The organism is Citrobacter sp. 21OH12SH02A-Citro, assembly GCF_027919895.1.
In the GTDB taxonomy this organism is placed as follows: domain Bacteria; phylum Pseudomonadota; class Gammaproteobacteria; order Enterobacterales; family Enterobacteriaceae; genus Citrobacter; species Citrobacter braakii.
In genome coordinates this window covers 1,268,774-1,384,116 of the sequence record NZ_CP114801.1, presented here as the reverse complement: position 1 = coordinate 1,384,116, position 115,343 = coordinate 1,268,774, and the positions used below count along the sequence as shown (strand labels likewise).

Sequence of the window (115,343 nt, the reverse complement as noted above, 5' to 3'; positions counted from 1 at the left end):
TGCCTGGAAGACGGCGACCAGCGCGTCGTTCTGGCTTTGCGTCAGGGTATGCCCCTTCGGATCGATAAACTGCAAGCTACTGCGGTTGTCTAAATCACCGACCTGCAGTTTATAGTCGCCGGATACCAGACCCGGATCGCTTGCGCCCAGCTCCTGCCAGTTGCTATCAGACAGTGGTTTGTAGGTCACGGCGATGCTGCCCTGAGAACGGGTGCTATCGGTCACTTTCATCCCCACTTTCTCAAGCGCTGCCGGCAGACGCTGCCATACCACGTTGAACGGTCCACGTACCACCAGCATCGGTAAACCGGTGTCATCGGCAGCACTCTGAACATCCATGGTGGCGGCAGAGCGGTTCTGCGCGGCATTCGCGGCATCAGTGGCGTTCTTATCCAGACCTGCGGAGATAACGTTCATCATCTCAGCGCTGTAACGCTGCATTGATGCTGGATCAGCTACGGGTTTACCCGCCTGCTCGAGGTTAATCAGTTTCACCGTTACCGCTTGCTGATAGCCCTGCGGTTTAACCGAGATTTGATAACGTCCACGGTACTGCTCGTCTTCATCCAGACGGTTCCAGTTAACCCAGTCGGTGGTCAACGTCTGGCTGGCATCATCACGTTTGGTGATCGTGTAGTTTTTAGACTGAATGACGCTAACGACCTGTGGCCACAGCGTGTTGCCACGACCATTTTCCACCAGTAATGTCGACGTATCACCCGCGATCTGAGTGCGAGCACCGGTGACTAGTGCTAACGGCTGAGCCGGCGGGCGAATGTCCAGCGCTTTACCAACGGCACCGCTGCCGTTGGTGACCGGGATATTATAGTCACCCGACATAACCGGCAGAATCATCCCAGCTGGAGCGTGAAGCTCAGCAAGCGGTGCGGCCTCCAGATAGGATTCATCACCGCTCACCTGGCGCTTATAACGCGAGTCAGAACTACAGGCCGCGAGCAACATAACAAGCGAAACACCCGCAACCTTGGCCAGGCGCGACTTTTGTACTGAGTAAGCCATCAAATCTCCCTAAACTTTACAGCAAACCGGCATGCTTAAGCGCCGCTTTGACGATTTCACGAGCATTATCCGTGATTGGCGTCATCGGCAGACGTAGCGTATCGGTCGCCACAAGTCCCAACTCCTTACACGCCCATTTCACTGGGATAGGATTGGGTTCGACAAATAGTTTGTTGTGTAACGGCATCAGACGCTGGTTAATCACCCGCGCCTCGGCAAAGTTCCCGGCTGCCGCCAGTTTGCACATTTCGGCCATATCGCGTGCCGCAACGTTAGACGTCACGGAAATCACGCCATGACCACCGAGCTGCATAAAATCCAGTCCGGTCGCGTCATCACCGCTGAGCAGAATAAAGTCGTCTGAAACCAGCTCTTTGATCTGGTGAACGCGACTTAAGTTCCCCGTGGCCTCTTTAATAGCGATAATATTTTTTACTTTCGCCAGGCGACCAACGGTTTCCGGCAACATATCGCAGCCGGTACGGGACGGTACATTATACAGAATTTGCGGCAGGTCAGTATGTTCAGCGATGGCTTTGAAATGCTGGAACAAACCTTCCTGGGTTGGGCGGTTGTAGTAAGGCGTCACCGTCAGGCAGCCGACAACACCACTGTCGTTGAAACGCTGCGTCAGACTAATGGCTTCCGCGGTCGCATTAGCGCCGGTTCCGGCAATCACCGGAATACGCCCGTCGGCCAGCTCCAGGGTCATCATCACCACATCGCCATGTTCATCATGACTCAGGGTGGCAGACTCACCGGTGGTGCCAACCGAAACGATCGCCGAGGTGCCGCTGGCGACATGATAATCAATCAGTTTTTTCAGGCTCGACCGGCAGACTTTACCTTTCTCATCCATCGGCGTAACAAGCGCGACAATACTTCCCGTGAACATGGGCCATCCTCTGTGCAAACAAGTGTCTCAATGGTACGTTTGGTACGACAATAAAAGCAAGCGACCAGAGCCGTTCTGATTGTTGTATGCATGTTTTTTTTATGCTTTCCTTATGATTACCTCACCGCTCAAAGGAAGAACAGGTTTGACATCGTCATCGCAACACTATCTGGTCATTACTGCGCTGGGTGCTGACCGCCCGGGAATTGTGAACACCATCACACGTCATGTCAGCAGTTGCGGCTGTAATATCGAAGACAGCCGACTGGCCATGCTGGGTGACGAGTTCACGTTTATCATGTTGCTGTCGGGCACCTGGAATGCCATAACCCTAATTGAATCAACCTTGCCGTTGAAAGGTGCAGAGCTGGATTTACTGATTGTGATGAAGCGCACGACCGCACGCCCCCGTCCGGCGATGCCCGCTACGGTATGGGTGCAGGTCGATGTTCCTGATTCTCCGCATTTGATTGAACGCTTTACCGCCCTGTTTGACAGCCACCAAATGAATATTGCGGAATTGGTTTCACGCACGCAACCGGCTGAGAACGAAAAGGCGGCACAGCTGTTTATTCAAATTACCGCACATAGTCCTGCGTCACATGATTCGGCAAATATTGAAGATGCGTTTAAAGCACTCTGTACAGAACTCAATGCGCAAGGCAGTATTAACGTCGTCAATTACTCACAGCATGATGAACAGGATGGAGTTAAGTAATGAACCCACTGAAAGCCGGTGATATCGCACCGAAATTTAGCTTGCCGGATCAAGACGGAGAACAAGTAAATTTAACCGACTTCCAGGGACAGCGTGTTCTGGTTTATTTTTACCCGAAAGCCATGACACCCGGCTGTACCGTACAGGCCTGCGGCCTGCGCGATAACATGGATGAGTTAAAAAAAGCAGGTGTTGAAGTGCTGGGAATCAGCACCGATAAACCAGAGAAGCTTTCCCGATTCGCGGAGAAAGAAGTCCTTAACTTCACGCTCCTGTCCGACGAAGATCACCAGGTTTGCGAGCAGTTCGGCGTCTGGGGTGAGAAGTCATTTATGGGCAAAACCTATGATGGCATCCACCGCATCAGCTTCCTGATTGATGCTGAAGGGAAAATTGAGCATGTGTTTGATGACTTCAAAACCAGCAACCACCACGACGTGGTAATGAACTGGCTGAAAGAGAACGCCTGATTTACATTTTGCCGGATAGCGCCTGATGGTGACGCCACGCGTCTTATCAGGCCACCATCCGCATAACTCCGTAGCCGGATAAGGCGTTTACGCCGCCATCCGGCATCAACGTCGTTTATTCAAACGTCCCTTTTACACAGGCTTTTTTCTCTCTGACGACGGCTTTTCCCTTCGCCCACAGGTGATGAACTTCAAGCGCATCATTGAGCACCAGAATGTCGGCATCGCATCCCACCGCCAGACGCCCTTTATGTTCCAGTCCCAAAAATTCTGCGACCGTTCGCGTCAGCGGACACAGCGCCAATTCCAGCGGTATGGCATGAACCTTCACCAACTGGCGCACTGTTTCAGCCAGTGATTCAAACCCTGCGACACCGATGCCGGTAAGATTACCGTAGTCATCAAATTCCGGCTGGCTACCGTTGCCGTCTGAACTCAAGGTAATACGCGACAGCGGCACGTTCTGGCGTAGCGCCGTGGCGATAGCCGTGGCCGGGTCGACGGGTTCATCAATGCTGCTGGTAATGTCGATATAACCGCCTTTGCGGGCATACTCCAGCGCCGACTGAAACAGCGGTTCCGCACGATTGACGTGTGTGGGCAGCAGCTTGGTAATCGGTACATCGCAACTTTCGAGGATCTGGTACAACGGCTCCAGCATGCGCGGGCTGTCGCCCATATGGAAGACGCTAATCCCCGGCTTGCGCCCTAACAATCCGCCAACGCGCGACTGCGCCGCCATGTTTGCCAGCGCCGAGGTGTCCGGGGCTGAAGAACGATGGTCCGAAACAGCACATTTCACGCCAATGATTTTATCGATCAGCGCCACATCGCGATCGATACTGCCGGTGATGGTCGGGGAAGGCAGAGAATACGCCCCGGTCAGCATCCATGCGCTGATGCCTTCAAATTCCAGCGCGCGGGTTTTCGCCAGCAGCGATTCAGGGTGACGGGTAATACCATCTGTCCCCAGCAATCCCACCACCGAGGTGACGCCAGCTTCAACCAGCCGCGACAAGCGCACTTCCGGCGTGCGGGTGTGCGGCCCCGCTTCTCCGCCGCCGCCAATCAGATGGACGTGTTGATCGATAAATCCTGGGCACACAATCGCACCGTCAAGATTGATACACTCGCAGCCAGGAAAATCGTCAGGGGAAATCGACGGCGCGATGGCAACAATTTTGCTGTCAGACACCAGTATATCCTGGCGTCCTAAGTCTTCCGGCGCGTACATGTGTCCCTGCTGGAACAACGTCAAATTAAGAATGGAACAGCTCATAACCTTCCTTGTCAGGCAATAACCTGCATAACCCAAATAGAGAGCAGCGCATTAATTACGCATACCGCAATAATAAGCGGGTAATAACGGGGATGGACCCCCGCGGTACCCAGACAGCGTCCCACATTTTGCACCGGATTGCCCATCAGGTAGATAGCCGGTAACAGCACCGTAGCATCATGTCCCGAAAGCGTACCGGCGATAACCAGGCTGGCGCAAACACCGACGCCGCCTCCCATACTCATCACCGCCGCCAGCAGTACGGTAGCAGATTCCCCCGGCAGTCCCCACAGCGCCATTACCGGCTCACATACCCGCCCGACAATCTCGAGCAGTCCCGTCACCTTCAGCGCCTGAATAATCACAAACGCCATTACCACGTTAGGCAACAGGCTGGTTGTTGCAATAGTGAATCCGCGCCGTGCGCCATCGATAAACATGTCCATGACGTTTTTACGTACTTGCGTTGTCATCTCACGCCTCCTGCTGCGTACGGCGATTTTCCAGCTGCGCAATCCACAAACGCAGCAGGTTCGCACCCACAAATTTGAAGACAAGGATCACCGCCAGCGGCGTAATCACCGGAACGGTAACCATCGTAAACAGCGCGGCACCCGAGGAAAAATAGTTGGTAATACACGCACTGCCGCTGGTTTGCCAGCAGGCAAAAATGGCACGTTCCTGTTCAGTGATAATGCCCTCTTCCGCCATTTCTTTAGTCATCCCTGCCGCAGCATCGGTATTTTGCAAATTCGCAATCAGCGCCAGCGAGCAAATACCCGGAATACCGAGTAACGGGCGCAGGACTGGCGTCATCAGTTGCTGTGCCGCACGCAACCCTCCCAGCCCTTCGGTGACGGAAATTATCCCGAGTGAAAGAATGACGGAAGGCGCCAGCTCAAGCGCGAATAAGAAGCCGTCTTTTGCGCCCATACCGCCCGTGCCGCGAAAAGAGACCGCCGTGTCCCCCACCGCATTAATCTGCCCAAACGCACCGTTGAGAACGGTGAAATCAAAGACTCGCCACCATTCGGTACTTTTCGCAAACATGCCGGAAAAAAGAATAATCGTAATAAAAAAAGCGAGATAACCGCCCCATCCCACCTTCTGCTGCGTGTGTGTGTTGTGACCCATTTTGTTCTCCTGTTGGCCTTATTCCTTGCGTGACTTAAAGACATCACGCGGGTCAAGTTAAAGACAAACGCAGAGAAAAACGACACCAGAAGAGATTATTCAGAATGTGTGGATAGAGGTCAGACAAGTTCGGCTCCGGCGATATTGCATCGCCGGAGCAAACAGATTAGGGTTCATCAACGACCTGACCATCCGGCCAGGCATGCATTACCGCTTTGATTAACGTCGCCAGAGGAATAGCAAAGAATACGCCCCAGAATCCCCACAGGCCGCCGAATATCACCACTGAGAGAATAATCACCAGCGGATGCAGATTTACCGCCTCGGAGAACAGCACCGGCACCAGCAAATTACCGTCCAGCGCCTGGATTATCAGGTATACGGCAAAACAGCTCCAGAACTCGGTGCCAAGCCCGAACTGGAACAATGCCACACCGACCACCGGAATAGTGACCACGAAAGCGCCGATATACGGGATCAGCACGGAGAAGCCTACCAGCACCGCAAGCAGCAGCGAGTAGTTGAGGCCAAACAGCAGGAAGCCGAGCCAGGTCGCCACGCCGACCACCACCATTTCCAGCACCTTGCCGCGGATATAGTTGGTGATTTGCTGGTTCATCTCTTTCCACACCTGCCCCGCCAGTCCGCGATTACGCGGCAGCACCCGACGCACTGCGTTCAGCATTTGTCCTTTATCTTTGATCAGGAAGAACACCATCAACGGGACGAGAATCAGATACACCGCCAGCGTCAGCAATCCGACCAGTGAAGCTAGCGAATATTTCACCACCGAATCGCCCATGGTGAGCATTCGCGAGCGCATATTCTCCGCCATCGCATCAATAATGCCCGCATCCATCAGCGCCGGATAACGCCGCGGTAAGGTGGCGGCAAAATCAGACAATTTATTGAGCATGCCGGGCATATCGCGGATCAGGTAGATCCCCTGTTGCCATGCAACGGGCATTACCACAAACGCCATCAGCAGCAAAATACCGACAAACACCACCAACACAATCGATGTCGCCCAACGCCGTGAACAACCAATATGTTCCAGCCGTACTGTCGGCCATTCGAGCAGGTACGCCAGCACAATGGCGACCAGCAGCGGCGCCAAAAGACCGCTAAAAAAGAACAGGATGCCAAAACCGGCAACCAGAATAATCAGCAAGGCGATGGCTTCGGGGTCGCTAAAGCGGCGGCGATACCATTGCATCAACATTTCGAGCATAAAACCCTTCCATGAATCCAATAGCGGGATTGCGATCCCGAATTGTATCGAAATGTCACAAAAAAGACTTCGCTTTTTATAGCGGATTACGCAAAGTGAAAAGTCATTTTTCCTGGGTGTTCATCGTCAGGTTTCGCAGTTACACTCCCTAAGCTTGCGGAGTGTGAACGAAACTTCACGGCATTGGTCAAATGGCTATCTCAAAAAAGAATACAGGACAGAGGTTATGTTCAGGCAGTTGAAAAAAAACCTGGTTGCTACCCTCATTGCTGCACTGACCATCGGTCAGGTTGCGCCCGCATTTGCAGAAACCGCGGACACCCTACCTGATATGGGAACCTCGGCAGGGAGTACGCTTTCCATAGGACAGGAAATGCAGATGGGCGATTATTATGTACGCCAGCTGCGCGGCAGTGCGCCATTAATTAACGATCCGTTGCTGACGCAATACATTAATGCGCTGGGGATGCGTCTGGTCTCGCACGCCGACTCGGTAAAAACGCCCTTCACCTTCTTTTTGATTAACAACGATGAAATCAACGCCTTTGCTTTCTTTGGCGGCAACGTTGTTTTGCACTCCGCACTGTTCCGCTATTCCGATAACGAAAGCCAACTGGCATCGGTTATGGCGCACGAAATTTCCCACGTTACGCAGCGTCACCTGGCGCGTGCAATGGAAGACCAGAAACGCAGCGCGCCGCTAACGTGGGTGGGTGCGTTAGGGTCAATTTTATTGGCGATGGCCAGCCCGCAGGCGGGTATGGCGGCGCTGACCGGTACGCTGGCGGGTACACGCCAGGGGATGATTAGCTTTACGCAGCAAAACGAACAGGAAGCAGACCGCATCGGTATTCAGGTACTGCAACGCTCGGGATTCGATCCCCAGGCCATGCCGACATTTCTGGAAAAATTGCTTGATCAGGCCCGTTACTCTTCGCGTCCACCAGAAATTTTGCTGACTCACCCCCTGCCAGAAAGCCGTCTGTCGGATGCCCGTAACCGCGCCAACCAAATGCGTCCGGCTGTCGTCCAGTCTTCAGAAGATTTTTATCTGGCCAAGGCACGCACCTTAGGCATGTACAACTCTGGTCGCAACCAGCTGACCGATGACCTGCTGAGTAACTGGTCGAAAGGCAACATACGTGAGCAACGTGCGGCGCAGTATGGCCGGGCATTGCAGGCAATGGAGGCCAGTAAATATGACGAGGCACGTAAAGCACTGCAACCGCTGCTGGCGGCAGATGCTAACAATGCCTGGTATCTCGACCTGGCAACGGATATCGATCTCGGCCAGAAGAAAACCAGCGATGCCATTAATCGGTTGAAAAACGCCCGCGACCTACGCACCAACCCGGTACTGCAGCTCAACCTGGCAAATGCGTATTTACAGGCCGGGCAAGCCAAAGAGGCAGCGACCATCCTGAATCGCTATACGTTTAACCATAAGGACGACCCTAACGGCTGGGATCTGTTAGCGCAAACGGAAGCCAACCTGAACAACCGTGATCAGGAACTGGCAGCCCGCGCGGAAGGATATGCCCTCGCAGGACGTCTGGATCAGGCGATTTCGATGCTCAGCAGCGCAAGCTCACAGGTCAAGCTGGGTAGCCAGCAGCAGGCCAGATACGATGCCCGTATCGACCAGCTACGCCAACTGCAAGAGCGCTTTAAACCATATACGAAAATGTAATTATCGAATCCTTGCCGGATGGCGATATGTAGGCCGGATAAGGCCTTTGGTCGCCATCCGGCAGGATTGTTATGCAAGGAGAAGTCATGTCAGACGCGATTAAAATCTACCATAACCCACGCTGCTCCAAGAGCCGTGAAACGCTGGAGTTACTGAAGTCCAACGGTGTGGACCCGGAAGTGGTGTTGTATCTGGAAACCCCAGCTGACGCCACAACCCTGCGTGAATTGCTGCAGATGCTGGGCATGTCCAGCGCGCGCGAGCTGATGCGCCAGAAAGAAGATCTCTATAAGTCACTTAATCTGGCGGACGTAAATCTGAGTGAAGATGCGCTGATTCAGGCAATGGCGGAAAACCCGAAATTGATGGAGCGCCCGATTGTGGTTGCCAAAGGCCGGGCGAGAATTGGACGCCCGCCGGAGCAGGTACTGGAAATCATCGGTTAACCTGAACCTGCCGCAGTTTTTTCGGCTGCGGCGCTTACAGCTTCAGTATCTCTTTTACGAATGGAATGGTCAGCTTACGCTGGGCGGTGATCGATGCATGATCAAGCTGATCCAACGTCATAAACAGCGTACGCATTTCTCGATCCAGACGCTTGAGCAGGAAGCGTCCTACATCTTCCGGCAGTTCAAATCCACGAAGTCTGGCGCGTAATTGCAACGCCTGCAGCTTATCTTCATCGGAAAGCGGCTGCAGCTTGTAGATTTGTCCCCAGTCCAGGCGCGAGGCGAGATCCGGCAACCCCAGATTCAGCTGTCTTGGCGGGCGATCGCCTGTGATCAGCAGACGCGTTTTCCCCGACTCCAGGATGCGGTTGTAGAGATCAAAGATCGCCATTTCCCACAGCGAATCCCCGGCCACACATTCGATGTTATCGATGCATACCAGCGATAAATGCTCCATACCGTCGAGCACCTCGGGAACGAACCAGGTACGCTTGTCGAGCGGCACATAGCCTACCGCATCGCCGCGCGCGGACAGTTCCGCACAAGCTGCATGCAGCAAATGACTACGGCCAGCGCCTTCACGCGACCAGAGATAAATATACCCGCTATGGTCCTGACGCAGCACGTTTTGCAGTGCAGCCAGTAAAGAGGAGTTATCCCCCGGCCAGAAACTTGCGAAAGTTTCGTCGTCAGGAAGATAAAGTGGCAAAGAGAGCTGTGCCGGTGTGTTCAGAGATACCTCAACCCAGGATTTCATAAAATCGCGTTGAGTTTAACACAGAAATACGTCGTGATAGAACCGGGCAGCATCGCCGCCCGGTAAGAGATTTACTGTTGCGGACTGTCGGCATCTTCCGCATCAAGCACGACTTCTTCCGGACGCAGCAGGCTGATAACTTTGAAAATCAGGCTCAGACAAACGCCAACAATGGTCGCCAGCGCCATGCCTTTCAGCTCAGCGGCACCAATGTGAACTTTCGCACCACTCACGCCAATGATCAAAATAACCGAGGTCAGGATCAGGTTTTGCGCTTTGTTGTAGTCAACTTTTGACTCGATCAGTACGCGAATACCGGAAGCACCAATCACGCCGTACAGCAGCAGCGATACGCCACCCATGACCGGCAGTGGAATGATTTGGATCGCCGCAGCCAGTTTGCCCACACAGGAGAGCAGAATGGCAAAAATTGCCGCGCCGCCGATAACCCAGGTACTGTAAACACGGGTAATCGCCATTACGCCAATGTTTTCGCCGTACGTGGTGTTCGGCGTAGAGCCGAAGAAACCAGAGATAACCGTAGACAGGCCGTTGGCAAACATTGAACGATGCAGGCCAGGATCGCGAATCAAATCTTTTTTCACGATATTCGCCGTTACCACCAGGTGTCCAACGTGTTCAGCGATGACCACCAGCGCCGCCGGCAGGATGGTCAGAATGGCAACCCATTCAAAGCGCGGCGTGTAGAACGTTGGCAGAGCAAACCAGTGGGCCTGCGCAATCGGCGTGGTGTCCACGACCCCCATCACGAAGGAGAGCGCGTAGCCGGCCAGCACCCCAATCAGAATCGGGATAATCGCCATAAAACCGCGGAACAGTACAGAGCCAAATACCGTAACCGCCAGCGTCACCATTGAGATGATGATGGTTTTTGAATCCGGTAATTGTCCCTCTGCGGGCAGTAACCCCGCCATGCCCGCAGCGACGCCAGCCAGCTCCAGACCGATGACGGCAACGATTGCGCCCATCGCCGCAGGAGGGAACATGACATCCAGCCAGCCGGTTCCTGCTTTCTTAACGATGAAAGAAACCAGGCAGAACAGAACGCCGCACATAATGAAACCACCCAGCGCCACTTCATACCCTAACGGCAGCAACAGCAGTACCGGGGAAATAAATGCGAAGCTGGAACCCAGATACGCAGGAATTTTACCTTTACAGATAAAGAGATACAGCAACGTACCAATGCCGTTAAACAGCAGAACGGTAGCCGGGTTGATGTGGAACAGGACTGGCACCAGAACCGTTGCGCCAAACATAGCGAACAGGTGCTGCAAACTAAGCGGGATTGTCTGTAAAAGCGGCGGTCTTTCACTCACCCCGATAGCACGGCGCGTCATAGTGTTTTCCTCTGAGTGTTGTTTGTTATTAGCCTTGGGTTGTTATATTCAAAAAAAAGCCGACTCTTAAAGTCGGCTTCTTTTCACTTATTCGTTTACTTGGTACCAAAAATCTTATCGCCGGCATCGCCGAGCCCTGGAATAATGTATCCGTGCTCGTTCAACCCCTGATCGATGGAGGCCGTGTACAGCTCAACATCCGGGTGCGCTTTTTCCAGTGCCGCGATACCTTCCGGTGCCGCAACCAGGACCAGCACTTTAATGCTGGTGCAGCCTGCATTTTTCAGCAGGTCGATGGTGGCGATAACGGAACCGCCGGTTGCCAGCATCGGGTCAACGATCAGCGCCATACGCTCATCGATGTTAGATACCAGCTTCTGGAAGTACGGAACCGGCTCCAGCGTTTCTTCGTTACGGTACATACCAACCACGCTGATACGCGCGCTCGGAACGTTTTCCAGTACGCCTTCCATCATGCCCAGGCCCGCACGCAGGATTGGCACAACGGTGATTTTTTTACCTTTGATTTGGTCAACTTCAACCGGACCGTTCCAGCCTTCAATGGTCACCTTTTCGGTTTCCAGACCAGCGGTTGCTTCATAAGTCAGCAGGCTGCCAACTTCCGAGGCGAGTTCACGAAAGCGTTTAGTGCTGATGTCGTTTTCACGCATCAGTCCCAGCTTGTGTTTGACGAGTGGGTGTTTGACTTCCACGATCTTCATACTCTTCTCCTTTCCTCAGACGAGTGGCAACCACAAAAAAATCGCCGGATTATACCGCTTTTCGTCTCTGGCGCAACACTGGATACGCTTGATATGGATCAACCAAAGTCGTTTGCGTCTGGATGATGAGTATAAAACAAGCCCCGCATTATTGGCGGGGCTGGCTGTCAATACTATGAATTTTATAGGTATTCAGCATTGGTCTGGATAACGTTTTGATACCATGAAAAAGATTTCTTCGGCGAGCGTGCTAACGTTCCGCTTCCGTCATTATTTTTATCAACATAGATAAAGCCGTAGCGTTTTTTCATCTCCCCCGTCCCGGCCGAGACTAAATCAATGCAGCCCCACGGGGTATAGCCCATCAGGTCCACGCCATCTTCCACTACCGCTTTTTTCATTTCGCTGATATGTGCGGCCATATAGTCAATACGATAGGAATCATCTACCGAGCCGTCGGCCTGCTGCACGTCAATCGCACCAAAGCCGTTTTCGACGATAAACAGCGGCAGTTGGTAATGATCCCAGAACCAGTTCAGCGAATAGCGCAGACCGACGGGATCAATCTGCCAGCCCCAGTCCGATTTCTGCACGTACGGGTTGGAAACCAGACTTTTCGACTCGTCATAATCCAGCTGTGGGTTGTCTGCCGTGGCCTGCGTTGCGAAAGACATATAGTAGCTAAAGCCGATGTAATCGACACACCCCTCGGTCAGCGCCTGACGGTCTTCCTCGGTGATATCAAGTTCAAAGCCACGCCGGGCAAAGTAGTTGAGAAGATGCTGCGGATATTTGCCGCGCACATGGACATCGGTAAACCAGTAACGCCGGTGCATGGCGTTCATCGCCATCATCATATCGTCCGGCGCGCAGGTCAGTGGATAGATAGGACACATGGCAATCATGCACCCTATCTGCAATGCCGGGTTAATCTCACGCGCAGCCTTTACCGCCAGCGCGCTTGCCACCAGTTCATAGTGCGCCGCCTGGTACATAACCGGCTCGCGGTCTTCACCGGGCTGGTATTTCAGGCCAGAGTTAGTAAAAGGCGCGAAGTCTTCGTGATAATTTGCCTGGTTGTTAATTTCATTAAACGTCATCCAGTACTTCACTTTGTGCTGGTAACGGGTAAAAACCACTGCGGCAAAACGGACAAAGAAATCGATAAGCTTACGGTTACGCCAGCCGCCATATTCCGTCACCAGATGGTATGGCATCTCGAAATGCGACAACGTAATCACCGGTTCAATGCCATATTTCAGGCATTCGTCAAACAGGTCATCATAGAACTGCAGGCCAGCCTCATTGGGTTGCGCTTCGTCGCCTAAGGGGAAAATACGCGTCCAGGCAATCGAAGTGCGAAAACATTTAAACCCCATTTCGGCAAACAGCTTAATGTCGTCTTTATAGCGGTGATAAAAATCGATGGCGTCGTGGTTAGGGTAGTTTTTACCGGCAATCACACCGTCAGTGATTTCACGCGCCACGCCATGCGCCCCCGCCGTCATGACATCGGCAACGCTAATTCCTTTTCCACCTTCCTGCCAGCCACCTTCCAGTTGATGAGCGGCTACGGCACCACCCCACATAAAATCTGCTTTAAATCCTGACATACCCTTCCCCTCTCGTGATTACTCTGTGCAAAACGCTGTTGATGAGGTCCGCAACAGAAAACAGAAACCGGTTTCAGTACGATACTGTGTATTCAGCAGGCAGGTTTCAAGCACAAGACTGTACCCGGTTTCATTTTCGTGGCGCAGTTCAAACAAATAGATAAATGATTGTAAAATGCTGAAAAAATCAGCACATAAAACTTGATGCAGAGCAGGCTCGCAAACGTTTGCTTTCCCTGTTAGAATTGCGCCGAATTTAACTTTTACTGCAAGTAAACATGTGGGGAAGCAGGCAGTGACCGATAAAACCTCTCTTAGCTACAAAGATGCCGGTGTTGATATTGATGCAGGTAATGCTCTGGTTGATCGAATCAAAGGCGTAGTAAAGAAAACTCGTCGTCCGGAAGTTATGGGTGGTCTGGGTGGCTTCGGTGCGCTGTGCGCATTGCCGCAAAAATATCGTGAACCGGTACTGGTTTCCGGCACTGATGGCGTCGGCACAAAACTGCGTCTGGCGATGGATCTGAAACGCCACGACACTATCGGCATTGACCTCGTCGCAATGTGCGTCAACGACCTCGTGGTTCAGGGCGCTGAGCCGCTGTTTTTCCTCGACTACTATGCTACTGGCAAACTGGATGTGGATACCGCAGCCAGCGTCATTAACGGTATTGCCGAAGGCTGTCTGCAGTCTGGCTGTGCGCTTGTCGGCGGTGAAACGGCTGAAATGCCGGGGATGTACCACGGCGAAGATTACGACGTGGCAGGCTTCTGCGTTGGCGTCGTCGAAAAATCAGAGATCATCGACGGTTCAAAAGTGGCTGACGGCGACGTACTGATTGCACTCGGCTCCAGCGGTCCGCACTCCAACGGCTACTCTCTGGTGCGCAAAATTGTTGAAGTCAGCGGTTGTGACCCGGAAACCACCGAGCTTGAAGGCAAGCCGCTGGCCGATCACTTACTGGCCCCGACCCGCATTTATGTCAAATCCATTCTGGAATTGATTGAGAAGGTTGATGTGCATGCCATTGCCCACCTGACCGGCGGTGGTTTCTGGGAAAATATTCCACGCGTTCTGCCAGACAACACGCAGGCTGTGATCGACGAATCTTCATGGCAGTGGCCAGCCGTCTTCAACTGGCTGCAAACGGCGGGTAACGTCAGCCAGCATGAGATGTATCGCACCTTTAACTGCGGCGTAGGCATGGTTATCGCCCTGCCAGCTTCTGAAGTGGACAACGCCCTTGCTTTGCTCAATGAGAAAGGTGAAAACGCATGGAAAATCGGTATCATCAAAGCTTCTGATTCCGAACAGCGTGTGGTCATTGAATGAAAAACATTGTGGTGCTCATTTCCGGCAACGGAAGCAATTTGCAGGCGATAATCGATGCCTGCGAACAGAATAAAATCAATGGCACCATACGTGCAGTATTCAGTAACAAGGCCGATGCGTTCGGCCTTGAGCGCGCGCGCGAAGCGAATATTCCTGCACACTCGCTGGAAGCCGCCCAGTTTGCCAGTCGCGAAGCATTCGACCAGCAACTGATACAAGAGATCGACGCTTATACCCCCGATGTCGTGGTGCTGGCCGGTTATATGCGCATTCTAAGTCCGGCGTTTGTTGCTCACTATTCTGAACGATTGCTGAATATCCACCCGTCTTTATTGCCGAAGTATCCTGGCCTGCACACGCACCGTCAGGTTCTGGAAAACGGCGATGAAGAGCATGGCACCTCCGTCCATTTCGTCACCGATGAACTGGACGGCGGACCGGTTATTCTCCAGGCCAAGGTTCCGGTATTTGAAGGCGACAGCGAAGATGATGTCACGGCACGAGTCCAGGCCCAGGAACATACCATTTACCCGCTGGTGGTAAGCTGGTTTACTGATGGTCGCCTGAAGATGCGTGATAACGCAGCATGGCTGGACGGCGTTCGTCTGCCGCCACAAGGCTACGCCGCCGACGAAGAATAAAATCAACCTGTAAACCGGATCTCATCATCCGGTTTACAGGCATAAATACCTTTTCCGGTTAACATCTCCGGTATTCATCTACGCTCCCCCTTTCTCTTTGCTATCAGACGGTTTATTGTCATATTTTTCTGGCACTGTTGGACATCTGAGAGCAATGCTCGCCATAATAAATCGGTAGTGTCCCGTGAATGAAACGGAGTAAAAGTGGTAATGGGTCAGGAAAAGCTATACATCGAGAAAGAACTCAGTTGGTTAGCGTTCAACGAACGTGTACTCCAGGAAGCTGCTGATAAGTCAAACCCGTTGATCGAACGGATGCGTTTCTTAGGCATCTATTCCAATAATCTCGACGAGTTTTATAAGGTTCGTTTTGCCGAACTGAAGCGCCGAATCATTATTAGCGAAGAACAGGGTTCAAACTCTCACTCCCGCCATCTGTTAGGTAAAATCCAGGCCCGCGTATTAAAAGCCGATCAGGAATTTGACGGCCTGTACAACGAGTTGCTGCTGGAGATGGCGCGCAACCAGATTTTCCTTATCAATGAACGTCAGTTGTCGGTCAATCAACAGAGCTGGTTACGCCATTACTTCAAACAATATCTTCGCCAGCACATTACACCGATCCTGATTAACCGCGAGACGGATTTAGTTCAGTTTCTGAAAGATGACTACACCTATCTGGCGGTGGAAATTATCCGCGGCGATACGATCCGCTACGCGCTGCTGGAAATCCCTTCCGACAAGGTTCCCCGTTTTGTGAATCTACCGCCGGAAACCCCGCGCCGTCGCAAACCGATGATCCTGCTGGACAACATTTTACGCTACTGCCTTGACGACATTTTCAAAGGGTTCTTTGATTACGATGCGCTGAACGCCTATTCGATGAAAATGACTCGCGATGCCGAATACGATTTGGTGCACGAGATGGAATCGAGCCTGATGGAGCTGATGTCGTCCAGCCTGAAACAGCGTCTGACCGCAGAGCCTGTACGTTTTGTCTATCAGCGCGACATGCCCAATGCGCTGGTCGAGGTACTGCGTGAAAAGCTGACGATTTCTCGCTACGACTCGATTGTTCCCGGCGGGCGTTACCATAACTTCAAAGACTTTATTAATTTCCCCAACGTTGGCAAAGCTAACCTGGTGAACAAACCGCTGCCGCGTTTGCGCCATATCTGGTTCGATAACGAGAAGTTTCGTAACGGCTTTGACGCCGTTCGCGAACGCGACGTGCTGCTATATTATCCGTATCACACTTTTGAGCACGTTCTTGAGCTGTTGCGCCAGGCCTCTTTCGACCCGAGCGTGCTGGCGATAAAAATCAACATCTACCGTGTGGCCAAAGACTCGCGCATCATTGATTCGATGATCCATGCTGCGCACAACGGTAAGAAAGTCACCGTGGTGGTGGAGTTGCAGGCTCGCTTTGATGAAGAAGCCAACATTCATTGGGCCAAGCGTCTTACCGAGGCAGGCGTTCACGTCATCTTCTCCGCGCCGGGCCTGAAAATTCACGCCAAATTGTTCCTTATCTCGCGTAAAGAAGGTGATGAAGTTGTGCGCTATGCGCATATCGGGACGGGGAACTTCAACGAAAAAACGGCGCGTCTCTATACCGACTACTCGTTACTTACCGCCGACTCACGCATTACCAACGAGGTTCGTCGGGTGTTCAACTTCATCGAGAACCCGTATCGTCCGGTGACGTTCGATTATCTGCTGGTTTCTCCGCAGAACTCGCGCCGTTTGCTGTACGCGATGATTGACAAAGAAATCGCCAACGCGCAGCAAGGACAGCCTTCCGGTATCACCCTAAAACTGAATAACCTGGTCGATAAAGGCCTGGTTGATCGTCTCTATGCGGCCTCAAGCTCAGGCGTGCCAGTCAATTTATTGATTCGCGGTATGTGCTCTTTGATTCCGAATCTGGAAGGCATTAGCGACAATATTCGCGTGATAAGCATAGTTGACCGCTACCTTGAACACGACCGGGTTTATATCTTCGAAAACGGTGGCGACAAGCAGGTATACCTCTCCTCCGCAGACTGGATGACCAGGAATATCGACTATCGCATCGAAGTCGCCACCCCGCTGCTGGACCCGCGTCTTAAGCAACGGGTGCTGGATATTATCGATATCCTGTTCAGCGACACGGTGAAGGCTCGCTTCATCGATAAAGAACTCAGTAATCGCTACGTACCGCGCGGAAACCGCCGTAAGGTTCAGTCACAATTGGCGATATACGACTACATCAAATCACTCGAGCAACCTGACTAACGCTATGCCAATACACGACAAGACTCCACGACCGCAGGAATTTGCTGCGGTCGACCTTGGTTCAAACAGTTTCCATATGGTCATTGCCCGCGTGGTTGATGGCGCAATGCAGATTATCGGGCGACTGAAACAGCGCGTTCATCTGGCGGATGGCCTCGGCGAAGATAACAAGCTGAGCGAAGAGGCAATGGAGCGCGGATTAAGCTGCCTGTCGCTGTTCGCCGAACGTCTGCAGGGCTTTCCCCCATCAAGTGTATGCATCGTGGGAACCCATACTTTGCGTCAGGCGCTAAATGCGACCGATTTTCTCAAGCGAGCAGAAAAAGTTATCCCCTACCCGATCGAGATTATTTCCGGTAATGAAGAAGCCCGACTGATTTTTATGGGCGTGGAGCACACCCAGCCGGAAAAGGGTCGTAAGCTGGTTATTGATATCGGCGGTGGCTCAACAGAACTGGTAATCGGCGAAGATTTCGAGCCCAAACTGGTGGAAAGCCGTCGTATGGGCTGCGTCAGTTTTGCTCAGATGTATTTCCCGGGCGGCGCTATTAGTCGGGAAAACTTCCAGCGTGCGCGCATGGCGGCAGCGCAAAAGCTTGAAACCTTAACCTGGCAGTTTCGCATTCAGGGCTGGAACGTTGCGCTGGGCGCATCGGGCACGATTAAAGCGGCACACGAAGTGCTGCTGGAGATGGGTGAGAAAGATGGTTTTATCACCCCCGAACGCCTGGACAAACTGCGAACCGAAGTGCTGAAGCATGCGTCATTCGATGCGCTCAGCCTGCCGGGGCTGTCTGAAGAACGAAAAGCGGTGTTTGTGCCGGGACTCGCGATTCTGTGCGGCGTTTTTGACGCACTGGCTATCCGCGAACTCCGCCTTTCTGATGGCGCACTACGCGAAGGCGTGCTGTATGAGATGGAAGGTCGTTTTCGCCACCAGGACGTTCGCAGTCGTACCGCGAGCAGCCTGGCGAACCAGTACAATATCGACAGCGAACAGGCCCGGCGCGTACTGGAAACGACGATGCAAATGTACGATCAGTGGCATACGCAGCAGCCAAAGCTGGCCAATCCACAACTGGAAGCGTTGCTGCGCTGGGCGGCGATGCTGCATGAGGTTGGGCTGAACATCAACCACAGCGGTTTACATCGCCACTCGGCGTATATCCTCCAAAACAGCGATTTACCGGGTTTCAATCAGGAACAACAGCTGATGATGGCAACCCTGGTTCGATATCATCGCAAAGCGGTGAAACTGGATGATTTGCCCCGCTTTACGCTGTTCAAGAAAAAACAGTTTCTGCCGTTAATTCAGCTGTTGCGCCTGGGCGTGCTGCTGAATAATCAGCGACAGGCGACCACCACGCCACCGACGCTGACCCTAATTACCGACGACAACCACTGGACCTTACGCTTTCCGCATGACTGGTTTAGCCAGAATGCGCTGGTGCTGCTCGATCTGGAAAAAGAGCAGCAATACTGGGAAGCCGTTACCGGCTGGCGACTCAAAATTGAAGAAGAGAGTTCACCCGATATCGCCGCATAAGCTCTCAGCAGGTGCCAGTTCTTCTGGCACCTGTTCTTCCAGCATTTCATGCAACGGCTGCGGTTTACCAATCAGATACCCCTGCATGTAATCAATCCCCAGCGAAATTACCGCACTGCGTATTTCTTCGCTTTCGACGTACTCCGCGACCACCAGCATTCTTTTCATCCGCGCCAGATGGCAAATAGAGGCCACGATTTGATAGTCGAGGCTATTCGAAACGATGTTGCGAATAAAGCTGCCATCAATTTTCAGGATATCGGCATTCACATTCTTCAGCCGCGCATAGCTGGCATATCCGGTACCAAAATCATCAATCGCAATCTGACAGCCCAATGATTGCAGCTGCAGTAACGTTGCCTGCGCCTGTTCCGCATTGGTTAAGGCATTGCTTTCCGTTACTTCAAAAATCAGTTGCCACGGTTCAACTTTGTACTTAATCAGCAGTTGGTTGATGTCATGCGGAAGCCGGGCACGGCATACCGATGTGGGAGATAAGTTAATAGCAAACCGACGAGCGGGCATTTTTTCCCGATTCTGCGCCATAAACTTCAGCGTATTTTCAATCACCCACAGATCGATGCTGGATGACAATCCAAACTCATGCGCTACCGGTAAGAAGCTGTCAGGACCGATGGTTTCACCATCATCCCCCTCTAGCCGCAGCAGAATTTCATGATAAACATCGCCGCGCACGCCTGAAATCGGCTGCGCCATCAGGAAAAAGCGATGGTGCTCCAGCGCCAGTTGCAGACGATTCATCATCGCAACCTTATCTTTCAGGTCACGTTGCAGGTGCATCACGCCTCGGCGCTGCAAATTCTCTGGCGCATTGGTCGCCAGAGAAAGCTCGGCGATGGTGCTTAACTCCCCCAGTAACAAGTAGATGTGATTAACAGGAGAACGGACATAGCAAAAACTAATCCCCACCTGCGGCTGTAAAGGCATGCCATCCCAGATAAAACGAAACTGCTTGATATGCCTGTCCAGCGCTTCAATACGTTCCTGATGCGACTCGGTGTTAAAACGCAGAACTAAATCATTACCCGATAACTGATAGACATGCTCATCTTGTTTCAGCAATGGCTTTACCCACTGGGCAAGTTTTTGCTTGTACTGGATACGCAGCATAATGCCGTAATTTTTCACCAGCAGTTCCATACCCGGAACACTCAAAAAGCAAAGCACTGACCATGGCGCTTTTCTCAAATCCCGGTTCAAAGCGCGCAAATTCGGAATATGCACCATGGGGTCAAAGAAGGCCAGACGATGAGAATGTCTGGCGACAATTCTCTGGCGCGTTGCCAGTACGGCAATAAAATTCACGATGAAGGAGAAAACCAGGTAACTCGATGAGGTAATGGCAAGTTGCACATCGTAACCCGAATACCAGGGCATATAGCGTTGATAATAATGAATTGCTGTAATGAGTACGAGCATCCATATTAACGAAATAAATTTATAACCGTAACGCATAGCTCCCCATAGCATGACGGGCAGCATCAGTGACAAGGTATAATTCGTGCTAAATATTGAGCTTTTCTCATCTAGCGGCATACACAACAATGTCATTAGTATGGTCAATATAATCAGCCAGACCGCAAACTCTGTTTTGGTAACTTTGGTATCAAACTGCTGCTTTAACTGAGATAAATAACCTCTGATATACAAAGGATTACGAATCGTGCGAATTATTAAGTAGCACAGTGGAACCCCAACCAGATTCCCGGCCAGCATGGCCTGATAGTTGATCAACGTGCCGGTATTAAGGGGCATAACGCCCACCATGCCGGATTTGCTCTCATAGACGCCCACAAACGCGGCGAAATGGAAGAATAGCAGAAACAGCGTTGCCGGGCAGAAAACCTGCCAAAACATGTGCTGAAACATCAGGTGGGAGTCACCGTAAGAAACGTTATTCCGCCGGGGAGCAAAAACTTTATACCCTCCCCAACTAAGCACTATCGTAACTATAAAGTGCGAAATTATTGAGAGCATTTCAAATAACCCAACCTGCGGATATTTGTACCAGATGATGGAAATGATAATTCCTGGTAATGCCGCCCAACCAAAAAACAACATCAGGCTAATCATCAGCGCTAAAGGCAGGTAGAAAAGAATTACGGTCCCGGTACTAATATGGGCATAGGTGTTAGCAGTGCTCAATATAGGCAACAGAAAGGAAGGCAAGATGAGAGGTAACGCCCACCATCTATCTCTAATACTAATATAATTTTTATTGAGTTTCATAGATGCTCAGTAGAATCCCGCACATCCTGCAGGGGGTATTCGGACAGGCATCCCACCTGACGTTAAAACGATAAAGTTAAATACATTAAAATGACTCATCAATTTTAGTTGTCAGCAAAGGGTGATGCTTGATACACATCAATAAATAAGTCCCTCATTAATCAATTATTACTCTTTTCATGGTTTTTTATCGTTATCTCATTATTAATGCAAATAATAATATTAATTTCCATAACATAAATAGATAAAACAACTGAAGCAATTTTACATAAGGAAAAATTGACCATTCCCTCACAGTATGCCTTAATGTGACTATCGCCCTCAGTTGGGTACACTACAAGGAACCTTTTGTGAGCCAGGTTACCAGCCTACGCAAACGACACCGATTTAACAGTCGCATGATCCGGATCGTACTGCTTATCAGCTTTCTTTTCTTCTTCGGACGCTTCGTCTACTCCGCCATAGGTGCGTGGCACCACCACCAGAACAAAAAAGAATCTCAGCAGATCACCCTGCCGCAACAGGCATCTCCTGCACAAACTGACGTACGCTGATCGCTCGCGCCGAGCCGAGCCGATGATACTACAGCATTAAGATTCCTTACCGGATGGCTAATCGCCTGATATTTAACCATCCGGTAAGGGATTTGAGTGATGAAACTTCGCGCAGTCTTACCCGCCACATGTGCTGATATATCGGATAATCAACCGTGTTTTTCGCAAAAATACACCATCTTTGAATCCCGCTTCACCGCGCCATTCGCGCTGATTTTTTACGTTCCAGTGTACTGGATATAAAAAAGAGACACTGCGCTCAAATAGACGCTAATTAATATCGCCAGAAAATATCACTGACTAAAAAATTCATATTTAGCATAAATTTAAATGCTTATCTGAATTGTTACCGTTATTAAATTCTACAGGGTAATACCCTGAGTATTTTTCATTATTTCCGTAAATAAGAAGCGGTGTTGAATGGAGCGCAGACGTTAAGTGTGTGATTAACCCTACTATCGAGCAGGACTGTCGCATCGATAAAATTCGCGCAATAAAAAGCCCTCTGTAAAAAGAGGGCTTTTACATACTACCGGTTCAGAAACCGCTAAACGGGAGGAATATTATTCCCACTCAATCGTAGCTGGCGGCTTACCGCTGATGTCATACACCACGCGGGAAATACCGTTAACTTCGTTGATAATGCGGTTAGAGACGCGGCCTAAGAAGTCATACGGCAGGTGCGCCCAGTGCGCGGTCATAAAGTCGATGGTTTCAACAGCACGCAGGGAAACAACCCAGTCGTACTTACGGCCATCGCCCATGACGCCAACGGAACGTACTGGCAGGAACACGGTGAACGCCTGGCTCACTTTGTTGTACAGGTCAGCGTTGTGCAGTTCCTCAATGAAGATAGCATCCGCACGGCGCAGCAGGTCGCAGTACTCTTTCTTCACTTCGCCCAGCACGCGTACGCCCAGACCCGGCCCCGGGAATGGGTGACGGTACAGCATGTCGTACGGCAGACCCAGTTCCAGACCAATCTTACGCACTTCGTCTTTGAACAGCTCACGCAGCGGTTCAACCAGACCCATCTTCATCTCTTTCGGCAAACCGCCCACGTTGTGGTGAGATTTGATGACGTGCGCTTTACCGGTGGCAGAAGCCGCGGATTCGATCACGTCCGGATAGATGGTTCCCTGCGCCAGCCACTTAACGTCTTCCAGCTTCAGCGCTTCTTCGTCGAAGACTTCCACGAACACGCGGCCGATGATTTTACGTTTAGCTTCCGGATCGTTCTCGCCTTTCAGCGCGTCCAGGAAACGCTTTTCACCTTCAACATGAATGATGTTCAGGCCGAAATGGTCGCCGAACATATCCATCACCTGCTGAGCTTCGTTGAGACGCAGCAGACCGTTGTCGACGAACACACAGGTCAGGTTTTTGCCAATCGCACGGTGCAGCAGCATCGCGGTGACGGAGGAGTCAACGCCGCCGGAGAGGCCGAGGATCACTTTATCAGTGCCAACCTGCTCACGAATGCGGGCAACGGCGTCATCGATAATTTTTGCCGGGGTCCACAGCGCTTCACACTGGCAGATGTCGCGCACAAAACGCTCCAGCATGCGCATCCCCTGACGGGTGTGGGTAACTTCCGGATGGAACTGCACACCGTAGAAACGTTTTTCCTCGTGCGCCATGATGGCAAACGGGCAGTTGTCGGTGCTGGCAACGGTCACGAAACCTTCCGGAATAGCGGTCACTTTGTCGCCGTGGCTCATCCACACGTCCAGCAGTGGTTTGCCGTCTGCGGTCAGAGAGTCTTCAATACCGCGGATCAGCGCGCTGTCGGTCTGAACTTCAACCTGCGCATAGCCGAATTCACGTTCGTTAGAACCTTCAACATGACCACCGAGCTGCATTGCCATAGTCTGCATGCCGTAGCACACGCCGAACACAGGCACGCCCGCAGTGAAAACGTATTCCGGCGCACGCGGGCTGTTTTCTTCAGTGGTGCTTTCCGGACCACCGGAAAGAATGATACCGCTTGGGTTGAATTCGCGAATTTGTGCTTCCGTAACATCCCACGCCCACAGTTCACAATAGACGCCCAGTTCACGTACGCGACGAGCAACCAGCTGAGTGTACTGAGATCCGAAATCAAGGATGAGAATGCGATGTTTATGAATATTGTCTGTCATTGACGCTAATTCCGAGGCAAGTGAAACAAATTCGCCCGGCATATAGCCGGGCGCGGAAACTTATCAGGAGCCCATGCGGTAGTTAGGGGACTCTTTGGTGATGGTCACATCGTGGACGTGACTTTCCTGAATACCCGCACCGCTGATACGTACAAACTCTGCTTTTGTTCGCAGCGCGTCGATAGTACCACAGCCGGTCAGACCCATACAGGAGCGCAGGCCACCCATCTGCTGGTGAATGATCTCTTTCAGGCGACCTTTATACGCAACGCGACCTTCGATACCTTCCGGGACCAGTTTGTCAGCGGCGTTATCGCTTTGGAAATAACGGTCGGAAGAACCTTTGGACATCGCGCCCAAAGAGCCCATACCACGGTATGATTTGTAAGAACGGCCCTGATACAGTTCGATTTCGCCCGGAGATTCTTCAGTCCCCGCCAGCATAGAGCCAACCATCACTGCAGAAGCACCCGCAGCGATCGCTTTTGCGATGTCGCCGGAAAAACGAATACCGCCATCGGCAATAACCGGGATACCAGTGCCTTCCAGCGCTTCAACAGCGTCAGAAACGGCGGTGATCTGCGGTACACCGACGCCGGTAACGATACGGGTAGTACAGATGGAGCCTGGGCCGATACCGACTTTAACAGCGCTGCAGCCGGCTTCCGCCAGCGCGCGAGCGCCTGCACCAGTCGCAACGTTCCCCCCGATGATCTGCAGATCCGGGTATTTAGCACGAGTTTCACGGATACGCTGCAGTACGCCTTCTGAGTGACCGTGAGAGGAGTCAATCAGCAGAACATCAACGCCAGCGGCAACCAGCGCGTCAACACGCTCTTCGTTACCCGCACCTGCGCCTACAGCAGCCCCAACGCGCAGACGACCATGCTCGTCTTTACAGGCGTTAGGTTTACGTTCCGCTTTCTGGAAATCTTTAACGGTGATCATGCCGAGCAGATGGAAGCTGTCGTCAACAACCAGCGCTTTCTCGACGCGTTTTTCGTGCATTTTGGCAAAGACAACATCGCGTGCTTCGCCTTCACGAACGGTCACCAGACGCTCTTTCGGCGTCATGTAGACGCTAACCGGCTGATTCAGATCAGTCACAAACCGTACGTCACGACCGGTGATGATGCCGACCAGTTCGTTATCTTCAGTCACTACCGGGTAGCCTGCGAAACCGTTACGCTCGGTCAGTTCTTTTACTTCGCGCAGAGTGGTGGTTGGCAGTACGGTTTGTGGGTCGGTCACGACGCCAGATTCATGTTTCTTCACGCGACGAACTTCTTCCGCCTGGCGCTCAATAGACATGTTTTTGTGGATAAAACCGATGCCGCCTTCCTGAGCCAGGGCAATTGCCAGGCGCGCTTCCGTCACGGTGTCCATTGCTGCGGAGAGCATAGGAATGTTCAGGCGAATGGTTTTCGTCAACTGGGTGCTGAGATCAGCAGTATTCGGCAGAACAGTAGAATGAGCGGGAACGAGGAGGACGTCGTCAAACGTCAGGGCTTCTTTTGCGATACGTAGCATGGGCAATATCTCACCTGGGAGGTTATTAAATATTGCCGCGGCATTATACAGAGCGTAACCGATTGCATCCACACTTTTTTGCAAAAAAACCTTGCGCTCCTCTGTGAGCATGTTACTTTCGACTGAATAACTTGCTGATTTAGAATTTGATCCCGCTCACATGTTATCCTCTCAGACCACCTCAATTTTTACCGTAAGCCGCCTGAATCAGACGGTTCGTTTGCTGCTTGAGCAGGAAATGGGACAAGTGTGGATCAGCGGTGAAATTTCGAATTTCACGCAGCCGTCCTCCGGTCACTGGTATTTCACGCTCAAAGATGACACCGCTCAGGTACGCTGCGCGATGTTTCGCAACAGCAATCGCCGGGTAACGTTCCGACCACAGCACGGTCAGCAGGTACTGGTACGCGCCAACATTACATTGTACGAGCCGCGCGGCGACTATCAGATAATTGTTGAGAGCATGCAGCCAGCGGGCGAAGGTTTGCTGCAGCAAAAATATGAGCAACTCAAGGCCAAACTGCAGGGTGAAGGGCTATTCGATCAGCAGTTCAAAAAAACGCTGCCCTCACCGGCCCACTGCGTCGGAGTAATCACCTCTAAAACCGGCGCCGCGCTGCACGATATTCTCCACGTCCTGAAGCGTCGCGACCCTTCCCTGCCCGTTATTATCTACCCGACCGCAGTCCAGGGCGATGATGCGCCAGGGCAGATCGTTCGGGCCATTGAACTGGCGAACGCGCGGGGCGAGTGCGATGTGCTGATCGTCGGGCGCGGCGGCGGCTCGCTGGAAGATTTGTGGAGCTTTAACGACGAACGTGTTGCACGGGCGATCTTTGCCAGCCGCATTCCAGTTGTCAGCGCCGTCGGCCATGAAACCGATGTCACTATTGCCGATTTTATTGCAGATTTACGGGCACCTACGCCGTCGGCGGCAGCTGAAATTGTCAGCCGTAATCAGCTTGAACTGCTGCGTCAAATACAGCATGGTCAGCAGCGTCTGGAGATGGCGATGGACTACTACCTCGCCAATCGTACTCGTCGGTTTACCCAGCTTCATCACCGCTTGCAACAGCAGCATCCGCAACTGCGTCTGGCCCGTCAACAGACCGTGCTGGAACGACTGCGTCAGAGAATGAACTTCGCACTTGAGAATAAGATTAAACAGGCAAATCAGCGTCAGCAGCGCATGCTGCAGCGTCTGAATCAGCAAAACCCGCAGCCGCGTATTTACCGTGCGCAAACACGTATTCAGCAACTGGAATACCGACTGGCGGAAAATATCCGTGCGCGTTTAAGCGAACAGCGCGAGCGTTTTGGCAACGCGGTTACCCATCTTGAGGCAGTCAGCCCACTGGCCACGCTGGCCCGCGGTTATAGCGTGACGACCGCAAAAGAGGGTGAAGTGCTGAAACAGACTAAACAGGTTACAGCAGGTGATGTGCTCACCACCCGCCTGTCTGACGGATGGGTGGAAAGCGAAGTGAGAGCTGTCACGAAGACAAAGAAAACACGCAGGAAAAAACAGGATTAAAGCGGCACAAACGCCACGCGTTTCTTCGAGATAAGGCCATGACCGTTCTGGCAGAAATAATCCACCGCGCCACAGGCTTTAAGCACCTGCAGCGGCTGATTGCACTCCGGGCAGTGCGCTTCTAACTGAATATCTTTATTACAGTTATCACAGTGCGCCATACCGTTTTGCGGCTCCAGCTCTGCATGACAATCCGGGCAAATAATAGACATAGCGACTCCAGTACAGGGATCCATTACTGCGCTGAGTTTAACACGATGCGTTTAATGCCGCCCGCGTAACTGCTGCTGTAACGTTAACAGGCGCTCCACTTCCTCCAGCCTGCGCTGCGTCGTGCGGCTCACTTCCTGTGGGCTGCGTTCAAACAGACTTTGCGCGCCCAGAATATGCTCCGCCAGACAATGGGCATATACGCTACCAGGCAGACTCCAGCGTTGTACAACATCACCGTCAATCAATTCGAGCACATCCTCGACACCACGGCGATCATGGCTAATGACACGACCATCGCGCAGACAAAGGCGCAAGCCTTTTTGTCCGCCAGCCGGCCCCGCGTATTTATTCAGCCAGATGTCCAGCGGAATGCCGCTAATCTGTCCCTGCAGATGCGCCTCTCCTTCTGCTGTGGTCAGGTCGCCCTCTACAATATTTCGTCCCAGACGGTCTTTAGCGCTCTTCACCTGCAAGGTCATACTGTCATTACCGCCCAGGTAACGCACTGTTTCACGCAGCATTGCCAGTACATGTGTGCCAATGTCCAGAATCACACCGTCCGGATGACGAAGCTCACGGGTATCCGGCTCACCGGTGGCAAAGTTAAGCGCAATGGGTTCTCCAACAGCGTTAAACCCGCTCGGTTCCTGCAAAAAACCGTCGATTTTAACAATGTGTGAAAAATGAGAGACAAGTGCCTGTTGCGGATTATCGCCCTGCCACTGCGCTCCGAGTTTGCCCAACGCCAGCTGCATTGCACCATTGCGTGCCATCCAATGGTCGAGTGCCAGCACGCGGTTGGCAGCATCCGGTTGAGTCAGCAGCGTTTTCAGTTTTTCAATTTGGGAAAGCGTGGCGACAAGAGGCTTTTCGACCACAATACGAGCGATGGGAGCCGCCAGCGCCTGTTCAAGCACATCGAGGTGATGCAGGGATGCGGTGGTAATAAACAGGGTATCAAGCGGCATTGCAAGAAGTTCAGCGAGCGACGCACAGCGTGTCACGTCTGCGGGCTGCTTTGCGGGTTGAACATCAAATCCCACACAGCGTAGTGCATCACCGAACATATTACGTAATGCGGGCAAGTATGCCGTTTCAACGACTGCACCAAGCCCAACAAATCCTAACAGCATGCTCTTACCTCGTTAATTGAATAGCCGGGACATAACGTCTGCCCCGGCACAATCGAGGTGTTATCAGGCGCTAGTTGCCGGTTTAGTTTGCGTATTCTCCAGCATGCGACGAATCGGAACAATGAGGATGATCAGTACCGCAGCGCAGATCAGCAGCGCAATCGAGCAGCGTGCGAAGAGATCCGGCAGCATATCCAGTTGGTCAGCCTTCACATGACCGCCAATCAAACCTGCGGCCAGGTTGCCCAGCGCACTGGCGCAGAACCACAGGCCCATCATCTGCCCGCGCATTCTTTCCGGCGCCAGCAGCGTCATTGTCGCCAGACCGATCGGACTCAGGCACAGCTCGCCAAGCGTCAGCATCAGGATACTGCCCACCAGCCAGAATGGAGAAACGCCTGCCCCGCCGTTACTGAGAACGTTTTGCGCCGCCAGCATCATCAGACCGAAGCCTGCCGCCGCAAAGAGGATACCGATAACAAACTTGGTGATGCTACTCGGGCGAATATTCATGCTTGCCAGCTTCGGCCATGCCCAACTGAATACCGGTGCCAGCAGGATAATAAACAGCGCGTTTATCGACTGGAACCAGACCGCCGGGATTTCAAAATCACCGATCATACGGTTAGTGTAGTCGTTGGCGAACAGGTTGAACGAAGTTGGCTTCTGCTCAAACGCGGACCAGAAGAACGCGGCGGAAACCAGCAGGATAAAGCAGACCAGCAGTCTGGCGCGCTCTTTACGGTTCAGACCGGCAAAGATGAACAGGTAGATAAAGTAGAGCGCAACGGAGGCTGCAATCACATACACCAGCATGCTGGCAACCGCGACCGGATTAATTACAATCACGCCCTGCGCTATCAGCGTAACAATAACCGCCGCACCGACGGCCAGCGCCAACAGCCACGCGCCCACGCCGTTACGTTTCACTACCGGGCTATTCCAGGTGGAGTCGAGCCCCACTTCGCTGTCGTAGCGTTTCATTGATGGAACGGCAAATACACGGAAAATGATCAACGCCACCAACATCCCGATACCACCAATGCCAAAGCCCCAGTGCCAGCCGTGAGTTTTAATCAGCCAGCCGGAAATCAGCGGCGCGATAAACGACCCCATGTTGATGCCCATGTAGAACAGCGAGAAGCCGCCGTCGCGACGCGCATCGCCTTTTTTGTACAGCGTGCCAACCATGACCGAAATACAGGTCTTAAACAGACCGGAGCCGAGCACAATAAACATCAGACCAATAAAGAACAGGTTGTTCCCCATAATGGCGGAGAGCGCAATTGACAGATGGCCGAGGGCAATCAGGATGGAACCGTACCACACCGCTTTCTGTTGGCCGAGCCAGTTATCCGCCAGCCAGCCACCCGGCAGCGCAGCGAGGTACATCGTACCGGCAAAGATACCCACAATCGCCGAGGCATTTTCACGTGCCAGTCCCATGCCGCCGTCATAAACGGTAGCAGCCATAAACAGGATCAGTAACGGGCGAATGCCATAAAACGAGAAGCGCTCCCACATCTCTGTGAAGAACAGCGAGCCGAGCGGATAAGGATGGCCGAAGAAAGTTCGACTTTCTTTTTGATTAACAGAGGATTGCATAATTCTCCCGAAAGTTATGTCGTCGTGTGTGTAAACACCGCGATGTACGCCAGCCAGTTACGTATCTGACCGATTTTTTACATGCGGCGAAAATTTATTTAACCATTTGATAACCTAAGGCTAGTTTTGTCTAGTACCAGCCCCCGGACTTTAAGACGAAAACTCGACAAATGTCTACTTTCTTAGATTTAAACTTGGTAAAAAATGAATAGTGATTGACATCGCACGGGCTGAGGCTGGCGATGGAACGTCGAAAAAAAACCCGCGACAAGCACGGGTTTTTATCAGCATCAGCAACGGTTACTTGCTTTTTTTGATGTGTTTTATCAAACGCTTACGTTTACGCATCTGCGTCGGCGTCAGCGTATTGCGTTTGTTCGCAAACGGGTTTTCCCCTTCTTTGAACTGAATGCGGATCGGCGTCCCCATCACATCCAAAGACTTACGGAAATAGTTCATCAGATAACGCTTGTAGGAATCCGGCAGGTCTTTGACCTGGTTGCCGTGAATCACCACGATTGGTGGGTTATAACCACCGGCGTGGGCATATTTCAGCTTCACACGACGACCACGCACCAGCGGCGGCTGATGATCTTCTGCCGCCATAGTCATAATGCGCGTCAGCATCGCGGTGCTGACGCGACGGGTGGAGCTGTCATACGCTTCGCGGACCGATTCAAACAGATTACCCACGCCGCTGCCGTGCAGCGCAGAGATGAAGTGTACACGCGCAAAATCAATAAAGCCCAGACGGAAGTCCAAAGTCTCTTTGACCTGCTCTTTCACTTCCTGCGTCAGGCCATCCCACTTGTTGACCACAATAACAAGTGAACGCCCACTATTGAGGATAAAGCCCAGCAGTGACAGGTCCTGATCGGAAATACCTTCGCGCGCGTCAATCACCAGCATCACCACGTTGGCATCTTCAATCGCCTGCAGCGTTTTGATTACTGAGAATTTTTCTACTGCTTCGGTAATTTTTCCGCGCTTACGCACGCCCGCGGTATCGATAAGCACATATTCGCGCTCATCGCGTTGCATCGGGATATAAATACTGTCACGCGTGGTCCCCGGCATGTCGTAAACCACTACGCGGTCTTCGCCGAGAATACGGTTAGTAAGCGTGGACTTACCTACGTTCGGGCGACCAACAATCGCCAGTTTGATCGGCAGGTCCTGCGGATTGAAGTCGTCTTCAGGCTCTTCTTCGCCGTTCTCTTCGGCTTCCAGTTGCGCCCAATATTCTGCATCTTCATCCACTTCTTCCTGAGGAGCAACGTCATCCATCCACGGCAGCAGAACATGCTCCAGCAGGCTGAGAACGCCACGACCATGGGATGCCGCGATCGGATAAATTTCACCCAGACCCAGCGAGTAGAAATCGACGACCGCCTGATCAGGATCGAGCCCGTCAGTTTTGTTGGCTACCAGGAACGTCGGTTTCTGGCGCGACCGCAGATGTTTCGCAATGGCTTCATCCGCAGGCATCAGGCCAGCACGCGCATCTACCATGAACAGCACAACGTCCGCTTCTTCGATCGCCAACAGCGACTGTTCCGCCATGCGGGTTTCTACACCGTCTTCGGTGCCATCAATACCGCCGGTATCAATACAGATAAACTCGCGGCCTTCAATTTCCGCACGACCGTACTTACGGTCACGAGTCAGACCCGGGAAATCCGCAACCAGCGCATCTCGGGTGCGAGTTAGACGGTTAAATAACGTGGATTTGCCAACGTTAGGGCGCCCGACAAGCGCGACCACAGGTACCATGTTTAAAGCCTCATTTAATAAATCATCAGACAACGGGCACATTTTTTGCGCCGTTGTTAAAAACAGTAAAACGGCCCCTGCACCAGGAGCCGTTTTTCAAAGCGAGCGGCCGGGACGATTAACGCGTAATAGAGTACAGCGTACCGTCTTTCGCCTGGATCAGCAGTTTACCATCAGCAGAGACCGGCTCGGTCAAGAAACCAGAGCTGTCAACTTTCTGCTGGGCGACAAAGCGGCCATCATCAACGTTAATCCAGTGCAGGTAGCCTTCGCTATCACCCACGACCAGATTGCCGTTATACAATACCGGGGACGTCAGCAGACGGTGCAGCAGATCGCTTTGCGTCCACAGCGTCACACCGCCGTCGGTGGTCAGCGCCAGTACACGGTCGTTCTGGTCTACCAGGTAGATACGGTTACCGTCGACGATGAAATCATTCACTGAGCCCAGTTCACGTTTCCACATGATCTGACCGCTGCGCAGATCCAGCGCCGTCAGGTTACCATTATAAGCCAGCGCGTAGACAACGCCATTGACGATAACCGGCGTGGTATCAACGTCGCTCAGACGATCGATTTCCGTTGGACCTGTCGCCTGAGAAATACGCTGCTGCCAAATCATCTGGCCCTGCTGCATCAGCACGGCGCTTACGCGGCCGTTATCACCGCCAACGATAGCTGCGCCAAAGGCGGTCGCTGGGGCAGATTCGCCGCGCAGAGACAGAGAAGGCATGTCGAGGTTAACGGTCCATTTGATAGCGCCGTCAGCTTCGTTCAAGGCCTGCAACTGACCGTTACTGGTGTGGATTAATACCACGCCATCGCTCACAACAGGACGAGACAGCGCTTCACCGGCAACTTTCGTCTGCCATGCGGTGGTACCATCGCTGGTGTTCAGCGCATAAACCTGCGCTTTTTCGCTGCCAATGTAAACATGGCCACCGGACACGGTTACACCGCCAGAAAGCTGTGCAGATGCGCGGGAGAACCAGCCGTCTTTCTCACCCAGATTAACAGACCAGACTTCTTTGCCGTCGTCCGCATTCAACGCCTTAACGACGCCGGCGCGATCGGCTGCATAGACAACGTTATCCGCCAGCGCAGGATGAAGATTGGAATAGAAATCACCAATACCGTTACCTACAGAGGTGCTCCAGTCCGTAGACGGAGTAAACTGGTTTTCAACCACCGGTAATGGGGACATCTTAACGACATCTTCTTCGCCACTAAACAGTGAACAGCCGCTCAATAGGGTAACGGAAAGCAGCCCTGGCAGAAGTAATTTACGCAATTGCATCGGGTCCCTCTCAGATGGACAAATTATTGATTTTCATCTGCATCATTTCGCTCAGAGCAGGAGAGGCATCGCTTTTCACGCCCGCTTCCCATGCGCTACGCGCACCTTGTTTGTCGCCTTTGCTCAGCAATGCTTCACCGCGCAGGTCGGCAACAATGGCCGTCCACCCTTCACCTTTAATGGTGTCGAGTGTTTTCAGCGCGGTATCAGCCTGTTTAAGCTGAACCTGAACACGAGCCAGACGCAGATTAATCACCGCTTTGAGATTCTCATCGCTGGTCGCTGCTAAGCCTTGTTGCAGCTGGCTTGCGGCTTTCTCAAGTTCATTTTGGTCAACAAACTGCTGCGCCAGTTCCAGTGAAGCTAACGCGCCGTAGGTATTTTTGTTTTCTGCGGCAAATTTCTCTGCAGCAGGAAGGCTATCCGGTTTACCCGCGCTAACCGCAGTCACCGTATTTTGATATGCCAGAGAAGCAGAGCGTGCGGACTCCGTCTGATGGCTGGTCCAGTAACGCCAGCCAACCAGCGCGCCAACCCCTAAAATGACCCCAACAGCCAGCGCTTTGCCGTTTTCAGCAAAGAAGCGTTTTACTGCATCAATCTGGTCGTTTTCGTTCTCGTAAATTTCCACGCTGTCCTTCTCCTTAGCCCAGTAGAGTGCGCAAATGCGCGGCAACGCTATCCTGCGCTACTGCCGTTTGCTCACCAGAGCGCAAATCCTTCACTACAACAGTACCGTCAGCCACTTCGGACTCGCCCAGTACCAGTGCAACGCGGGCGCCCCACTTGTCGGCGCGGGCGAACTGTTTCTTAAAGTTGCCGCCACCGTGGTTTGTCATCAGTTTCACACCAGGAACTTCATCGCGCAGACGTTCTGCAAGCCGCATTGCAACCGACTGCGTATCCGCCCCCGAAGCGACCAGGTATATATCGACAACAGGATCTGCGTTAAATTCCGGATTAACTGCCTGAACTAACAAAACAAGTCGTTCCAGACCCATGGCAAAGCCCACGGCCGGCGTTGCGCGACCGCCAAGTTGCTCTACCAGACCGTCGTAACGCCCACCGGCACACACGGTACCCTGAGAGCCCAGGCTGCTGGTAACCCACTCAAATACGGTGCGGTTGTAATAATCAAGACCACGAACCAGACGCTGATTGACGGTGTAGGCAATACCTGCGGATTCCAGCAGTTTGCACAGGCCCGCAAAGTGCTCGCGAGAGTCGTCATCAAGATAGTCGCCCAGCGCAGGTGCGTCGTTGAGCAGCGCCTGTACTTCCGGGTTTTTGGAGTCGAGAACGCGCAGCGGGTTAGTGTACATACGGCGCTTGCAGTCTTCGTCCAGTTTCTCTTTGTGCTGTTCCAGGTAGGCGACCAGCGCATCACGGTAGTTAGCGCGGGCTTCAAGCGAACCAATTGAGTTCAGCTCAAGGCTGACATGTTGAGAAATACCCAGCGCGCGCCACCAGCGAGCGGTCAGCATAATCAGTTCAGCATCGATGTCCGGACCTTGCAGGCCAAACACTTCGACACCCAGCTGATGGAATTGACGATAGCGCCCTTTTTGCGGACGTTCGTGGCGGAACATCGGCCCGATATACCACAGACGCTGTTCCTGATTGTACAGGAGACCATGTTCGATGCCGGCGCGTACGCAGCCCGCAGTCCCTTCAGGACGCAACGTCAGGCTGTCGCCATTACGGTCCTCAAAGGTATACATCTCTTTTTCAACCACGTCGGTGACTTCACCGATCGCGCGTTTGAATAACGGGGTCTGCTCTACAATCGGCAAGCGGATTTCACTGTAACCGTAGCTGCCGAGCACGTTTTTGAGAGTGCCTTCAATGCGCTGCCAGATGGCGGTTTCGCCAGGCAGATAATCGTTCATGCCGCGAATGGCTTGAATGTTTTTTGCCACGTTTATTCTCTTTATGAATATAAAAATGAACCCTCAGCGCTAACCCGAACAATGCGGGCGCCATGCGGGTTCAATCATACACGGGAAGCACGCCGCTTCCCATCACGTTGTTATTTTTCAAGCTGCTGCACGTCAATACGACGCGCTTCGTCCAGGATACTCGCTTTGGCGCGAATGCGGGCTTCAAGCTGCGTAATCATATCGTCGTTATCGAGTCGATCCTTACGCACGCCGTCTTCATACAGACCGCTTTTCTTGTTACCGCCCGTCACGCCCAGCGTAGAAACCAGCGCTTCGCCAGGACCGTTCACCACGCAGCCGATAATCGAAACATCCATTGGCGTAATGATATCTTCCAGACGTTGTTCCAGCGCGTTCACCGTACCGATAACGTCGAACTCCTGACGCGAGCAGGTTGGGCAGGCGATAAAGTTGATCCCGCGGGCACGAATGCGCAGCGATTTCAGGATATCGAAGCCAACCTTGATCTCTTCCACCGGATCCGCCGCCAAAGAGACACGCAGCGTATCGCCGATCCCTTCGGACAACAGCAATCCTAAACCGATCGCTGATTTTACCGCCCCACTGCGTGCACCACCGGCTTCGGTGATCCCCAAATGCAGCGGTTGATCGATCTGTTTCGCCAGCAGGCGATAGGATTCTACGGCGAGGAAAACGTCAGACGCTTTAACGCTGACTTTGAATTGATCGAAGTTCAGACGATCGAGGTGATCCACATGGCGCATAGCGGATTCCAGCAGCGCCTGCGGCGTCGGTTCACCGTATTTTTCCTGCAGATCTTTTTCCAGCGATCCGGCGTTGACGCCGATACGGATAGGAATATTTTTATCACGAGCGCAGTCCACTACCATGCGAATACGCTCTTCATTACCGATATTGCCTGGGTTGATACGCAGGCAATCGACGCCGTATTCCGCCACCTTCAGCGCGATACGATAGTCGAAGTGAATATCGGCAACCAGCGGGACATTAACCTGCTGTTTGATAAGCTTGAACGCTTCTGCGGCATCCATTGTCGGTACAGAGACACGAACAATATCTGCGCCGACGCGTTCCAGCGCTTTGATCTGATTAACCGTCGCTTCCACATCTGTGGTACGCGTATTGGTCATAGACTGTACGGCGATGGGCGCGCCATCGCCGATCGGCACGTTCCCAACGTAAATGCGTGTCGATTTTCTACGTTGAATTGGAGCCTGGTTATGCATTAAAAAATCTCCCGCATTGCCGTCTGTTACTGAGCCGGTGATTGTTCGGCATTAACGGTCAGACGCGCAACCTGGTTAGTTCTGATAAAACGACTCAGATCGACAGGTTTACCCTGGAACTGAATCTGCACTGCCGCCGGAGCGCCAATTTTCAGTTTGTACGGCGCCTGACCCGTCAGATTCAGATTGCCGTCCTTACGCTGCATACCACTGAACAGTTTTTTTCCGGTCGCATCGGTCACTTCCAGCCAGCAATCGGCGGTAAAGTTCATTACCAGTGCGTTAGGATCGGCGGCAGGGGTAGTGACACCCGCCTGGTCAGTTGGCAGCGGCGCCGCGGTAGCTGGCGCAGCAGTTGCGGTATCGACGTTAGCCTGAGAAGGTGCCACAACGGCATTCGGCTGCGCATCAGCGGCAGGTGCCGGGGTTGCAGCAACATCTGGCGTAGGCGCTGCGTCCGCCACCGCGCCATCGTCTGGAGCCGGGGTAGTATCCTGGCCCGCTGCGGCGCTGGTATCTAACGGTACGTTCTGCGCACCATCTTTACCGGCATTCAGCTCAGCGGAGGATTGATCGGCCATGGTGGTGATCTCTTCCTGCTGCGCTTTATGGTTCTGCCACCACCAGGCTCCCGTCAGTCCGACAACGACAAACAGCACCAGCCAGGTAAAGGTCATTAACCAGCCGTCGCGTTTTTTACGACGCTTACCGAGCGAGAAGCTCTGCATCGGTGCGACTTTGGCTGGGCGAATCGGAGCCTGTTTTTCCAGCCCTGGCAACAGTTCTTCTTCAGGAATATGCACCAGACGCGCATAAGAACGGATATACCCGCGCAGGAATGTTGAAGCGAGATCGGCTGGCGCCTTATCTTCTTCAATATCACGTACCGTGGAGACCTTCAGGCAAAGTCGCTCCGCGACTGCCTGCTGGCTGAATCCGAGTTGTTCACGGGCATTGCGCAGACGAACGCCGGTGGATAGTGCTTCATTTTTGTCGTGCGTGGCTTCAGTATTCATTCGCTACAGCTGCGTAAATTTGGGTTCTGATGCCGGCGAGCCACAATGCTCACCCACACCGCGAAACATCTGGTCAGTTAACCTTCGTCAGACAGTATAAAACGGTCAGACTATCAAAGACAAAACAACGTAAACCTGAGGGCTAAAGGCTTGTTGCGCCGTTACATACTGCCTTAAAGTCGACAAAAACGCACCGTTATTATTGACCTGACGACAACAACAAAAAACCTCATTTGGCTTACGTTGCACTACGGTACATGAATTATACCGTAGTGCACTCAACATCAAACGGTCTTGATATCGATAGCGTCGCCCTGCATACGCTTACGCAGAGTACGCTTGGTACGGTCGATAACGTCACCCGCCAGCTGACCGCAGGCTGCATCGATGTCATCGCCACGTGTTTTACGCACGATGGTAGTGAAACCATAGCTCATCAACACTTTGGAGAAACGATCGATACGGCTGTTAGAGCTACGGCCATACGGCGCGCCAGGGAACGGGTTCCACGGGATCAGGTTAATCTTACACGGCGTATCTTTCAGCAGCTCTGCCAACTGATGCGCGTGTTCAGTACCATCATTGATGTGATCTAACATCACATACTCAATGGTCACACGACCCTGGTTAGCGTTGGACTTCTCCAGATAACGACGAACCGCGCCAAGGAATGTTTCGATATTGTACTTTTTGTTGATAGGTACAATTTCGTCACGAATTTCATCGTTCGGCGCATGCAGAGAAATCGCTAGCGCGACATCAATCATATCGCCCAACTTATCCAGCGCAGGGACAACGCCTGAGGTGGAGAGCGTGACGCGACGCTTGGACAGCCCAAAACCGAAGTCATCCAGCATGATTTCCATCGCTGGCACTACGTTGGTCAGGTTGAGCAGCGGCTCGCCCATCCCCATCATCACAACGTTAGTGATAGGACGCACGCCCGTTGCTTTCACCGCGCCGACGATTTTCGCCGCACGCCAGACCTGACCAATGATTTCCGACACCCGCAGGTTACGGTTAAAGCCCTGTTGCGCCGTAGAGCAGAATTTACACTCTAATGCGCAACCGACCTGTGAAGAAACACACAGGGTCGCGCGATCGTCTTCCGGGATATACACGGTTTCTACGCGCTGATCGCCAACCGCGATGGCCCATTTGATCGTACCGTCAGAGGAACGCTGCTCTTCCACCACTTCCGGGGCGCGAATTTCAGCCACTTCTTTCAGCTTGTTACGCAGCACTTTATTGATGTCAGTCATGTCATCAAAGTTGTCGCTGCAATAGTGGTACATCCACTTCATGACCTGATCGGCACGAAACGGTTTTTCACCCATATCTTTGAAGAATTCGCGCATTTGCTGACGGTTCAGATCCAGCAGGTTAATTTTTCCATTTTTATTTGGAACCGCAGGAATGACGACTTCAGAGGTGTTAACTAATTCAGACATAATTTTTTCCGGCCTCGTTGTTACACGTTGTGGCCCGTGGAGGGTTAAAAAGAAACGCCCCGGCAAGCGTTCTGCTCTTCCGGGGCGTTGCATTGTACAAAGTCTGGCGCAGGGATGCCACGTTTGCACGAAGCATTAGCGAAAATAATATGTAAATCGCTAATTCCTCTCCAAAGGATTTCGCATCGCAGGAAAGCGGCACGTTCGAGCCTCCCCGAAAGCATAGAAAACGATGCGATGTGAAAGACGCAGGAGATTAGCGCGTGCGCGGGCAAACCTCGCCTTCACCGAAGAAATAGGCGATTTCACGCGCAGCAGATTCAACGGAGTCGGAACCGTGAGTACCGTTCTCGGTGAAGCTGTCAGCGTAGTCTGCACGCAGAGTACCCGCCAGCGCATTCGCCGGGTTGGTTGCACCCAGCAGATCACGGTGACGCTGTACGGCATTTTCGCTTTCCAGAACAGAAACAACGATCGGACCGGAGGTCATGAATTCAACCAGACCGTCAAAGAACGGCTTACCATCATGCTCAGCATAGAAGCCACGCGCCTGCTCAACGGTCAGGTGCAGCATTTTAGTACCGACAATTTTGAACCCTGCTGCTTCAAAGCGCGCAAAGATGCTCCCAATAACGTTTTTTGCCACCGCGTTTGGTTTGATGATGGAAAAAGTACGTTCAATAGCCATGATTACCTCTGAAAAAGATGTTTTGTTGTTGTTTACCTGGCGCGGATTATAAAGAGCATCCCGGCAATTGACCATTGACGGAGATAACATTTCTTTAAAATAAGATGAATTTTAGCAACAAAAGTCACTTGGTGGTCTACTGCAACGAAAATCTCACCGTCGCCACCTGTCCGGCGTCATCCATCACCAGCAGTTGATAATCCCCTTTGGTCGCCAGCCGTAGCGTAAGACGGCGTCCGCGTTCATCCAGCCGTTCACCGTTAAGAAACCACCAGCGATCGCCAGTCCCACCGCTGGTTTGTACTGGCAATGAGGCCAGCGCAGAGCCGGGTAAACGCTTCACGATCGCGCCATCACGAACCCCTGTCAACTGCAACGGCAGCGAAGCATCCTGCCCCAGCGGCGGACACGTGGCAGAAACCGGCGGTAATCTCGCCCCACGGCGCTCTGACTCCGGCAGCCATGGCTCCAGCGGTAAAGGCCAGACGATTAACGTTTGTTCGCGCGCCTGCGGGCAATCCGCCGCCACACGTTTGCCTTCATCGTCCAGCCAGACGGGGAAACGAATGCCACTCACGCCCTCCTGTTCGGGCAATAACAACGTGGGCGGCTGGCTGCCGTCCAGCAGCCAGGTTGCCAGACGGCGTCGACAGTTACTGTCTCCGGGCGCAAGTGACTGCCCGCCCGGCCAGCACACTACGCCGCGGCTAACGGATTCAGGGCGCGGATCCTCCGGCTGATTTGCCCCGCGAGAGAGCAAAAGATTGTTGACCTGATTGAGCAGCGGCACGGCGCTGGCAAAACCAAACTGGCCCACCACCGGCGTACCGTCGGGTCTGCCGGTCCAGATACCCATCACATAACGGGCGTTAACGCCAATCGCCCACGCATCGCGATAGCCATAACTGGTACCCGTTTTCCACGCCAGCGGAACCACTCTGCTCAGTGCGTTATCCGGCAGCGGTTGCGCTTCGTCAGCCATAATGCGGCGAATAATCCACGCCGCGCCTACCGACATCAACGGACGCTCCAGCAGTGGATCGTCTGGCTGCAGGCGCAGTTTTCCCGCTTTTCCCTGACGGGCAAAGGCACTGTACGCCGCCGCCATGTCTTCCAGTCTGGCCCCTGCCCCGCCCAAAATCAGCGACAGATTCGGTGCGGCGCCTGCGGGCAGATACAGCGGTAAGCCAACGTTACGTAACGATGCGGCAAAACGCTTCGGGCCATAGGTTTCAAGTACCTGCACGGCGGGTAAATTTAGCGAGCGCACCAGCGCTTCGCTCATACTCACCGGACCATGAAAACCACTGTCAAAATTCCCTGGTCGATAATCTCCGGTTCGACGCGGTACATCCTGCAACAATGAAGCAGGATGAATTAATCCGTCATCCAACGCCAGACCATAGATAAACGGCTTCAGCACCGAGCCCGGCGAGCGGATCGCATTCACCATATCCACATGGCCAAAGCGGGAGTCGTCATTCATATCTACCGACCCCACCCAGCCACGCACGCTCATATCAGTGTGATCGACCACAATCATCGCCAGCGAACTGCGCGCAGGTAAGCGGCCCTTCCAGTTTTGCGCCAGCTCTTCCAGTTGGCGCTGCAATCCGGCGTCAAGGGTGGTCACGATTTTATCGCTCCGGCTTTTTCCCAGCATCATGCGCGAGAATAACGGCGCTAGCTGCGGCATTTGTCTGGGCGCCAGCCAGACCGGTTCTTCGCGTGACTCCTGCACCTGTCTGGCAGGCCAAACGCCCTGCGTCGCCATGCGCTCAAGCACTTTATTGCGCGCCGCTTCAGCGCGATCCGGCCAGCGGTCCGGGCGCAGACGGCTCGGTGCCTGCGGCAACACGGCCAGCAGCGCGGCATCGGAATAACTCAACTGTGCGGGTGATTTACCAAGATAGGCCCAGCTCGCCGCACCCACGCCCTGCAGCGTGCCGCCAAACGGCGCACGGTTAAGATATAGCGTCAGGATGTCGCGCTTAGAAAGATGCCATTCCAGCTGCAATGCGCGCCAGAGCTGGCGGAACTTGCCGCCGAAAGTTCGCGGGTGGGGATCGAGTAATCGTGCGACCTGCATGGTGAGCGTACTGCCGCCTGAAACGACACGACCTGAGGAGAGGTCCTGCCATGCCGCGCGCAGCACTGAAAACGGATTGACGCCGGGATGTTTCCAGAACCAGCGGTCTTCGTAGTTAATTAACGCCTCAAGGTAACGGGGGGACACCTCATCAATAGTCACCGGATAACGCCAGATACCGTCCGCGTCGGCGAAGCGCCATAGCGGCGTACCATCGTAAGCCACCACGACACGTGCCGGATCGACTTCGTGAAGCGGCAGCGGCCAGATTTTATCTGCCGCCCAAACCCACGCTACCAGCAATAGCGCAACGGCTGCCAGCCAGAGCCAGCAGCCGCGTTTCCCCAACCCGCGCATCATTTACGGTCTGACAATCAAAAGCCCCTCTGTCGCACCGGTCGCGCGCCACTGCGGAACATACATTGACTCCACCTGCGGCACAGGAACCTGATAGGTCCCCGGCGTTACCGCCCGCGCCAGATAGACCAGCGTCACCGGCTGCCCTTCGTTGACCGCTACCGCGGCGACAAAGCGATCGTCACGGAACTCAACGTGCTGGATATCCGCCTGCTGCATCTGATTGAGCAAATTCGCTACCTCGCTGCCGCTGTCCTGCAGGCTGGCGCTGCCGTTGGCCAGATTCTGGTTTTCCAGCTCCAGGCCGGCTGGCAGTAAGTCAACCACCAGCGCATCCGGTACGTTCTGGCTGGCTTTCACCTCCAGCCAGACCAGTACCAGCTCGCCGCTGCGCAGAGAATCCAGCGCTTTGCTGTTCCCGTCGAGCCCCAGGATCTGACGCTCAATGTGCAGGACGTTGCTGGCAGGCGTCGGCGAGGTTTGCGGGTAACCACTCACATCCAGACGCAGCCACAGCGGCAGATTACCGGTATTGGTGACGTTCAGCGTAGACAGCGCGTCAGCATCCAGATTACGCGTTTGTGATTTCTCCCCGGCTAGCGGCTGTTCAGAGAGTGACGTTTGCGCCTGCCACGAGCCAGGCAAGTCCTGCAACGTACGCGCGGCAAGGAACAGCGCATTGTTTTCCTGAGTAGAGAGCCAGCGCTGCCCAAAGGCCTGTTCTGACAAGGTGTTCAGCAGCGTATTCTGCACGTCAGGTTTAAGCTTGTTCTCTTCCAACAATGCCAGCATCAGCGCGTTGTCACGTAGCTGACTGCCGTAATCCGCCATCCACTGCTGCGCATCGCGGCGTGGCGTATTCAGCGCCAGCGTCAACGCTTGTTCACTGCGGTTGGCGTCGCCCATGTTTTTCAGCGCTATCCCAAGTTGCAACAGCGGTAAACCGGAAGCCACCTGTGCACGACGCTCCCAGATCTCACGCAGCGCGCCGAGCGGGGCTTTCTGCTGACGAGCCAGCACCAGCGCGGCGTAGGCCTGTACGGCAAACCGGCTTGCTGATGCGTCGTCGGTATAGCGAATCGACATCATGCCCGGATCCTGCAAATAGCGCAGCAGCCGCTCGTTACCCCGGTTAATCACCTCTGCCGGAACGCTATAGCCCTGTTCATTCGCGCGAACGAGGAAATCCATCACATACGCGGTCAGCCAGTACTCTTCCGACCCGTTCTTATCCCACAGCACAAAACCGCCGTTATCACGCTGCATTTGCAGTAAACGAGAGATGCCAATCTCTACTGCCGCACGGCGTTTTTCATCGCTGTCGCCCGCGATACCTAACGCCTTCAACTGCGCGGCATTGGTGTATAAGGATGGGAACAACCCGCTCGCCGTTTGCTCGAGGCAACCGTAAGGGTAAGCTTTCAGTTCACGGATATAGCGCGCCAGATTCAGCGGTGGCTTACCGCTGAACAGCAGTTGTCCCTGCATCGTCACAGGAGAGAAATTCGTCAGTTCTTCGCCCGGAAGCTGCCAGGTTGCGCCCGGCTGAAGTGCGACGCCGTAATTAACAGTTTGCGCCGGGAACGCCGGTCGCACGCCAATTTTCCACTGTTTATGCTGAACAGGCAGCGTTTCACCCGGTAGATTCAGACCGCTAATTTGCGCCTGAATTTCGCCATCGCCAAAGCCCTCCCGCGCACGCACCGGAATAAACAGCGTAGTCCGTACGCCTGGAGCCAGATTCACCGGGGCGGGATCTTGCCCCATCAGCTCCAGTAAACCGCTGGCCGCGAGATTAATAATCAGCGTTTGCGGTTTGTCAGTCAGGTTGGTCACGTCCAGCGTCAGGCGCGAGGTATCGCCCCCCGCCAGAAAGCGCGGCATGTTCAGTTCAGTAATTACCGGCGCGGCGACAATCACTTTGCTTTCGCTACTGCCAAAGTCATCCGCCGTCCAGGCTTGCGCCATTACCCGCAGCTCGCCGTTGAAATCACCAATTGGTAACGTCACCGTACCTTCGCCCTGCTCGTTAAGCGTCACCGGCAGCGCCTGTTGCGCCACAATATTGACGTGATTAACCGGTGGCTTGCCGCCGCGTTTTAACTCATCGCCATCACCACCAAAGCGCAGCGCCGCCAGACGTCCTTGCCCTTCGATCACCTGGCCGTAAATATCATAAATATCCGCGCCATAGCGTTTTTGCCCGAAAAACGCCTGCCACGGATCCGGCGTGGCGTAATCGGTAATGTTCAACACCCCGCTGTCAACGGCTGAGACCAGCATGTTAACCTGTTTTGGCACGTCGCCATTTTTAACGCTGGCTTTAATCTTGACGGTCAACGGCTGATTTGGACGCATTTTCGCCGGACTTTCCAGCGCCAGCGCCAGACGACGGTTTTCATCGCCTAACGGCAAATGCAGTAAGCCGACTGCCCGCTTTGGCGTTGCCGAACGAGACTTGTCGCCAGGACGAACCACCAGCGCGCTGAGATACAAGTCATGGCGATTCCAGGTTTTATCGACCGGGATGGAGATATCAAGACCATCCGTCGGTACGTCTATCTCTTGCCACCACAGCGGGCCTTCGCTGGACTCCACCATCGCGTAACCTTTGCCTGCAGCGGGTGCGGCAATGTGTAGCTTCATGGTATCGCCGGGACGATAGCCGGGTTTATCCAGTTTCAGGGTCACGCGATCGGGACGCACTGCCCCGCTGCCGTCGCTGTTATCCTGCCAGCTATAACCAGCCCAGAAGCGAACGCTGCTCACCGCATCATTCGGAGCTTTCACTTCCAGGCGATAGGCACCCCACTCGACAGGGAAGCTGACTTTACCGGTCTCATCGACCTTAAGATCCAGGGTCTGCTCACCCTCAACCAGATCTTTTTGATCGAACTGCGATTGCCAGCCCTCGCCTTCAGACCAGTTCCAGTAATAATCACGGCGTTCACGAATCAAACGCACCTGTAAACCGGACACCGCTTTTTTCTCACCTTGCGCATCGGCATACACAATATCAAAAGCGGCATTGCTGTTTTCATCAACGCCAGGCTGATTGACGGTAGTATCGGTGCGGTAGTCATATACGGCTCTCGCCGCAAACTGCGGACGAATACCTGGCAGCGTATCCGCAGGCCAGATGGCTTGTTCAACCCGACGCGTCACCGGACGGCCACCCGACTCCAGCAGGCTGGCTTGCAGAATCACCTGTAACGGAGAATGCGTCTCCTGCCATTGGCTGTTGGTAGTCACTTCGCCGCGACCGTGGTCATCCAGCGTCAACTGAACCTCATCGAGGCTGCGAGAAAGATTTTCTTCGGCAATATTACCAAACTGGAACCCCGGTAATGCCTGCACCGCTTCCCGCAGCGGGCGCAGGAAAAGCTGCCCTTGCAGAGCATTGCCGTTGGCGGGCGCGCCGTACAGGTAGTAGCCCACCACCGAGAACTTCACTTCATCAGTTGGAGCCACCGGTATTTTATTGGCGGTGAGATTGAGCGCCATCCGCTCAGGCATGAAATCTTCGACGTGGAAATCCCACATCCGCGACTGGTTGTCGCCAGTATTGGCACGAATATGCCACATGCCGGTTGGCGCGCTGCTGTCCAGCGGCCAGCTAAAGCGATACAGACCGTTTTCCGGCTGGCTCACTACCGAGCGTAACACCTGTCCGTCGGGCTTAACGACCTCCAGCTTCACCGGCTGGTCAGGCAGCGTTTTGCCGTCGCTATCTCGCAGTAATCCGTTGAGGATCACCGTTTCGCCAGGGCGATAGAGGTCTCGGGGGCCAAACATAAAGAACTGCTTGCTGTATCCCGGCGCGCCGGCAATATCAAATTCAGCCAGATCCAACGCCGGGAGCTTCAGGTCCAGCAGCGTGGTTTGCCCGTCTTTACGGGCCAGCAATAAGGCCGCGTCTTTATCGGTTTCCAGCTTGACGTGACCCTGCGCGTCACTGGTAGCCTGCGCCAGCGTCTGCCCTTTTTCGTTGAGTAACGTGACCTCAATACCCTGCTGCGCAGCGCCGTTTTCCAGACTCTGTGTAAAGACATCCAGTTGATTGTGGTAACGGTGCGCAGAGACACCAATGTCACTGAGCGTAAACAGCGTAGCAGCATTGCTGTAGTTATAGTGTCCGGCCTGATTCATCACCGCAATGTAAATGCCTGCTTGCTGCAACGGCTTGATATCGCTCAGTGGCAGTAGCAGCTTCTCTCGGGTGTTACGCTCAGGATTGAGGTCAAAGCGTCCGGTATAAACCAGCTCCGCCATTTTCAGCAGATTGTCTGACTCCCAGTTTGACAACGAATTACGGTATTCCCACTGGCTGACAAACGCACCGAGCGACTCAGGCTTCACGCGAAAGAAGTTCACATCCACGCTATTAACGTTAAGGGCCATCACCGGTAACCCTTCAATCACTTTTCCCGGCAGCAGCGAGCCGCGACTAGCGAACCCTACGCTTGGCTGGACGTCGCGGGTGGTAATATTTTTTTCATAATCGATAGCGAACGTCGCTTTATTCAGCGCCAGCAAATCACGCTCAATGGTAACCACCAGTTCCCGGTTAGGTTCGAGATGGCGTAAGCGTAGCTCTTTTAGATTTGGCGCCAGCTCCCAGGCCCCATCCACTTTGCCGCTTTTTTTATCAACAACGTGCACTACGCGAGAAAAATCTTGTTCCGGATCGAGGGGAATGGAAAAGGTTAAAACGAGCGTTGCCGCGCCATCGAGCTGGACCTCGGAGGCATCAAGCAGCGTCAGCGACTTGCCCTGGCTTTGCTGAATCAGCTTTTGTAATTGGGCCTTATCTTTTGCTGGCGCAGTCTGCGGTGCAGGCGCATCAGGCTTCGCAGCCGTCGGTGATTTTTCGTTATTATTATCGCACCCAACCAGTGCCAGCATCAGCATACAGGCCGCTACGCGTAAATGTTTCATTTTTCATCCCTGGCCGTAGTGGCCCGTTAGCTACGTAGAACAACTATTATGCGTCAGATTTTCGGCTGTGAAAGCCAGTAACTGTTCTACGTTGTCCTATTTTTTCGTGATTAATGTGGATTCGCCTGACAAATCAGCCTCTTTTACTTGTCGCATTGCACTAAACATCCGACAATTTGCCAAAACCTGGTAAAAATGGAGATGCCTATGACCACCGCCTTTTTTGTCGCTGCCGACTGGCTTGCCGAACACATTGACGACCCGGAAATACAAATTCTTGATGCCCGGATGGCACCTCCAGGACAGGAAGATCGCGATGTTGGCGAGGAGTATCGTGCAGGCCATATTCCTGGCGCAGTCTTTTTTGATATTGAAGCGCTTTCCGACCATACGTCACCGCTACCGCATATGATGCCGCGACCGGAAGCCTTTGCCGTAGCGATGCGCGAATTGGGCGTTCATCAGGATAAACACCTGGTTGTCTACGATGATGGCAACCTGTTTTCCGCGCCACGCGCATGGTGGATGCTGCGGACATTTGGTGTCGAGAATGTCTCCATTCTGGCGGGCGGTCTGGCTGGCTGGCAGCGCGATGAGCTAATGCTCAAAGAAGGAAATGAGGATTTACCGGAAGGTGAATTTAACGTGGCATTTACACCTGAAGCGGTTGTGCGCGTTACCGACGTACTGCTGGCCAGTCATGAAAAAACGGTGCAGATCGTCGATGCCCGACCGGCTGCACGTTTTAATGCCGAAGTTGACGAGCCGCGTCCGGGCCTCAAGCGTGGCCATGTGCCTGGTGCGCTTAACGTACCGTGGACAGAGCTGGTTCGTGACGGTGAACTGAAAACTACCGACGAACTGGATGCTATTTTCTTCAGCCACGGCGTAAGCTTTGACCGCCCCATTATCGCCAGCTGCGGCTCAGGCGTCACGGCGGCGGTGGTTGTGCTGGCGCTTGCCACGCTGGGCGTTTCTAACGTCGCATTGTATGACGGCGCATGGAGCGAATGGGGCGCGCGTAACGATTTACCGGTAGAACCGGCCGCCCATAATCCCTCTGCTTAACCCTCCCCCTGCTGTTACCCCGCTCACAACGCATAACGTTACATGTAACGTTATGCGTCATTTGTTTTTAAAACAACCAGATAGCTGGAATTCTCCCCTTTGACGCTGCTAACTTTGTCCTGTTTTCGCACTCTGATGTGCGGTTCATATAAGAGAGAACATGATGAAAAGAGCTGTCAATGCCCTACAAAATTTTGGCAAATCGCTCTATGGTCCGGTGCTCATTCTCCCGATCGTGGGCTTGTTCATTGCCTTCGGTAACGTCCTTAGCAATGGCAATCTTGCGCAATATTTGCCTTTTCTCGCTCATCCCATTTTACAAAACAGTGGTCAGTTAATTGCGAAATCCGCCGTATCTGTACTGGCAAATCTGGCGCTGGTTTTCGCCGTCGGCATTCCCATTGGCCTTGCCACCCGTGATAAAGGTTATGCGGCCTTGACAGGTCTTGTCGCTTTTATTGTTTTTATCAACGCGATGAACGTCACGCTTCAGCTACGCGGCGATCTGGTTGCGACGGATCAGATGCGCGGTGCGGGTCAGAGTATGGTGCTTGGCGTGCAGGTGCTGGAGATGGGCGTTTTTGCCGGGATTTTGCTGGGCGTCGTGGCAGGTTATCTCTATAACCGCTATTCCGGCGTGCAGTTCAGCGGTGCGATGGCGATTTACTCAGGCCACTGTTTCGTCGCCATCATTATTCTGCCCACCTCAATGCTTCTCGGCGTAGCGATGAGCGAACTGTGGCCTTTCGCTCAGCATGGCATCAGTACCATGGCGTTGACCATTAAAGACGCTGGACCTTACGGCGTCGCTATTTACGGTTTTCTTGAACGCATTCTGGTGCCGACCGGACTACACCACCTGGTTTACACGCCGTTTCTGTATACCGAACTGGGCGGCACTGCCGAGGTTTGCGGTAATGTGTATCAGGGGGCGCGCAACATCTATTTCGCCGAGATGGCCTGTCCGACAGTGGCACAGCTCAGCAATACGGTGGTGTGGGACGCTCGCGGCATCAGTAAAATGTTTGGCCTGCCTGCCGCCGCGCTGGCTATGTATATGACGGCCACGCCACAACGCAGGGCTGCCGCGAAGGCCATTCTGCTCCCCGCCGCGCTGACCTCATTACTGGTCGGCGTCACCGAGCCCATTGAGTTTTCCTTCCTGTTTGTCGCTCCGCTGCTGTTTGTGGTACACGCGGTGCTGACCGGCATCGGCATGATGCTGTTTTCTCTGCTGGATGTTCACGCCATCGGCGCCAACGGCGTCATTGACTTCATTCTCTACAACCTGCCGCTGGGCGTCGAAAAGGCTAACTGGCCGATGTACATCGCGGTCGGGATGATGATGTTCGTTCTCTACTTCGTCATCTTTCGCTTTCTTATCCGCTATTTCGATATGAAAACGCCAGGTCGTGAGGAGGACGCGCGGGAGACACGTTTGTACAGCAAAAAAGATTATCAGGCAAAAGGCCGCGATGATTCTGGCGAAGCCATTATTGCCGGGCTGGGCGGTCGCGCCAATATTGAAGTGGTTGATAACTGTTACACCCGTCTGCGCGTCACCGTGAAAGATATCGCCATCATCAACGAGCCGCAGCTCAAAGCGACCGGCGCGAAAGGCGTCATTAAACAAGGTAATAACGTTCAGGTGGTCTACGGACTGCACGTTAAGAAAATGCGAGAAGCTGTAGAGGCGTTTCTCTGAAGGAGCCAATCATGTTTACCCCCCCTTTTATTTTATCCATTGCTGGCGGTGGAAGCACTTATACGCCCGGGATTGTCAAAAGTCTGATGGTGCGTCTTGCCGATTTTCCGCTGGCTGAAATTCGTCTGTATGACATTGACGAAGCACGTCAAAGCACCATTGCACCGGTGGTTGAAAAAGTGATCCGCGATCACAGCCAGTCAATTAAATTTACCGTAACCCGCGATGCGCAAACGGCCTTTCGCGGGGCGCATTTTATTTTCTCGCAGATGCGCGTAGGCCAGTACAAAATGCGCGAGCTGGACGAAAAAATCCCGTTAAAACACGGCGTCGTCGGCCAGGAGACCTGCGGCCCCGGTGGTTTAGCCTACGGGCTACGCACCATTCTGCCGATGGTGGAACTAATCGATCTGGTCGAACGTTTTGCCGATAAAGCGGCGTGGATTGTCAATTACGCCAATCCGGCGGCGATTGTGGCAGAGGGGGTACGTCGCTTACGCCCGAACGCGCGGGTTCTCAATATTTGTGATATGCCGGTCGCTGCAATGCGTAACATGGGTGCGATTCTGGGCGTTGACCGTCATAAGCTGGAGGTGGACTACTTCGGCCTTAACCACTTTGGCTGGTTTACCCGCGTGCGGGTTGATGGCGAAGACCAGCTCCCGGCGTTACGGCGGCATATCGCTAAATTCGGCCTGCTGACAGAAGATGCCGCACAAACGGATCCGCAGCATGCCGATCCTTCATGGGTCAAAACATGGCGTAACATCAAGCCGATCATGGACAACTTCCCGGAATATCTGCCGAATCCGTATTTACAGTATTACCTGATGTCGGAACAGATCGTGGCCCATCAGGATCCAGATCACACCCGGGCCAACGAAGTGATGGAGGGGCGTGAGAAGAAATTATTCGCCGCGGCTCAGGAATACCAGAGCACGGGGATTTTGCCCGATGCGTTTCACGTCGGAGTTCACGGCGCGTTTATCGTTGATGTCGCCTGTAGCCTGGCTTTTGATTTACGCCAGCGTCACCTGGTGATTGTTGAAAACAGAGGCGCGATTGCCAATCTGCCCTATGACGCGATGGTCGAAGTACCTGCGTACATCACTTCACAGGGAGCTGAACCGGTTCGCATGGGGGCAGTACCGTTGTTTCACCAGACGCTGCTGATGCAACAGCTGGCCTCAGAGCAACTGCTGGTTGAGGCCGCCATTGAAGGCAGCTACGAGAAGGCACTACAGGCTTTCACGCTGAACCGGACGGTGCCAACCATGGTACATGCCAAAACCCTCCTTGATGAGATGATCGAGGCTAACCGGGACTACTGGCCAGCGCTGAAAAAAGCCTGGCAGGAGGGGGAATTGCGCTAAAGTCTGGTGCGGAAGACTTGTCGGTGTGGATGAAAACACCGACAATTCCGCGAATTGATGAAAACGGAGGCCCAATGACTATCCCATATTTCTCCCTTCCTGCCCGGCAAGTGAAACCGGCCTGATCATGGACAACCGGCTTGCCTCTCTGCTGACGCGCGGAGAACCGCTTACCCGCGCAGAGTACCGTGTGCTGGCGCACCTGACACAGCATCCGCTGCTGGTAGGTAACATCACGGTACGTGAGCTGGCCCAAGCGACTTTTGTTTCCACGGCCACCATTATGCGGTTGTGTCAGAAACTGGGCTTCAGCGGTTTCAGCGAGTTTATATGGCACTGCAAACAGCTGCTCTCCGATACGCCGCACATCGCAGCGCAGGCCGCGGAGAGCGGCGAGTTACCGGCGATGCTTAGCCGTTTCATCGCCAACTATCAGCTTACTTTTCAATGGAATACCCAGGAAAAACGTCGCCATTTTGTTGATTTATTACGGCAAAAGGAGAGTTTCTTTCTGTATGGCGCCGGATTTTCCTATCTGTTTGCGGAGTATCTGACCAAAAAATTGCAGGTTCTCGGTAAGACCGCTTTTATTTCCGGGCCAGGTGACAGCCGGAACATCTTTCTCAGTAATGCCGCCCGCTATCAGGTATTCGTCGCGGTGTCACGCAGCGGCGAAACGGAACAGGTTATTGATAAAGTCAGGATTGCGCAAAACGTTGGCATGACGATTGTGGCCTTTACCCGTGCGTCGGCCAATTCGCTGGCGGGCATGGCGGATTTGCACTTTGCGCTATATGACGAAGCGGTACACTTTGCCGCTGAGGCCGCCGGAGTGACCTCTTTTGAATCGAATCTGGTGCTACTCATGGATTTGTTGCTGCTGGAAGCAACGGGGTGAGCGCTCACCCCGAATGCCTCAGATAATCCGGTTCTGTTTGAAATCGCGCAGGAAACCGCCCCAGCGGCGTTCGTAGAACGGTGCGATGTGCTCAGTGATAAAGTGACTCACGCCCTTCTCACCTTTCTTCACCTGGCAGATATCAATGGGTTCATCACCCGGCAACGTATCGGTCGCGACGCTACCCGCAGCATGGATGATCTCTTCAATATCACCTTCAGCTTCAATACCAATCAGCAGATTCGGCTGGGCTTCCGCACTTTCTTTGATTGAGCAGAGAAATGCGCGTTTTACCGGCTTAATGGTTTTAAACAGCGTGGTCAGTGAGTCAATCATCTGCGCCGGAGGTTCGGCGACTTCAGAAAGGATCAGCGATTCACCACCTTCCAGTACTTCCTGGGTGCTTAGCGGATTACCCTCTTCCCCCATCAGCAGGCTGATTTCACGCGGCATAAACTCTTTGCCGGTCGGCAGTTTAGCGTTGAGAAAGAGCGTTTCGCCAAGCGTCATTTCAAATAGCGTACGCACCGGCATAACGACAAATGCTTGCTCATCTTCAACCGCCTGTTGCAGGGCTTCCAGGGAGGTGAAGAACGGGATCACGGTCGTGCCGTCTTCTTTTTCCCAGTGTTGAAGGTCGAGGGCACTGTCTTCTACTACCGCCTCGCCTTCTGCGGCAGTACCCGGCACCCAGACGGTGGACTCCAGTAAAGTACGGAAAAATGCCGGACGATGCGCAGGCTCTGTCGCTGCTTGCTCCAGCAACGTTTCTAATTCATTTTTTGTTTCGGACATAAGTATCACAAATTGGATGAATACATGTAAGCCGGATAAGCTTAGCGCTATCCGGCAATACAGTCGTGAATTATGCGGTCAGCAGATTCGCGATGGTGCGCACACCCAGACCAGTTGCGCCCGCAGACCACTGCTCAACCGGCGCTTTGCGATAGGTTGCAGAGCAATCGATGTGCAGCCAGCCTTGCTGGTAATTTTCCACGAAATGGGACAGGAAGCCCGCCGCGGTGCTTGCACCCGCTGGGTAGGCCGCACTGCCGGTATTGTTCAGCTCGGCAAAATTTGACGGCAGTTGGCTACGGTGGAACTCTGCCAACGGCAAACGCCAGAACGGCTCGTTTTCTTGCGCCGCACTTGCCAACAAACGCGCGGCCAGTTGGTCATCAAAGCTAAACAGCGCGTGGTAATCGTTGCCCAGTGCGGTTTTCGCCGCGCCGGTCAGCGTGGCAGCATCAATGATCAATTCAGGTTTTTGCGCGCTGGCATCGATCAGGCCATCGGCCAGTACCAGACGCCCTTCAGCATCGGTATTCATCACTTCAACTTTTTTACCGTTGCGATAGTGAATGATATCGCCAAGCTTAAAGGCGTTGCCGCTGATCAGGTTATCCGCGCAGCACAGATACAGCTTTACACGCTTGTTCAGGCCACGGGTGATGGCAAACGCCAGCGCGCCGGTGACCGTTGCCGCACCGCCCATATCGGACTTCATTGAGTCCATAAATGCGCTTTGCTTGATGCTGTATCCGCCGGAGTCAAAGGTAATTCCCTTGCCAACCAGGCAGGCATAAACTGGAGCTTCTTTGTCGCCAGTCGGGTTGTAATCCAGCGCCAGCAGCACCGGCGGACGTTCAGAGCCTCGACCCACGGTATGCAGCCCCATGTAGTTCTGCTCGCGCAGATCTTCACCTTTGGTGATACGGTACGAGACGTTGTCGCAGGCCACGCCGCACAGCAGGTCTACCGCGCGTTGCGCCAGCTGTTCCGGGCCCAGCTCTTCTGCAGGTGCGTTAATGGTATCGCGCACCCAGTCAATAATCTTCAGACGGTTATCCAGCTCTTTGCGCTGCGCCTCGTCCAGAGCGGCCCACTCAACTTTGCGGGTGCCTTTTGGTCCTTTGTAACCCTGCCAGAACGCCCAGCTACGTTCGGTATCCCAGCCTTCACCATCCAGTTGGACATGTTTAATACCCAGGCCGTCAATTTTACGCGCGGCGCGCTGGATAAGGCTGAGATCATCTTTTCCGTTCAGGTGCAGGGTAATACCGTCATTATTAATGCTGTATGTCGCCTTTTCACCCCAGCGAGCATCAGCGGGTTGCGTGGAAAGCGTAATTTTCATGGCTTCTGTCATTTTATTTATCCTTATTTCGCGCATACAGGAAAACGGGCCACCCGTGGGCAGCCCGTTGACTTATTCGGCTTCGTCCAGCCAGACCAGTAAAATGGCCTCAAGGATTTTTTCGTTCGATGCCTGTGGATCATCATCGAACTCTTCCAGGTCACAGATCCATTGGTGCAGATCGGTGAAACGAACGGTCTTGGGATCGAGATCGGGGAACGCGTCGTACAACGCCTCGCCGATTTCGCGGCTATCGGTCCACTTCAGTCCCATACTACCCTCTGTTAATGCTCACGTGCATGATTGATTGTGTAACGTGGGATTTCGACCACTAAATCGTCCTCGGTTACCCGTGCCTGACAGCTTAAACGGCTCTCCGGCTCCAGTCCCCAGGCTTTATCCAGCATGTCGTCTTCTTCTTCTGTGCTTTCCGGCAAAGAATCAAAACCTTCACGTACAATGCAGTGGCAGGTCGTGCAGGCACAGGATTTTTCACAGGCGTGTTCAATCTCGATACCGTTACGCAGGGCAACGTCGAGAATGGTTTCGCCGGTCTCAGCTTCCAGAACTGCGCCATCGGGACAGAGATCCTGATGAGGCAAAATAACAATCTTTGGCATATTAAACCTCGTCCACGGAATGGCCTTTCAGCGCGCTACGGACGGATTTGTCCATACGGCGAGCGGCGAATTCCTGGGTTTGTTTGTCTACGTTTTTAATGGCTTGTTCTATCGCGTCAACATCGTCACCCTGTGCTACCTCGCTCAAGTGCGCAGCAGCGGTGTCGATAGCCTGACGTTCTGCGGCGCTTAACAGCGCGGCATCAGCGTTCAGCGCACCGGATAAACTCTCCAGTACGCGTGCCGCTTCGACTTTCTGTTCTGCCAGCATACGAGCTTTAACGTCCTGCTCGGCAAAACTCATCGAATCCTGAATCATGGAGGCGATTTCACTGTCGGTCAGACCGTAGGACGGTTTGACCTGAATCGAGGACTCAACGCCGGTGGATTTCTCCATAGCGGTGACGCTCAGCAGCCCATCAGCATCGACCTGGAAGGTCACGCGGATATGCGCGCCGCCTGCCGGCAACGCCGGGATACCGCGCAGCGCAAAACGCGCCAGTGAACGACAGTCCTGCACCAACTCACGCTCGCCTTGCATCACGTGAATGGACATCGCGGTTTGGCCATCTTTAAACGTGGTGAAGTCCTGCGCGCGCGCCACCGGGATAGTGGTGTTACGCGGGATCACTTTCTCCACCAGACCGCCCATGGTTTCCAGTCCCAGAGACAGCGGGATAACGTCCAGCAGCAGCATTTCGCTGTCCGGTTTATTCCCGACCAGAATATCCGCCTGGATTGCCGCACCGATAGCGACCACTTTGTCCGGGTCGATAGAGGTCAGCGGCGTACGGCCAAAGAATTCACCGACGCGTTCACGTACCAGCGGCACGCGCGTTGAACCACCGACCATTACCACTTCCAGCACATCCTGCGGCTCAACGCCCGCATCTTTCAGCGCACGGCGGCAGGCCAGCAGCGTACGTTTAACCAGTGCGGAAATGAGTTCATTAAAGGTTTCACGGGTGATTTCACCCTGCCATCCCGCCACGTTAACCGTCACAGAATCGGCGTCGCTGAGTGCGATTTTCGCTGCAATCGCGGCATCCAGCAGCTCGCGCTGTACGCGGTTATCGCTGCGATCGGCAACGCCCGCCTGCTCGCGAATATAGTCGGCCAGCAGATGGTCAAAATCGTCGCCGCCCAGCGCGGAATCACCACCGGTCGCCAACACTTCGAACACGCCGCGACTCAGGCGCAGAATAGAAATATCAAAAGTACCGCCGCCAAGGTCATAGACCGCGATCACGCCTTCCTGACCGGAATCCAGGCCATAAGCGATCGCCGCAGCGGTCGGTTCGTTCAGCAGACGCAATACGTGCAGGCCCGCCAGACGCGCGGCGTCTTTCGTCCCCTGACGCTGTGCATCGTCAAAGTAAGCCGGAACGGTGATCACTACGCCATCCAGTTCGCCGGACAACGATTCGGTTGCCCGCGCGGCCAGCGCTTTCAGAATGTCAGCGGATACGCGCACCGGATTAAGCAAACCGGCAGCGGTTTCAATCATCGGCAGGCCGTTTTCGCTCGCCTGGAATGAATAAGGCAGATGTGGGTAACGCGCCTGGATATCCGCCAGAGAGCGGCCCATCATGCGTTTTACCGAGCTGACGGTGTTTGCCGTATCCAGCGCAGCATTGGCGCGGGCATCGTAACCGACCGAGTAGCCCTGCTGCTGATAGTGAACCACTGACGGCAACAGGTGGCGACCTTCATGATCTGCCAGCGTTTCGGCCTGGCCGCTGCGTACGGTCGCAACCAGGGAGTTGGTGGTGCCTAAATCGATACCGACCGCCAGACGACGCTGGTGCGGCGCGGCGCTCAGACCAGGCTCACTAATTTGTAATAAGGCCATTTTCGCTTCCGGAAATTAAAAATCGAGCAGTTTTTCTTCGAGTTGTTCTGCACTGCTTCGCAGTTTATCGAGAAAACGCAGCTTACGCACGGTATCTGCCGCTGCGTCCCACGTCTCGCTATCCAGCTGTTCAACCATCAGTTGATGGCGAACGTTGTACATTTCGCTGACGCGTTGCATAAACGCATCCAGCCGTTGATTGTCTTTTGCCTGTTCAATCTCGTCCAGCTCTTCGCGCAGCTCCAGCTGTTCCATCAGAAACGCGGTATCGCGCACCGTGTGCTGCTCGCTGCGGATATCAAAGCCGTGTAAAGACAACAAGTATTCGGCGCGCATCAAAGGATGACGCAGCGTTTGCCAGGCCTGGTTGATAGTGGCGGACTGCGAAACCGCAGCAAGTTGTTCCGCCTGAGAACCGCTGGCGAATTTATCAGGATGATACTGACGTTGCAGATCCTGAAAACGTAGGCTCAGCGCCTGAGTATCGAGCTGATAACGGGCCGGTAAGCCAAAGAGGGTGAAGTAGTCCATAACATTCTCAGGGCATCGATTCTCTGTTGTTCGATGAGGCAAAACCAGAGAGTCAGGTAAAACAAACCCCACGCGCAGGCGACCACGGTGGGGTTATCAGTAAGCGCGTTACACGTGGAAGCTTTCGCCGCATCCACATTCGTCTTTCACGTTCGGGTTAGTGAACTTAAACCCTTCGTTCAGACCTTCTTTGACGAAGTCTAACTGCGTACCGTCGAGGAATTGCAGGCTCTTACCGTCGATCACGACTTTTACGCCTTTGTCTTCAAACACGGTATCTTCAGCCGCCGGCTCGTCAACAAATTCCAGTACATAAGCCATACCTGAGCAGCCGGAGGTTCTCACGCCCAGACGCAGACCAAACCCTTTACCGCGGTTTGCCAGGAAGGTATTTACACGCGCTGCTGCACTGTCGCTTAAGGTAATCGACATAATAAAACCTCAACTCTTAATTATTTTGCTTCACGTTTGCTTTTGTAATCCGCAATCGCGGCTTTAATCGCGTCTTCAGCCAGAATAGAGCAGTGAATTTTCACTGGTGGCAGTTCAAGCTCGTCGGCGATATCGGTATTTTTGATCGCCTGTGCTTCGTCCAGAGATTTCCCTTTTACCCATTCGGTAACCAGAGAGCTGGAGGCAATAGCGGAACCGCAGCCGTAAGTCTTGAAACGCGCGTCTTCAATGATACCCTCATTGTTGACTTTGATCTGCAACTTCATCACGTCGCCACAGGCCGGTGCACCCACCATGCCGCTGCCCACGTTCTCGTCGCTGTTGTCAAAAGAGCCCACGTTACGTGGATTCTCGTAATGATCGATTACTTTTTCGCTGTAAGCCATGTTGAATTCTCCTTATGTGCGCCGAATTAGTGATGAGACCATTCAATACTGTTCAGATCCACGCCCTGTTTGAACATTTCCCACAGCGGAGAAAGGTCGCGCAGGCGGCCAATGGAGTTGCGAACCAGATTGATGGCGTAGTCAATCTCTTCTTCGGTAGTGAAACGACCTAAAGAGAAACGAATTGAGCTATGTGCCAGCTCGTCGGTCATCCCCAGCGCACGAAGCACGTAGGATGGCTCCAGGCTTGCAGAGGTACATGCAGAACCGGAGGATACAGCCAGGTCTTTCAGCGCCATAATCAGCGACTCGCCTTCAACAAAGTTGAAGCTAACGTTGAGAATGTTCGGTGCGCCCTGCTCGAGGTCACCATTGAGGTACACCTCTTCCATATCTTTCACGCCGTTCCACAGACGGTTACGCAGAGTGCGCAGGCGCGCCATCTCGGTTTCCATCTCTTCTTTGGCGATACGGTAAGCTTCACCCATCCCGACTATCTGGTGCACAGGCAGCGTACCGGAACGCATACCGCGCTCGTGACCGCCGCCGTGCATCTGCGCTTCAATACGAATACGCGGTTTACGACGAACGTACAGCGCGCCGATACCTTTCGGGCCATAAATTTTGTGGCCGGAGAAGGACATCAGGTCAACTTTCAGTTGGCTCAGATCGATAGGCAGTTTGCCCACGCTCTGGGTCGCATCAACGTGATAGATGATGCCGCGGGCACGGCACATTTCGCCGATGGTTGCGATATCCTGTACCACGCCGATTTCGTTGTTAACGTGCATGATGGAGACCAGAATAGTGTCGTCACGCATTGCCGCTTCAAGTTCTTTCAGGTCGATAATGCCGTTACGCTGTGGGGCGAGGTAGGTCACTTCAAACCCTTCGCGCTCCAGCTGACGGCAGGTGTCCAGCACGGCTTTGTGTTCGGTTTTGCTGGTGATGATGTGCTTGCCTTTTTTCTGGTAAAAGTTGGCTGCACCTTTAATCGCCAGGTTATCGGATTCCGTCGCACCGGAAGTAAAGACGATTTCACGCGGATCGGCACCGACCAGATCAGCGATCTGATTGCGGGCGATATCTACCGCCTCTTCAGCTTGCCAGCCGAAACGGTGTGAACGAGACGCTGGGTTACCAAAGTTTCCGTCCAGGGTCAGACACTGCATCATTTTCTCGGCAACACGCGGGTCCACCGGCGTGGTTGCGGAGTAGTCGAGATAGATCGGTAATTTCATTGCTCTATAAACTCCGTACATCGCTTCAATGCAAGGAACCAGGCAACCGGCTGGATGTACGACCGAGTTAACGGGGCGTCTGGCACCCCGGCCTGATTCTGAAATACTTTTTACGCTTCATCTTTCTGGCTGCCTTGATGCAACCAGAAGATATTGCGTAATTTTTATTAGGCACGCAGTTTGACGTCGATAGCGTCTTGCGTGCGGGTACTGCGTGGAGCGTCATGTGTGTGCTGGCGACCAGACACATCCAGGACTTCCTGATTATTCACCAGTTCGCCCAACGTAATGTTGTTGAGGAAACCGGTCAGACGATCGCTCAGATCGCGCCACAGCGCGTGGGTCAGGCATTTATCGCCGCCCTGACAACCGCCTTTGCCCTGGCAACGGGTCGCGTCTACAGACTCGTCAACAGCGCTAATCACTTCACCTACTGCGATGCTGCCAGCATCTTTACCCAGCAGATACCCGCCGCCTGGTCCACGTACGCTGGAAACCAGACCGTTTTTACGCAAACGGGAAAACAGCTGCTCCAGATATGACAGGGAAATTCCCTGACGTTCAGAAATATCAGCCAACGGTACCGGGCCCGTTTCGGAGTTGAGCGCAACGTCCAACATTGCGGTCACGGCATAACGCCCTTTTGATGTCAGTCTCATGTCTTACTTAGCCTCAAACTCGCCCCTGCCCGGGGTTTTTTATTGTAAAATGGGGGTATTGCATAGCAGGGGCAAGTCTGACATTCCCGACTAAATCAGTCAACTATTTACTTGACTAATTTAGTCAGGTATTTAACCTTCAGTGCCATTTTCATTTACCGGATGGCGCTTCGCTAATCCGGCCTGGAAATCGTGCAGCCATCCGGCATCAAGACGCTTACTTGCCTTTATTCTGCTGCTCTATAGAAGCTAAAATTCCGCGCAAAATGTTCAGCTCCTGGCTCTCAGGACGCGCACGAGTGAACAGACGGCGCAGCTTGTTCATCACCTGCCCCGGATGTCCTTCGCGGATAAACCCGGTCGACAGCAGCGTTTGTTCCAGATGACCGTAAAAACGCTCTAAATCATCGACCAGCGGATACTCAGCTTCTTCGTATTCTGCGGTCTTGTCGCTTTCCTGCGTTGCCAGCCAGGCCATGCGAACTTCATAAGAGATGACCTGCACCGCCATCGCCAGGTTGAGCGAGCTGTATTCCGGGTTCGCGGCAATGGCGACGTGATAATGGCACTTCTGCAGCTCTTCGTTGGTCAGGCCAACGCGTTCACGTCCAAACACCAGCGCCACCGGCGAGTTCGTTGCTTCAGAGACGCTTTTTAAACCGCATTCACGCGGATCCAGCATCGGCCACGGCAGCGTACGGGAGCGCGCGCTGGTACCCACTACCAGGCTGCAACCCGCCAGCGCTTCATCGAGAGTATCGACGATCTGCGCGCTGCCGATCACATCGCTGGCACCAGCCGCCAGGGCGATGGCCTGGGAGTCCGGTTTAACCAGTGGATTTACCAGCCACAGATTAGTTAAACCCATGGTTTTCATTGCGCGGGCCACAGAGCCCATGTTGCCAGTGTGAGAGGTTTCCACCAGCACGATTCGAATATTTTGCAGCATTGTATTTCTTCGGCTAAAGATTATTCGGGCATATTATCATAAAACGAAGACATATTCCGAACTCGCTGCTATACTCTGCGCCGTTTTCCCGTTCTTTAACATCCAGTGAGAGAGACCGATGCATCCGATGCTGACCATCGCCGTGCGCGCAGCGCGCAAGGCGGGTAATGTAATTGCCAAACACTACGAAACGCCAGACTCTGTAGAAACCAGCCAGAAAGGCAGCAATGATTTCGTGACTAATGTCGATAAAGCCGCCGAAGCGATTATTATCGAAACAATTCGCAAATCTTACCCACAGCACACCATCATCACCGAAGAAAGCGGTGAGCATGTTGGTGAAGATCAGGATGTTCAATGGGTTATCGATCCACTGGATGGCACCACCAACTTCGTAAAACGTCTGCCGCACTTCGCGGTTTCCATCGCAGTACGCATTAAAGGCCGTACTGAAGTCGCCGTTGTTTACGATCCAATGCGTAACGAACTGTTCACCGCAACCCGCGGCCAGGGCGCACAGCTGAACGGCTACCGTCTGCGTGGCAGCACTGCACGCGATCTGGACGGCACAATCATCGCCACCGGTTTCCCGTTCAAAGCGAAACAGCACGCCACTTCTTACATGAAAATTCTTGGCAAGATGTTTACCGAGTGCGCTGACTTCCGCCGCACAGGTTCTGCTGCGCTGGATCTGGCTTACGTTGCCGCTGCACGCGTTGACGGTTACTTCGAAATCGGTCTGAAACCATGGGATTTCGCCGCAGGTGAGCTGATTGCTCGTGAAGCAGGCGCACTGGTTTGCGACTTCACCGGCGGTCATAACTATATGGCGACTGGCAACATCGTTGCAGGTAATCCGCGCGTAGTGAAAGCCATGCTGGCTAACATGCGTGACGAACTGAGCGACGCGCTGAAGCGTTAATTCAGTACAGCCCGGTGGTGTCATGCTTACCGGGCTTACGTGTTGATACAGGCCGGACAAGGCGAAGCCGCCATCCGGCTTTGATTAAAACGGTCTAATCCCTCGCCCCACCGGCACCGCGCTCACCCACATCACTACCGCAGCAGCAATCAGCACCGCACCACCGGCTAATGCCAGCGTCGTCCAGCCAATCTGTCGCCACAGCACCGGCGCTTTATGTCCGCTAAGTCTCACCGCCAGCGAGCGGAAACTGTGTACCAGCAAAGCCAGTGACGTAATGGTCAAAGAGGTTCCTGCCGCCATCGCCAGCGCCGACGCCATGCCCCAGCTAAAAACGCCAACCACTTTGCTAAACAGTAAAACCATAATTGCCCCGGAGCATGGCCGCATTCCCATAGACAAAACGATCATCAGCCGGGCGCGCCAGTCATCACCGCTTTGCAGCTGTTCAGGATCAGGCAAATGCTGATGCCCACAGCCACAGCCCTCGTGATGCACATGGTGCGGCGTGAAGGCGGTAAATTTCGGGCGACGCAGCAACTGGCGCAATTTCTTCAGCGCACGGACGCACAATAAAACGCCCAACACGCCAACCAGCGCATAACTCCCTTTCTCCAGCCAGAAACTACTCATATGTAGCTGTCGTGCAGGCAACTGCAAAATGGTGAGCACCACAACCACCAGCCCGATGGCGACCAGTCCCTGTAATAAAGATGAGGCCAGCGTCAGGCCAATACTCGACCTCAGCTTCGAGGGATGCGTTGCCAGCCAGGTGGTAATGACGACTTTTCCATGTCCTGGTCCCAACGCATGCAGCACACCATAGAGAAAACTAAACAGCAGCAGCGATCCCCCGGCCTGGGCCGGATTGGCGGCAACGGCTTTCAGCAAACCGCTCATCTGCTGGTTAACGTCGCGCTGCCAGACGACACTTTTCATCATCACCTGCGGCCAGGCCTGCCATAGCCACAGTATGCCGACTGCAGCCAGCAGTAAAAACACCGCCAGCGGCCATAGCGTGAGCCAGCGGCGTCTGGCGGCGCGTTGTTGATAAACTACGGACATTGCAGCGTCACCGTCTGTGCAAACTGTTTACCCAATTCCATATCCTCCGGCGGTGCGTCTTCTTTATCCAGCGACTGCGCAAAGCTCAGCATTTGTTCATTCGGCGTCGGCGTATGTACTGAAATACGGCATTGCTGACTTATGGCCTGCGCCAGCCTGGCATCGCTGTCTTTGTCATAGCTCATATCAACGTAGTAGGTGGGGTCGAAGGTTGAAATGGTATATTTTTGACCGCTCAGCGGCTGAGCTTCCGCCAGCGGCAACACGAACGTCAGCACTGCCTGATGTTCTTCACGCTCCATGCCATATTCCGTCGGCCTGTTTTTAAACTTTACCTTTTTCCCGTCGTGCCACACTTCGGTGAAATAGTGCTGCCCGAGGACGTTGGCCATCACTTCTGCCGCCAGTTTTTTCCAGATCTCATCACCAGGTTTGGCATTTCCCGCATCGTAAAGCAGATCTGCCGAGGTGATTTCATCCATCGTCCAGCGCATTTTTAGCGCGACGAACTGGTCATTCTCGCTCACTATCTCGGTTTTCAAATGGATAAAGCTGTGGGGATGCGCACCTGCGCCAAAGGACAGGATCGCGAGAAACAACGTCATAATGATACGTTTAACGCCTTGCATGAGTTCTCCACGAGAAAAATCTACACCGCCACAAATAATGATGCCGTGTTTGGCGAAAGTGTGCTGAGGATACCATTGAACGAAAAAATGTTGAGCCTCCTTTTCCGGTATCGATTCAGTTCTCAATTTCAACAATTTCTTCTTCAGCAACATCCTCCCAAATACCTTTTCGTCGCCACAACTTAAGTAAAATGATAACAATTTGTTAATTTATGGTTTCATTTTAATGTTTTGTTAACACTGAATTTAAATCCCCGAGTGTATTTCCGCGCAAATTTAACCAATATTTAACCGTTTATTTTCCATAAAATTACAATAATGGGCATAGATCACATTCGCCAAACTTGTAATTCATTCCCTCTTCCATTCGTTGTTAACTTCACGCCGTGACATGTCCTGCCCCCTACGAAAGGTACAACTATGAAATTCAAACTCGCATTACTCAGTGCAACCCTGGTTTCTGCATGCATGTTGTCCGGCACGTCCTTTGCGGCGGAAAAATATGAAATTGCTGTGGTTGCCAAAGTCACCGGGATTCCGTGGTTTAACCGGATGGAAACCGGTGTTAATGAAGCAGCAAAAAAACTGGATGTGAATGCTTACCAGACCGGGCCTTCCACGCCGGATCCGGCACAGCAGGTCAAAGTGATTGAGGATCTGATAGCCAAAAACGTCAATGCCATCATCGTGGTACCGAATGATGCCAAGGTCCTTGAGCCAGTACTGAAAAAAGCGCGCGATAAAGGCATTGTCGTTCTGACGCACGAATCCCCGGATGAGCAAATTGGCCAATGGGATATCGAAACCATCGATAGTGAAAAATACGCGCAGGCTAACGTCGATGAGTTAGCAAAAAACATGGGCGGCAAAGGGGGTTACGCCATCTATGTCGGTTCACTGACGGTGCCGCTGCATAACGCGTGGGCGGATTATGCAATTAAGTACCAGAAAGAAAAATATCCGGAAATGTTTGAGGTCACTTCACGTCTGCCGGTCGCGGAAAGCATCGATAAATCCTACGCCACGACGCTGGACCTGATGAAAACCTATCCACAGATGAAGGGCATTATCGGTTTCGGCTCGCTGGGTCCAATCGGAGCGGGTCAGGCTGTGCAGAAAAAACGCGCCAAAGATAAAATCGCTGTCGTCGGGATCGCAATGCCAGCACAGGCTGCACCTTACCTGATGCGTGGTGATATCAAAAAAGCGCTGCTGTGGGATCCAAAAGACGCGGGCTACGCGCTGGTAACGGTTGCCGATCAGCTGTTGCAGGGCAAAGAAGTTAACGCCGACCTGAGTATCGATGGTTTAGGGAAAGCCGATATCGACACGGAGAAGAAAGTGATCCGCTTTAACAAGATCCTCGAAGTCACCAAAGACAACGCACAATCACTTGGTTTCTAAGGCTTTAGCCAACACCAGGGAACCTTAACGCCGGCCGTCTGGCCGGCGCTATCAACCAAACTAACACTCAGCGTCCATCCGGGCGCTCGCAGGGGTATTGTCCATGGCAGACACCACCGCATTTATCACTCTTGAGAATATCAGCAAACAATTCCCGGGCGTGCTGGCGCTGGATAACGTGAATCTGACGCTGAGAAAAGGCGAAGTTCACTGTCTGGCGGGTCAAAACGGCTGTGGTAAAAGTACCATTATTAAAGTGATCTCCGGAGTTTATCATCCGGAAAAAGGCGCGCAGATTTTACTCGATGGCAAATTGTTCCATCACCTGACGCCGCAGCTCTCTTCCCATTATGGCATTCAGGTTATTTATCAGGACCTGTCGTTGTTCCCTAACTTTAGCGTCGCGGAGAATATCGCGGTCAACCGCTATCTGCCCGGTGGCGATATCTGGGTACGTCGTGGCGCCATGAAGCAGCAGGCGCTGGCAGCCATGAAGCGCATCGGTGTGAACATCGATCCCGATAAAAAGGTTGAAAAACTCTCGATTGCCGACCGACAACTGGTCGCCATTTGCCGGGCGATTGCCGCCGATGCGCGTCTGGTGATTATGGACGAGCCCACCGCCTCACTAACCCGTCAGGAGGTTAATGGCCTGCTACGGGTCGTTAACGAACTAAAAGCTGCCGGAATTTGTGTAGTGTTTGTCAGCCACCGTCTGGATGAAGTGATGGAAGTGGCTGACCGCATCAGCGTGATGCGCGACGGCAAACTGGTGGGCACTTATCCTGCCAGCGAACTCGACAGCCACGAGCTGGCTTTCCTGATGACCGGACAACGCTTCCACTATAGCCCGCTGCCGGAAAGACCCGCTATTGAGCAAGAGCCCCTGCTGGAGCTGCGCAACCTCAGCCGCAGAGGCAAATACCAAAACATTAATCTGTCGCTGCACGGCGGCGAGATTGTCTCCATTGTGGGCCTGCTGGGCGCCGGACGCACCGAACTTTGTCTGAGCCTGTTTGGCATGACGCACCCAGAAAGCGGTGAGATTCGCATTAACGGCCAGCCGGTCACTCTTCGCAATAACCATGATGCCATCAAACATGGGATCGGCTACGTCTCAGAAGATCGCCTGACGCAGGGGCTGATCATGGAGCAGTCGATCTACGACAACACCATCGTCACGGTGTTTGATCAACTGCATACTGGCAGCGGCCTGCTCGATCATCGTAAAGCGCAAAAGCTGGTCGCCGACTTGATCCGCGAGCTGAATATCAAAGTGTCCGATCCACACCTGCCGGTTAAAACCCTTTCCGGCGGTAATGCCCAGCGTATCGCCATTGCCAAATGGGTGGCGACTAATCCCCGCATCCTGATCCTCGACTCCCCTACCGTAGGCGTAGATATCGCCAACAAAGAGGGTATTTACCAGATAGCCCGCGATCTGGCGGAACAGGGTATGGCGGTGCTGATGATTTGCGATGAAATCCCGGAAGCGTATTACAACAGCCACCGCGTGCTGGTGATGCGTCGCGGCAGGCTGGTGGCGGAATTTAATCCTCATCAGTGCCGTGAAGAGGAGATTGCTGAAGTGGTCGAGGTAATCAATGAATAAGATGCATCTCTCCCGTTTAATCGGGCAACATGAGTTTTGGCTGGGCCTGCTGGTTGTGGCCCTTGCCGTTGGGCTGAGCATCAGCACCGATGAGTTCTTGTCTTTGGGGAACCTGACGGATGTGGCTACCAGCTATGCGATTCTCGGCATCCTTGCCTGCGGGCTGTTTGTGGTACTGATTTCCGGCGGGATCGACATCTCATTTCCGGCGATGACCGCGATAGCCCAGTATGCGATGGCCAGTTGGGTTATCGGCCACGGCGGCAACTTCGCGCTGGCGTTAATCATCGCGATTGCGGTGGGTCTGCTGCTGGGACTTATTAATGGCTTCCTGGTCTACTGGCTGCGCGTTCCGGCCATCATCATTACCATCGCCACGTTGAACGTTTACTACGGTCTGCTGGTGTACGCCACCAAAGGCACCTGGCTGTACGGCTTTCCGGACTGGTTTATGAACGGCATCAATTGGTTCTCGTTCACCGCGGCGGATGGCTACGACTACGGCTTGACACTGCCCCTGCTGTGCCTTGCGGCTGTGATCATCTTTACCGCCGTGCTGATGAACTATACCCGTCTTGGCCGTCAGGTTTACGCCATGGGCGGTAATCGTGATGCGGCCTCGCGTCTGGGACTGAATCTGCTGAAGCTGCATTTCTACGTGTATGGCTACATGGGCATTCTGGCAGGCGTTGCCGCCGTGGTTCAGGCGCAAATCACCCAGTCAGTTGCGCCCAATTCGCTGCTCGGCTTTGAGTTGACGGTGCTGGCGGCGGTCGTGCTCGGCGGAACCAGCATGAGCGGCGGACGCGGCACATTAACCGGAACCCTGCTCGGCGTGGTTCTGCTGGCCTTCTTACAAAATGGCCTGACGCTGCTCAGCGTCTCCTCTTACTGGCACACCGTGTTCAGCGGCGCCATTATCCTGGTCAGCATTAGCGCCACGGCCTGGAACGAAAAACGCAAACTGGCAAGGGAGCTTTGAGATGAAAACAATCGCCAGATTTTTACCCGGTGATGCCATCATTCGTCTGCAATGCGTCATTATTGTGGTCGTCGCCCTGGTCTTCTCGGCCCTGCTCGGCAGCCGTTTTTTCAGCGTCGCTAACTTCCAGTCGATTGGCTCGCAACTGCCGATCCTTGGCATGCTGGCCCTCGGGATGGGTATGACCATGCTGACCGGCGGCATAAACCTGTCGATAATTGCAGGAGCGAATGCCTGCTCGCTGGTAATGGCGGCGATTATCGTCACCCATCCGGATAACCCGCTGTTTCTGGTGCTGGCGCTGCTGGCAGGCGCTGCCGTGGCGGTCGCAATCGGTACGCTCAACGGCGCGCTGATTGCCTGGGTCGGGGTTTCGCCGATTCTCGCCACGCTCGGCACGATGACGCTTATCTCCGGGCTGAATATTCTGCTTTCCAATGGGACAGTGATTTCCGGTTTCCCGACCGCCATTCAATATCTTGGTAACGCCACGATTGCCGGTATTCCGGTAGCGCTGCTGCTCTTTTTCCTGGTGGCAATCCTGCTGTGGGTACTGCTGGAGCACACCACGCTTGGGCGCAGTCTGTATCTCGTGGGTTCCAATGAACAGGCTACCCGCTACAGCGGCGTAAATACCGTCCGGGTACAAATTTCCGTGTACGTGATTTCTGCCCTGCTCGGCTGGGTCGCCGCCATTCTGATGATGGCGAAATTCAACTCGGCAAAAGCCGGATACGGTGAGTCATACCTGCTGGTCACCATCCTTGCCTCTGTCCTCGGCGGCATCAACCCGGATGGCGGTTTCGGGCGCATTATCGGCCTGGTACTGGCGCTGATTGTGCTGCAAATGCTGGAAAGCGGCCTTAACTTGCTGGGGGTCAGCAGCTATCTGACGATGGCGCTGTGGGGCGCGGTGCTGATCCTCTTTATCGCATTACAGAATCGTAAAGCCTGATTTCAGGAGAAAAAATTATGGCAAGTTACTTTATTGGTGTGGATGTCGGAACCGGAAGCGCCCGTGCCGGCGTGTTTGATCTCAACGGCAGAATGGTCGGCCAGGCCAGTCGGGCTATCGAGATTTACCGCCCGCAGGCCGATTTTGTTGAGCAGTCTTCCGATAACATCTGGCAGGCGGTGTGTAACGCGGTTCGCGATGCGATTAACCAGTCAGATATCAACCCAATCCAGGTGAAAGGTCTGGGCTTTGACGCTACCTGCTCACTGGTGGTGCTGGATAAAGAAGGTAAACCGCTGACCATCAGCCCGTCCGGGCGCAGCGAACAGAACATCATTGTGTGGATGGATCACCGCGCCATTACCCAGGCTGAACGCATTAACGCCCTGCATCATCGGGTGCTGGACTACGTTGGCGGCATTATCTCCCCGGAAATGCAAACGCCAAAGCTGCTGTGGCTGAAGCAGCATATGCCCAATACCTGGGCCAATGCGGGTTACTACTTTGACCTGCCCGATTTTCTGACCTGGCGCGCAACTGGCGATGACACACGATCATTGTGTTCGACAGTGTGTAAATGGACCTATATGGGCCATGAAGACAAATGGGATGCCAGCTATTTCCGCCAGATTGGGCTGGAAGACCTGCTGGAACATGATGCTGCCAAAATTGGTCGCTACGTGAAAACCATGGGTGAACCGCTCGGTCACGGGCTGTCCGCGCGCGCCGCCAGCGAAATGGGACTGATTCCGGGGACCGCGGTCAGCGTCTCGATAATCGATGCCCACGCCGGCACACTCGGTACGCTCGGCGCAAGCGGAGTTTCCGGCGAGGTGGCGGATTTTGACCGTCGTGTCGCGCTAATTGGTGGCACCTCCACCGGACACATGGCAATTTCCAAAGAGCCGCGTTTTATCGGTGGCGTCTGGGGCCCTTACTACTCAGCCGTACTGCCGGAATACTGGCTCAATGAAGGCGGGCAGTCAGCAACCGGGGCGTTAATCGACCACGTTATTCAGTCGCATCCGTGTTACGAAACCCTGCTAACGCAGGCTAAGTCTCAGGGGCAAACCATTTATGAAGTGCTGAATGCGCTGCTGCGTAAAATGGCAGGTGAGCCGGAAGATATCGCCTTTTTGACCCGTGACATGCACATCCTGCCCTATTTCCACGGCAACCGCTCGCCGCGCGCTAACCCCACGCTCACGGGAGCAATCACCGGACTGAAGCTGTCCCGCACGCCGGAAGATATGGCGCTCCAGTACCTCGCAACCATCCAGGCCATTGCGCTGGGAACGCGCCATATCATTGAAACGATGAACCAAAGCGGCTACACCATCGATACGATTATGGCCAGCGGCGGCGGGACGAAAAACCCGATCTTCGTTCAGGAGCATGCCAACGCCACCGGTTGCGCCATGCTGCTGCCTGAAGAGAGCGAAGCCATGCTGCTGGGCGGCGCGATGATGGGGACTATCGCCGCAGGCGTGTTCGACACGTTCCCGGAAGCGATGTCGGCGATGAGCCGTATTGGTAAAACGGTCACCCCGCAGACCAATCGCATTAAGCAGTACTACGATCGCAAATATCGGGTATTCCACGAGATGTATCAGGATCATATGAAATACCGCCAACTGATGCAGGAGGACGCATGAGTGACTCCTGGTCTCAGGCCACCGGCGTATTTCAGCTCTATAGCGATGCCCTCGCAGGTCTGGGACAACATCTGACTGAACCGGTCTGGCAGTCGCTAATGGCGGAGCTGCGCGGTTGCCAGGGGAAAATCGTCGTCACTGGCGTCGGTACATCCGGTATTGCGGCGCGTAAAGTTGCGCACATGCTCGCCTGCGTGGAACGTCCGGCGATTTACCTCAACGCGACGGATGCGGCGCATGGCGATCTCGGTTTTTTACGCGCCGACGACCTGGTCATTATGCTATCACGCGGGGGAAATTCGGATGAACTCACCCGACTGCTGCCCAGGCTGGCTGCGAGAAATGTGCCCATCCTGAGCGTGACTGAAAACGCCGACTCAGCCATTGCTAAAGCGTCGAGGCTGGTGATTTCCACCGGCGTCCAGCGTGAGGCCGACCCGTTGAACATGTTGGCCACCACCTCAATTTTACTGGTCCTGGCTATCTTTGACGCAGCCTGCGCCTGTCTGATGAGCGAAAGCGGTTACTCAAAAGAGACGCTATTGTCTGTACATCCTGGCGGTGATGTGGGATTAACGCTGAGCCGCGAGCAGTAACACCAGACCGCGCATTTCCACTCATCTTCTCAACCCGTCACCCTCAGGCGGGTTTTTTTTATGTCTCAATAGAAGATAAAACAGTGAAAAAGCCAGTTAACGCGCTGCGTTCCACTCCTGCTATCTGTTCCGCACGTTAAAAATTCTGTGACGCTCTCCAGCATTCCTGGTGGAAAGCATTCCATTCTCCAAATCTATGAGCAAACTTTAGCTATTCTTATCAAACATACTTACGGGAGATCCTACAGATGATGTCAACGCTTGCTCCACCATCTGTACTTTCCGCTCCCCAGCGCCGTTGCCAGGTGCTGCTGACGCTTTTCCTGCCAGGGCAAATCGCTACACCTCAAACCTTCAGTAGCCTCAATGGCGTTGATGATGCCACTGTTGAGGAAGATATTATTGGCGCAGGACTCGAAATCCAGCGCTATCACCGACTCGCGATTACCACCGCGCTGAATGGCGGCTATACGATCGAAGGGACCCCGCTAAATCAGCGCCTGTGTCTGTTGCAGTGGCTGCGCCGCGGTCTGCGGATCTGCCCGACTTTTATCGCCCAGCATTTCACACCCACATTAAAAATGGCGCTGAAACAACAAGGTATCGCGCGTACGCTGTATGACGACACCAATCTGCATGCGCTCATTAATCTGTGCTCCCGGCGCTTGCAGAAGCCGTTTGAGTACCGTGACATCCAGTTCCTGCGCCTGTATTTACAGTATTGTCTGCTACAGCATCACGCGGGAGTCACCCCGGAATTTAATCCGCTCCAGCAACGCTGGGCGCAATCCTGCGCAGAGTATCCGCTCGCTGAAGAAATTGGCCGCCACTGGCAGCGCCACGTCATGCAGAGTGCGCCGCCGGGCGAATCGCTGTTTATGGCGTTGCTGTTCTCAATGCTCCGTATCCCCGACCCTGTGCGCGATAACCACCAGCAGGATCGTCGCCTGCGTCTTGCTATTGCACGGCTGGTACTGCGTTTTCGCGAGTATGGCAATGTACGCTTCAGCGATGAGCAAGGACTGAACGATCAGCTGTATATTCACCTTGCCCAGGCGCTTAACCGCAGCGTGTTTGCCATTGGCATTGATAACACGCTGCCGGAGGAGTTCAGCCGACTTTATCCCCGTCTGGTTCGTACTACCCGCGAGGCGATACATGGCTTCGAAGCGGAGTACGATGTGCAGTTTTCAGAAGAAGAGATCGGGCTGGTCGCCGTTATTTTCGGTGCCTGGCTGATGCAGGAGAAGGATTTGCACGAGAAGCAGATTATCCTGCTGACCGGCAACAATGAACAACTTGAAGCGCATATTGAGCAACAGCTGCGCGAACTGACGCTGCTGCCGCTCAACGTAAAACATATGCCGATGCAGGACTTTCAAAAACAGGGTTCGCCGCGCGGAGTCACGCTGATTATTACGCCGTATACCACGCCGCTGCCGCTGTTTTCACCGCCGTTGATTCATGCGGAACTGGCACTTACCCCGCATCAGCAGCAGCAGATCCGCAAAATCCTCGAATCATAACGTTGCAGGCTGCGCCACCACCTTCGGGCGCAGAAAGATTGCCGGTAGCGCCACCAGCGCCATCACCCAGAATACGCCGTTGCCCAGATTCTGGTACAGGTAGCCTGCGAATACGGTCATGATGGCGATGCTGCCGCCCATCGCCACCGCAGAATACACCGCCTGCAAACGTATCACTTCGCTGCCCTGGCGCGTCGCGATATAGCGCATTGCCGCCAGGTGGCAGACGGTAAAGGTTCCGCAATGGAGGATTTGCACCACAATCAGCCACGGTAGCTCAGTGCTCCAGCCCATCAACCCCCAACGGGCCACGCCGCAAACGGCGGAAAGCAGCAGCAAATCGCGCGCGCTAAAGCGGCGGAATAGCTTGTGACTGAGCGCAAAAATAATCACTTCCGCCACCACGCCTAATGACCATAAATAGCCCACCGCCGAAGCGGAATATCCGGCAGACTGCCAGTAGATGGCGCTGAAACCGTAATAAGCGGCATGCGCACCTTGCAACAGACTCACGCAGGCAAGAAAACGCCAGCTTTGGGTTATCAACCCACGCCAGGCGGGCCATCCCGCGCTCTCCTGCTGACGGTTTTCCCCTGCTGGCTGCACGCTCGGGCGGATCATCATCCCCAATAGCATCGACGCGACGCCAAGCGACAGCAGGACCAGGATCACCCGATAGTCAAACAGACTGACCAGCTTGCCGGTCAGCGCGGAGCCAATCACAAAGGCAACGGATCCCCACAGTCTTACCCGACCGTAGTCCATGGTTATCTGTTTTTGCCAGGTGTTGGCCAGCGCGTCGGTCAACGGCACCAGCGGCGAGAAAAACAGGTTAAAGCCGACCATCACCACCATCAGCCACGCCACGTTGGTGCCCGCCCAGAAGGCCAGCGCAAACACCAGCGTCAACAGGGCCAGAATACGTAAAGCGGAGATCAGACGAGAGGGATCGCTTACGCGCGGCGCAATCAGCAAACTGCCGAGAAAACGGGCAATCAGCCCCGCGCCCAGCAGTAAACCGATGGTTTCCGGCGTCAGCCCCAGCCCTTCGAGCCAGACGCTCCAGAAAGGCAGAAAAATACCGTAGCTAAAGAAGTAGGTGAAATAACCGAGCGCCAGCCAGCGCGTGGAATGCAAAGCCATGGGTCCTCCCGTTTTAGAAGCCCTAGTCTAATGACACAAGCCGCATTCTGAAGAGTACTACTGTTCACATTTACCAGATAATTGTGACAAACATCACTTTTAACCAACACTGTTGGCTATCCGAATCCACAATCATTTACACCTGTACAATTTTACAGCAGAAGATGTGATGGGATGAGTAAACAGGAATGCAAGAAAGGAAAATATTTAGCTAAAAAACACGCAACTGAATATTAAGGGCTTAATATCATCACGAGTATAATACTTAGCAAAAACATTCGTTATTATAATATTTCACCCCTCACTAATTTAATATTATTTAATACAATGACAGTTAATTCGCTTATTTTTAATAAATATAATCTGAAAACATCACGCCTTAACTTGCTTATGCACGAATATCGAATACCATCGCCCCGCAATTAATTTTAACCTGTATGTTTTCATAAATTTAATTGTCAATAGGTTTATCGGATAAGAGGGAATTTAATGAACAAAATTACAAAATCTATAGCAGTTAGCCTGATAGCGCTTTCTGCGGGAAGCGCATGGGCGACAGATGGCACCATTGAATTTACGGGTGAAATTCTAACCAGCACCTGTGAGTTTTCTAATGGCGATGTCATCAACGTAGAACTGGGTCACTACGCCGCTGCTCAGTTTAAAAGCGTCGGCGACCGTTCCCCGGCGATTCCGGTTGATATTCCGTTAAAAAATTGCCCAACCACCCCGTGGGAACACGTTGATGGTACAACGGACAACTCGTTCCAGGTGTGGCTGGAAACGCGTGCAGGCGGCACCGTGGCCAATCACGACGATCTGGTCGCCGTTAGCAGCCTGGATACCCCTGCAACCGGAGTGGGTATCCGTATCGACAGAGCCAGCGACGGCCAACAAATGTCGCTGAATAAGCTCACCACGCCGAAAGTTAGTTTTACCCCGGAAGCCGATGGCACCACTACCGTAGGGCTGCAAGCCTATTACGTCTCCACCGTTGATTCATCACTGATCACCCCTGGGGAAGCCAACGCCAGCGTGGATGTCACCATAGACTACCGCTAATTCCCGTACGTCGTCTCTTTTCTTCCAGCAAGGACGGAAAGAGACGTTTTCTGACGTCTGGTTAAGGATGACTGTGATGAAAAAACACACTATTCTCGTATTATCGATGCTGCTTGGCGGCTGGGTCAGCCAGTGCCTCGCGGGTGGAATTGTGCTAGAGAGAACTCGCGTCATCTACGATGCCGGGAAAAAAGAGGCCGCCCTGCCGGTGGCTAACCGCAGCGAGAACCTGCCCTATTTATTACAGTCGTGGGTCGATAATGCGCAAGGAACGGCGCGTGGTCCTTTTATTATTACGCCACCGCTATTTCGTCTGGATTCAGGCAGCGATTCATCACTACGAATAATTAAATCATCTGAAAACATCATTAATAACAAAGAATCACTTTTCTTTATTAACGTCCGCGCGATCCCGGCAAAAAGCCAGTCTGCCGACAGCGATAATAATATGCTGACCCTGGTATTTAAAACGCGTATCAAACTATTCTATCGGCCAGCCAATTTAACGGGTAAACCTTACGATGCCTATAAATCTCTCGAATATAAATATAGCAATAATAAGTTAGACATCTATAACCCATCAGCTTATCACGTCGTCTTTGCCGGTATTGCGCTCGGGAAAACCGATCTCACCAGTAAAATCGACTATATCGCTCCCGGCGAGCATAAACAGATCGAGGTTCCCGCTTCTGCAGGGAAAACGGTGCAGTGGGCAGCCATTAACGACTACGGCGGGGCCACCAAAACGGAAACCCGAACGCTGCAATAGCCGTCCCCCACGTTGACCACACGATAATAGCTCTCAAGGAATGACAAGCGAAATGGTGCAATTAACACCGCATTTATTAACCACGAAACGGCTCTCTGTCTGGATACATTGCGCGATTGTCAGCGGATGCCTGAGCGCATGCCAGGCCTGGGCCAGCGATCTCTATTTTGACCCGGCGCTGCTGGAAACGGAGAAAAGTGGCCAGCGGGCAGTGGATCTCAACGTATTTTCTCAGAATAACGCCCAGCTCCCTGGTGAATATATTGTTGATATTTATATTAATAAAAAGAAAACGGTACAACGTACGCTGCCGTTCATCGCCGGTAAAGACCACCAGCTGATTCCTCAGTTCACCCTTGGGCAGCTACGTGAGTTAGGCTTTAAGATCGACAACTATCCGCAGCTTGCGGAGCAGGACAACCGTACGATAATTGCCGATCTGGCGCAGGCCATCCCCGGCAGCGTCTCTCAGTTCGACTTCAACCATAGCCGGCTGAATCTCAGCGTGCCGCAGATTGCATTGTACCGCGACGCCCGCGGCTATATTGACCCCTCCCGCTGGGACGACGGTATGCCGGTGCTGTTTACCAACTACGCCTTTAGCGGCTCGCAGAACCAATACGACAGCGATAACACCCAGCGCCAGTATCTGAATATGCAAAACGGCGCCAATATCGGCCCTTGGCGGCTGCGCAATTATTCCACCTGGACGCACAACGATAACGACACACGCTGGGAGAGCATTAATAGCTGGTTGCAGCGGGATATCAAAAGTCTGAAATCGCAGCTGGTAATGGGCGAGAGCGCAACGGAAGGCACGGTATTCACCAGCTATCAGTTTACCGGCGTGCGGCTGTACTCCGATGAAACCATGCTACCCAACAGCCAGCGCGGCTTTGCGCCGACCATTCGCGGTATCGCCAACTCCAGCGCTATCGTCACGGTACGGCAAAACGGCTACACCCTGTATCAAAGCAATGTCCCGGCCGGCGCTTTTGAAATCAACGACCTCTACCCCTCTTCCTTCAGCGGCGATTTAGACGTCACTATCGAAGAGGCCGACGGTAGCGTGCGGCACTTCGTCCAGCCGTTCTCCGCGCTACCGCAGATGCAGAGGCCGGGATATCTCAAATACAGCGCCACCGCCGGGCGCTTTCGCGCCGCCAGCTCGCAGGACAGCAACGAGCCGGAGTTCCTTGAAAGCACCGCCAGCTATGGCCTGAACAACGTGTTGACCCTGTACGGTGGCCTGAATGCCTCGCAGGACTATCGGGCGCTGGCGCTGGGTCTCGGCTCTACGCTCGGCGAACTTGGGGCGGTATCAATGGATGTCAGCCGTGCGAATACCCAGCTTGATAACGATGAAAACTATCACGGCTACAGCTGGCGTACCCAGTACATCAAAGATCTACCGGAAAGCGGCACCAGCGTGTCAGTAAGCTACTATCGCTACACCAGCAGCGGTTATTTCAACTTCTCCGACGCCAACCAGAAGGACATCAGCGCCGACGACCGCCTGCGCGATGAAGCTCAGTTCACCGTCAGCCAGTCGCTGTTTTCTGGTATCAGCTTCTACGCCTCCGGCTCGCAGCAGAAGTACTGGGATCGCGGGGGGCAGGATAAAAACCTGTCCATCGGTCTGAACGGCAATCTATGGGGCGTGAGCTATAACCTCAGCGGCCAGTTCACCGATTCGCAGGACAGCGACAACGATCGGACGCTGTCGCTCAGCCTGAGCGTACCGCTGGATCGCTGGCTGTCGCATGCGCGGGCAACCTGGCGCACCACCGATCAACGCGATCGCGCCACACAGCACGAAGTGGGTATCAACGGCTCGCTGCTGGAAGACCGTCGACTGAGCTATAGCCTCAAACAGCGGCAAAGCGAAGGCGGCGGCGGTGATAGCAGCAGCCTGTACGGCAGCTATCGCTCTGCCTATGGCACCATGAATGCGGGCTACGACTACAGCAGCGATAGCCAGCAGATGAGCTACGGCCTCTCCGGCGGTATTGTCGCCCATCCCCACGGCGTGACGCTGTCGCAGCCGCTGGGTAATGCCTTTGCGCTGATTGACGCCAACGGCGCGGCAGGTATCCGGGTGAAAAACTATCCGGGCATCGCCACCGACTATTTTGGCTATGCCATTATCCCCTATCTGACCGCGTATCAGGAAAACGCCATCTCTCTCGATACCACTATGATGCCGGATAATGTCGATGTGACCGAAACCGTGCGTACCGTGGTGCCTAATCGCGGTGCCGCCGTAACGGCGCACTTTATTGCCCAGACAGGCTACCGCGTGCTGTTGAAACTCACCGATGCGCGAGGGAATGCGCTGCCCTTCGGCGCAGTAGCCAGCAGCCAGACGCAGCAAAGCATCGTCGATGAAGGCGGCGTGCTGTATATCACCGGCGTGAACAATCAGCCGCAGAGGTGGTCCGTGCGCTGGGGCAATCAGCCTGATCAACAGTGCCAGTTTACCTTCAGCCTGCAGGAAGATGCCGCTCGCAGCGCCGCAATACATAATGGGAACGCACTATGTCAATAAAGAATTCGTGGATGAAAAATGGGATTGCCGCCGCGCTGCTGGCGCTATCTATCGCCCCGGTCTACGCGGCGAACGGGTCCTGCGTCGCATCAGGTCCATCAGGTCGCTTTAACGCCGATGTCTCCAGCGACTGGACACAAGCCCAGAACGTCGCCGGAACCTCGCTGGAGCTGCCGACGCCACTCACGGGCGGTGCTTATCAAATTGATTGCGGCTGTGGCGCGGGTAGCAGAGTGGCGCTGTTCTATACGGTCACCAGCGCGCTATCCGGAAACGGTCAACTCAGCGGCTTTTACCATCTGAATGATAATCTGGATATTAAAACCGAAGTTGACGATATTCCCGGCGCCACAGCCGTCTTACCGACAAACCGTGACCCATTGAGAGAAAGCGGCTCGTATGGGATAAGCAGCGAAAAAGGCAGCGTATGTATCGACGATCCGGCGGAGACTCGCGCCGCGCCGGTGACGATTGGCGCACGTACCCGTTTTACGCTGTACGTCACCAAACCCTTCTTAGGTGAACTGGTGATTCCAGATACCCAAATCGCCTCCGTACGGGCCGGATGGAGCACGACGACCACCTCTCCGTCAATGAACAACCTGGGAGATATCGCCGAGCTGCACATCCAGGGGAGCATTACCGTGCCTCAGGACTGTAAAATCAACCAGGGCGACGTCATTCAGGTCGATCTCGGTTATATCAACACCAGTCGTTTCACTACCCTTAATGAGATGCCGGACGGCTATACACCAGTCAATTTTGATATTGACTACGACTGTGGCGATACATCAAGCATCAACAATGATATGGAAATGAGGATTGATGGCGATGATGTGCTTGATCAGTACACGTTAGTCGCCCGCCGCCGGGAGGCCGATAATATCCCGGACATCGGCGTGAGAATGGCTCGTATCGACGACACCCACATCAATATCCCGTTCACAAATGGGTTAATCGGTATCCATCCTTCCGGCCGGGGGGTCATCAGTCTGGAGGCATGGCCGATCAATCTCCTCGGTGGAACGCCAGCCCCAGGTAAATTTAGCGGTACAGCCACGATTACCGTTCTCGTGAAATAGCGCTTTACTCTATCCTCTGGCGTTGTGCCAGTTCGATGAATTGCTGCAGGGCGGGCTTTAGCTCGCCCTTCTTCCATGCCATCAACAATGCCAGCGTTGGCGCTTCACCGACGATTGACCGAAAAACCACCTGCCCGGTATTAAAATTATTCATATAACCGGGTATCAAAGTCACCCCCAGCCCCATGCCGACCAGATTCATGGTCACCAGAATATTGGTCGCTACCTGCACAATATTGGGCTGGCTTTCCTGCTGCTGAAACCAGTTTTTGACAATCATCGCTAGCGCCCCGGAATAAGCGGGATCGGTACTGACAAAATTTACGCCATGCAGCTGTTCTGCGGAGATCGCTTGCTCATTGGCTAACGGATGATTCACCGGTAACACCACGACCAGCGGCTCATGAATCAGCTCCAGATAATCCAGCTCCGGGCTGTACACCGGGTGACGCATTAAGCCCACGTCCAGTTCTCCGTTGAGGATCCTTTCTTCCTGTTCGGTGGTTATCAGGCTTACCAGCTCAATGTGTGTATCCGGTTGTTTTAAACGAAATAAGGGCAGCACTTTCGGGAGCAAATTCACCTCAGCGGAAGGGACAAAACCAATAGCGAAATGATTATCTTCCTGCCCCGTTTTACGGGCGCGAACTTTGGCATTTTCCGCCTGCTCAAGGATCGCCAGCGCATCCTGTAAAAAGCATTCCCCCGCCGCCGTCAGCGCAACTTTTCGCTTATCCCGCACCAGTAACGGAACGCCCACGCAGGTTTCCAGATCGCGGATCTGGCTGCTTAACGACGGCTGAGAGGTATGCAGCTTTTCTGCCGCCCGGGTGAAATTCAGCGCCTGCGCCACCGCCACAAAATAGCGTAAGTGCCTCAGTTCCATGCCCTTCTCCTTGTTATCGAAAAAATGTCTCAACTGGTAGAAATTTACTATTTCACAGATTGATAACTAACCAGCAACATCCTTATGGCACAAAAATAGAAGGTCAATACATCTTATCTTTCAGGATTAAAAAATATGACCACACCCTCAAATTTAGACATCTACCAACTGCTCGACACGCAAAACGGTCGTGTAACCCCACGGATTTATACTGACCCAGAAATTTACCAACTGGAGCTGGAGCGCATCTTCGGGCGCTGCTGGCTATTTCTCGCCCACGAAAGCCAAATCCCCAAAGCCGGTGATTTTTTTAACACCTACATGGGCGAGGATGCGGTCGTGGTGGTTCGCCAGAAAGACGGCAGCATCAAAGCGTTTCTCAACCAGTGCCGCCACCGGGCGATGCGCGTCAGCTACGCCGACTGCGGGAACACTCGCGCCTTTACCTGCCCGTATCACGGCTGGTCGTACGGTATCAATGGCGAGCTGATCGACGTCCCGCTGGAGCCTCGCGCTTACCCGCAAGGGTTATGCAAATCGCACTGGGGACTGAACGAAGTTCCTGGCGTAGAGAGCTATAAAGGGCTGATTTTCGGCAACTGGGACACCACCGCGCCCACGCTACGCGATTATCTCGGCGACATCGCGTGGTATCTCGACGGTGTGCTTGACCGCCGCGAAGGCGGCACAGAAATCGTCGGCGGCGTACAGAAGTGGACCATCGACTGTAACTGGAAATTCCCCGCCGAACAGTTTGCCAGCGATCAGTATCACGCATTGTTCAGCCATGCCTCCGCTGTGCAGGTGTTGGGGGCAAAAGACGACGGTAGCGATAAACGCCTCGGTGACGGACAAACCGCTCGCCCGGTGTGGGAAACCGCCAAAGATGCACTACAGTTCGGCCAGGACGGGCACGGCAGCGGCTTCTTCTTTACCGAAAAGCCGGATGCCAACGTGTGGGTCGACGGCGAAGTCTCCAGCTACTACCGCGACACCTACGCAGAAGCTGAACAGCGTCTGGGTAAGGTTCGTGCTCTGCGTCTGGCCGGTCACAACAACATTTTTCCAACGCTTTCCTGGCTCAATGGTACCGCTACGTTGCGCGTCTGGCATCCGCGCGGTCCTGATCAGGTTGAAGTGTGGGCGTTCTGTATTACCGATAAAGCCGCCTCTGATGAAGTGAAAGCCGCATTTGAAAACAGCGCTACGCGCGCTTTTGGCCCCGCCGGATTCCTTGAGCAGGACGACTCGGAAAACTGGAGTGAAATTCAAAAACTGTTGAAGGGCCATCGGGCGCGTAATAGCAAACTGTGCCTGGAAATGGGGTTAGGTCAGGAGAAACGTCGTGAAGACGGCATTCCGGGGATCACCAACTACATCTTCTCAGAAACCGCCGCCCGCGGCATGTATCAGCGCTGGGCTGATTTACTCAGCAGCGAAAGCTGGCAGGAAGTGCATGAAAAAACCGCCGCTTACCAGCAGGAGGTGATGAAATGAGTGCTTTAGTTTCCCTGGAACTGCATCACCGCATTACGCAGTTTCTCTACCATGAAGCCAGCCTGCTGGATGACTGGCAGTTTCGCGACTGGCTGGCACAGCTGGATGACGACATTCGCTATACCATGCGCACAACGGTCAATGCCCAGACGCGCGATCGTCGCAAAGGCGTGCAGCCGCCAACAACCTGGATTTTTAACGACAACAAAGATCAGCTTGAACGCCGTATTGCGCGACTGGAAACCGGGATGGCCTGGGCAGAGGAGCCGCCGTCGCGTACCCGGCACCTGATCAGCAACTGCCAGGTCAGTGAAACCGAAGTGCCGGATGTGTTCGCCGTGCGCCTTAACTATCTGCTGTATCGCGCGCAAAAAGAGCGCGATGAAACCTTTTACGTCGGCATGCGCATGGACAAAGTGCGCCGTTTACCGGGCGATGAGTGGCGCTTACTGGAGCGTGAGATCGTGCTGGATCAAGCGGTGATCACCTCCCATAACCTGAGTGTATTGTTCTGATGAGTCGTATTTATGCCTGCCCCGTAGGGGATTTGCCGGAGGGTGAAGCGCTCCGGCTCGACACCTCGCCCGTCATCGCGCTGTTCAACGTTGGCGGCGAGTTTTATGCCATTAACGATCGCTGTAGCCACGGTAATGCCTCGATGTCGGAAGGTTATCTGGAAGACGATGCGACGGTGGAATGCCCGCTGCATGCCGCCAGTTTCTGCCTGAAAACCGGTAAGGCGTTGTGTTTACCTGCCACCGATCCGCTGACCACCTACGCGGTGTACGTGGAAGGTAGCGATGTGTTCGTTGATATTCCAGAGGACGCGAGATGAGCGATTTACGCGATAACGTGGTCTTTATCACCGGCGGCGGCTCCGGTCTTGGCCTGGCGCTGGTCGAGCGTTTCATTGAGGAAGGCGCGCGGGTCGCCACGCTGGAACTTTCGCCAGCCAAAGTCGCCAGCCTGCACCAACGTTTTGGCGAACATGTGCTGGCAGTAGAAGGCAACGTCACCTGCTACGCCGACTATCAGCGCGCGGTGGATCAAATTCTGGCGCGCTACGGCACCCTAGACTGTTTGATCGGCAACGCCGGGATATGGGATCACAACGCCTCGCTGGTCAATACGCCAGCGGACGCGCTGGAGAGCGGCTTTCATGAGCTGTTTAACGTCAACGTGCTGGGCTATTTGCTGGGTGCAAAAGCCTGCGCCCCTGCACTTATCGCCAGCGAAGGCAACATCATCTTTACCCTTTCCAACGCGGCGTGGTATCCCGGCGGCGGCGGTCCGTTGTATACCGCCTCTAAACATGCCGCCACCGGGTTGATTCGCCAGTTAGCCTACGAGCTGGCGCCAAAGGTGCGCGTCAACGGCGTCGGTCCGTGCGGTATGGCGACCGATCTGCGCGGCCCACAGGCGCTGGGCCAGGGCGATACGTCGATTATGCAGTCGCTGACGCCGGAAAAAATCGCCGCCATTTTGCCGTTGCAGTTTTTTCCTGAGCCAGCGGATTTTACCGGCCCGTATGTGATGCTGGCGTCAAAGCGCAACAATCGCACATTGAGTGGCGTGATGATCAATGCCGATGCCGGTTTGGGCATTCGCGGTATTCGTCACGTTGCCGCCGGACTGGATCTCTGAGGAGGCGTTATGAGCCATAAAATTATCGCTATCGTCGGCGGTGGTCAGGCTGCGGCAATGGCCGCCGTCGCACTGCGTCAGCAAGGATTTAACGGCGAATTGCATCTGTTTTCTGATGAGCCGTATCTGCCCTATGAACGCCCTCCGCTCTCCAAAGCGATGCTGCTGGACGAAAATCCACAGCGACAGCCGATCCTGAACGCTGACTGGTGGCGGGAGAACAACGTACAGCTGCATCTTGGCGTCACGCTGCGTCAGATTGACCGCACCTCTCGCACGCTGATGCTCGCCGATGGTCAGTCCTACCGCTGGTCGCAGTTGCTGTTGGCGACCGGGGCCGCCGCCAGACCGCTGCCGCTACTGGATAAACTGGGCGAACGTTGCTTTACCCTGCGTCACGCCACAGATGCCGAGCGTCTGCGCGGTGCCTTGCTGCCGGGCAAGGCGATTGTGATTGTCGGTGCGGGCACCATTGGCCTGGAATTAGCGGCCAGCGCGATCCAACGCGGCTGTAGGGTGACGTTAGTGGAGCTGGCCTCAACGGTAATGGGTCGCAACGCCCCTGCTCCGGTGCGCGACTATCTGCTAAACCGCCACCGACAGGCAGGGGTGCGGGTGCTGCTCAACAGCGCCATTGAGCACGCTGAAGCGGGAGAGTTTCTCTCGCTTACCCTGCAAAACGGCGAGACGCTACAGGCCGATGCGCTGGTTTATGGCATCGGCATCGTGGCGAATGATGCGCTGGCTCGCGAAGCGGGGCTGGAGACGGCTAACGGTATTATCGTTGACTCCGCCTGCATCACCTCCGATCCCGCGATTTTTGCCGCCGGTGATGTGGCGATAACGCGCCAGCCTGACGGTTCGTTAGAACGGGTAGAAAGCTGGGAAAATGCCAATAACCAGGCACAGATTGCCGCTGCCGCAATGCTCAATCTGCCGTTGCCGGAGAAGACGCCTGGCTGGTTCTGGACCGACCAATTTAATGACAATCTGCAATTTGTTGGCGATATGCAAGGGCAAACATGGCTATGTCGTGGCAATCCGGATGACGGCAAGGCTATCTGGTTCCACCTGCGTGATGGGAAGCTAATTGGCGCAGTAGCGCTCAACAACGGACGCGAAGTGCGCGCACTGCGTAAGTTAATTCATTCAGGACGAGTAGTAAGCGAGGAAGCGCTGTGCGATGAAGGCGTAGCGCTGAAGTCGTTGTGATAGCAGCCTGATAAGCGCATTTTTGCCCAGTCAACAACGCCGGAATAAGTATAGAAGCCGCCGAAGTTGACGTTATTCCTGCCCGTTTCCGGGCAGGGAGTTTAATAAGACTGAATATTCAGAGTCATCTTTTGCCGCATGCTTTCGCCGCATGCCAACAGGGTTAACTGACCAAAATCCGGGCGATGGTGATCGTCAGGCGCATGGCTCATGGGTTCAAAACAGAAAAAATCGAATGCATATCCCTTATCAAATGCCGGATCGGAAACAAAAACAAAATAGCAGGGCGCAGGTGGCTCGGTAGTCATCAAAAGCTGATACCCCAAATCGGGTTGCTGGATTGCCGCAGCCCCATCCCAGCCGGAGAAACCATTATTCACCCAATGTTCAGGCAGCGGAGCGGGCTGATTGAAATCCAGCTCTTGCGGCAAGCTCTCCTGGTGCGCGCCGGTTAGCCAGTGTTCTTTCTCAAGCCAGTAGCCGTTGGCATGCGCCTGTATACGGGTTCCCGGCGACAGCGGGAAATAGGGATGCCAGCCCAGGCCAAACGGGAGCGAATCCCCCTCATTGGTGACGATCAGTTCAACCTCAACCCCGCTGGCGCTCAGGGTAAAAACCTGCTGCGCCGTATAAAGATAGACTCCCTGCCGATGGATATACTCCAGTCTGAGCTGCGTCGGAGAGTGTGCCACACAGCGCCAGCGATTCAGCCAGCCATCGCCGTGAAGGTAATGGCGGTCCCACTCAACGTTAGGTTGCAGCTGATGCTCTCCCGCCGGTGAGCGAAACCGATTTCCGCTCACCCGGTTACCGAACGGCACGAGGGGGAAACAAGACGATTCCACCGCAATTCCGCTTTTCAGGCCTGGGCGCAGCACGGGGCTCATTTCCCCCTGATGTTGCCACCACAGTCCCTCAATCGCCCCGCCCTGCTCCGCAACCTGAAGCCGCAGATTGCTATTTTCCAGCGTATAAAGCGTCATCTGGCCCCCTTAATCCGGAAAGTTAATAACCACTTTGCCGCACTTCCCGCTCGCCATCAGCGCATAGGCTTCCCCTGCCTGTTCAAGAGAAAAACGATGCGTAATCGCACTATGCGGCCAAAGCTTCCAGTCGGTCAGATCGCGGGCGCATTTCTCCATATGGAACAGGCTGGTTACCCAGGAGCCAATAATACGCCGCTGGTGATGCATCAGGTCGGCACTCACTTCAAATTCAACTTTCCCGGTTTCACCGATATAGACAACTCGCCCCCAGTCCGCTGTCGACTGCAATGCCAGCAGACGACCCGCTGCATTACCGGAACAATCCAGCGCCACGTCCGCGCCGCCGTGCGTCAGTTCGGCAATCAGCGCCGGTAGATTCTCCGTCGTGGCCAGGAATCCGTTGTCCATCACGCCCAGCTGTTTTGCCGTCGCCAGGCGATCTGGCAGCATATCGACGCCAATAACGCGCTTCGCCCCACGCCCCTTCGCCAGCATCATGGCCATCATGCCGACAGGCCCGAGGCCGACAACCAGAACGTTGTCACTGCCGGACACTTCACCACGCAGAATACCTTCGTAGGCTGTCCCAACGCCGCAGCTAATAAACGCCCCGTCTTCATAGCTCAGGGCATCCGGGAGATGAATCAGGTCTTTCTCTTCCGCTAATAAATATTCAGCATGACCCCCGTCGCGCTGCCAGCCGTAGGCGGCTTTGCCCTCCCCGGTACAGGAGATCGGAAAACCCCGTCGGCAGTTGGAACAGAATCCGCAGCCGGAAATATGGTAAACCAGCACCCGGTCACCCGCTTTGAAGTGTCGACAGCCAGCCCCGGTTTCAATAATTTGTCCACAAGGTTCATGACCGTTAACAAACCCCTGATACAATGGCTTATCCGGCGCAGCAGCAGTCCCCCGATGCTGATGATAAATATAATGAACATCGCTCCCGCAAATTCCTGATGATTTCATTTTAATGAGAACCTGATTGATACCCGGCGTTGGCACAGGAACCTCTCTGAGTTCAACGGTGGAATTTCCCGGTAAAAAAGCAGCCAGCATTGTTTTCATCATTCCCTCTGCATAAATTAATAAATATTAATGTTTAAGTTTACTGTTACGTTGGGTCAGCAATATATTCGCCAGCACTGCCACCACAATAATTAGTCCGCGAACAACCTGCTGGAAGAAAGAGTTAATTCCCAGCAGCACCAGTCCATTACCAATAAGGGTAATCACCAGTACGCCTAATAAAGTGCCAAACAGTGAACCGCGACCGCCGGACAGCGCGGTGCCTCCGACCACAACCGCCGCAATGACGTCAAACTCCAGTCCATTTGCCGCCCCCGCATTACCTGAGCCAAGCCTGGCGGCCAACAGAATCCCGGTAATGGCAGCCAGCAAACCGGAGAGCGTAAAAATCAAAATACGCACCCGCTTAACGTTAATCCCGCAAAGCTGCGCGGCGGTCGCATTCCCGCCGGTGGCAAAAACGGAGCGACCAAACGCAGTCTTGCGGCTGATAAAGACAAAGATGACGAACAGAATCAGCATAATGAGCGCCGACACCGGGATGCCAAAAAGCTGCCCACCGAGCCATTCCAGCACCTCATTTTCATCAATCGGTACCGGAAGCGCGTTGGTCATAAACAGTCCCATACCGCGTAAGGCGCTCCACAAACCTAATGTGGCCACGAAGCTTGGAACGCTAAATACGCCACGCAATACGCCAGCAAGCGTGCCCAGCGCGGCGCCCAGAATTAACACCATCAGGCAGGCAAGGCTAAGCGGCACCTGAAACTGTAACAGGAAGGCCAGACAGACGGAGATAAACGCCACCATCGGCCCAACACTCACGTCTATCTCACCGGAAATAATAATGAGCGTCATTGCCCATGCGGCAATCCCAATCGTCGCGGCATCCCGGAGGACGTTCATTTGGTTATTTAACGAAATAAATCCTGGCGCGTTCAATGAAAATACCAGATATAAAATAGCAATAACCACCAGCAAACCAATTTCATTAATATGATTGCTAATAAATTGCTTTGGCGCGGTACTTTTGCCTTGCGGCAGCGTTAATGATGAGGCAGACATCTGTTATTTCCTCAATAAACGTAATGGCTAGTGCGTGGATAGAATGGCCGACATTAATTCATCGACATTTACAGGGGCTAAAAGCTCGCGGGTAAATTCGCCGTTTTGCAGCAGCAAAATACGATCGCAAACTAAAGGCAGTTCTTCTATTTCGCTGGAAATGAAGATGACACTTTTTCCTTCTGCGGCCAGCTCACGCACGATACGATATATCTGCTGTTTGGCTTCGATATCGACGCCGCGCGTCGGCTCATCAAGGAGCAAAATTTCGCTTTCGGCATATACCCAGCGTCCAATGACCACCTTTTGCTGATTGCCGCCCGATAACGTCCCGATTGCGGTCTGCGTATTTGCCGCTTTTACCGTCATCCTGCTCATCACCGCCGCCGTCAGCGCCTGGATCCGCTGCCAGTTCAACACGCCACGCTGACTCACCTTGTGTCGGTTGGTCATTACCGTGTTTTCATCCACACCCAGTAGCGGAATGATCCCCGCTTCTTTACGGTTTTCCGGGGTATAGCCCACGCCGCTTTTGAGCATTGCGGCATAATCAGGCTGCGAAATATTCACGCCGTTCAGCGTGATTTCTCCGCGGGAAAATGACTCTAATCCAATGATTGCCTTGAGTAATTCGCTACGGCCCGATCCCAGCAGACCTGCAATCCCCAGGACTTCGCCCCGGTGCAGCGTAAAGCTAATATTATGTAGCTTTGGCGGATGGCATAATTGCGCAACCTGCAGAACCGGAGTCGTTAGCGAGATGCCGGGTTTAACCCGCGGGAGATCGATATGTTCCCTGCCCAGCATCAACGATACGATTTCCTGAGTGGTCGTGCTCTCCAGCGTAACATCCCCGGCGACCTGACCATCGCGCATGATCGTTGCGCAAGAGGCGATACGGCGGATCTCCTCCATGCGATGACTGACATAAATCACGGCGACGCCCAGCGCTGACATCCGTTTTACCGCGTTGATCACCAACTCAACTTCCGCATTAGCCAGCGAGCTGGTCGGTTCATCGAGAATAACCACCTGCGGCTGGCCTTTCATTACACGGGCAATCTCCACCAGTTGCTTTTGTGCCGGACTCAACGTCCCGACTAAAGCATCGGGTGGAACATCAACACCGAGAGCCGCCAGTGCCTCTGTCGCCTGGCGAGCCATCATAGTCTGATTAATCATGCCATTACGACGCGGCCATTGACCAAGACAGAGATTTTCAGCAACCGTCAATCCCTCAACCAGACTCAGCTCCTGGTATACGGCTCTGACCCCCAACTCCGCTGCGCGTCGCGTCAGCGTGGCATCGCTGCCCTCAAGGCGGGTTCCACCCAACCAAATTTCGCCGCTATCAGGACTTTCACTGCCGGTCAGCATACGAATGAGCGTGGACTTTCCCGCGCCATTTTTCCCCAATAGCGCCCGAACCTCACCTTTTGAGAGCATAAAATTCACGTTATCCAGCGCCACGACGCCGGGATAACGCTTATTTCCTGCGACTATCTTCGCGACCGGTGTCGACGTTTTTTCACTTGCTGTCATCACATCTCTACCTCAGTTAACGGACAAGAGTCATCAAGGCAGACCGTCGACATGCGTAGTCAGCCACTGCTTACCATCTTCAGATTTAACGTAGGTATCGATGTCCACAGGGATGATTTTGTTTGCCTGTGGGGTTTTATTAATCACATTCATGGTTTGTGCGAAAACGGCATTGCCCATTTTCTTACCCGAAATGTCGACAACGGCTTTCAGCACCTGATAGCTTTGCAATTCCTGAGCGATTTCCGTTGTCATATCCGAGCCGAACACGGCAATTTTGCCCGCTTTCCCTTGATTGCGGACCGCTTTAACCGCACCCAGCGTCGCCCCGCCGGACTCCCCCATAATGGCGTCCAGACTGGATGAGGAGATAATCAGCTTTTCGCCCACAGAGATGGCTTTATCGAGAACAGTTCCTTCCTGATTCGCGACAATCTGCATATCCGGAACGCGTGCTTTTAGCGCCTCTTCAAAGCCTTTACGCCGCTGCACACAGACCTCGAACGCTTCACAGTTAATTATCGCAATTTTTGGGGCACTGATTTTTTGTGCAATAAAATAATCAGCCGCGGCCTCCCCCAGCTTTTTACCAAATTCAACCGGATCGCCAACCAGGTAGGCAGAGACATACTTGTCCACGCCTTTATCATTGATACAGGTGTTGTAGCAAATCACCGGAATACCGGCTTCACTGGCCCGGCGAACCGCGCGGCTGCTGCCGTTTTCTGAAACGGCAGAGAGAATAATGGCGTCCACGTTGCGCGCGACCAGCGTATCGATAAACGAACTCTCTTTGGAAATATCGCCCTGAGCATTGGTTTCAATGAGCTGAATTTTTGCCTGATTCTCTAGTGCCGCATCCTGAACGCCCTGACGTACGCCAGCGTAATACCCCTGAGTATCAAGGTAGATTGCACCGACGGTAATCTCTTTCTCTGCGCTAAAGCCGGGGAATGAAATACTCAACAACGTTAACAGTAAATATGAAAAAAATGAGACTACCTTATTTTTAGACATACGTGCCTCCTGTAGGGTCAGGCATTTATTGTTGTTTAGCTTCGGCGGAACATAAGCGTCCGCCGGGCGATTTCACATATTCTAAACATCCCGAAGAAAGCGGCGGGTCAGGCCGCTCAAAGATTACAGTAAACGTTCTTTAGTTAATGAGGTGCAGCACGAAGGGCATTGTCTGTCGAAACAGCGCAGCTTTCGCCCAGGCGGGATTGAGCGCTTCCAGCTCAGATAGCGCCTGCTCGTAGCTTGCTCCGCCGCCCAGTCCTGCCGTCGCCAGGGAGCGCACAAGCAAACATTTCTCCTGATGCTGCTTTTGGATATCGGCATATAACGAGAGGAGATCGGGTTGGGATACCGCGAAGAAATCGGCCTCCACCTGCTCAGCCTCCATGTGTTGCGACCATTGCAGCATATCGTTGAAAAGCTGGTGGCTGGCCGCATTTTCACCCGTCATCCGCAAGGCAATACCTTGCCAGAAGAGGTAATCCACCGGCTGATCGTTGTAGTAGCTATGAATGTTGATCGTCCGATCGCCCCGCGCCGCTTTCTGGAAACACTCGACAGCACGTTCTTCCATACCCTGCTGCCGGGCGCAAATCCCCAGCCAGAACCAGATATCGTTATCGGTCTGACCCGGCAACCGTCCTTCGCTGAGGTTATCCGGGTAGTGCAGCGCGGCAGTCAGCAACGCTTCAGCCTGCTGCGGACGCTGGTGCTGAATATGCTGCCAGGCTCGCAAAAGGTGATTGATAATAAACTGACTGGTTATTTTTCCTTCGCCACCTTCCCAGGGATGAAACTTACGCGAAGAAAGGATCCCGGCCGCGTGATCCGTTTTCCCGGCGAGATGCCAAAGATGCAGCAGCTCCGCCGTTAAATCGTCGCGTTTCAGTGCCGTAGCGAGATTTGCCTCCAGCCGGGCAAGGCGTTTGCCTGGCTCTGCGGCAGTGAGCTTATCCAGCAGATCGCGCTCAAACAAAAGACGAGCGTCTTGCGGTTGTTGCTCACACGCTTTATCCAGATACGCCGTCGCCAGACTGGCATCAGACAGTTTATTCCACGCATGAATCGCCAGCCCTCGCCAGGCATCAGCAAAATCAGGGGCCATCTCAACACAGCGCTGCCACAGGTGAGTCGCTTTCTCATAGTTACGCCGGCTGTAGTGAAAGCAGGCGAGCAGGTGCTGAGCAAAATAGCACTCTGTGACATTTTCCAGCGCCGCCACTTCCGGCAGCAGATTGGGAAAACGCACAAAGTCAGGAAACACCTCGCGCGCGCGGTTTATCAGCGCAAGGCGCTCATTCCCCTCGCTCAAACTGGCTTGCAAATAGAGCGGTAGCGTTTTCTGGCAGTTAAGCGCGGTCAGGACGGCTTTCGCCCGCTCAGTCATTCCCCAGTCCAGCAATAATCCGGCGGTCTGCAAGGCGTTAATATCCCGCGACTGGCAGACGCCCACCCAGCGGGCCATGTCCGATTCGGCTGCAGAGATCGTCGCTTTCACCCACCAGAAAGTGGGATTCAGCGGATAGTCGCGCAGCAGGTTTTCGGTCAGTTGCAGTGCCTCGCCATGACGACCGGTGAGGTGCAGTAATAATGTTTCGAGAGACAGCACATCCTGGTTGGTCTGACACGCCAGCAGACTCTGCCGACAAAAATTCAGGGCATCATCGTAACGCTCATTTCGCGTAGCCAGCCTGGCAAGCCCATAATATCCGCCCGCTTTGCTGTTACCACTCCACACTGCGCGCCAAAAATCCTCCTGCGCATCGTGCCATTGCTGTAGCCGTTCTCTGGCGCTGGCGCGGATCAGGCTTGCCTGCCCGCACTGCGGATTTTTGTTCAGGCGATGCGCACGCGCCAACGCCTGAGTGGCATAATCGCTCGCTCGTACGTAGTCGGCGCGATTATATTCCAGCATCGCCAGCGCCAGATTGCAGCGGTAATCCAATGGATCCAGTTCAAGGCCGCGAAGGTAATAGTCGAAAGGTGAACGGCTGGCGTGGTGATATTGCTCCAGATGCTGGCCGATAAACCACGCCTCATCCACGCTGCCGATCTTATCCGCACTTAGCGGGGCTTTCGCCACTTCCGGCAGCGGTATCTCCTGCGGCTGATGTTCCTGATAACGCAATACGCTCCTGCCGTGGCGATCGGAAAGCGTTATCGTCAGACGAGCGGGATTAATCCCGGTTAACGCCCCCTGCACAACGGCGCATGGCATCAGCTCAATCACTTCATCCAGCAGCGGCTGCGGGTTCCCCTCTTCGCAAAGGGTAAGACGGTGGGCGGAGAGAGGAGAAATGGCATACACCCCCCAGGCAATCCCCTCGTCATCACGCTGTAGTTTAATCACCGCATCGCGCGAGGCGTTCTGTACCATGCCCAGCGAGTGGTAAGGCAGGAAGTATTGCTCAAAACGCTTTTCTTCAAATGGGTCAAGCCAGGTAAAATCCGGTTGGTTATCGGCAAAAATACCGGTCATCAGTTCGATATAAGGCCCATTCTCATCGGTCAGATTTTTATCCCATGCCTGACCAAATTCGCTATACCCCCAGCTCCACTGTTTTTTCCCCGGCGCGATATGATGATCCGCAACATGCAGAAGCCCGCCATTTTCATCATGGCACCAGGCGCCGACAAAATCGTATTCTGACTTTTCCGCCATGTAGGAGGTCGGTACCGGAACATTTTTATAGCGAGAGATATCAACACCCGCCGAATAGTCCACCTTGTAATACGTTCCGGTGGCGATCGGGAAGGCTGAAACCGCACGTTTGCCGTGATCAAACACCGCGGTGACATCCGGTGGAAAGACGCTTTGATGCCCGTCGCCACCTTTCACTGCCGGATTCGCCCACCATAAGAAATGACGCGGCGTGGCATTGCTGTTGTAGACGCGACTGCCAATCTCCAGCGCTGCACGTTGCGGGCGCAGAGTAAATCCGGTCATCACCTGCAGCCCATGCATCGGCTCCGTCTCGCCAACCCACACTGTTTTTGAGCCATCGTCATTTTCGCTAATCGTAAAATCCACCGGCATATACGTAGTGGGTCGATGGTGCTGCGGCCAGTTGAACTCGATCCCCCCGGAGATCCACGGACCAAGCAGCCCCACCAGCGCGGGTTTGATAACGTCATTGTGATAAACGAAATCACGCTGCCTCACCTTATCCCATGCGCGATGCACGCGGCCCCCGAGCTGGGGCAGGATCATGATTTTGATATAATCATTTTCCAGCCATACCGCCTGCCAGGCCTTTAACGTTTTATCCTCGCTCAGCGTATCCGTCACACCGTAGGGATATACGGCCCCGGAAGACCCCTGATAAACCCGATTCTCCAGAAACATGGGATGTACATCCTGCGCCCCCGTTTCATAGGTCGGAATATGTACCGTCTCCTGCCAAACGTTTACTGAACTCATAACGCCCTCAAAGTTAACAAGACATACTGGAGTGAAATAATGAGAGCAGTGTAATGGACAGAATTACGGGTTTTACGCACAATAATCACGCAATTTAGTTAACAAGGTTTAGTGTATGAAAGCCTGCATTAATAATCAGCAAATTCGCCATTACAACAAGGGTGTGCTGCTGGAGTACCTGTATCGCAAGAAACGAGCCAGCAAATCGACCCTCGCCCGACTGGCACAAATCTCGATTCCTGCCGTCAGCAATATTCTTCAGGAGCTGGAGGAAGAGGGACGCGTCGTAAATGTACCGGACGACCATCTGTCACGCGGCCATAGCAGCGGTGCCTGGCTTATCGCCCCGGAGGGTGACTGGACCTTATGCATGAACATCACGCCAACCAGTATCGAGTGCCAGCTTGGCAACGCCTGTCTGAGTCCAAAAGGCGACGTTGAATACCATGCGATTGACGCCCCCCATCCCCAGGCATTACTCGCGGCCATTGAGAAATGCTGGCATCAGTACCGTAAAAATTGGCCTAATCGAAAAATCAATCTGGCGTTGGCGGTTCATGGACAGGTTGATGCGGGAACGGGCGTATCGCAGACGATGCCACAGGCGCCCTGGAAACAGCCCGTGGAATTGAAATACCTGCTGGAAGAAAAACTCAACGTGCGCGTCATGGTCGATAACGATTGTGTGATGCTGGCGCTGGCGGAAAAATGGCAAAACGACGGTCAGTATCGGGACTTTTGCGTCATCAATGTCGATTATGGTATTGGCTCCTCATTTGTTATCAACGACCAGGTATGGCGCGGCAGTCTCTACGGCAGCGGACAAATCGGGCACACGATTATCAACCCTGATGGCGTAGCCTGCGATTGTGGTCGATACGGTTGTCTGGAAACCGTAGCGTCCCTCAGCGCGCTAAAAAAACAGGCGAGAATGTGGTTAAAAACGCGCCCCGATCTCGCTGATAATCCTGAAGCACTAACCATTGATGCCTTGATTGAAAAATGGCAACAGGGGGATTTACGCCTTCATGCCTGGGTTGAAGACTCGGCCAACGCCATCGGACTTAGTCTCTACAACTTCCTGAATACCTTAAATATAAATAATATTTTGTTATACGGTCGCAGCTGTGGCTTTGGGGAAGAGTGGCTGAATATCATCATCAGGCAGACGGGATTTAACCCCTTTGATCATCGTGACGCGACTCGCACCAGAGCAACCCAAATCGGCTTTGGCAAGCTGAGCCGCGCACAACAGCTGATGGGAATTGGTTATCTGTATGTGGAGGAGCAACTACAGACGATTCGTTGACCGGGATGAGCATTAAAAAAGGCCGCATCAGCGGCCTTTCGTTTTGCGTTAAGCAGAATTACGCGTAAACCGGGAAGCGTGCGCAGATATCCAGAACTTTACCTTTGACGCGCTCGATAACGGCTTCGTCATTGATGTTGTCCAGAACGTCACACATCCAGCCAGCCAGCTCTTTCACTTCCGCTTCTTTAAAGCCACGGCGAGTTACAGCCGGAGAACCGATACGGATACCGGAAGTCACAAACGGGCTCTTCGGATCGTTCGGCACGCTGTTTTTGTTAACAGTGATGTTAGCGCGGCCCAGTGCGGCGTCAGCTTCTTTACCGGTCAGGGTTTTATCAACCAGATCCAGCAGGAACAGGTGGTTTTCAGTACCGCCAGAAACCACTTTGTAGCCACGGTTCAGGAACACTTCTACCATCGCTTTAGCGTTTTTAGCAACCTGCTGCTGGTAAACCTTAAACTCAGGCTCCATCGCTTCTTTCAGCGCCACGGCTTTCGCCGCGATCACGTGCATCAGCGGGCCGCCCTGCGCGCTTGGGAACACCGCGGAGTTCAGCTTTTTGTACAGCTCTTCGTCACCGCCTTTCGCCAGGATCAGGCCGCCGCGCGGACCTGCCAGGGTTTTGTGGGTGGTGGTGGTCACTACGTGTGCGTGTGGAACCGGGTTCGGGTAAACGCCTGCGGCGATCAGGCCCGCAACGTGCGCCATGTCAACGAACAGGTATGCGCCAATGCTGTCGGCGATTTCACGCATTTTTGCCCAGTCAACAACGCCGGAGTAAGCAGAGAAGCCGCCGATGATCATCTTCGGCTTGTGCTCTTTGGCCTGCTTAGCCATATCTTCGTAGTCAATTTTACCGGACTCATCAATACCGTAAGGGATGATGTTGTACAGCTTGCCAGAGAAGTTAACCGGGGAACCGTGAGTCAGGTGGCCGCCTTGCGCCAGGTTCATACCCAGAACGGTATCACCCGGTTGCAGCAGAGCGGTGTAAACAGCGAAGTTAGCCTGGGAGCCGGAGTGCGGCTGTACGTTAGCGTAGTCAGCGCCAAACAGCTCTTTTGCACGATCGATAGCCAATTGCTCAACGATATCAACGTACTCACAACCGCCGTAGTAGCGCTTGCCCGGATAACCTTCAGCGTATTTGTTGGTCAGCTGAGAACCCTGCGCCTGCATAACACGCGGGCTGGTGTAGTTTTCGGAGGCGATCAGTTCGATGTGCTCTTCCTGACGTACTTTTTCCTGCTCCATAGCCTGCCACAGTTCGGCATCATAATCGGCAATGTTCATTTCACGCTTTAACATCCGCATCTCCTGACTCAGCTAACAATAGAATTTCGGCCTAAAAAGGCAGTCCCGTTGGACGACGGCGAACAGTATAACCGAATCATTCTTCGATAACAGGTCTTGACAAAGGATTTTACGCAAACGATTACCTTCACGGCACGCAAGGCTTTGGAGAACAAAGGTCTGCTGAATTTCAACGGATTTCTTTTCAGGTTTGTGATGCATATTTTTCACGATGTAACCTTTACAACGCAAAGTGACAAAGAACCATTTACAATGCAGGGGTATTTTTTATAAGATGTATTTGACATACATCATTAAAATTTCAGATAAAGGAAGACCGTATGCTTGACGCACAAACCATCGCTACAGTGAAAGCCACCATTCCCCTGCTGGTTGAAACAGGCCCGAAGCTGACCGCCCATTTCTACGATCGCATGTTTACGCATAACCCAGAGCTGAAAGAAATCTTCAACATGAGTAACCAGCGTAATGGCGATCAGCGGGAAGCGCTGTTTAACGCTATTGCCGCGTATGCCAGCAATATCGAGAACCTGGCGGCGCTGTTGCCTGCCGTTGAGAAAATCGCGCAGAAGCATACCAGCTTCCAGATTAAACCGGAGCAGTACAACATCGTAGGTGGCCATTTGCTGGCAACGCTGGACGAAATGTTCAGCCCGGGCCAGGAAGTTCTGGATGCATGGGGCAAAGCATACGGCGTGCTGGCGAACGTTTTCATCAACCGTGAAGCGCAGATCTACAGCGAAAATGCCAATAAAAATGGCGGCTGGGAAGGTACCCGTCCTTTCCGCATCGTGGCAAAAACCCCACGCAGTGCGCTTATCACCAGCTTTGAATTTGAACCTGTCGACGGTGGCGCAGTGGCTGAATATCATCCGGGGCAATACCTGGGCGTCTGGCTGAAGCCGGAAGGTTTCCCGCATCAGGAAATTCGTCAGTACTCACTGACCCGTAAACCCGATGGCAAAGGCTACCGTATTGCTGTGAAGCGTGAAGACGGTGGTCAGGTTTCCACCTGGCTGCACACCCATGCGAATGTGGGCGACGTCGTTCACTTAGCCGCACCTGCGGGCGATTTCTTTATGGACGTCGCAACCGATACCCCAGTCTCTCTGATTTCAGCAGGCGTGGGTCAAACCCCGATGCTGGCGATGCTGGATACGCTGGCAAAAGCGAATCATACGGCGCAGGTTAACTGGTTCCACGCGGCAGAAAATGGCGATGTACATGCCTTTGCCGATGAAGTGAATGAACTGGGCAAAACGCTGCCACGCTTTAGCGCACACACCTGGTATCGTGAGCCAACCGAAGCCGATCGCGCGAAAGGTGCGTTTGATAGTATTGGTCTGATGGATTTGAACAAACTGGAAGGCGCAATCAGCGATCCGGCGATGCAGTTTTATCTGTGCGGTCCGGTTGGCTTTATGCAGTTTGCCGCGAAGCAGCTGGTCGGCCTGGGCGTGAAAAACGAGAACATTCATTACGAATGCTTCGGCCCGCATAAAGTCTTGTAATTACTCATGCCTGATGGCGCTGCGCTTATCAGGCCTACGGGATATTGTAGGCCTGATAAGGTGTTTACACCGCCATCCGGCAAGCACGGCGCGGCTTAGATTGCCGCGTCGTCTTCTTCACCGGTGCGAATACGAATCACGCGTGCCACGTCGAAGACAAAAATCTTACCGTCACCGATTTTACCGGTCTGGGCAGTACGAATAATGGTGTCGACGCAGGTATCGACGATGTCGTCGGTGACCACAATTTCAATTTTTACCTTCGGCAGAAAATCCACCATATATTCCGCACCACGGTACAGCTCAGTATGGCCTTTCTGACGGCCAAACCCTTTCACTTCTGTTACAGTCATACCGGTAATGCCGACTTCAGCCAGCGCTTCGCGGACGTCGTCCAGCTTGAAGGGTTTAATAATCGCATCAATCTTTTTCATGCTATTCCTTGAAAAGGTCGCCTGTCTTTTGATCGAATAAAACTAACATAATCCGCAGATTTATTCTTTGAAATCGTTTGCATCCAGCTCATGGCGAGAGAGCAACTTGTAGAATTCGGTGCGGTTGCGCCCCGCCATTCGCGCCGCATGGGTCACATTGCCCTTGGTGATTTGCAACAGCTTACGCAGGTAGTTGAGTTCAAACTGGTTACGCGCTTCAACAAAGGTCGGCAGCGCGGTATTCTCCCCTTCCAGCGCCTGCTCCACCAGCGCGTCGCTGATCACCGGCGAAGAGGTCAACGCCACGCACTGCTCAATCACGTTAACCAACTGACGCACGTTACCAGGCCAACTGGCGGTCATTAGTCGTTTCATGGCATCGGTCGAAAAGGCGCGCACGAACGGTTTGTGTCGTTCAGCAGACTGGCGCAGCAGATGGTTTGCCAGCAGCGGAATATCTTCCGTACGCTCGGCCAGCGCCGGGATCTTCAGGCTCACCACGTTGAGGCGATAGTACAAATCTTCGCGAAATTCCCCCCGAGCCATCGCTTTGGGTAAATCGCGGTGGGTCGCGGAAACGATCCGCACATCAATATCGATATCGCGGTTACTGCCCAGCGGCCTGACTTTTCGCTCCTGCAATACACGTAGCAATTTAACCTGCAACGGCGCGGGCATATCGCCAATCTCATCGAGAAACAGCGTTCCGCCTTCCGCGGCCTGAAACAGCCCTTCACGATTGCTCACCGCGCCGGTAAAGGCGCCGCGCGCATGACCAAACAGTTCGGACTCCAGCAGTTGTTCCGGCAATGCGCCGCAGTTAATGGCAATAAAGGGCTTGTGGCTGCGCGGGCTGGCGTTGTGAATGGCCTGGGCAAAAACTTCTTTCCCAGTTCCGCTTTGGCCGTTGATCAATACGCTTACGTCCGATTGCGCCACCATGCGCGCCTGTTCCAGCAGGCGCAGCATCAGTGGGCTGCGGGTGACGATGGACTCACGCCAGCTGTCATCAGCGGCAGGCGCAGACTGTTCCAACGCCCCGTCGATCGCATGGTATAACGCGTCTTTATCCACCGGCTTAGTGAGAAAGCTGAACACCCCTTGCTGGGTCGCCGCAACGGCGTCGGGGATGGAACCGTGAGCGGTAAGGATAATAACCGGCATTCCCGGCTGCACTTTCTGGATTTCAGTAAACAGCTGCATGCCGTCCATTTCATCCATGCGCAGATCGCTAATAACCAGATCCACTTTTTCACGGTTCAGTACCCGCAACCCTTCCTGCCCGCTTTCTGCGGTTACGACGCTGTAGCCTTCGCTGGTCAGGCGCATTCCAAGTAATTTCAACAGGCCGGGATCGTCATCCACCAGCAGCAGATGCGCGGGCTTACGGCTTATCATGGCGTGACCTCATCGGCAGACGACGCTGCGCCTTCCTCGTTATCAGGTGGGGTGAGTTTATCGTTCCCGTGCGGCGCATCAGGGTTGTAACTACCGGCAGGTTTGCGCGTGGAAAGCTGGCGTTCGATATCGGTCAGATTCTCCAGCTTGCGGGTCGTGAGATCGAGCTGAGACTGCAAGTGTTGTTGCTGCTGACGTAACGTATCAAGATCGCTGTCTGATGCCTGCTGAAGCTTGCTGTAGCGCATACGCTCTTCGGCCAGTTGCAACTGCAACGTCTGACTGCTGCGCCAGACCTGATACAGCGGCCGTACCTGTGGCGGAATTTGCGGGCTTAATGCGTCGAGGCGCGTAACCGTCTCCCGCCTTTCAGGCGGCGTAATGTTGGCGTTATCAAGCAGGATCCCGCGCCTGAAAGCCCCCTGCCAGGTATCAGGCATCATCGTGCTGGCTTCACTACGCGCCTGTACCGGCATCAGGCGATTGGCGCAATCCATCGCCCGCAGCCAGTACAGCGGATTGGTCTCTGTGGGCTGACCAGACAGCGACCAGATATCGCTACAGTCGGTAGCAAGGTAGTCCGCCAGTTGATGAGGCGGAATTTTCTCCTGCGAAGGGTCGCCGATAATATGATTCACCGCGTTCGGGACGCAGCCTACCAGCGCCAGACACGGCAGGCTTGCGAGGATGACGCGACGGAAAAAATGTCGTTTAAGCATTCGGACAACAACGTATGGCATACTCACCAGACTTAGGTTTATTTTAGTGATTTTTCGCTGCAGATAGCGGCAGTTCTATGCGAAAACAAACGTTTTGCGCATGCTCATCAACCAGATACAGTTTGCCCCGCATACGGCGGATGCAATCTCTGGCAATGCTCAGCCCCAACCCGCTTCCTTTTACCGCCCCTTTTCGCTGATGGCTACCCTGGAAAAAAGGCTCGAAGATCATGGTCTGTTCTGCTTCTGGAATCGGTGTGCCGGTATTCATTACATCAATGTATACCATTGAGCCATGCAAACTGCTGCGGATCCAAATGTTACCGGATTCAGCGCCATAGTGCACCGCATTGGAATAAAGATTGTCCAGCACGCTCATCAATAGCATCGGTTCTGCCAGGCAGGCGTTCACCGCAAGCGCAACATCAGTATGTATCATTTTGGCGCGAGCGGGCAGGCTATGTGCAGAAACAACGCTTTCCACTAGCGGCGCGATTTCCACACGTTCAAGCTCAACCTCGTCATCCGCCAGCTTGCGGTTGTAATCGAGCAGTTGCTCAATCAGTTTTTGCAGGTTGCGGCTACTGTCATCAAGAATACCGACCACCTCTTTTTGCTCTGGCGTTAACGGCCCAACGACCTGATCGGCTAACAGCTCGGTACCTTCGCGCATGCTCGCCAGAGGCGTTTTTAGCTCATGGGACAGGTGGCGTAAAAACTGATGTCGTTGTGACTCTAGCCAGGAGAGACGTTCGCTCAGCCAGATAATGCGCTGGCCCACGGACCGCAGCTCCCGGGGTCCCGTAAATAATACGCTATCGCCCAGCGAGCGCCCTTCCCCCAGACGATTGATCATTTTTTCTATGCCCTTCACCGGACCGATTATCATGCGGGTAAACAGCAACACCATCGCCAGGCTGACAAGAAACAGCACCAGCGCCTGCCAGCCAAAGAACTGCCCACGTTCGGCGATTTCCTGCTGTAGCTGCTGCCCACGAGAAAAGACGACCGTGCGCGTCGCTTGTACCATTTCAGTATTGGCACTGGCGAAAGCGTCCAGCCGCGCCGCCGCCACGCTATCAGGACCACTGTTGGTGCACTGTAACTGCGCGAGATCGTTGAGGTCCTGACGCAGTGCCTGATAAAGCTTGGTATCCGGCAACACGCCCGCATGCGCATCCAGCATGTCGCTGTAGCGTTTACGTTGGCTCTGGTAAACCTTAGCCAGCGTTGGGTCATCAAGCACACAGTATTGCCGGTAGCTACGCTCCATCTCCAGCGCGGCATTGGTCATCGCTTCACTGCGTCTGGCGTCAATCAGCGTGGTTTGGTTCGTCAGCGCCGCCTGCGCGCTCAGGGCATTCAGACTTTGCCACGCCTGCCAGGCCAAAACTAACAACGGCAGCAGGATAAGCAAAAATGCCAACGTAACCAATTGACGTAAAGATCGGGGGAAAACAGACCAGCGCTTCAAGGCGTTACTCTCAATGGACAGGAATAGGTTGATGCTAACTGAGGGGAACGTCAGATACAACAAAGCCGGGATTAACCCGGCTTTGTTGTGGAATAAGGCGGTGCCTAACTCGACGTTTCGCCCGAAGGTTGATATGAGCGATGCTAATATCAGATGTTGGACGGCAGGCACCTTGTTGTGCGTCATTCGAAGTTTATGTAGCACGTCCCGAAGGGGCTGACATAAGAAGGTGAATGAGCCACTGGGCAATATTATGCAGCATCTGTGCCAATATTCAAAACACTTTATTAACACAATGATAAATATAGAAAATGTTCTTATTCACATGAAAAATAATTTTGGCTATTTTTCACCCTTACTGTCGCCAATCAGCAACACTTGCAGCACTTAAAAACAAATTCATTGTAAATCATATAATTAAATGTCTCTTTTTAGCGACAACGTAACCCCACCTATGTCGGGATTTCCCGACACTTAAACGCATTGTCGGATAGCGGCATACAAAATGACAGACAAAAAAAAGCCCCTTACACAGAGGGGCTTAAAGGTTATCGAGCTGATTACCCGAGCTGTTTACGCGCGTTGCGGAAGATACGCATCCACGGGCTGTCCTCGCCCCAGTTTTCCGGGTGCCAGGAGTTGCTCACGGTACGGAATACGCGTTCCGGGTGCGGCATCATAATGGTGACGCGACCATTTTCAGTAGTAACGGCAGTAATTCCGTTCGGCGAACCGTTCGGGTTAGCCGGGTAGGTCTCGGTCACCTTACCGAAGTTATCAACGTAGCGCAGCGCCACCAGTCCCTTACTCTCCAGCGCGGCCAGATGCGCGCCGTCACGCACTTCCACACGGCCTTCACCGTGAGAAACGGCAATCGGCATCATCGAACCAACCATATCGGCAAGCAGTAAAGACGGGCTTTGCGTCACTTCGACCAGGCTGAAGCGGGCTTCAAAACGATCGGAGTGGTTACGCACAAAGCGTGGCCACAGCTCGCTTCCCGGGATCAGTTCACGCAGGTTAGACATCATCTGGCAACCGTTACACACCCCGAGCGCCAGCGTTTGCGGGCGATGGAAGAAGGTTTCGAACTCATCACGGACGCGGTTGTTGAACAGAATCGACTTCGCCCAGCCTTCCCCTGCGCCGAGCACATCGCCGTAAGAGAAACCGCCACAGGCTACCAGCGCCTGGAAGTTACCCAGACCGATGCGTCCGCCCAGCAGGTCGCTCATATGCACATCGATGGCGTCAAAGCCCGCACGGTGGAAGGCAGCAGCCATTTCAACGTGGGAGTTCACGCCCTGCTCGCGCAGCACGGCCACTTTTGGACGCGCGCCGGTAGCGATGTACGGGGCGGCAACATCTTCGTTGATATCAAACGACAGTTTAACGTTGAGGCCAGGATCGGCATCGTTGGTTTTCGCGTCGTGTTCCTGATCGGCACACTCCGGGTTGTCGCGCAGACGCTGCATCTGCCAGGTGGTTTCCGCCCACCACATGCGCAGCGTGGTGCGGCTTTCGCTGAACACCGGCTGACCGTTGGCGCTCAGGGTGAAACGGTCACCCGTTACCGCCTGGCCAAGATAGTGCACGCAATCTGCCAGGCCATGTTGTGCCAGCAACACCTCAACCGCTTCACGGTCAGCAGCGCGAACCTGGATCACTGCGCCCAGCTCTTCATTAAACAGCGCCGCCAGACGATCGTCACCCAACGAGTGGATATCAGCGTCAATACCGCAGTGACCGGTGAAGGCCATTTCCGCCAGCGTAACCAGCAGTCCGCCGTCGGAACGGTCATGGTAGGCCAGCAGCTTACGCTGCGCGACCAGCGCCTGAATGGCGTCGTAGAAGCCTTTCAGTTGCTCAACGTTACGCACGTCGGCAGGCTTGTCGCCCAGTTGACGATAAACCTGTGCCAGCGCCGTCGCGCCCAGCGCGTTGTGACCCAGACCGAGGTCAATCAGCAGCAGGGCGTTGTCTTCAGTAGAGAGCTGTGGGGTTATCGTGCGGCGCACGTCTTCCACGCGGGCAAAGGCGGTGATCACCAGCGACAGCGGCGAAGTCATTTCACGCTGCTCATTACCTTCCTGCCAGCGGGTTTTCATCGACATAGAGTCTTTGCCCACCGGAATAGTCAGGCCAAGCGCCGGACATAATTCTTCCCCAACGGCTTTTACCGCTTCGTACAGCCCGGCATCTTCACCGGGGTGACCCGCAGCCGCCATCCAGTTAGCCGACAGTTTAATGCGTTTGATATCGCCAATCTGCGTTGCCGCAATGTTAGTCAGCGCTTCACCTACCGCCAGACGCGCAGAGGCCGAGAAATCCAGTAGCGCAACTGGCGCACGCTCACCGATAGACATCGCTTCACCGTAGTAGCTATCCAGGCTTGCGGTGGTGACCGCGCAGTTGGCTACCGGGATCTGCCACGGACCAACCATCTGGTCACGCGCCACCATGCCGGTAACGGTACGGTCGCCGATCGTCACGAGGAACGTTTTCTCAGCGACAGTCGGCAGATGCAGCACGCGGTTAACCGCATCTGCAATCGAGATTTCGCCACGATTCAGGGCGTCGCCTTTGGCTTTCAGCGTCTGCACATCGCGGGTCATTTTCGGGGTTTTACCCAGCAGCACATCAAGCGGCATGTCGATCGGCTGGTTATCGAAGTGGCTGTCGCTCAGTGTGAGATGCTGTTCTTCAGTGGCCTCACCGATCACCGCATACGGCGCGCGCTCGCGCTTACACAGTTCGTCAAACAGCGGTAGCTGGTCAGCGGCAACCGCCAGCACATAACGCTCCTGGGATTCGTTACACCAGATTTCCAGCGGGCTCATACCCGGCTCGTCGCTAAGGATATCGCGCAGCTGGAACTTACCGCCGCGACCGCCATCGCTTACCAACTCCGGCATGGCGTTAGACAGACCGCCTGCGCCAACGTCATGGATAAACAGGATCGGGTTCGCATCGCCCATCTGCCAGCAGCGGTCGATAACTTCCTGGCAACGACGCTCCATTTCCGGGTTGTCGCGCTGTACCGAAGCGAAATCAAGATCGGCATCAGACTGGCCGGAAGCCATAGAGGAGGCCGCCCCGCCGCCAAGCCCGATGTTCATCGCCGGGCCGCCGAGGACGATCAGCTTGGCGCCAACGACGATCTCACCTTTTTGCACGTGATCGGCACGGATGTTACCGATCCCGCCCGCCAGCATGATCGGTTTATGGTAACCGCGTAGCTCTTCGCCGTTGTGGCTGTTGACCTTTTCTTCGTAGGTGCGGAAGTAGCCGGTCAGCGCCGGGCGACCGAATTCGTTGTTAAACGCCGCGCCGCCCAACGGACCTTCGGTCATGATATCGAGCGCGGTAACAATACGGTCCGGCTTACCAAAGTCTTCTTCCCACGGCTGTTCAAAGCCAGGAATACGCAGGTTGGAAACGGAGAAGCCCACCAGCCCGGCTTTCGGTTTTGCACCGCGACCGGTTGCACCCTCGTCGCGGATTTCGCCGCCGGAGCCGGTAGCCGCGCCCGGCCACGGAGAGATAGCCGTCGGGTGGTTGTGGGTTTCAACCTTCATCAGGATGTGGGCTGGCTCCTGATGGAAATCGTAGCGGCCGGTTTTGTGGTCGGCAAAGTAGCGGCCCACTTCAGAACCTTCCATTACCGCGGCGTTGTCTTTATAGGCAGACAGCACGTGGTCCGGCGTGGTTTCGAAAGTGTTTTTAATCATCTTGAACAGCGACTTGGGCTGCTGTTTACCGTCGATAACCCAGTCGGCGTTAAAAATTTTGTGGCGGCAGTGCTCGGAGTTAGCCTGCGCAAACATGTACAGTTCAATGTCGTTCGGGTTGCGTCCCAGTTTGGTAAACGCATCCTGCAGATAGTCGATTTCGTCTTCCGCCAGCGCCAGACCCAGACGCAGGTTAGCGTCGATCAGCGCCTGGCGTCCCTCACCCAGCAGATCAACACTGGAGACCGGCGCAGGCTGGTGATGGACAAACAGTTTTTCGGCATCGTTCAGCGCAGAGAAAACCGTTTCCATCATGCGGTCGTGCAGTTCGTCGGCAACCATCTGCCACTGCTCAGCGGTCAGCGTAGAGGCTTCTACATACCAGGCAATGCCACGTTCCAGACGGCTAATCTGTTGCAGGCCGCAGTTGTGGGCAATATCAGTCGCTTTAGAAGACCACGGGGAGATGGTGCCAGGGCGAGGCGTAACCAGCAGCAGTTTGCCTTCAGGGGCATGGCTGTGAAGAGCAGGACCATATTTCAGCAGGCGTACAAGCTGGGCGTGCTCATCCTCATTCAACGGTGCATTCAGATCGGCAAAATGGACGTACTCGGCGTAAATATTGTGGACCTGGAGGTTGGCAGCCTGAAAACGTGCCAGCAGTTTGTTAATACGGAATGCAGACAGTGCAGGTGAACCACGCAGAATTTCCATCATAAGTCTCTCGTCTTCTAAGCTTTCGGTGTGCCCAAGTGGGGGAAACGGGCGTCATTATAAAGAATCTACCGCGCCGACGAAACCGTTTGCGTCGAAATAAAATCACGACCGTCTCTTATCATCAAATGCGGTCTGGTTTCTGAATAAGTTGCCAACTGACGCAAGTTTAAGCAAAATGCCGCTCATTAATGACGACTTCACTTCTTAATCATCACCACAGCAGGCAGAGACAACGTACGGTTCAGAGAATTAACTAATTGAAAAAATTAAAGATTAATTATCTGTTCATCGGCATATTAACGCTGTTGTTGGCAGCGGCCCTCTGGCCATCTATTCCCTGGTTCGGTAAAGCCGAAAATCGTATCGCCGCCATTCAGTCGCGGGGAGAACTGCGCGTCAGTACCCTCGACTCGCCGTTAACTTACGCGACCCTCAACGGTAAGAAATTCGGCCTGGATTATGAACTGACTCAGGCGTTCGCCAACTACCTGGGCGTGAAGTTAAAAGTCACCGTGCGCCAGAACATCAGCCAGCTCTTTGACGACCTGGATAACGGCCATGCCGATCTGTTAGCCGCAGGCCTGGTATATAACAGCGAGCGGGTGAAAAATTACCAGCCCGGCCCAACCTACTATTCGGTTTCACAACAGTTGGTGTATCGGGTTGGGCAATACCGCCCGCGCACTCTTGCCACTGTGAACGAAAATCAGCTGACCATCGCCCCGGGACACGTGGTGGTTAACGATCTCCAGTTACTTAAAGAGAATAAATTTCCCGATCTGAGCTGGAAGGTGGATGACAAAAAGGGCACTACTGAACTGCTTGATGATGTTATCGCCGGGAAGCTGGATTACACCATTGCTGATTCCGTCGCCATCAGCTTATACCAGCGCGTACATCCTGAACTGGCCGTAGCGCTGGACGTATCTGACGAACAGCCGGTGACCTGGTTTAGTCGCCTGGACGATGACAACACGCTGTCTGCCGCCCTGTTGGATTTTTTTAACACCATGAATGAAGACGGCTCTCTGGCGCGACTAGAAGAAAAGTATCTCGGACATGGCGATGATTTTGACTATGTTGATACCCGCACCTTTTTACGCGCCGTAGACAGCGTATTGCCGGACCTTAAGCCGCTGTTTGAGAAATATGCGCAGGAGATAGACTGGCGACTGCTCGCCGCAATCTCTTATCAGGAGTCGCACTGGGACGCGCAGGCCACTTCCCCGACCGGCGTACGCGGGTTGATGATGCTGACCAAAAATACCGCTCAAAGTCTCGGACTGACCGACCGTACCGATGCCGAACAAAGCATCAGCGGCGGTGCACGGTATTTGCAGGATATGATGAGTAAAGTGCCCGATACCGTCCCCGAAGGGGAACGCATCTGGTTTGCGCTCGCAGCCTACAACATGGGTTATGCGCACATGCTGGATGCACGGGCGCTGACAGTGAAAACCAAAGGCAATCCGAACAGTTGGTCCGACGTAAAACAGCGTCTGCCGCTGCTCAGCCAAAAGCCGTATTACAACAAGCTGACCTATGGTTATGCGCGAGGCCACGAAGCCTACGCTTATGTAGAAAATATCCGTAAGTACCAGATTAGCCTGGTGGGGTATCTGCAGGAGAAAGAAAAACGGGCGCTTGAAACGCAGCAACTGGCGCAGGATTACCCGGCGGTGACGCCGGCAGAGCTAATAGGTAAAGATGAATTGCCGCTTTCGGCGTTTTTGTCTCAGACGTCGTCAAATTACCTGTCGCACTCCCCTTCCCTGCTGTTTTCACCGCAGAAAAAAGAGGACAAGTAGCCTCGTAGGCCTGATAAGCGCAGCGTCATCAGGCAATCAGACCGGCATTTACAAATTGGCGTTTTTTTTCAGCGCTTTGATTTCCTGACGACGCATGCGGAAGAAATCACTGAGCAACGTGGCGCATTCATCCCGTAGCACCCCTTCGGTCACCTCCACCCGATGATTCATTCCAGGGTGATGCAGTACATCCATTAATGACCCGGCAGCCCCCGTTTTCGCATCGCGCGCGCCAAAAACGACCCGGCCGATACGGCTGTGCACCATCGCGCCTGCGCACATCACGCACGGCTCCAGAGTGACATACAGCGTGGTATCCAACAGACGGTAGTTTTGCAGCACCAGGCCGCCCTGACGCAGCGCCATAATTTCAGCGTGGGCAGTCGGATCATGGTGACCAATCGGACGGTTCCAGCCTTCGCCAATCACGCGGTTGTTATGTACCAATACCGCGCCCACCGGGACTTCACGCTCATCCCAGGCGCGCTTAGCCAGCGTTAAAGCATGACGCATCCAGTATTCGTGGCTAAATTCAACTTCAGACAAAGGGGGTAACTCCAGTAATCAAAGCGGGCGCATTATACACAGACGCTATCGTTTACTCTATTCGAGTTGTTGCAGCTCTCCGCGCGGCGTGACGCGCCAGCGATGCTGGCAAAAAGAGAGCAGAGGATTGTCCTGATTACTGTCGCTGTAGCCACTGTAAAGCTGAAGCGGCGCACCAATGTGGCGTTCCAGTTGCGTCACTTTCTCATGGCCCAGACAGCGCAGAGGCAGCACCCACCCGCCGAATCCCCGCGCCATTTTACTGGCGATCAGATTGACACGCGGTAGCCACGGCGTGTCGAAGTACACCTGCTCGACCAGCGACTGCGGGGAGCCAGTGATAAGCCAGATTTCGGCGTCAGAGCTTAACAGGTAGGTTGTCAGCCGCTGCTGAACGAGCGGAAAGGCCGTCACGTTACTGCGAAACCAGCGCACAAAGTCAGCCTGATGCCCTTTCAGACGCGCCTCGCTACGACCAAAAGTGCATCCCCACAACAGCAGGCTCATTGGCCAGCGGGCGGCACGCCCTTGTATCAGCAGCGCCAGCGCAATCACCGGTAGCAGAGGCAGCACAAGCAACGCGTTCAGCGGCTGGCGACGCAGCAGATAACGTATAAAGCTACCGAACATATCCTGCTGGTGTAACGTGCCATCCAAATCAAAAAAAACAACGCGGCGCTGGTGATTGGTCAAACCTTATTCCTCTGGATCGTTGAACCCCAATAGCCAGGTAAACAGGAACCCGGCGATAACTGCTACCAGATAGCCTAACAGATAGAACATCACTTTTCCGGCAACAATCGTCAGTGCCAGCGGCAAACCGGAGATGCCAAAGGTGATAACCGTCGCCACCTTCCAGTAGCTAATCAGCGCCCCGCCTACCGCTCCGCCAAGGCAGGCACCGATAAACGGTTTACCCAACGGCAGCGTGACGCCAAAAATAAGCGGCTCGCCAATGCCCAGCAGCCCGACCGGCAGCGCTCCTTTGATCACTTTCTTTAGCCGCGCATTACGGGTTTTCATCAACACCGCTATCGCAGCCCCTACTTGTCCAACGCCTGCCATCGCCAGGATAGGAAAGAGCGCGTTATAACCGTGTGCCTGTACCAGCTCAACGTGGATGGGCACCAACCCTTGATGAAGTCCGGTGAGCACCAATGGCAGGAAAGTTCCCGCCAGTATGGCACCAACCAAGAAACCGCCGCGGTCGATAGCCCAGGATGCGCCGTGAGCGATGGATTCAGAAATCCAGCCTCCAAGCGGTTGCAGCGCCACAATCGCGATGGCCCCGGTAATGATGGTGGTCAGCAGCGGGTTAAGGATAAGCTCCAGCGATTCCGGCAACAGCTCGCGGAATTTGCGCTCGATCCAACACATCAGCGCAACCACCAGCAGCACTGCGATCACCCCGCCGCGCCCCGGCTGCAACGCTTCGCCAAACAGGGTAATCTGCGCCAGCTGCGGACTGGAGAGGATCCCCGCCATCACCCCGCCCATCGCCAGAGAGCCGCCGAAGACTTTGGCGGTATTCACCCCAACCAGAATATTCATGATGGCAAACACGGCGCTGCCAAATATGCCCATCAGCCCCAGCATATTCGGATAATGGGTCGCAAAATCCCCCACGATATCCGGTCGCTTAAGGATGTTTATAATGCCGGTGATCAAACCGGAGGCGATAAACGCAGGAATAAGAGGGATAAAGACGTTCGCCAGCTTGCGCAGCGCATCGCTCATTGGCGCTTTGTACTTCGCTTTGGCCTCTGATTTGGTGCGCTCGATATTATTCACATCTGCACGCTCGCCGCCACCGGCAATCAGGGAGCGCATGGCATCCACCACCTTGGCAGCTTTACCGGGGCCGACGATTATCTGATGCTGCGCGCCCTGCTTCACGTAACCGCTAACACCGGGCAGTTGCCTGAGACGGGGAATATCAATCTGATCGTCATCCTGAACTTCCACCCTGACGCGAGTCATACAGTTTTCCAGGCGCAGAATATTTTGCTCTCCGCCTACGCCCAGCAGAATGTCGCTGGCCAGCACCGCCGTCTTATCCATATACACCTCTTAGTGTTCTAACGCCGCGCGTAAAAAACCCTGGTGAGAGGCAAGCTTTTCACGGGCGGCAGCGGCATCCAGGCCGGTGAGCGCCATTAAAATCGCTGGCTTAACGTCAAAATCAGTCTGCTTTAACAGCGCTTGCGCCTGTTCACGCGCAATGCCGGTGGCTTCAACCACCATACGGCACGCCCGATCGACCAGTTTGACGTTGGTTGCCTGCATATCCACCATCAGGTTCTGGTACACCTTGCCAAATTTCACCATCGCACCGGTGGAGATCATATTGAGCACCAGTTTTTGCGCGGTGCCGGATTTCAGTCGCGTTGACCCGGTCAACGCCTCCGGTCCCACCACCGGGGAGATAGCAATATCCGCTTCATGCGCGACAGGAGAATCCGGATTGCAGGAAATAGCCGCCGTCGTACAACCCACCGAACGCGCATATTTCAGCCCGCCAATCACATACGGCGTGCGACCTGAAGCCGCCAGACCAACCACCAGATCCTGTGCGGTAAGGTTGAGTGCGCGCAGATCGTCTTCGCCTAACTGCGGGTTATCTTCCGCGCCTTCTACCGCCTTGAGCAGCGCGCCCGGCCCCCCGGCAATCAGCCCAACCACCAGACCATGCGGTACACCGAAGGTCGGTGGGCACTCAGACGCGTCCAGCACCCCAAGACGCCCGCTGGTACCTGCGCCCATGTAAATAATGCGTCCACCGGCTTTTAACGCGTTGGCTGCCGCATCGACCGCGCACGCAACTTGAGGCAGAGTTGCTTTTACTGCTTCCGCTACCAGCGTATCCTGTTGATTAAATCGATGAACCAACTCCAACGTTGAGAGCGCATCCAGATCCATGGTCTGTGGATTGCGGGTTTCTGAAACTAATGCACCGAGATTCATTTTTTGTTCCTTAGGAATTTTTAATTCATAATAATCTGTCATAATGGAATATTATATTCATCCAGGCGAGTGAAATTTTGTTTTGCAATCGCCATCACGTTTTCGCCAGGAGACAGCATGAACTGTTTAATTCGCATTCGTCAGCGTTACCCGGACCTCGCGCAAAGCGATAAAAAACTTGCGGATTATCTTCTTGCTCAGCCGGATACCGCGCGTCATCTCAGCTCACAGCAGCTGGCCTGTGAAGCAGGCGTCAGCCAGTCCAGCGTGGTGAAGTTCGCGCAAAAGATGGGCTTTAAAGGGTTTCCGGCGCTGAAACTGGCGATTAGCGAAGCGTTGGCCAGCAATCCCAACCCTCATTCCATTCCGGTGCATAATCAGATTCGCGGTGACGACCCCATGCGTATGGTGGGCGAAAAGCTGATTAAAGAGAACGTGGCGGCGATGCATGCGACGCTGGACGTCAACAGCGAAGAGAAACTGATAGAGAGCGTCACGATGCTGCGCTCAGCTCGGCGCATTATCCTGACCGGGATTGGCGCATCGGGTCTGGTAGCGCAGAATTTTGCCTGGAAACTGCTAAAGATTGGGTTTAACGCGGTGGTTGAACGCGATATGCACGCCCTGCTGGCGGCGGTGCAGGCGCTTTCACCCAACGATCTGCTGCTGGCCATTTCGTATACCGGAGAACGCCGCGAACTCAACCTGGCTGCGGATGAAACGTTGCGCGCCGGAGCCAAAATTCTCGCCATCACTGGATTTACCCCTAACGCCCTGCAACAGCGCGCAACTCATTGTCTGTACACGATTGCTGAAGAACAGGCCACGCGCAGCGCAGCGATTTCCTCTACCCATGCGCAAATGATGCTCACTGATTTACTATTTATGGCGCTGGTGCAGCAAGATCTGGAGCATGCTCCGGAACGCATTCGCCACAGCGAAGCACTGGTAAAAAAACTGGTCTGAGCAAAGAATGCGCGTATAATGCCCGCCCGATTTGTGATGTTTTGAGAGTTTCCTGATGGCCCTGTTAATCACTAAAAAGTGTATCAATTGCGATATGTGCGAGCCCGAATGCCCGAATGAGGCGATTTCGATGGGTGACAGCATTTACGAGATTAACAGCGACAAGTGTACGGAATGCGTAGGCCATTACGACACGCCAACCTGCCAGAAGGTGTGCCCGATCCCCAATACTATTTTGAAAGATCCGGCACATGTCGAAACGGAAGAGCAGTTGTGGGATAAGTTTGTACTGATGCACCACGCCGATAAGCTGTAACGTTGCCTGATGACGCTATGCTTATCAGGTCGACAAAACGTTAGCTCTCGATAATCACCGTGGCGCAGGCGTAGTGACGCTCATCGGCCAGCGTCACATGCATATGTGCGACGCCGAGTTTTTCCGCCAGTTTTAACGCCTCCCCCCATAACCGCAGGCGCGGCTTACCGAGTTCGTCGTTAAAGACTTCAAACTGATTAAACGCCAGACCGTTGCGAATACCGGTACCCAAGGCTTTTGCTGCCGCCTCTTTGACCGCAAAACGCTTCGCCAGAAAGCGCACCGGTTGCTGATGCGTCTCCCAGATTGCCCATTCGTTGTCGCTGAGCACGCGTCTTGCCAGACGGTCGCCGGAACGGGAGATCACCGCTTCGATGCGGGCAATCTCCACGATATCCGTACCTAATCCCAGAATCGCCATTAGCCACGCGCTTCCAGCATCAGGCGCTTCATTTCGACTACTGCATCTTTCAGACCACTCATCACCGCGCGGCCGATAATGGCATGGCCAATGTTCAACTCGTGCATTTCCGGGATCCGCGCGATGGCTTTAACGTTATGGTACGTCAGGCCGTGACCCGCATTCACCTTCAGGCCAAGGCTGGCGGCAAAGGTCGCCGCTTTGGCGATACGCGCCAGTTCGCTGGCCTGTTCAGCGTCGGTTTTCGCATCGGCGTAACAGCCGGTGTGAATTTCGATGTACGGCGCGCCGACTTCAGCAGCGGCCTTAATCTGTTCGTCATCAGCATCGATAAACAGCGAAACCAGAATGCCTGCGTCCGCCAGGCGTTTGCAGGCATCACGCATCTTGTCACGCTGACCAGCGACATCCAGGCCACCTTCAGTCGTCACTTCCTGACGTTTTTCCGGCACCAGGCAGCAAAAATGCGGCTTAGTCTCAACGGCAATCGCCAGCATCTCTTCGGTTACCGCCATTTCCAGATTCATACGCGTATCCAGCGTCTGGCGCAAAATGCGCACGTCGCGATCGGTAATATGGCGACGATCTTCACGCAGGTGCACGGTAATGCCGTCTGCGCCCGCCTGCTCAACGATAAACGCCGCCTGAACCGGGTCAGGGTATGCGGTGCCGCGTGCATTACGTAAAGTGGCAATGTGGTCAATGTTGACGCCTAACAGTAATTCGGCCATGGCAATCCATCCTCGTTAATCATTTTTTGTTTTTACTGCGCGTTTTGGCATAAATTGCCGGAACAGTTCCCGGCTTTTTAACGGCTTACCACCAAGATACGGCTTTAACGCCATGCGGGTAAAGCGTTTCGCGGCGCGAAGCGTATCAGCATCCGGAAATTCCCGCGATTCGAGTGCTTTCAGATGGCGTCCGGTAAAGGTGGCGTTATCAATCACTACGCTTGCGATAAACCCTTTTTCTTCCCGGTAACGATAGGTCATGGTGTCGTCCACCGGCTCGCCACTACCCGCACAGTGGGTAAAATCGACGCCGTACCCCAGATGTCCAAGTAAGGCCAGCTCAAAGCGACGCAGCGCAGGCTCTGGCGAACCCGTCGCGCCAGCCAGCGCCTGAATACAGTTGAGGTAGTCGAAAAAGAGTTCAGAAAAGCGGGTCTCATACTCAAGTACACGAGAGATAAGCTCGTTGATATACAAGCCGCTGTACAGTGTGATACCGCTAAGGGGGAGAGCCAGAGAAACGGCTTCGGCACTGCGTAAGGTTTTGACCTCACCACGTCCACCAAAGCGAAGCAACAATGGAGTAAAAGGCTGGAGCGCGCCTTTGAGATTAGAACGTTTGGAGCGCGCGCCTTTAGCCACCAGGCGCACACGACCCGATTCTTCCGTGAAGACGTCCAGCACGAGACTGGTTTCGCTCCACGGGCGGCTATGCAGGACAAAAGCGCGTTGCCATCCTTCCATCATACCCGCCGTCTTTCAAGCTGCAGGTGTGTTGGCTGCGCCCACTCACCCCAGTCACTCACTTGAGTAAGCTCCCGAGGATCTGCGGTCTTGCCGCCTTCCTGCACCTCGAAAGCCATAACCTATGAAAAATTAGACGTCGTCGCCGTAACCGAGGCTACGCAGCGCGCGCTCGTCATCGGCCCAGCCGGATTTCACTTTCACCCACAGCTCGAGGTGAACGGGCGCTTCGAACATCTCCTGCATGTCTTTACGCGCTTCGATGCCGATGGTTTTAATTTTGGCCCCTTTGTTGCCAATAACCATCTTCTTCTGCCCTTCACGTTCAACGAGGATCAGCCCGTTAATATCGTAACCACCGCGTTCGTTAGAGATAAAACGTTCAATCTCCACGGTAACGGAGTACGGCAGTTCAGCCCCCAGAAAACGCATCAGCTTTTCACGGATGATTTCAGAAGCCATAAAGCGCTGAGAACGGTCGGTGATGTAATCTTCCGGGAAGTGATGAATGGCTTCCGGCAGGTGCTTACGCACGATGCCCGCAACGGTATCAACATTCAGGCCGGTTTCGGCAGAAATCGGGACAATATCAAGGAAGTTCATCTGGCTTGCCAGGAACTGCAGGTGCGGCAGTAAATCGGCTTTTTCCTGAACGTTGTCCACTTTGTTCACAGCCAGAATAACCGGGGCTTTACCGTCGCGCAGCTTGTTGAGCACCATTTCGTCGTCCGGCGTCCAGCGGGTGCCTTCCACAACGAAAATAACCAGTTCAACATCACCAATCGAGCTGCTTGCCGCTTTGTTCATCAGGCGGTTGATCGCCCGCTTTTCTTCCATATGCAGGCCCGGGGTATCAACATAAATCGCCTGATACGCACCTTCGGTATGGATGCCAACAATACGGTGACGTGTTGTCTGAGCCTTACGTGAGGTAATGGAAATCTTCTGCCCAAGCAGATTATTCAACAGGGTGGATTTGCCGACGTTCGGGCGACCGACGATGGCAATAAATCCGCAGTAAGTTTTCTCTTCGCTCATTCCAGCTCCAGTTTTTTCAACGCCTGTTCGGCGGCAGCCTGCTCAGCCTTACGACGGCTCGAACCTGTGCCAACCACCGGTTCACTCAGGCCGCTGACCTGGCAGTGGATAGTAAATTCTTGATCGTGTGCTTCACCACGAACCTGCACCACCAGATAGGACGGTAGCGGCAGGTGGCGACCCTGCAAATATTCCTGCAGGCGCGTTTTCGGATCTTTTTGTTT

At 53.9% G+C, this 115,343-nt stretch carries 98 protein-coding genes and 1 pseudogene (2 of these 99 running past the window's edge); 37 read left to right on the top strand and 62 right to left on the bottom strand.

Features of this window, described 5'->3' with window-relative positions; genetic code table 11:
* Together bamC and dapA are read right to left on the bottom strand one after the other, a co-directional pair.
* Window positions 1-1,020, bottom strand: the 5' portion of a protein-coding gene (gene bamC, locus O6D90_RS06610) for an outer membrane protein assembly factor BamC (RefSeq protein WP_016153971.1). It extends 15 nt beyond the left edge of the window; the window shows 1,020 of its 1,035 coding nt (coding positions 1-1,020); its start codon is at window positions 1,018-1,020; its stop codon lies off the left edge, out of view.
* Between the two features lie 16 nt (window positions 1,021-1,036).
* Window positions 1,037-1,915 (bottom strand): 4-hydroxy-tetrahydrodipicolinate synthase, encoded by an 879-nt coding sequence (gene dapA / locus O6D90_RS06605; RefSeq protein ID WP_016153972.1) that lies wholly within the window; start codon window positions 1,913-1,915, stop codon window positions 1,037-1,039.
* A gap of 145 nt (window positions 1,916-2,060) precedes the next feature.
* Between dapA and O6D90_RS06600 the strand changes: the two genes are divergently transcribed.
* Together O6D90_RS06600 and bcp are read left to right on the top strand one after the other, a co-directional pair.
* The gene (locus O6D90_RS06600; RefSeq protein ID WP_019077363.1) at window positions 2,061-2,633 is read left to right on the top strand and encodes a glycine cleavage system transcriptional repressor; all 573 of its coding nucleotides are present in this window, start codon (window positions 2,061-2,063) and stop codon (window positions 2,631-2,633) included.
* On the top strand, window positions 2,633-3,103 hold the full coding sequence (gene bcp / locus O6D90_RS06595; RefSeq protein WP_003835095.1) for a thioredoxin-dependent thiol peroxidase: 471 nt from the start codon (window positions 2,633-2,635) through the stop codon (window positions 3,101-3,103). The genes O6D90_RS06600 and bcp overlap by 1 nt, the downstream gene beginning before the upstream one ends.
* Before the next feature lie 115 nt (window positions 3,104-3,218).
* Here the strand turns inward: bcp and iadA are convergent, their stop codons facing one another.
* From iadA to O6D90_RS06575, 4 genes are all read right to left on the bottom strand, one after another.
* On the bottom strand, window positions 3,219-4,382 hold the full coding sequence (iadA, locus tag O6D90_RS06590) for a beta-aspartyl-peptidase (RefSeq protein WP_016157114.1): 1,164 nt from the start codon (window positions 4,380-4,382) through the stop codon (window positions 3,219-3,221).
* An 11-nt stretch (window positions 4,383-4,393) separates the two neighbouring features.
* Window positions 4,394-4,855 (bottom strand): YjiG family protein, encoded by a 462-nt coding sequence (locus tag O6D90_RS06585; protein WP_016157115.1) that lies wholly within the window; start codon window positions 4,853-4,855, stop codon window positions 4,394-4,396.
* A gap of 1 nt (window position 4,856) precedes the next feature.
* Window positions 4,857-5,516, bottom strand: coding sequence for a nucleoside recognition domain-containing protein (locus O6D90_RS06580; protein ID WP_016157116.1), 660 nt, complete (start codon window positions 5,514-5,516; stop codon window positions 4,857-4,859).
* Between the two features lie 166 nt (window positions 5,517-5,682).
* Complete coding sequence (locus O6D90_RS06575; RefSeq protein WP_016153975.1) at window positions 5,683-6,747, bottom strand: AI-2E family transporter; 1,065 nt, start codon at window positions 6,745-6,747, stop codon at window positions 5,683-5,685.
* 226 nt (window positions 6,748-6,973) lie between these two features.
* On the opposite strand from O6D90_RS06575, the gene bepA reads away from it, so the two are divergent.
* Both bepA and arsC read left to right on the top strand, forming a co-directional pair.
* Complete coding sequence (gene bepA, locus O6D90_RS06570; protein WP_016157117.1) at window positions 6,974-8,437, top strand: beta-barrel assembly-enhancing protease; 1,464 nt, start codon at window positions 6,974-6,976, stop codon at window positions 8,435-8,437.
* Between the two features lie 86 nt (window positions 8,438-8,523).
* Entirely contained in the window at window positions 8,524-8,883 is a 360-nt protein-coding gene (arsC, locus tag O6D90_RS06565; protein ID WP_016157118.1) for an arsenate reductase (glutaredoxin), read from the top strand.
* Between the two features lie 34 nt (window positions 8,884-8,917).
* On the opposite strand, the gene O6D90_RS06560 is transcribed toward arsC, so the two are convergent.
* The 4 genes from O6D90_RS06560 to O6D90_RS06545 form a co-directional block, all read right to left on the bottom strand.
* A complete protein-coding gene (locus tag O6D90_RS06560; protein ID WP_200049399.1) occupies window positions 8,918-9,619 on the bottom strand; it encodes a DnaA inactivator Hda in 702 nt (233 codons plus the stop codon).
* Window positions 9,620-9,714: 95 nt separating this feature from the next.
* Window positions 9,715-11,004, bottom strand: coding sequence for a uracil permease (gene uraA / locus O6D90_RS06555; RefSeq protein WP_016157119.1), 1,290 nt, complete (start codon window positions 11,002-11,004; stop codon window positions 9,715-9,717).
* A gap of 95 nt (window positions 11,005-11,099) precedes the next feature.
* A complete protein-coding gene (gene upp / locus O6D90_RS06550) occupies window positions 11,100-11,726 on the bottom strand; it encodes a uracil phosphoribosyltransferase (RefSeq protein ID WP_003835110.1) in 627 nt (208 codons plus the stop codon).
* Window positions 11,727-11,908: 182 nt separating this feature from the next.
* Window positions 11,909-13,339, bottom strand: a complete 1,431-nt coding sequence (locus tag O6D90_RS06545; protein ID WP_016157120.1) for a 6-phospho-beta-glucosidase — start codon at window positions 13,337-13,339, stop codon at window positions 11,909-11,911.
* 295 nt (window positions 13,340-13,634) lie between these two features.
* On the opposite strand from O6D90_RS06545, the gene purM reads away from it, so the two are divergent.
* The 4 genes from purM (at window position 13,635) to ppx (ending at window position 19,136) form a co-directional block, all read left to right on the top strand.
* A complete protein-coding gene (purM, locus tag O6D90_RS06540) occupies window positions 13,635-14,672 on the top strand; it encodes a phosphoribosylformylglycinamidine cyclo-ligase (protein ID WP_016157121.1) in 1,038 nt (345 codons plus the stop codon).
* Window positions 14,669-15,313, top strand: coding sequence for a phosphoribosylglycinamide formyltransferase (gene purN, locus O6D90_RS06535; protein ID WP_016157122.1), 645 nt, complete (start codon window positions 14,669-14,671; stop codon window positions 15,311-15,313). Before purM ends, purN begins: the two co-directional genes overlap by 4 nt.
* Window positions 15,314-15,523: 210 nt before the next feature.
* The gene (ppk1, locus tag O6D90_RS06530) at window positions 15,524-17,590 is read left to right on the top strand and encodes a polyphosphate kinase 1 (RefSeq protein ID WP_003835119.1); all 2,067 of its coding nucleotides are present in this window, start codon (window positions 15,524-15,526) and stop codon (window positions 17,588-17,590) included.
* A 4-nt stretch (window positions 17,591-17,594) separates the two neighbouring features.
* The gene (ppx, locus tag O6D90_RS06525) at window positions 17,595-19,136 is read left to right on the top strand and encodes an exopolyphosphatase (RefSeq protein ID WP_016153985.1); all 1,542 of its coding nucleotides are present in this window, start codon (window positions 17,595-17,597) and stop codon (window positions 19,134-19,136) included.
* Here ppx and O6D90_RS06520 read toward each other — a convergent pair.
* Entirely contained in the window at window positions 19,116-21,386 is a 2,271-nt protein-coding gene (locus tag O6D90_RS06520) for a bifunctional diguanylate cyclase/phosphodiesterase (RefSeq protein WP_016157123.1), read from the bottom strand. The two genes, ppx and O6D90_RS06520, sit on opposite strands and share 21 nt — an antisense overlap.
* Window positions 21,387-21,736: 350 nt before the next feature.
* Between O6D90_RS06520 and O6D90_RS06515 the strand changes: the two genes are divergently transcribed.
* Window positions 21,737-21,940, top strand: a complete 204-nt coding sequence (locus tag O6D90_RS06515; protein WP_047416419.1) for a YfgG family protein — start codon at window positions 21,737-21,739, stop codon at window positions 21,938-21,940.
* Between the two features lie 563 nt (window positions 21,941-22,503).
* Here the strand turns inward: O6D90_RS06515 and guaA are convergent.
* Both guaA and guaB read right to left on the bottom strand, forming a co-directional pair.
* Window positions 22,504-24,081, bottom strand: coding sequence for a glutamine-hydrolyzing GMP synthase (gene guaA, locus O6D90_RS06510; RefSeq protein ID WP_016153990.1), 1,578 nt, complete (start codon window positions 24,079-24,081; stop codon window positions 22,504-22,506).
* Between the two features lie 63 nt (window positions 24,082-24,144).
* Window positions 24,145-25,611: an IMP dehydrogenase gene (gene guaB / locus O6D90_RS06505; protein WP_019077375.1), complete on the bottom strand. Its 1,467-nt coding sequence runs from the start codon at window positions 25,609-25,611 to the stop codon at window positions 24,145-24,147.
* Window positions 25,612-25,771: 160 nt separating this feature from the next.
* Here guaB and xseA point away from each other — a divergent pair, with 160 nt between their 5' ends.
* Window positions 25,772-27,145 (top strand): exodeoxyribonuclease VII large subunit, encoded by a 1,374-nt coding sequence (gene xseA / locus O6D90_RS06500; protein WP_016157124.1) that lies wholly within the window; start codon window positions 25,772-25,774, stop codon window positions 27,143-27,145.
* Here the strand turns inward: xseA and O6D90_RS06495 are convergent.
* The 13 genes from O6D90_RS06495 to O6D90_RS06435 form a co-directional block, all read right to left on the bottom strand.
* On the bottom strand, window positions 27,142-27,357 hold the full coding sequence (locus tag O6D90_RS06495; RefSeq protein ID WP_016157125.1) for a zinc ribbon domain-containing protein: 216 nt from the start codon (window positions 27,355-27,357) through the stop codon (window positions 27,142-27,144). The two genes, xseA and O6D90_RS06495, sit on opposite strands and share 4 nt — an antisense overlap.
* A 51-nt stretch (window positions 27,358-27,408) precedes the next feature.
* Complete coding sequence (locus O6D90_RS06490) at window positions 27,409-28,491, bottom strand: Gfo/Idh/MocA family oxidoreductase (protein ID WP_016157126.1); 1,083 nt, start codon at window positions 28,489-28,491, stop codon at window positions 27,409-27,411.
* Window positions 28,492-28,554: 63 nt separating this feature from the next.
* Window positions 28,555-30,096: a peptide MFS transporter gene (locus tag O6D90_RS06485; RefSeq protein WP_016157127.1), complete on the bottom strand. Its 1,542-nt coding sequence runs from the start codon at window positions 30,094-30,096 to the stop codon at window positions 28,555-28,557.
* 300 nt (window positions 30,097-30,396) lie between these two features.
* Window positions 30,397-31,869 carry a ribosome biogenesis GTPase Der gene (der, locus tag O6D90_RS06480; RefSeq protein WP_016153996.1) on the bottom strand — a complete coding sequence of 491 codons (1,473 nt, stop codon included), beginning with the start codon at window positions 31,867-31,869 and terminating at the stop codon, window positions 30,397-30,399.
* A 118-nt stretch (window positions 31,870-31,987) separates the two neighbouring features.
* Window positions 31,988-33,166: an outer membrane protein assembly factor BamB gene (gene bamB / locus O6D90_RS06475; protein WP_016153997.1), complete on the bottom strand. Its 1,179-nt coding sequence runs from the start codon at window positions 33,164-33,166 to the stop codon at window positions 31,988-31,990.
* A gap of 10 nt (window positions 33,167-33,176) precedes the next feature.
* Window positions 33,177-33,797 carry a YfgM family protein gene (locus O6D90_RS06470; protein WP_016157128.1) on the bottom strand — a complete coding sequence of 207 codons (621 nt, stop codon included), beginning with the start codon at window positions 33,795-33,797 and terminating at the stop codon, window positions 33,177-33,179.
* A 13-nt stretch (window positions 33,798-33,810) separates the two neighbouring features.
* Entirely contained in the window at window positions 33,811-35,085 is a 1,275-nt protein-coding gene (gene hisS, locus O6D90_RS06465) for a histidine--tRNA ligase (protein ID WP_016153999.1), read from the bottom strand.
* 110 nt (window positions 35,086-35,195) lie between these two features.
* Window positions 35,196-36,314, bottom strand: a complete 1,119-nt coding sequence (gene ispG / locus O6D90_RS06460) for a flavodoxin-dependent (E)-4-hydroxy-3-methylbut-2-enyl-diphosphate synthase (RefSeq protein WP_016154000.1) — start codon at window positions 36,312-36,314, stop codon at window positions 35,196-35,198.
* 26 nt (window positions 36,315-36,340) lie between these two features.
* Window positions 36,341-37,330, bottom strand: a complete 990-nt coding sequence (gene rodZ / locus O6D90_RS06455) for a cytoskeleton protein RodZ (RefSeq protein ID WP_016157129.1) — start codon at window positions 37,328-37,330, stop codon at window positions 36,341-36,343.
* Window positions 37,331-37,614: 284 nt separating this feature from the next.
* A complete protein-coding gene (locus O6D90_RS06450; protein WP_016154002.1) occupies window positions 37,615-38,781 on the bottom strand; it encodes a bifunctional tRNA (adenosine(37)-C2)-methyltransferase TrmG/ribosomal RNA large subunit methyltransferase RlmN in 1,167 nt (388 codons plus the stop codon).
* A gap of 256 nt (window positions 38,782-39,037) precedes the next feature.
* The gene (gene ndk, locus O6D90_RS06445; RefSeq protein WP_003037710.1) at window positions 39,038-39,469 is read right to left on the bottom strand and encodes a nucleoside-diphosphate kinase; all 432 of its coding nucleotides are present in this window, start codon (window positions 39,467-39,469) and stop codon (window positions 39,038-39,040) included.
* A gap of 136 nt (window positions 39,470-39,605) precedes the next feature.
* Window positions 39,606-41,918 (bottom strand): peptidoglycan glycosyltransferase PbpC, encoded by a 2,313-nt coding sequence (gene pbpC / locus O6D90_RS06440; protein WP_016157130.1) that lies wholly within the window; start codon window positions 41,916-41,918, stop codon window positions 39,606-39,608.
* Window positions 41,919-46,853, bottom strand: a complete 4,935-nt coding sequence (locus O6D90_RS06435; protein WP_016157131.1) for an alpha-2-macroglobulin family protein — start codon at window positions 46,851-46,853, stop codon at window positions 41,919-41,921.
* A gap of 207 nt (window positions 46,854-47,060) precedes the next feature.
* Between O6D90_RS06435 and sseA the strand changes: the two genes are divergently transcribed.
* The 4 genes from sseA (at window position 47,061) to O6D90_RS06415 (ending at window position 51,897) form a co-directional block, all read left to right on the top strand.
* Window positions 47,061-47,921 (top strand): 3-mercaptopyruvate sulfurtransferase, encoded by an 861-nt coding sequence (sseA, locus tag O6D90_RS06430; protein ID WP_016157132.1) that lies wholly within the window; start codon window positions 47,061-47,063, stop codon window positions 47,919-47,921.
* Between the two features lie 163 nt (window positions 47,922-48,084).
* The gene (locus O6D90_RS06425) at window positions 48,085-49,626 is read left to right on the top strand and encodes a PTS transporter subunit EIIC (protein ID WP_016157133.1); all 1,542 of its coding nucleotides are present in this window, start codon (window positions 48,085-48,087) and stop codon (window positions 49,624-49,626) included.
* An 11-nt stretch (window positions 49,627-49,637) separates the two neighbouring features.
* Window positions 49,638-50,999 carry a 6-phospho-alpha-glucosidase gene (locus O6D90_RS06420; protein WP_016157134.1) on the top strand — a complete coding sequence of 454 codons (1,362 nt, stop codon included), beginning with the start codon at window positions 49,638-49,640 and terminating at the stop codon, window positions 50,997-50,999.
* Between the two features lie 127 nt (window positions 51,000-51,126).
* Entirely contained in the window at window positions 51,127-51,897 is a 771-nt protein-coding gene (locus O6D90_RS06415) for a MurR/RpiR family transcriptional regulator (RefSeq protein WP_016157135.1), read from the top strand.
* Window positions 51,898-51,915: 18 nt separating this feature from the next.
* Here the strand turns inward: O6D90_RS06415 and sseB are convergent, their stop codons facing one another.
* The 11 genes from sseB to trmJ form a co-directional block, all read right to left on the bottom strand.
* Window positions 51,916-52,692 carry an enhanced serine sensitivity protein SseB gene (sseB, locus tag O6D90_RS06410; RefSeq protein WP_016157136.1) on the bottom strand — a complete coding sequence of 259 codons (777 nt, stop codon included), beginning with the start codon at window positions 52,690-52,692 and terminating at the stop codon, window positions 51,916-51,918.
* A gap of 70 nt (window positions 52,693-52,762) precedes the next feature.
* Window positions 52,763-54,046, bottom strand: a complete 1,284-nt coding sequence (pepB, locus tag O6D90_RS06405) for an aminopeptidase PepB (protein ID WP_016157137.1) — start codon at window positions 54,044-54,046, stop codon at window positions 52,763-52,765.
* 60 nt (window positions 54,047-54,106) lie between these two features.
* Entirely contained in the window at window positions 54,107-54,307 is a 201-nt protein-coding gene (gene iscX / locus O6D90_RS06400; protein WP_003037694.1) for a Fe-S cluster assembly protein IscX, read from the bottom strand.
* 11 nt (window positions 54,308-54,318) lie between these two features.
* Entirely contained in the window at window positions 54,319-54,654 is a 336-nt protein-coding gene (fdx, locus tag O6D90_RS06395) for an ISC system 2Fe-2S type ferredoxin (RefSeq protein ID WP_003037690.1), read from the bottom strand.
* Between the two features lies 1 nt (window position 54,655).
* Entirely contained in the window at window positions 54,656-56,506 is a 1,851-nt protein-coding gene (gene hscA / locus O6D90_RS06390) for a Fe-S protein assembly chaperone HscA (protein ID WP_016157138.1), read from the bottom strand.
* Between the two features lie 15 nt (window positions 56,507-56,521).
* Window positions 56,522-57,037: a co-chaperone HscB gene (hscB, locus tag O6D90_RS06385; RefSeq protein WP_016154008.1), complete on the bottom strand. Its 516-nt coding sequence runs from the start codon at window positions 57,035-57,037 to the stop codon at window positions 56,522-56,524.
* A gap of 108 nt (window positions 57,038-57,145) precedes the next feature.
* Window positions 57,146-57,469 (bottom strand): iron-sulfur cluster assembly protein IscA, encoded by a 324-nt coding sequence (iscA, locus tag O6D90_RS06380; RefSeq protein WP_003835203.1) that lies wholly within the window; start codon window positions 57,467-57,469, stop codon window positions 57,146-57,148.
* A gap of 20 nt (window positions 57,470-57,489) precedes the next feature.
* Complete coding sequence (iscU, locus tag O6D90_RS06375; protein WP_002913991.1) at window positions 57,490-57,876, bottom strand: Fe-S cluster assembly scaffold IscU; 387 nt, start codon at window positions 57,874-57,876, stop codon at window positions 57,490-57,492.
* A 26-nt stretch (window positions 57,877-57,902) separates the two neighbouring features.
* A complete protein-coding gene (gene iscS, locus O6D90_RS06370) occupies window positions 57,903-59,117 on the bottom strand; it encodes a cysteine desulfurase (RefSeq protein ID WP_016154009.1) in 1,215 nt (404 codons plus the stop codon).
* Window positions 59,118-59,284: 167 nt separating this feature from the next.
* A complete protein-coding gene (gene iscR, locus O6D90_RS06365; protein ID WP_005120405.1) occupies window positions 59,285-59,776 on the bottom strand; it encodes a Fe-S cluster assembly transcriptional regulator IscR in 492 nt (163 codons plus the stop codon).
* 217 nt (window positions 59,777-59,993) lie between these two features.
* Window positions 59,994-60,725, bottom strand: coding sequence for a tRNA (cytosine(32)/uridine(32)-2'-O)-methyltransferase TrmJ (gene trmJ, locus O6D90_RS06360; protein WP_016157139.1), 732 nt, complete (start codon window positions 60,723-60,725; stop codon window positions 59,994-59,996).
* Window positions 60,726-60,843: 118 nt separating this feature from the next.
* On the opposite strand from trmJ, the gene suhB reads away from it, so the two are divergent.
* A complete protein-coding gene (gene suhB, locus O6D90_RS06355) occupies window positions 60,844-61,647 on the top strand; it encodes an inositol-1-monophosphatase (protein ID WP_016157140.1) in 804 nt (267 codons plus the stop codon).
* A gap of 84 nt (window positions 61,648-61,731) precedes the next feature.
* On the opposite strand, the gene O6D90_RS06350 is transcribed toward suhB, so the two are convergent.
* Window positions 61,732-62,712: a nickel/cobalt transporter gene (locus O6D90_RS06350; RefSeq protein ID WP_016157141.1), complete on the bottom strand. Its 981-nt coding sequence runs from the start codon at window positions 62,710-62,712 to the stop codon at window positions 61,732-61,734.
* On the bottom strand, window positions 62,703-63,341 hold the full coding sequence (locus O6D90_RS06345; protein ID WP_016157142.1) for a DUF1007 family protein: 639 nt from the start codon (window positions 63,339-63,341) through the stop codon (window positions 62,703-62,705). Before O6D90_RS06345 ends, O6D90_RS06350 begins: the two co-directional genes overlap by 10 nt.
* 420 nt (window positions 63,342-63,761) lie before the next feature.
* Here O6D90_RS06345 and O6D90_RS06340 point away from each other — a divergent pair, with 420 nt between their 5' ends.
* From O6D90_RS06340 to csiE, 7 genes are all read left to right on the top strand, one after another.
* A complete protein-coding gene (locus O6D90_RS06340) occupies window positions 63,762-64,745 on the top strand; it encodes an autoinducer 2 ABC transporter substrate-binding protein (RefSeq protein ID WP_003037665.1) in 984 nt (327 codons plus the stop codon).
* 103 nt (window positions 64,746-64,848) lie between these two features.
* Complete coding sequence (locus tag O6D90_RS06335) at window positions 64,849-66,357, top strand: sugar ABC transporter ATP-binding protein (protein WP_016154014.1); 1,509 nt, start codon at window positions 64,849-64,851, stop codon at window positions 66,355-66,357.
* Window positions 66,350-67,339, top strand: a complete 990-nt coding sequence (locus O6D90_RS06330) for an ABC transporter permease (protein WP_008785467.1) — start codon at window positions 66,350-66,352, stop codon at window positions 67,337-67,339. Before O6D90_RS06335 ends, O6D90_RS06330 begins: the two co-directional genes overlap by 8 nt.
* 1 nt (window position 67,340) lies before the next feature.
* The gene (locus O6D90_RS06325) at window positions 67,341-68,294 is read left to right on the top strand and encodes an ABC transporter permease (protein ID WP_003037658.1); all 954 of its coding nucleotides are present in this window, start codon (window positions 67,341-67,343) and stop codon (window positions 68,292-68,294) included.
* Window positions 68,295-68,311: 17 nt separating this feature from the next.
* Entirely contained in the window at window positions 68,312-69,949 is a 1,638-nt protein-coding gene (locus O6D90_RS06320) for an FGGY-family carbohydrate kinase (protein WP_003847100.1), read from the top strand.
* Window positions 69,946-70,545 (top strand): KpsF/GutQ family sugar-phosphate isomerase, encoded by a 600-nt coding sequence (locus tag O6D90_RS06315; RefSeq protein WP_016157143.1) that lies wholly within the window; start codon window positions 69,946-69,948, stop codon window positions 70,543-70,545. The genes O6D90_RS06320 and O6D90_RS06315 overlap by 4 nt, the downstream gene beginning before the upstream one ends.
* 248 nt (window positions 70,546-70,793) lie before the next feature.
* Window positions 70,794-72,071 carry a stationary phase inducible protein CsiE gene (csiE, locus tag O6D90_RS06310; protein ID WP_218731552.1) on the top strand — a complete coding sequence of 426 codons (1,278 nt, stop codon included), beginning with the start codon at window positions 70,794-70,796 and terminating at the stop codon, window positions 72,069-72,071.
* Here csiE and O6D90_RS06305 read toward each other — a convergent pair.
* Window positions 72,066-73,214, bottom strand: a complete 1,149-nt coding sequence (locus O6D90_RS06305; protein WP_016157145.1) for a 3-phenylpropionate MFS transporter — start codon at window positions 73,212-73,214, stop codon at window positions 72,066-72,068. The genes csiE and O6D90_RS06305 overlap by 6 nt on opposite strands.
* A 489-nt stretch (window positions 73,215-73,703) precedes the next feature.
* Here O6D90_RS06305 and O6D90_RS06300 point away from each other — a divergent pair, with 489 nt between their 5' ends.
* The 4 genes from O6D90_RS06300 (at window position 73,704) to O6D90_RS06285 (ending at window position 78,675) form a co-directional block, all read left to right on the top strand.
* Window positions 73,704-74,276, top strand: a complete 573-nt coding sequence (locus tag O6D90_RS06300; RefSeq protein WP_016157146.1) for a fimbrial protein — start codon at window positions 73,704-73,706, stop codon at window positions 74,274-74,276.
* A gap of 76 nt (window positions 74,277-74,352) precedes the next feature.
* On the top strand, window positions 74,353-75,045 hold the full coding sequence (locus O6D90_RS06295; protein WP_016154019.1) for a fimbrial biogenesis chaperone: 693 nt from the start codon (window positions 74,353-74,355) through the stop codon (window positions 75,043-75,045).
* A gap of 52 nt (window positions 75,046-75,097) precedes the next feature.
* Window positions 75,098-77,593, top strand: a complete 2,496-nt coding sequence (locus O6D90_RS06290) for a fimbria/pilus outer membrane usher protein (protein ID WP_016157147.1) — start codon at window positions 75,098-75,100, stop codon at window positions 77,591-77,593.
* A complete protein-coding gene (locus O6D90_RS06285) occupies window positions 77,584-78,675 on the top strand; it encodes a fimbrial protein (protein ID WP_016157148.1) in 1,092 nt (363 codons plus the stop codon). Before O6D90_RS06290 ends, O6D90_RS06285 begins: the two co-directional genes overlap by 10 nt.
* Window positions 78,676-78,679: 4 nt before the next feature.
* Here the strand turns inward: O6D90_RS06285 and hcaR are convergent, their stop codons facing one another.
* Complete coding sequence (hcaR, locus tag O6D90_RS06280) at window positions 78,680-79,561, bottom strand: DNA-binding transcriptional regulator HcaR (protein WP_016157149.1); 882 nt, start codon at window positions 79,559-79,561, stop codon at window positions 78,680-78,682.
* Window positions 79,562-79,696: 135 nt separating this feature from the next.
* Between hcaR and hcaE the strand changes: the two genes are divergently transcribed.
* Genes hcaE through hcaD form a run of 5 tightly spaced genes read left to right on the top strand, consistent with a single transcriptional unit; the run spans window position 79,697 to window position 83,914 of the window.
* Entirely contained in the window at window positions 79,697-81,058 is a 1,362-nt protein-coding gene (gene hcaE, locus O6D90_RS06275; RefSeq protein WP_016157150.1) for a 3-phenylpropionate/cinnamic acid dioxygenase subunit alpha, read from the top strand.
* Window positions 81,055-81,573, top strand: coding sequence for a 3-phenylpropionate/cinnamic acid dioxygenase subunit beta (gene hcaF, locus O6D90_RS06270; RefSeq protein WP_016154024.1), 519 nt, complete (start codon window positions 81,055-81,057; stop codon window positions 81,571-81,573). Before hcaE ends, hcaF begins: the two co-directional genes overlap by 4 nt.
* On the top strand, window positions 81,573-81,893 hold the full coding sequence (gene hcaC / locus O6D90_RS06265) for a 3-phenylpropionate/cinnamic acid dioxygenase ferredoxin subunit (protein ID WP_016154025.1): 321 nt from the start codon (window positions 81,573-81,575) through the stop codon (window positions 81,891-81,893). The genes hcaF and hcaC overlap by 1 nt, the downstream gene beginning before the upstream one ends.
* On the top strand, window positions 81,890-82,702 hold the full coding sequence (gene hcaB / locus O6D90_RS06260) for a 3-phenylpropionate-dihydrodiol/cinnamic acid-dihydrodiol dehydrogenase (RefSeq protein ID WP_016157151.1): 813 nt from the start codon (window positions 81,890-81,892) through the stop codon (window positions 82,700-82,702). The genes hcaC and hcaB overlap by 4 nt, the downstream gene beginning before the upstream one ends.
* 9 nt (window positions 82,703-82,711) lie before the next feature.
* Window positions 82,712-83,914, top strand: a complete 1,203-nt coding sequence (gene hcaD, locus O6D90_RS06255) for a phenylpropionate dioxygenase ferredoxin reductase subunit (RefSeq protein ID WP_016157152.1) — start codon at window positions 82,712-82,714, stop codon at window positions 83,912-83,914.
* A gap of 101 nt (window positions 83,915-84,015) precedes the next feature.
* On the opposite strand, the gene O6D90_RS06250 is transcribed toward hcaD, so the two are convergent.
* The 6 genes from O6D90_RS06250 to O6D90_RS06225 all read right to left on the bottom strand — a co-directional run bounded on the left by O6D90_RS06250 (window position 84,016) and on the right by O6D90_RS06225 (window position 92,974).
* Complete coding sequence (locus O6D90_RS06250; RefSeq protein ID WP_016157153.1) at window positions 84,016-84,897, bottom strand: aldose 1-epimerase; 882 nt, start codon at window positions 84,895-84,897, stop codon at window positions 84,016-84,018.
* A 9-nt stretch (window positions 84,898-84,906) separates the two neighbouring features.
* Window positions 84,907-85,968, bottom strand: a complete 1,062-nt coding sequence (locus tag O6D90_RS06245) for a zinc-dependent alcohol dehydrogenase family protein (RefSeq protein ID WP_016157154.1) — start codon at window positions 85,966-85,968, stop codon at window positions 84,907-84,909.
* A gap of 27 nt (window positions 85,969-85,995) precedes the next feature.
* Window positions 85,996-86,994, bottom strand: coding sequence for an ABC transporter permease (locus O6D90_RS06240; protein ID WP_016157155.1), 999 nt, complete (start codon window positions 86,992-86,994; stop codon window positions 85,996-85,998).
* 27 nt (window positions 86,995-87,021) lie between these two features.
* Window positions 87,022-88,539: a sugar ABC transporter ATP-binding protein gene (locus O6D90_RS06235; RefSeq protein ID WP_088583052.1), complete on the bottom strand. Its 1,518-nt coding sequence runs from the start codon at window positions 88,537-88,539 to the stop codon at window positions 87,022-87,024.
* Between the two features lie 30 nt (window positions 88,540-88,569).
* Entirely contained in the window at window positions 88,570-89,553 is a 984-nt protein-coding gene (locus tag O6D90_RS06230; protein WP_016157157.1) for a substrate-binding domain-containing protein, read from the bottom strand.
* A 139-nt stretch (window positions 89,554-89,692) separates the two neighbouring features.
* Window positions 89,693-92,974: a DUF5107 domain-containing protein gene (locus O6D90_RS06225; RefSeq protein ID WP_016157158.1), complete on the bottom strand. Its 3,282-nt coding sequence runs from the start codon at window positions 92,972-92,974 to the stop codon at window positions 89,693-89,695.
* A 115-nt stretch (window positions 92,975-93,089) separates the two neighbouring features.
* On the opposite strand from O6D90_RS06225, the gene O6D90_RS06220 reads away from it, so the two are divergent.
* Window positions 93,090-94,283 (top strand): ROK family transcriptional regulator, encoded by a 1,194-nt coding sequence (locus O6D90_RS06220; protein ID WP_016157159.1) that lies wholly within the window; start codon window positions 93,090-93,092, stop codon window positions 94,281-94,283.
* 58 nt (window positions 94,284-94,341) lie between these two features.
* Here the strand turns inward: O6D90_RS06220 and glyA are convergent, their stop codons facing one another.
* Complete coding sequence (glyA, locus tag O6D90_RS06215; RefSeq protein WP_016157160.1) at window positions 94,342-95,595, bottom strand: serine hydroxymethyltransferase; 1,254 nt, start codon at window positions 95,593-95,595, stop codon at window positions 94,342-94,344.
* Between the two features lie 326 nt (window positions 95,596-95,921).
* Here glyA and hmpA point away from each other — a divergent pair, with 326 nt between their 5' ends.
* Both hmpA and O6D90_RS26305 read left to right on the top strand, forming a co-directional pair.
* Entirely contained in the window at window positions 95,922-97,112 is a 1,191-nt protein-coding gene (hmpA, locus tag O6D90_RS06210) for an NO-inducible flavohemoprotein (RefSeq protein WP_016157161.1), read from the top strand.
* 3 nt (window positions 97,113-97,115) lie between these two features.
* Window positions 97,116-97,211: pseudogene (locus tag O6D90_RS26305) on the top strand (hypothetical protein); the annotation flags it as partial.
* Here O6D90_RS26305 and glnB read toward each other — a convergent pair.
* The 5 genes from glnB to purL all read right to left on the bottom strand — a co-directional run bounded on the left by glnB (window position 97,208) and on the right by purL (window position 105,585).
* Entirely contained in the window at window positions 97,208-97,546 is a 339-nt protein-coding gene (glnB, locus tag O6D90_RS06205) for a nitrogen regulatory protein P-II (protein ID WP_002914032.1), read from the bottom strand. The pseudogene O6D90_RS26305 and the gene glnB sit on opposite strands and share 4 nt — an antisense overlap.
* A 60-nt stretch (window positions 97,547-97,606) precedes the next feature.
* Window positions 97,607-98,941, bottom strand: coding sequence for a two-component system response regulator GlrR (glrR, locus tag O6D90_RS06200; RefSeq protein ID WP_304412487.1), 1,335 nt, complete (start codon window positions 98,939-98,941; stop codon window positions 97,607-97,609).
* On the bottom strand, window positions 98,941-99,684 hold the full coding sequence (qseG, locus tag O6D90_RS06195) for a two-component system QseEF-associated lipoprotein QseG (protein WP_016157162.1): 744 nt from the start codon (window positions 99,682-99,684) through the stop codon (window positions 98,941-98,943). The genes glrR and qseG overlap by 1 nt, the downstream gene beginning before the upstream one ends.
* Before the next feature lie 22 nt (window positions 99,685-99,706).
* A complete protein-coding gene (gene qseE, locus O6D90_RS06190; RefSeq protein WP_049282310.1) occupies window positions 99,707-101,137 on the bottom strand; it encodes a two component system sensor histidine kinase QseE/GlrK in 1,431 nt (476 codons plus the stop codon).
* Window positions 101,138-101,697: 560 nt separating this feature from the next.
* Window positions 101,698-105,585, bottom strand: coding sequence for a phosphoribosylformylglycinamidine synthase (gene purL / locus O6D90_RS06185; protein WP_016157164.1), 3,888 nt, complete (start codon window positions 105,583-105,585; stop codon window positions 101,698-101,700).
* Window positions 105,586-105,842: 257 nt separating this feature from the next.
* Here purL and mltF point away from each other — a divergent pair, with 257 nt between their 5' ends.
* Window positions 105,843-107,393, top strand: a complete 1,551-nt coding sequence (gene mltF, locus O6D90_RS06180; protein WP_016157165.1) for a membrane-bound lytic murein transglycosylase MltF — start codon at window positions 105,843-105,845, stop codon at window positions 107,391-107,393.
* Between the two features lie 48 nt (window positions 107,394-107,441).
* On the opposite strand, the gene tadA is transcribed toward mltF, so the two are convergent.
* From tadA to murQ, 4 genes are read right to left on the bottom strand one after another with little or no spacing between them, the layout of a single operon-like run.
* Entirely contained in the window at window positions 107,442-107,939 is a 498-nt protein-coding gene (gene tadA / locus O6D90_RS06175; protein WP_016157166.1) for a tRNA adenosine(34) deaminase TadA, read from the bottom strand.
* 57 nt (window positions 107,940-107,996) lie between these two features.
* The gene (gene yfhb / locus O6D90_RS06170) at window positions 107,997-108,632 is read right to left on the bottom strand and encodes a phosphatidylglycerophosphatase C (RefSeq protein ID WP_016157167.1); all 636 of its coding nucleotides are present in this window, start codon (window positions 108,630-108,632) and stop codon (window positions 107,997-107,999) included.
* 3 nt (window positions 108,633-108,635) lie between these two features.
* Complete coding sequence (locus O6D90_RS06165) at window positions 108,636-110,000, bottom strand: PTS transporter subunit EIIC (RefSeq protein ID WP_016157168.1); 1,365 nt, start codon at window positions 109,998-110,000, stop codon at window positions 108,636-108,638.
* 9 nt (window positions 110,001-110,009) lie between these two features.
* Window positions 110,010-110,903 carry an N-acetylmuramic acid 6-phosphate etherase gene (gene murQ / locus O6D90_RS06160; protein WP_016157169.1) on the bottom strand — a complete coding sequence of 298 codons (894 nt, stop codon included), beginning with the start codon at window positions 110,901-110,903 and terminating at the stop codon, window positions 110,010-110,012.
* 117 nt (window positions 110,904-111,020) lie between these two features.
* On the opposite strand from murQ, the gene O6D90_RS06155 reads away from it, so the two are divergent.
* Together O6D90_RS06155 and O6D90_RS06150 are read left to right on the top strand one after the other, a co-directional pair.
* Window positions 111,021-111,869: a MurR/RpiR family transcriptional regulator gene (locus O6D90_RS06155; protein ID WP_016157170.1), complete on the top strand. Its 849-nt coding sequence runs from the start codon at window positions 111,021-111,023 to the stop codon at window positions 111,867-111,869.
* A gap of 55 nt (window positions 111,870-111,924) precedes the next feature.
* On the top strand, window positions 111,925-112,185 hold the full coding sequence (locus O6D90_RS06150) for a YfhL family 4Fe-4S dicluster ferredoxin (protein ID WP_003037590.1): 261 nt from the start codon (window positions 111,925-111,927) through the stop codon (window positions 112,183-112,185).
* Window positions 112,186-112,225: 40 nt separating this feature from the next.
* On the opposite strand, the gene acpS is transcribed toward O6D90_RS06150, so the two are convergent.
* The 5 genes from acpS to rnc form a co-directional block, all read right to left on the bottom strand.
* On the bottom strand, window positions 112,226-112,606 hold the full coding sequence (gene acpS, locus O6D90_RS06145; protein WP_016157171.1) for a holo-ACP synthase: 381 nt from the start codon (window positions 112,604-112,606) through the stop codon (window positions 112,226-112,228).
* The gene (gene pdxJ, locus O6D90_RS06140) at window positions 112,606-113,337 is read right to left on the bottom strand and encodes a pyridoxine 5'-phosphate synthase (RefSeq protein WP_016157172.1); all 732 of its coding nucleotides are present in this window, start codon (window positions 113,335-113,337) and stop codon (window positions 112,606-112,608) included. Before pdxJ ends, acpS begins: the two co-directional genes overlap by 1 nt.
* Before the next feature lie 15 nt (window positions 113,338-113,352).
* Window positions 113,353-114,081: a DNA repair protein RecO gene (gene recO, locus O6D90_RS06135; protein WP_016154047.1), complete on the bottom strand. Its 729-nt coding sequence runs from the start codon at window positions 114,079-114,081 to the stop codon at window positions 113,353-113,355.
* A 132-nt stretch (window positions 114,082-114,213) separates the two neighbouring features.
* Window positions 114,214-115,119, bottom strand: coding sequence for a GTPase Era (era, locus tag O6D90_RS06130; protein WP_003037581.1), 906 nt, complete (start codon window positions 115,117-115,119; stop codon window positions 114,214-114,216).
* Window positions 115,116-115,343 carry the 3' end of a ribonuclease III gene (gene rnc, locus O6D90_RS06125; RefSeq protein ID WP_003037579.1) on the bottom strand. 453 nt of this gene lie beyond the right edge of the window, so the window shows 228 of its 681 coding nt (coding positions 454-681); its start codon lies off the right edge, out of view; its stop codon occupies window positions 115,116-115,118. The genes era and rnc overlap by 4 nt, the downstream gene beginning before the upstream one ends.

What these genes read in the sequence shown, in the direction of transcription:
- dapA (WP_016153972.1), bottom strand. Translation starts at nt 1,915, where the DNA reads ATGTTCACGGGAAGTATTGTCGCGCTTGTTACGCCGATGGATGAGAAA.
- bcp (WP_003835095.1), top strand. Translation starts at nt 2,633, where the DNA reads ATGAACCCACTGAAAGCCGGTGATATCGCACCGAAATTTAGCTTGCCG.
- iadA (WP_016157114.1), bottom strand. Translation starts at nt 4,382, where the DNA reads ATGAGCTGTTCCATTCTTAATTTGACGTTGTTCCAGCAGGGACACATG.
- O6D90_RS06585 (WP_016157115.1), bottom strand. Translation starts at nt 4,855, where the DNA reads ATGACAACGCAAGTACGTAAAAACGTCATGGACATGTTTATCGATGGC.
- O6D90_RS06580 (WP_016157116.1), bottom strand. Translation starts at nt 5,516, where the DNA reads ATGGGTCACAACACACACACGCAGCAGAAGGTGGGATGGGGCGGTTAT.
- O6D90_RS06575 (WP_016153975.1), bottom strand. Translation starts at nt 6,747, where the DNA reads ATGCTCGAAATGTTGATGCAATGGTATCGCCGCCGCTTTAGCGACCCC.
- bepA (WP_016157117.1), top strand. Translation starts at nt 6,974, where the DNA reads ATGTTCAGGCAGTTGAAAAAAAACCTGGTTGCTACCCTCATTGCTGCA.
- arsC (WP_016157118.1), top strand. Translation starts at nt 8,524, where the DNA reads ATGTCAGACGCGATTAAAATCTACCATAACCCACGCTGCTCCAAGAGC.
- uraA (WP_016157119.1), bottom strand. Translation starts at nt 11,004, where the DNA reads ATGACGCGCCGTGCTATCGGGGTGAGTGAAAGACCGCCGCTTTTACAG.
- upp (WP_003835110.1), bottom strand. Translation starts at nt 11,726, where the DNA reads ATGAAGATCGTGGAAGTCAAACACCCACTCGTCAAACACAAGCTGGGA.
- O6D90_RS06545 (WP_016157120.1), bottom strand. Translation starts at nt 13,339, where the DNA reads ATGTCAGGATTTAAAGCAGATTTTATGTGGGGTGGTGCCGTAGCCGCT.
- purN (WP_016157122.1), top strand. Translation starts at nt 14,669, where the DNA reads ATGAAAAACATTGTGGTGCTCATTTCCGGCAACGGAAGCAATTTGCAG.
- ppk1 (WP_003835119.1), top strand. Translation starts at nt 15,524, where the DNA reads ATGGGTCAGGAAAAGCTATACATCGAGAAAGAACTCAGTTGGTTAGCG.
- ppx (WP_016153985.1), top strand. Translation starts at nt 17,595, where the DNA reads ATGCCAATACACGACAAGACTCCACGACCGCAGGAATTTGCTGCGGTC.
- O6D90_RS06520 (WP_016157123.1), bottom strand. Translation starts at nt 21,386, where the DNA reads ATGAAACTCAATAAAAATTATATTAGTATTAGAGATAGATGGTGGGCG.
- guaA (WP_016153990.1), bottom strand. Translation starts at nt 24,081, where the DNA reads ATGACAGACAATATTCATAAACATCGCATTCTCATCCTTGATTTCGGA.
- guaB (WP_019077375.1), bottom strand. Translation starts at nt 25,611, where the DNA reads ATGCTACGTATCGCAAAAGAAGCCCTGACGTTTGACGACGTCCTCCTC.
- xseA (WP_016157124.1), top strand. Translation starts at nt 25,772, where the DNA reads ATGTTATCCTCTCAGACCACCTCAATTTTTACCGTAAGCCGCCTGAAT.
- O6D90_RS06495 (WP_016157125.1), bottom strand. Translation starts at nt 27,357, where the DNA reads ATGTCTATTATTTGCCCGGATTGTCATGCAGAGCTGGAGCCGCAAAAC.
- O6D90_RS06490 (WP_016157126.1), bottom strand. Translation starts at nt 28,491, where the DNA reads ATGCTGTTAGGATTTGTTGGGCTTGGTGCAGTCGTTGAAACGGCATAC.
- O6D90_RS06485 (WP_016157127.1), bottom strand. Translation starts at nt 30,096, where the DNA reads ATGCAATCCTCTGTTAATCAAAAAGAAAGTCGAACTTTCTTCGGCCAT.
- der (WP_016153996.1), bottom strand. Translation starts at nt 31,869, where the DNA reads ATGGTACCTGTGGTCGCGCTTGTCGGGCGCCCTAACGTTGGCAAATCC.
- bamB (WP_016153997.1), bottom strand. Translation starts at nt 33,166, where the DNA reads ATGCAATTGCGTAAATTACTTCTGCCAGGGCTGCTTTCCGTTACCCTA.
- ispG (WP_016154000.1), bottom strand. Translation starts at nt 36,314, where the DNA reads ATGCATAACCAGGCTCCAATTCAACGTAGAAAATCGACACGCATTTAC.
- rodZ (WP_016157129.1), bottom strand. Translation starts at nt 37,330, where the DNA reads ATGAATACTGAAGCCACGCACGACAAAAATGAAGCACTATCCACCGGC.
- O6D90_RS06450 (WP_016154002.1), bottom strand. Translation starts at nt 38,781, where the DNA reads ATGTCTGAATTAGTTAACACCTCTGAAGTCGTCATTCCTGCGGTTCCA.
- ndk (WP_003037710.1), bottom strand. Translation starts at nt 39,469, where the DNA reads ATGGCTATTGAACGTACTTTTTCCATCATCAAACCAAACGCGGTGGCA.
- pbpC (WP_016157130.1), bottom strand. Translation starts at nt 41,918, where the DNA reads ATGATGCGCGGGTTGGGGAAACGCGGCTGCTGGCTCTGGCTGGCAGCC.
- O6D90_RS06435 (WP_016157131.1), bottom strand. Translation starts at nt 46,853, where the DNA reads ATGAAACATTTACGCGTAGCGGCCTGTATGCTGATGCTGGCACTGGTT.
- sseA (WP_016157132.1), top strand. Translation starts at nt 47,061, where the DNA reads ATGACCACCGCCTTTTTTGTCGCTGCCGACTGGCTTGCCGAACACATT.
- O6D90_RS06425 (WP_016157133.1), top strand. Translation starts at nt 48,085, where the DNA reads ATGAAAAGAGCTGTCAATGCCCTACAAAATTTTGGCAAATCGCTCTAT.
- O6D90_RS06420 (WP_016157134.1), top strand. Translation starts at nt 49,638, where the DNA reads ATGTTTACCCCCCCTTTTATTTTATCCATTGCTGGCGGTGGAAGCACT.
- O6D90_RS06415 (WP_016157135.1), top strand. Translation starts at nt 51,127, where the DNA reads ATGGACAACCGGCTTGCCTCTCTGCTGACGCGCGGAGAACCGCTTACC.
- sseB (WP_016157136.1), bottom strand. Translation starts at nt 52,692, where the DNA reads ATGTCCGAAACAAAAAATGAATTAGAAACGTTGCTGGAGCAAGCAGCG.
- pepB (WP_016157137.1), bottom strand. Translation starts at nt 54,046, where the DNA reads ATGACAGAAGCCATGAAAATTACGCTTTCCACGCAACCCGCTGATGCT.
- iscX (WP_003037694.1), bottom strand. Translation starts at nt 54,307, where the DNA reads ATGGGACTGAAGTGGACCGATAGCCGCGAAATCGGCGAGGCGTTGTAC.
- fdx (WP_003037690.1), bottom strand. Translation starts at nt 54,654, where the DNA reads ATGCCAAAGATTGTTATTTTGCCTCATCAGGATCTCTGTCCCGATGGC.
- hscA (WP_016157138.1), bottom strand. Translation starts at nt 56,506, where the DNA reads ATGGCCTTATTACAAATTAGTGAGCCTGGTCTGAGCGCCGCGCCGCAC.
- hscB (WP_016154008.1), bottom strand. Translation starts at nt 57,037, where the DNA reads ATGGACTACTTCACCCTCTTTGGCTTACCGGCCCGTTATCAGCTCGAT.
- iscA (WP_003835203.1), bottom strand. Translation starts at nt 57,469, where the DNA reads ATGTCGATTACCTTAAGCGACAGTGCAGCAGCGCGTGTAAATACCTTC.
- iscU (WP_002913991.1), bottom strand. Translation starts at nt 57,876, where the DNA reads ATGGCTTACAGCGAAAAAGTAATCGATCATTACGAGAATCCACGTAAC.
- iscS (WP_016154009.1), bottom strand. Translation starts at nt 59,117, where the DNA reads ATGAAATTACCGATCTATCTCGACTACTCCGCAACCACGCCGGTGGAC.
- iscR (WP_005120405.1), bottom strand. Translation starts at nt 59,776, where the DNA reads ATGAGACTGACATCAAAAGGGCGTTATGCCGTGACCGCAATGTTGGAC.
- trmJ (WP_016157139.1), bottom strand. Translation starts at nt 60,725, where the DNA reads ATGCTGCAAAATATTCGAATCGTGCTGGTGGAAACCTCTCACACTGGC.
- suhB (WP_016157140.1), top strand. Translation starts at nt 60,844, where the DNA reads ATGCATCCGATGCTGACCATCGCCGTGCGCGCAGCGCGCAAGGCGGGT.
- O6D90_RS06350 (WP_016157141.1), bottom strand. Translation starts at nt 62,712, where the DNA reads ATGTCCGTAGTTTATCAACAACGCGCCGCCAGACGCCGCTGGCTCACG.
- O6D90_RS06345 (WP_016157142.1), bottom strand. Translation starts at nt 63,341, where the DNA reads ATGCAAGGCGTTAAACGTATCATTATGACGTTGTTTCTCGCGATCCTG.
- O6D90_RS06340 (WP_003037665.1), top strand. Translation starts at nt 63,762, where the DNA reads ATGAAATTCAAACTCGCATTACTCAGTGCAACCCTGGTTTCTGCATGC.
- O6D90_RS06335 (WP_016154014.1), top strand. Translation starts at nt 64,849, where the DNA reads ATGGCAGACACCACCGCATTTATCACTCTTGAGAATATCAGCAAACAA.
- O6D90_RS06330 (WP_008785467.1), top strand. Translation starts at nt 66,350, where the DNA reads ATGAATAAGATGCATCTCTCCCGTTTAATCGGGCAACATGAGTTTTGG.
- O6D90_RS06325 (WP_003037658.1), top strand. Translation starts at nt 67,341, where the DNA reads ATGAAAACAATCGCCAGATTTTTACCCGGTGATGCCATCATTCGTCTG.
- O6D90_RS06320 (WP_003847100.1), top strand. Translation starts at nt 68,312, where the DNA reads ATGGCAAGTTACTTTATTGGTGTGGATGTCGGAACCGGAAGCGCCCGT.
- O6D90_RS06315 (WP_016157143.1), top strand. Translation starts at nt 69,946, where the DNA reads ATGAGTGACTCCTGGTCTCAGGCCACCGGCGTATTTCAGCTCTATAGC.
- csiE (WP_218731552.1), top strand. Translation starts at nt 70,794, where the DNA reads ATGATGTCAACGCTTGCTCCACCATCTGTACTTTCCGCTCCCCAGCGC.
- O6D90_RS06305 (WP_016157145.1), bottom strand. Translation starts at nt 73,214, where the DNA reads ATGGCTTTGCATTCCACGCGCTGGCTGGCGCTCGGTTATTTCACCTAC.
- O6D90_RS06300 (WP_016157146.1), top strand. Translation starts at nt 73,704, where the DNA reads ATGAACAAAATTACAAAATCTATAGCAGTTAGCCTGATAGCGCTTTCT.
- O6D90_RS06295 (WP_016154019.1), top strand. Translation starts at nt 74,353, where the DNA reads ATGAAAAAACACACTATTCTCGTATTATCGATGCTGCTTGGCGGCTGG.
- O6D90_RS06290 (WP_016157147.1), top strand. Translation starts at nt 75,098, where the DNA reads ATGGTGCAATTAACACCGCATTTATTAACCACGAAACGGCTCTCTGTC.
- O6D90_RS06285 (WP_016157148.1), top strand. Translation starts at nt 77,584, where the DNA reads ATGTCAATAAAGAATTCGTGGATGAAAAATGGGATTGCCGCCGCGCTG.
- hcaR (WP_016157149.1), bottom strand. Translation starts at nt 79,561, where the DNA reads ATGGAACTGAGGCACTTACGCTATTTTGTGGCGGTGGCGCAGGCGCTG.
- hcaE (WP_016157150.1), top strand. Translation starts at nt 79,697, where the DNA reads ATGACCACACCCTCAAATTTAGACATCTACCAACTGCTCGACACGCAA.
- hcaF (WP_016154024.1), top strand. Translation starts at nt 81,055, where the DNA reads ATGAGTGCTTTAGTTTCCCTGGAACTGCATCACCGCATTACGCAGTTT.
- hcaC (WP_016154025.1), top strand. Translation starts at nt 81,573, where the DNA reads ATGAGTCGTATTTATGCCTGCCCCGTAGGGGATTTGCCGGAGGGTGAA.
- hcaB (WP_016157151.1), top strand. Translation starts at nt 81,890, where the DNA reads ATGAGCGATTTACGCGATAACGTGGTCTTTATCACCGGCGGCGGCTCC.
- hcaD (WP_016157152.1), top strand. Translation starts at nt 82,712, where the DNA reads ATGAGCCATAAAATTATCGCTATCGTCGGCGGTGGTCAGGCTGCGGCA.
- O6D90_RS06250 (WP_016157153.1), bottom strand. Translation starts at nt 84,897, where the DNA reads ATGACGCTTTATACGCTGGAAAATAGCAATCTGCGGCTTCAGGTTGCG.
- O6D90_RS06245 (WP_016157154.1), bottom strand. Translation starts at nt 85,968, where the DNA reads ATGAAAACAATGCTGGCTGCTTTTTTACCGGGAAATTCCACCGTTGAA.
- O6D90_RS06240 (WP_016157155.1), bottom strand. Translation starts at nt 86,994, where the DNA reads ATGTCTGCCTCATCATTAACGCTGCCGCAAGGCAAAAGTACCGCGCCA.
- O6D90_RS06230 (WP_016157157.1), bottom strand. Translation starts at nt 89,553, where the DNA reads ATGTCTAAAAATAAGGTAGTCTCATTTTTTTCATATTTACTGTTAACG.
- O6D90_RS06225 (WP_016157158.1), bottom strand. Translation starts at nt 92,974, where the DNA reads ATGAGTTCAGTAAACGTTTGGCAGGAGACGGTACATATTCCGACCTAT.
- O6D90_RS06220 (WP_016157159.1), top strand. Translation starts at nt 93,090, where the DNA reads ATGAAAGCCTGCATTAATAATCAGCAAATTCGCCATTACAACAAGGGT.
- glyA (WP_016157160.1), bottom strand. Translation starts at nt 95,595, where the DNA reads ATGTTAAAGCGTGAAATGAACATTGCCGATTATGATGCCGAACTGTGG.
- hmpA (WP_016157161.1), top strand. Translation starts at nt 95,922, where the DNA reads ATGCTTGACGCACAAACCATCGCTACAGTGAAAGCCACCATTCCCCTG.
- glnB (WP_002914032.1), bottom strand. Translation starts at nt 97,546, where the DNA reads ATGAAAAAGATTGATGCGATTATTAAACCCTTCAAGCTGGACGACGTC.
- qseG (WP_016157162.1), bottom strand. Translation starts at nt 99,684, where the DNA reads ATGCCATACGTTGTTGTCCGAATGCTTAAACGACATTTTTTCCGTCGC.
- purL (WP_016157164.1), bottom strand. Translation starts at nt 105,585, where the DNA reads ATGATGGAAATTCTGCGTGGTTCACCTGCACTGTCTGCATTCCGTATT.
- O6D90_RS06165 (WP_016157168.1), bottom strand. Translation starts at nt 110,000, where the DNA reads ATGGATAAGACGGCGGTGCTGGCCAGCGACATTCTGCTGGGCGTAGGC.
- murQ (WP_016157169.1), bottom strand. Translation starts at nt 110,903, where the DNA reads ATGAATCTCGGTGCATTAGTTTCAGAAACCCGCAATCCACAGACCATG.
- O6D90_RS06155 (WP_016157170.1), top strand. Translation starts at nt 111,021, where the DNA reads ATGAACTGTTTAATTCGCATTCGTCAGCGTTACCCGGACCTCGCGCAA.
- O6D90_RS06150 (WP_003037590.1), top strand. Translation starts at nt 111,925, where the DNA reads ATGGCCCTGTTAATCACTAAAAAGTGTATCAATTGCGATATGTGCGAG.
- acpS (WP_016157171.1), bottom strand. Translation starts at nt 112,606, where the DNA reads ATGGCGATTCTGGGATTAGGTACGGATATCGTGGAGATTGCCCGCATC.
- pdxJ (WP_016157172.1), bottom strand. Translation starts at nt 113,337, where the DNA reads ATGGCCGAATTACTGTTAGGCGTCAACATTGACCACATTGCCACTTTA.
- recO (WP_016154047.1), bottom strand. Translation starts at nt 114,081, where the DNA reads ATGGAAGGATGGCAACGCGCTTTTGTCCTGCATAGCCGCCCGTGGAGC.
- era (WP_003037581.1), bottom strand. Translation starts at nt 115,119, where the DNA reads ATGAGCGAAGAGAAAACTTACTGCGGATTTATTGCCATCGTCGGTCGC.